The organism is Escherichia sp. KTE52, assembly GCF_000408325.1.
Taxonomy (GTDB): domain Bacteria; phylum Pseudomonadota; class Gammaproteobacteria; order Enterobacterales; family Enterobacteriaceae; genus Escherichia; species Escherichia marmotae.
In genome coordinates, this window is record NZ_KE138680.1 from 2,202,400 (window position 1) to 2,317,742 (window position 115,343).

104 protein-coding genes and 2 pseudogenes (1 of these 106 running past the window's edge) are annotated in these 115,343 nt (G+C 51.0%); 64 read left to right on the forward strand and 42 right to left on the reverse strand.

Translation table 11 applies throughout. The features are described 5' to 3' along the window. The first annotated feature begins 38 nt into the window (after nt 1–38). From prpC to prpE, 3 genes are read left to right on the forward strand one after another with little or no spacing between them, the layout of a single operon-like run. Entirely contained in the window at nt 39–1,208 is a 1,170-nt protein-coding gene (prpC, locus tag A1SC_RS01565) for a bifunctional 2-methylcitrate synthase/citrate synthase (RefSeq protein WP_016262970.1), read from the forward strand. Between the two features lie 33 nt (nt 1,209–1,241). Then, on the forward strand, nt 1,242–2,693 hold the full coding sequence (locus A1SC_RS01560) for a bifunctional 2-methylcitrate dehydratase/aconitate hydratase (RefSeq protein WP_016262971.1): 1,452 nt from the start codon (nt 1,242–1,244) through the stop codon (nt 2,691–2,693). A gap of 39 nt (nt 2,694–2,732) precedes the next feature. After that, on the forward strand, nt 2,733–4,619 hold the full coding sequence (gene prpE, locus A1SC_RS01555; RefSeq protein WP_016248397.1) for a propionate--CoA ligase: 1,887 nt from the start codon (nt 2,733–2,735) through the stop codon (nt 4,617–4,619). Nucleotides 4,620–4,788: 169 nt separating this feature from the next. Here the strand turns inward: prpE and A1SC_RS25560 are convergent, their stop codons facing one another. Continuing rightward, the gene (locus A1SC_RS25560) at nt 4,789–4,944 is read right to left on the reverse strand and encodes a hypothetical protein (RefSeq protein WP_164081226.1); all 156 of its coding nucleotides are present in this window, start codon (nt 4,942–4,944) and stop codon (nt 4,789–4,791) included. A gap of 100 nt (nt 4,945–5,044) precedes the next feature. On the opposite strand from A1SC_RS25560, the gene codB reads away from it, so the two are divergent. Continuing rightward, a complete protein-coding gene (gene codB / locus A1SC_RS01550) occupies nt 5,045–6,304 on the forward strand; it encodes a cytosine permease (RefSeq protein WP_016262972.1) in 1,260 nt (419 codons plus the stop codon). Continuing rightward, nucleotides 6,294–7,577 carry a cytosine/isoguanine deaminase gene (gene codA, locus A1SC_RS01545; RefSeq protein ID WP_001515837.1) on the forward strand — a complete coding sequence of 428 codons (1,284 nt, stop codon included), beginning with the start codon at nt 6,294–6,296 and terminating at the stop codon, nt 7,575–7,577. The genes codB and codA overlap by 11 nt, the downstream gene beginning before the upstream one ends. Nucleotides 7,578–7,667: 90 nt before the next feature. Here codA and lacA read toward each other — a convergent pair whose 3' ends face one another. The 7 genes from lacA to A1SC_RS01510 all read right to left on the reverse strand — a co-directional run bounded on the left by lacA (nt 7,668) and on the right by A1SC_RS01510 (nt 16,657). After that, complete coding sequence (gene lacA / locus A1SC_RS01540) at nt 7,668–8,273, reverse strand: galactoside O-acetyltransferase (RefSeq protein WP_016262973.1); 606 nt, start codon at nt 8,271–8,273, stop codon at nt 7,668–7,670. 65 nt (nt 8,274–8,338) lie between these two features. Then, nucleotides 8,339–9,592 (reverse strand): lactose permease, encoded by a 1,254-nt coding sequence (gene lacY, locus A1SC_RS01535; RefSeq protein ID WP_000499565.1) that lies wholly within the window; start codon nt 9,590–9,592, stop codon nt 8,339–8,341. Nucleotides 9,593–9,643: 51 nt separating this feature from the next. Further along, the gene (locus A1SC_RS01530; protein ID WP_016262974.1) at nt 9,644–12,718 is read right to left on the reverse strand and encodes a beta-galactosidase; all 3,075 of its coding nucleotides are present in this window, start codon (nt 12,716–12,718) and stop codon (nt 9,644–9,646) included. A gap of 122 nt (nt 12,719–12,840) precedes the next feature. Then, nucleotides 12,841–13,923, reverse strand: coding sequence for a LacI family DNA-binding transcriptional regulator (locus A1SC_RS01525; protein ID WP_024214662.1), 1,083 nt, complete (start codon nt 13,921–13,923; stop codon nt 12,841–12,843). A 36-nt stretch (nt 13,924–13,959) separates the two neighbouring features. Further along, on the reverse strand, nt 13,960–14,913 hold the full coding sequence (locus A1SC_RS01520) for an OI-19-encoded virulence regulator OvrA (protein WP_001247693.1): 954 nt from the start codon (nt 14,911–14,913) through the stop codon (nt 13,960–13,962). A 19-nt stretch (nt 14,914–14,932) separates the two neighbouring features. Beyond that, a complete protein-coding gene (locus A1SC_RS01515; protein ID WP_001515843.1) occupies nt 14,933–15,709 on the reverse strand; it encodes an MBL fold metallo-hydrolase in 777 nt (258 codons plus the stop codon). A gap of 114 nt (nt 15,710–15,823) precedes the next feature. Further along, nucleotides 15,824–16,657 carry a DNA-binding transcriptional regulator gene (locus A1SC_RS01510; protein WP_001515844.1) on the reverse strand — a complete coding sequence of 278 codons (834 nt, stop codon included), beginning with the start codon at nt 16,655–16,657 and terminating at the stop codon, nt 15,824–15,826. 190 nt (nt 16,658–16,847) lie between these two features. Here A1SC_RS01510 and A1SC_RS01505 point away from each other — a divergent pair, with 190 nt between their 5' ends. The 8 genes from A1SC_RS01505 (at nt 16,848) to A1SC_RS01470 (ending at nt 25,184) form a co-directional block, all read left to right on the forward strand. Then, nucleotides 16,848–18,512, forward strand: a complete 1,665-nt coding sequence (locus A1SC_RS01505; RefSeq protein ID WP_001515845.1) for a bifunctional 3-(3-hydroxy-phenyl)propionate/3-hydroxycinnamic acid hydroxylase — start codon at nt 16,848–16,850, stop codon at nt 18,510–18,512. A 1-nt stretch (nt 18,513) separates the two neighbouring features. Continuing rightward, nucleotides 18,514–19,458, forward strand: a complete 945-nt coding sequence (mhpB, locus tag A1SC_RS01500; RefSeq protein ID WP_016248402.1) for a 2,3-dihydroxyphenylpropionate/2,3-dihydroxicinnamic acid 1,2-dioxygenase — start codon at nt 18,514–18,516, stop codon at nt 19,456–19,458. A gap of 17 nt (nt 19,459–19,475) precedes the next feature. Next, nucleotides 19,476–20,342 carry a 2-hydroxy-6-oxonona-2,4-dienedioate hydrolase gene (gene mhpC, locus A1SC_RS01495; protein ID WP_016262976.1) on the forward strand — a complete coding sequence of 289 codons (867 nt, stop codon included), beginning with the start codon at nt 19,476–19,478 and terminating at the stop codon, nt 20,340–20,342. A 9-nt stretch (nt 20,343–20,351) separates the two neighbouring features. Continuing rightward, on the forward strand, nt 20,352–21,161 hold the full coding sequence (mhpD, locus tag A1SC_RS01490) for a 2-keto-4-pentenoate hydratase (protein WP_016262977.1): 810 nt from the start codon (nt 20,352–20,354) through the stop codon (nt 21,159–21,161). Beyond that, nucleotides 21,158–22,108, forward strand: a complete 951-nt coding sequence (gene mhpF, locus A1SC_RS01485; protein ID WP_001515847.1) for an acetaldehyde dehydrogenase — start codon at nt 21,158–21,160, stop codon at nt 22,106–22,108. The genes mhpD and mhpF overlap by 4 nt, the downstream gene beginning before the upstream one ends. Further along, complete coding sequence (mhpE, locus tag A1SC_RS01480; RefSeq protein ID WP_001515848.1) at nt 22,105–23,118, forward strand: 4-hydroxy-2-oxovalerate aldolase; 1,014 nt, start codon at nt 22,105–22,107, stop codon at nt 23,116–23,118. The genes mhpF and mhpE overlap by 4 nt, the downstream gene beginning before the upstream one ends. 214 nt (nt 23,119–23,332) lie before the next feature. Continuing rightward, nucleotides 23,333–24,544, forward strand: coding sequence for a 3-(3-hydroxy-phenyl)propionate transporter MhpT (gene mhpT / locus A1SC_RS01475; protein WP_024191843.1), 1,212 nt, complete (start codon nt 23,333–23,335; stop codon nt 24,542–24,544). Between the two features lie 100 nt (nt 24,545–24,644). Next, nucleotides 24,645–25,184 carry a DUF2058 domain-containing protein gene (locus A1SC_RS01470; protein ID WP_024191844.1) on the forward strand — a complete coding sequence of 180 codons (540 nt, stop codon included), beginning with the start codon at nt 24,645–24,647 and terminating at the stop codon, nt 25,182–25,184. A gap of 167 nt (nt 25,185–25,351) precedes the next feature. Here A1SC_RS01470 and frmA read toward each other — a convergent pair whose 3' ends face one another. From frmA to A1SC_RS01440, 6 genes and pseudogenes are all read right to left on the reverse strand, one after another. Then, nucleotides 25,352–26,461: an S-(hydroxymethyl)glutathione dehydrogenase gene (frmA, locus tag A1SC_RS01465; protein WP_000842111.1), complete on the reverse strand. Its 1,110-nt coding sequence runs from the start codon at nt 26,459–26,461 to the stop codon at nt 25,352–25,354. A 35-nt stretch (nt 26,462–26,496) separates the two neighbouring features. Then, nucleotides 26,497–26,772 carry a formaldehyde-responsive transcriptional repressor FrmR gene (gene frmR / locus A1SC_RS01460; protein WP_001515852.1) on the reverse strand — a complete coding sequence of 92 codons (276 nt, stop codon included), beginning with the start codon at nt 26,770–26,772 and terminating at the stop codon, nt 26,497–26,499. A 197-nt stretch (nt 26,773–26,969) separates the two neighbouring features. Then, entirely contained in the window at nt 26,970–27,743 is a 774-nt protein-coding gene (locus A1SC_RS01455) for a YaiO family outer membrane beta-barrel protein (RefSeq protein ID WP_000596077.1), read from the reverse strand. 1 nt (nt 27,744) lies between these two features. Continuing rightward, nucleotides 27,745–28,338 carry an LbetaH domain-containing protein gene (locus A1SC_RS01450; RefSeq protein WP_232019555.1) on the reverse strand — a complete coding sequence of 198 codons (594 nt, stop codon included), beginning with the start codon at nt 28,336–28,338 and terminating at the stop codon, nt 27,745–27,747. Further along, a pseudogene (locus A1SC_RS01445) lies at nt 28,304–29,462 on the reverse strand (glycosyltransferase). The gene A1SC_RS01450 and the pseudogene A1SC_RS01445 overlap by 35 nt, the downstream one beginning before the upstream one ends. 9 nt (nt 29,463–29,471) lie before the next feature. Further along, nucleotides 29,472–30,143: a PIG-L deacetylase family protein gene (locus A1SC_RS01440; protein ID WP_001515855.1), complete on the reverse strand. Its 672-nt coding sequence runs from the start codon at nt 30,141–30,143 to the stop codon at nt 29,472–29,474. 622 nt (nt 30,144–30,765) lie between these two features. Between A1SC_RS01440 and tauA the strand changes: the two genes are divergently transcribed. Genes tauA through tauD form a run of 4 tightly spaced genes read left to right on the forward strand, consistent with a single transcriptional unit; the run spans nt 30,766 to nt 34,180 of the window. Continuing rightward, nucleotides 30,766–31,728: a taurine ABC transporter substrate-binding protein gene (gene tauA / locus A1SC_RS01435; protein ID WP_000156046.1), complete on the forward strand. Its 963-nt coding sequence runs from the start codon at nt 30,766–30,768 to the stop codon at nt 31,726–31,728. A gap of 12 nt (nt 31,729–31,740) precedes the next feature. Further along, nucleotides 31,741–32,508 carry a taurine ABC transporter ATP-binding subunit gene (gene tauB, locus A1SC_RS01430; RefSeq protein WP_001515857.1) on the forward strand — a complete coding sequence of 256 codons (768 nt, stop codon included), beginning with the start codon at nt 31,741–31,743 and terminating at the stop codon, nt 32,506–32,508. Further along, nucleotides 32,505–33,332 carry a taurine ABC transporter permease TauC gene (tauC, locus tag A1SC_RS01425; protein ID WP_016262980.1) on the forward strand — a complete coding sequence of 276 codons (828 nt, stop codon included), beginning with the start codon at nt 32,505–32,507 and terminating at the stop codon, nt 33,330–33,332. Before tauB ends, tauC begins: the two co-directional genes overlap by 4 nt. Then, nucleotides 33,329–34,180, forward strand: coding sequence for a taurine dioxygenase (tauD, locus tag A1SC_RS01420; RefSeq protein WP_016262981.1), 852 nt, complete (start codon nt 33,329–33,331; stop codon nt 34,178–34,180). The genes tauC and tauD overlap by 4 nt, the downstream gene beginning before the upstream one ends. Nucleotides 34,181–34,220: 40 nt before the next feature. Here tauD and hemB read toward each other — a convergent pair whose 3' ends face one another. Then, nucleotides 34,221–35,195: a porphobilinogen synthase gene (hemB, locus tag A1SC_RS01415; protein WP_001515859.1), complete on the reverse strand. Its 975-nt coding sequence runs from the start codon at nt 35,193–35,195 to the stop codon at nt 34,221–34,223. 527 nt (nt 35,196–35,722) lie between these two features. On the opposite strand from hemB, the gene ehaB reads away from it, so the two are divergent. Further along, the gene (gene ehaB / locus A1SC_RS01410; protein WP_016262982.1) at nt 35,723–38,740 is read left to right on the forward strand and encodes an autotransporter adhesin EhaB; all 3,018 of its coding nucleotides are present in this window, start codon (nt 35,723–35,725) and stop codon (nt 38,738–38,740) included. An 85-nt stretch (nt 38,741–38,825) separates the two neighbouring features. Further along, nucleotides 38,826–39,449 carry a hydrogen peroxide resistance inhibitor IprA gene (gene iprA, locus A1SC_RS01405; protein ID WP_016262983.1) on the forward strand — a complete coding sequence of 208 codons (624 nt, stop codon included), beginning with the start codon at nt 38,826–38,828 and terminating at the stop codon, nt 39,447–39,449. On the opposite strand, the gene ampH is transcribed toward iprA, so the two are convergent. Next, the gene (gene ampH, locus A1SC_RS01400; RefSeq protein ID WP_000830760.1) at nt 39,450–40,607 is read right to left on the reverse strand and encodes a D-alanyl-D-alanine-carboxypeptidase/endopeptidase AmpH; all 1,158 of its coding nucleotides are present in this window, start codon (nt 40,605–40,607) and stop codon (nt 39,450–39,452) included. A 351-nt stretch (nt 40,608–40,958) separates the two neighbouring features. On the opposite strand from ampH, the gene sbmA reads away from it, so the two are divergent. Both sbmA and yaiW read left to right on the forward strand, forming a co-directional pair. Further along, a complete protein-coding gene (gene sbmA / locus A1SC_RS01395; protein WP_001515862.1) occupies nt 40,959–42,179 on the forward strand; it encodes a peptide antibiotic transporter SbmA in 1,221 nt (406 codons plus the stop codon). Nucleotides 42,180–42,191: 12 nt separating this feature from the next. Beyond that, complete coding sequence (gene yaiW, locus A1SC_RS01390) at nt 42,192–43,286, forward strand: surface-exposed outer membrane lipoprotein YaiW (RefSeq protein WP_016262984.1); 1,095 nt, start codon at nt 42,192–42,194, stop codon at nt 43,284–43,286. Between the two features lie 57 nt (nt 43,287–43,343). Here the strand turns inward: yaiW and A1SC_RS01385 are convergent, their stop codons facing one another. Then, nucleotides 43,344–43,652, reverse strand: a complete 309-nt coding sequence (locus A1SC_RS01385) for a DUF2755 family protein (RefSeq protein ID WP_000763136.1) — start codon at nt 43,650–43,652, stop codon at nt 43,344–43,346. A gap of 258 nt (nt 43,653–43,910) precedes the next feature. Here A1SC_RS01385 and A1SC_RS25340 point away from each other — a divergent pair, with 258 nt between their 5' ends. After that, nucleotides 43,911–44,123: a DUF2754 domain-containing protein gene (locus A1SC_RS25340; protein ID WP_001515864.1), complete on the forward strand. Its 213-nt coding sequence runs from the start codon at nt 43,911–43,913 to the stop codon at nt 44,121–44,123. Between the two features lie 203 nt (nt 44,124–44,326). Here A1SC_RS25340 and ddlA read toward each other — a convergent pair whose 3' ends face one another. Continuing rightward, on the reverse strand, nt 44,327–45,421 hold the full coding sequence (gene ddlA / locus A1SC_RS01375; RefSeq protein WP_000413695.1) for a D-alanine--D-alanine ligase: 1,095 nt from the start codon (nt 45,419–45,421) through the stop codon (nt 44,327–44,329). A gap of 460 nt (nt 45,422–45,881) precedes the next feature. Here ddlA and iraP point away from each other — a divergent pair, with 460 nt between their 5' ends. The 4 genes from iraP to adrA all read left to right on the forward strand — a co-directional run bounded on the left by iraP (nt 45,882) and on the right by adrA (nt 49,315). Beyond that, complete coding sequence (gene iraP, locus A1SC_RS01370; protein WP_001515866.1) at nt 45,882–46,142, forward strand: anti-adapter protein IraP; 261 nt, start codon at nt 45,882–45,884, stop codon at nt 46,140–46,142. Nucleotides 46,143–46,243: 101 nt separating this feature from the next. Continuing rightward, on the forward strand, nt 46,244–47,656 hold the full coding sequence (gene phoA / locus A1SC_RS01365; protein WP_000814409.1) for an alkaline phosphatase: 1,413 nt from the start codon (nt 46,244–46,246) through the stop codon (nt 47,654–47,656). Between the two features lie 121 nt (nt 47,657–47,777). Further along, nucleotides 47,778–48,098, forward strand: a complete 321-nt coding sequence (gene psiF, locus A1SC_RS01360) for a phosphate starvation-inducible protein PsiF (protein ID WP_016262985.1) — start codon at nt 47,778–47,780, stop codon at nt 48,096–48,098. A gap of 101 nt (nt 48,099–48,199) precedes the next feature. Continuing rightward, entirely contained in the window at nt 48,200–49,315 is a 1,116-nt protein-coding gene (gene adrA / locus A1SC_RS01355; RefSeq protein WP_000484071.1) for a diguanylate cyclase AdrA, read from the forward strand. 16 nt (nt 49,316–49,331) lie between these two features. Here the strand turns inward: adrA and proC are convergent, their stop codons facing one another. Continuing rightward, complete coding sequence (gene proC, locus A1SC_RS01350; protein ID WP_000412183.1) at nt 49,332–50,141, reverse strand: pyrroline-5-carboxylate reductase; 810 nt, start codon at nt 50,139–50,141, stop codon at nt 49,332–49,334. 121 nt (nt 50,142–50,262) lie between these two features. Between proC and A1SC_RS01345 the strand changes: the two genes are divergently transcribed. The 5 genes from A1SC_RS01345 (at nt 50,263) to ppnP (ending at nt 52,960) form a co-directional block, all read left to right on the forward strand. Further along, complete coding sequence (locus tag A1SC_RS01345) at nt 50,263–50,721, forward strand: YaiI/YqxD family protein (RefSeq protein ID WP_000158170.1); 459 nt, start codon at nt 50,263–50,265, stop codon at nt 50,719–50,721. A 182-nt stretch (nt 50,722–50,903) separates the two neighbouring features. Continuing rightward, the gene (gene aroL, locus A1SC_RS01340) at nt 50,904–51,428 is read left to right on the forward strand and encodes a shikimate kinase AroL (protein ID WP_000193402.1); all 525 of its coding nucleotides are present in this window, start codon (nt 50,904–50,906) and stop codon (nt 51,426–51,428) included. A 49-nt stretch (nt 51,429–51,477) separates the two neighbouring features. Next, on the forward strand, nt 51,478–51,669 hold the full coding sequence (gene yaiA / locus A1SC_RS01335) for a protein YaiA (RefSeq protein ID WP_001142443.1): 192 nt from the start codon (nt 51,478–51,480) through the stop codon (nt 51,667–51,669). 257 nt (nt 51,670–51,926) lie between these two features. Then, nucleotides 51,927–52,604 (forward strand): AroM family protein, encoded by a 678-nt coding sequence (locus A1SC_RS01330; RefSeq protein ID WP_016262986.1) that lies wholly within the window; start codon nt 51,927–51,929, stop codon nt 52,602–52,604. Between the two features lie 71 nt (nt 52,605–52,675). Further along, nucleotides 52,676–52,960, forward strand: coding sequence for a pyrimidine/purine nucleoside phosphorylase (gene ppnP, locus A1SC_RS01325; RefSeq protein ID WP_000941942.1), 285 nt, complete (start codon nt 52,676–52,678; stop codon nt 52,958–52,960). 357 nt (nt 52,961–53,317) lie between these two features. On the opposite strand, the gene rdgC is transcribed toward ppnP, so the two are convergent. Further along, a complete protein-coding gene (rdgC, locus tag A1SC_RS01320; RefSeq protein WP_010379449.1) occupies nt 53,318–54,229 on the reverse strand; it encodes a recombination-associated protein RdgC in 912 nt (303 codons plus the stop codon). A gap of 124 nt (nt 54,230–54,353) precedes the next feature. On the opposite strand from rdgC, the gene mak reads away from it, so the two are divergent. After that, nucleotides 54,354–55,262: a fructokinase gene (gene mak, locus A1SC_RS01315; protein ID WP_016262987.1), complete on the forward strand. Its 909-nt coding sequence runs from the start codon at nt 54,354–54,356 to the stop codon at nt 55,260–55,262. A gap of 178 nt (nt 55,263–55,440) precedes the next feature. On the opposite strand, the gene araJ is transcribed toward mak, so the two are convergent. The 3 genes from araJ to sbcD form a co-directional block, all read right to left on the reverse strand. Beyond that, nucleotides 55,441–56,625 carry an MFS transporter AraJ gene (araJ, locus tag A1SC_RS01310; protein ID WP_024214663.1) on the reverse strand — a complete coding sequence of 395 codons (1,185 nt, stop codon included), beginning with the start codon at nt 56,623–56,625 and terminating at the stop codon, nt 55,441–55,443. Between the two features lie 125 nt (nt 56,626–56,750). Beyond that, on the reverse strand, nt 56,751–59,894 hold the full coding sequence (gene sbcC / locus A1SC_RS01305) for an exonuclease subunit SbcC (protein WP_016262989.1): 3,144 nt from the start codon (nt 59,892–59,894) through the stop codon (nt 56,751–56,753). Beyond that, nucleotides 59,891–61,093: an exonuclease subunit SbcD gene (gene sbcD, locus A1SC_RS01300; protein WP_016262990.1), complete on the reverse strand. Its 1,203-nt coding sequence runs from the start codon at nt 61,091–61,093 to the stop codon at nt 59,891–59,893. Before sbcD ends, sbcC begins: the two co-directional genes overlap by 4 nt. A gap of 189 nt (nt 61,094–61,282) precedes the next feature. Between sbcD and phoB the strand changes: the two genes are divergently transcribed. The 5 genes from phoB (at nt 61,283) to malZ (ending at nt 68,472) form a co-directional block, all read left to right on the forward strand. After that, on the forward strand, nt 61,283–61,972 hold the full coding sequence (gene phoB / locus A1SC_RS01295; RefSeq protein WP_000113928.1) for a phosphate response regulator transcription factor PhoB: 690 nt from the start codon (nt 61,283–61,285) through the stop codon (nt 61,970–61,972). A 57-nt stretch (nt 61,973–62,029) separates the two neighbouring features. Then, on the forward strand, nt 62,030–63,325 hold the full coding sequence (phoR, locus tag A1SC_RS01290) for a phosphate regulon sensor histidine kinase PhoR (protein WP_000893630.1): 1,296 nt from the start codon (nt 62,030–62,032) through the stop codon (nt 63,323–63,325). 406 nt (nt 63,326–63,731) lie between these two features. Beyond that, the gene (gene brnQ, locus A1SC_RS01285; RefSeq protein WP_001515877.1) at nt 63,732–65,051 is read left to right on the forward strand and encodes a branched-chain amino acid transporter carrier protein BrnQ; all 1,320 of its coding nucleotides are present in this window, start codon (nt 63,732–63,734) and stop codon (nt 65,049–65,051) included. A 75-nt stretch (nt 65,052–65,126) separates the two neighbouring features. After that, nucleotides 65,127–66,500 carry a proline-specific permease ProY gene (gene proY / locus A1SC_RS01280; RefSeq protein WP_001515878.1) on the forward strand — a complete coding sequence of 458 codons (1,374 nt, stop codon included), beginning with the start codon at nt 65,127–65,129 and terminating at the stop codon, nt 66,498–66,500. Nucleotides 66,501–66,654: 154 nt separating this feature from the next. After that, nucleotides 66,655–68,472, forward strand: coding sequence for a maltodextrin glucosidase (gene malZ / locus A1SC_RS01275; protein WP_016262991.1), 1,818 nt, complete (start codon nt 66,655–66,657; stop codon nt 68,470–68,472). A 4-nt stretch (nt 68,473–68,476) separates the two neighbouring features. Here malZ and acpH read toward each other — a convergent pair whose 3' ends face one another. After that, nucleotides 68,477–69,058 (reverse strand): ACP phosphodiesterase, encoded by a 582-nt coding sequence (acpH, locus tag A1SC_RS01270; protein WP_001009874.1) that lies wholly within the window; start codon nt 69,056–69,058, stop codon nt 68,477–68,479. Between the two features lie 295 nt (nt 69,059–69,353). On the opposite strand from acpH, the gene queA reads away from it, so the two are divergent. From queA to yajD, 7 genes and pseudogenes are all read left to right on the forward strand, one after another. Next, the gene (gene queA / locus A1SC_RS01265; RefSeq protein WP_016262993.1) at nt 69,354–70,424 is read left to right on the forward strand and encodes a tRNA preQ1(34) S-adenosylmethionine ribosyltransferase-isomerase QueA; all 1,071 of its coding nucleotides are present in this window, start codon (nt 69,354–69,356) and stop codon (nt 70,422–70,424) included. A 54-nt stretch (nt 70,425–70,478) separates the two neighbouring features. Continuing rightward, entirely contained in the window at nt 70,479–71,606 is a 1,128-nt protein-coding gene (tgt, locus tag A1SC_RS01260) for a tRNA guanosine(34) transglycosylase Tgt (protein ID WP_000667317.1), read from the forward strand. Between the two features lie 22 nt (nt 71,607–71,628). After that, nucleotides 71,629–71,961 (forward strand): preprotein translocase subunit YajC, encoded by a 333-nt coding sequence (gene yajC / locus A1SC_RS01255; protein ID WP_000007629.1) that lies wholly within the window; start codon nt 71,629–71,631, stop codon nt 71,959–71,961. Between the two features lie 27 nt (nt 71,962–71,988). Continuing rightward, nucleotides 71,989–73,836 carry a protein translocase subunit SecD gene (gene secD / locus A1SC_RS01250; protein WP_032141503.1) on the forward strand — a complete coding sequence of 616 codons (1,848 nt, stop codon included), beginning with the start codon at nt 71,989–71,991 and terminating at the stop codon, nt 73,834–73,836. A gap of 10 nt (nt 73,837–73,846) precedes the next feature. Beyond that, on the forward strand, nt 73,847–74,818 hold the full coding sequence (gene secF, locus A1SC_RS01245) for a protein translocase subunit SecF (protein WP_000046634.1): 972 nt from the start codon (nt 73,847–73,849) through the stop codon (nt 74,816–74,818). A 192-nt stretch (nt 74,819–75,010) separates the two neighbouring features. Next, nucleotides 75,011–75,163, forward strand: a pseudogene (locus A1SC_RS0122605) (type II toxin-antitoxin system RelE/ParE family toxin); the annotation flags it as partial. Nucleotides 75,164–75,250: 87 nt separating this feature from the next. Then, the gene (gene yajD / locus A1SC_RS01240; RefSeq protein WP_001515882.1) at nt 75,251–75,598 is read left to right on the forward strand and encodes an HNH nuclease YajD; all 348 of its coding nucleotides are present in this window, start codon (nt 75,251–75,253) and stop codon (nt 75,596–75,598) included. A 37-nt stretch (nt 75,599–75,635) separates the two neighbouring features. Here yajD and tsx read toward each other — a convergent pair whose 3' ends face one another. Both tsx and A1SC_RS01230 read right to left on the reverse strand, forming a co-directional pair. Further along, nucleotides 75,636–76,520 carry a nucleoside-specific channel-forming protein Tsx gene (gene tsx / locus A1SC_RS01235; RefSeq protein ID WP_001515883.1) on the reverse strand — a complete coding sequence of 295 codons (885 nt, stop codon included), beginning with the start codon at nt 76,518–76,520 and terminating at the stop codon, nt 75,636–75,638. Between the two features lie 297 nt (nt 76,521–76,817). Then, complete coding sequence (locus tag A1SC_RS01230; protein WP_016262994.1) at nt 76,818–77,357, reverse strand: SadB/YajI family lipoprotein; 540 nt, start codon at nt 77,355–77,357, stop codon at nt 76,818–76,820. A 149-nt stretch (nt 77,358–77,506) separates the two neighbouring features. Here A1SC_RS01230 and nrdR point away from each other — a divergent pair, with 149 nt between their 5' ends. The 6 genes from nrdR (at nt 77,507) to pgpA (ending at nt 81,609) form a co-directional block, all read left to right on the forward strand. After that, the gene (gene nrdR / locus A1SC_RS01225) at nt 77,507–77,956 is read left to right on the forward strand and encodes a transcriptional regulator NrdR (protein ID WP_000543535.1); all 450 of its coding nucleotides are present in this window, start codon (nt 77,507–77,509) and stop codon (nt 77,954–77,956) included. A gap of 3 nt (nt 77,957–77,959) precedes the next feature. Beyond that, nucleotides 77,960–79,063 carry a bifunctional diaminohydroxyphosphoribosylaminopyrimidine deaminase/5-amino-6-(5-phosphoribosylamino)uracil reductase RibD gene (gene ribD, locus A1SC_RS01220; protein WP_001150410.1) on the forward strand — a complete coding sequence of 368 codons (1,104 nt, stop codon included), beginning with the start codon at nt 77,960–77,962 and terminating at the stop codon, nt 79,061–79,063. Between the two features lie 88 nt (nt 79,064–79,151). Continuing rightward, nucleotides 79,152–79,622, forward strand: coding sequence for a 6,7-dimethyl-8-ribityllumazine synthase (gene ribE, locus A1SC_RS01215; protein WP_001021161.1), 471 nt, complete (start codon nt 79,152–79,154; stop codon nt 79,620–79,622). Between the two features lie 19 nt (nt 79,623–79,641). Continuing rightward, nucleotides 79,642–80,061 carry a transcription antitermination factor NusB gene (gene nusB / locus A1SC_RS01210; RefSeq protein WP_000801121.1) on the forward strand — a complete coding sequence of 140 codons (420 nt, stop codon included), beginning with the start codon at nt 79,642–79,644 and terminating at the stop codon, nt 80,059–80,061. Between the two features lie 77 nt (nt 80,062–80,138). Further along, nucleotides 80,139–81,116, forward strand: a complete 978-nt coding sequence (gene thiL, locus A1SC_RS01205) for a thiamine-phosphate kinase (protein WP_001515885.1) — start codon at nt 80,139–80,141, stop codon at nt 81,114–81,116. After that, the gene (pgpA, locus tag A1SC_RS01200) at nt 81,094–81,609 is read left to right on the forward strand and encodes a phosphatidylglycerophosphatase A (protein WP_001515886.1); all 516 of its coding nucleotides are present in this window, start codon (nt 81,094–81,096) and stop codon (nt 81,607–81,609) included. Before thiL ends, pgpA begins: the two co-directional genes overlap by 23 nt. A gap of 87 nt (nt 81,610–81,696) precedes the next feature. Here pgpA and yajO read toward each other — a convergent pair whose 3' ends face one another. From yajO to xseB, 4 genes are all read right to left on the reverse strand, one after another. Next, entirely contained in the window at nt 81,697–82,671 is a 975-nt protein-coding gene (yajO, locus tag A1SC_RS01195) for a 1-deoxyxylulose-5-phosphate synthase YajO (protein ID WP_001199769.1), read from the reverse strand. 256 nt (nt 82,672–82,927) lie between these two features. After that, nucleotides 82,928–84,790: a 1-deoxy-D-xylulose-5-phosphate synthase gene (gene dxs / locus A1SC_RS01190; protein ID WP_000006775.1), complete on the reverse strand. Its 1,863-nt coding sequence runs from the start codon at nt 84,788–84,790 to the stop codon at nt 82,928–82,930. 24 nt (nt 84,791–84,814) lie between these two features. Continuing rightward, nucleotides 84,815–85,714 (reverse strand): (2E,6E)-farnesyl diphosphate synthase, encoded by a 900-nt coding sequence (gene ispA, locus A1SC_RS01185; protein WP_000347244.1) that lies wholly within the window; start codon nt 85,712–85,714, stop codon nt 84,815–84,817. After that, a complete protein-coding gene (gene xseB / locus A1SC_RS01180) occupies nt 85,714–85,956 on the reverse strand; it encodes an exodeoxyribonuclease VII small subunit (RefSeq protein WP_001124936.1) in 243 nt (80 codons plus the stop codon). The genes ispA and xseB overlap by 1 nt, the downstream gene beginning before the upstream one ends. A 205-nt stretch (nt 85,957–86,161) precedes the next feature. Between xseB and thiI the strand changes: the two genes are divergently transcribed. Then, complete coding sequence (gene thiI, locus A1SC_RS01175) at nt 86,162–87,610, forward strand: tRNA uracil 4-sulfurtransferase ThiI (RefSeq protein ID WP_000668664.1); 1,449 nt, start codon at nt 86,162–86,164, stop codon at nt 87,608–87,610. A 52-nt stretch (nt 87,611–87,662) separates the two neighbouring features. Here the strand turns inward: thiI and yajL are convergent, their stop codons facing one another. Both yajL and panE read right to left on the reverse strand, forming a co-directional pair. Continuing rightward, nucleotides 87,663–88,253, reverse strand: coding sequence for a protein deglycase YajL (yajL, locus tag A1SC_RS01170; RefSeq protein WP_001276331.1), 591 nt, complete (start codon nt 88,251–88,253; stop codon nt 87,663–87,665). Next, nucleotides 88,216–89,127: a 2-dehydropantoate 2-reductase gene (gene panE / locus A1SC_RS01165; RefSeq protein WP_000705856.1), complete on the reverse strand. Its 912-nt coding sequence runs from the start codon at nt 89,125–89,127 to the stop codon at nt 88,216–88,218. Before panE ends, yajL begins: the two co-directional genes overlap by 38 nt. A gap of 167 nt (nt 89,128–89,294) precedes the next feature. Between panE and yajQ the strand changes: the two genes are divergently transcribed. After that, nucleotides 89,295–89,786, forward strand: coding sequence for a nucleotide binding protein YajQ (gene yajQ, locus A1SC_RS01160; RefSeq protein WP_001138904.1), 492 nt, complete (start codon nt 89,295–89,297; stop codon nt 89,784–89,786). Between the two features lie 138 nt (nt 89,787–89,924). On the opposite strand, the gene A1SC_RS01155 is transcribed toward yajQ, so the two are convergent. Further along, nucleotides 89,925–91,289, reverse strand: coding sequence for an MFS transporter (locus A1SC_RS01155; RefSeq protein WP_001000941.1), 1,365 nt, complete (start codon nt 91,287–91,289; stop codon nt 89,925–89,927). A gap of 393 nt (nt 91,290–91,682) precedes the next feature. Between A1SC_RS01155 and A1SC_RS01150 the strand changes: the two genes are divergently transcribed. Both A1SC_RS01150 and A1SC_RS01145 read left to right on the forward strand, forming a co-directional pair. Next, complete coding sequence (locus tag A1SC_RS01150; RefSeq protein ID WP_016262995.1) at nt 91,683–93,182, forward strand: tetratricopeptide repeat protein; 1,500 nt, start codon at nt 91,683–91,685, stop codon at nt 93,180–93,182. A gap of 10 nt (nt 93,183–93,192) precedes the next feature. Further along, on the forward strand, nt 93,193–94,131 hold the full coding sequence (locus A1SC_RS01145) for a tetratricopeptide repeat protein (RefSeq protein WP_016262996.1): 939 nt from the start codon (nt 93,193–93,195) through the stop codon (nt 94,129–94,131). Nucleotides 94,132–94,156: 25 nt separating this feature from the next. On the opposite strand, the gene cyoE is transcribed toward A1SC_RS01145, so the two are convergent. From cyoE to A1SC_RS01110, 7 genes are all read right to left on the reverse strand, one after another. Continuing rightward, complete coding sequence (cyoE, locus tag A1SC_RS01140; RefSeq protein ID WP_016262997.1) at nt 94,157–95,047, reverse strand: heme o synthase; 891 nt, start codon at nt 95,045–95,047, stop codon at nt 94,157–94,159. 11 nt (nt 95,048–95,058) lie between these two features. Further along, nucleotides 95,059–95,388: a cytochrome o ubiquinol oxidase subunit IV gene (locus A1SC_RS01135; RefSeq protein ID WP_000019804.1), complete on the reverse strand. Its 330-nt coding sequence runs from the start codon at nt 95,386–95,388 to the stop codon at nt 95,059–95,061. Next, a complete protein-coding gene (locus A1SC_RS01130) occupies nt 95,388–96,002 on the reverse strand; it encodes a cytochrome o ubiquinol oxidase subunit III (RefSeq protein WP_000179822.1) in 615 nt (204 codons plus the stop codon). The genes A1SC_RS01135 and A1SC_RS01130 overlap by 1 nt, the downstream gene beginning before the upstream one ends. Next, on the reverse strand, nt 95,992–97,983 hold the full coding sequence (gene cyoB, locus A1SC_RS01125) for a cytochrome o ubiquinol oxidase subunit I (protein WP_000467192.1): 1,992 nt from the start codon (nt 97,981–97,983) through the stop codon (nt 95,992–95,994). Before cyoB ends, A1SC_RS01130 begins: the two co-directional genes overlap by 11 nt. A gap of 21 nt (nt 97,984–98,004) precedes the next feature. Continuing rightward, nucleotides 98,005–98,952, reverse strand: a complete 948-nt coding sequence (cyoA, locus tag A1SC_RS01120) for a cytochrome o ubiquinol oxidase subunit II (protein WP_001515888.1) — start codon at nt 98,950–98,952, stop codon at nt 98,005–98,007. A 458-nt stretch (nt 98,953–99,410) separates the two neighbouring features. Continuing rightward, nucleotides 99,411–100,886, reverse strand: a complete 1,476-nt coding sequence (gene ampG, locus A1SC_RS01115; RefSeq protein WP_016248419.1) for a muropeptide MFS transporter AmpG — start codon at nt 100,884–100,886, stop codon at nt 99,411–99,413. 43 nt (nt 100,887–100,929) lie between these two features. Further along, nucleotides 100,930–101,508: a lipoprotein gene (locus A1SC_RS01110; RefSeq protein ID WP_000473501.1), complete on the reverse strand. Its 579-nt coding sequence runs from the start codon at nt 101,506–101,508 to the stop codon at nt 100,930–100,932. Between the two features lie 304 nt (nt 101,509–101,812). Between A1SC_RS01110 and bolA the strand changes: the two genes are divergently transcribed. The 9 genes from bolA (at nt 101,813) to fadM (ending at nt 112,153) form a co-directional block, all read left to right on the forward strand. Beyond that, entirely contained in the window at nt 101,813–102,130 is a 318-nt protein-coding gene (bolA, locus tag A1SC_RS01105; protein ID WP_000973458.1) for a transcriptional regulator BolA, read from the forward strand. 343 nt (nt 102,131–102,473) lie between these two features. Further along, a complete protein-coding gene (gene tig / locus A1SC_RS01100; RefSeq protein ID WP_001198397.1) occupies nt 102,474–103,772 on the forward strand; it encodes a trigger factor in 1,299 nt (432 codons plus the stop codon). A 245-nt stretch (nt 103,773–104,017) separates the two neighbouring features. Then, nucleotides 104,018–104,641: an ATP-dependent Clp endopeptidase proteolytic subunit ClpP gene (gene clpP, locus A1SC_RS01095; RefSeq protein ID WP_000122253.1), complete on the forward strand. Its 624-nt coding sequence runs from the start codon at nt 104,018–104,020 to the stop codon at nt 104,639–104,641. Between the two features lie 125 nt (nt 104,642–104,766). Further along, the gene (gene clpX / locus A1SC_RS01090; protein WP_000130317.1) at nt 104,767–106,041 is read left to right on the forward strand and encodes an ATP-dependent protease ATP-binding subunit ClpX; all 1,275 of its coding nucleotides are present in this window, start codon (nt 104,767–104,769) and stop codon (nt 106,039–106,041) included. Between the two features lie 187 nt (nt 106,042–106,228). Next, nucleotides 106,229–108,583 carry an endopeptidase La gene (lon, locus tag A1SC_RS01085; RefSeq protein WP_001295325.1) on the forward strand — a complete coding sequence of 785 codons (2,355 nt, stop codon included), beginning with the start codon at nt 106,229–106,231 and terminating at the stop codon, nt 108,581–108,583. A 190-nt stretch (nt 108,584–108,773) separates the two neighbouring features. After that, complete coding sequence (gene hupB, locus A1SC_RS01080) at nt 108,774–109,064, forward strand: nucleoid-associated protein HU-beta (protein WP_254892905.1); 291 nt, start codon at nt 108,774–108,776, stop codon at nt 109,062–109,064. A 191-nt stretch (nt 109,065–109,255) separates the two neighbouring features. Next, on the forward strand, nt 109,256–111,127 hold the full coding sequence (ppiD, locus tag A1SC_RS01075; protein ID WP_000969351.1) for a peptidylprolyl isomerase: 1,872 nt from the start codon (nt 109,256–109,258) through the stop codon (nt 111,125–111,127). A 150-nt stretch (nt 111,128–111,277) separates the two neighbouring features. After that, nucleotides 111,278–111,649, forward strand: coding sequence for a helix-hairpin-helix domain-containing protein (locus A1SC_RS01070; RefSeq protein ID WP_016262998.1), 372 nt, complete (start codon nt 111,278–111,280; stop codon nt 111,647–111,649). A 105-nt stretch (nt 111,650–111,754) separates the two neighbouring features. Then, nucleotides 111,755–112,153: a long-chain acyl-CoA thioesterase FadM gene (gene fadM, locus A1SC_RS01065; RefSeq protein WP_001194532.1), complete on the forward strand. Its 399-nt coding sequence runs from the start codon at nt 111,755–111,757 to the stop codon at nt 112,151–112,153. Between the two features lie 94 nt (nt 112,154–112,247). Here fadM and queC read toward each other — a convergent pair whose 3' ends face one another. Both queC and A1SC_RS01055 read right to left on the reverse strand, forming a co-directional pair. After that, entirely contained in the window at nt 112,248–112,943 is a 696-nt protein-coding gene (gene queC / locus A1SC_RS01060; protein WP_001515891.1) for a 7-cyano-7-deazaguanine synthase QueC, read from the reverse strand. Nucleotides 112,944–113,007: 64 nt separating this feature from the next. After that, on the reverse strand, nt 113,008–114,708 hold the full coding sequence (locus tag A1SC_RS01055; protein WP_016262999.1) for an SgrR family transcriptional regulator: 1,701 nt from the start codon (nt 114,706–114,708) through the stop codon (nt 113,008–113,010). Nucleotides 114,709–114,807: 99 nt separating this feature from the next. Between A1SC_RS01055 and cof the strand changes: the two genes are divergently transcribed. After that, on the forward strand, nt 114,808–115,343 hold the 5' portion of the coding sequence (gene cof, locus A1SC_RS01050; protein ID WP_001515892.1) for an HMP-PP phosphatase. The gene runs 283 nt beyond the window's last position; 536 of the gene's 819 nt are visible here — the first part of the coding sequence; its start codon is at nt 114,808–114,810; its stop codon lies off the right edge, out of view.

Below are 115,343 nucleotides of genomic sequence, written 5' to 3' on the forward strand. Positions count from 1 at the left end.
ATCCCGACCCTACAAATGATAACAATGACGAGGACAACATGAGCGACACAACGATCCTGCAAAACAGTACCCATGTCATTAAACCGAAAAAATCTGTGGCACTTTCCGGCGTTCCGGCGGGCAATACGGCGCTCTGCACGGTGGGTAAAAGCGGCAATGACCTGCACTACCGTGGTTACGATATTCTCGACCTCGCAGAACATTGCGAATTTGAAGAAGTGGCGCATCTGCTGATCCACGGCAAACTGCCGACCCGTGACGAACTCTCCGCTTACAAAACGAAACTGAAAGCCCTGCGCGGCTTACCGGCTAACGTGCGTACCGTGCTGGAGGCCTTACCTGCGGCGTCGCACCCGATGGATGTCATGCGCACAGGCGTTTCTGCGCTCGGCTGTACGCTGCCGGAAAAAGAGGGGCACACCGTCTCAGGCGCGCGGGATATTGCTGACAAATTATTGGCGTCGCTGAGTTCGATTCTTCTCTATTGGTATCACTACAGCCACAACGGCGAACGCATCCAGCCGGAAACCGATGACGACTCCATCGGCGGCCACTTCCTGCATCTGCTGCATGGCGAAAAGCCGTCGCAAAGTTGGGAAAAGGCGATGCAAATTTCGCTGGTGCTGTACGCCGAGCACGAGTTTAACGCCTCCACCTTCACCAGCCGGGTTATTGCGGGCACCGGTTCTGACATGTATTCAGCCATTATCGGCGCAATCGGCGCACTGCGTGGGCCGAAACACGGCGGGGCGAATGAAGTTTCGCTGGAGATCCAACAACGCTACGAAACGCCGGATGAAGCCGAAGCGGATATTCGTAAACGCGTGGAAAACAAAGAAGTGGTCATTGGTTTCGGGCACCCGGTTTATACCATTGCCGATCCGCGCCATCAGGTGATCAAACGTGTGGCGAAGCAGCTCTCGCAGGAAGGCGGTTCACTGAAGATGTACAACATCGCCGATCGTCTGGAAACGGTGATGTGGGAGACGAAAAAGATGTTCCCCAATCTCGACTGGTTCTCTGCCGTTTCCTACAACATGATGGGCGTCCCCACTGAGATGTTCACTCCGCTGTTTGTCATCGCTCGCGTTACCGGCTGGGCGGCGCACATTATTGAACAACGTCAGGACAACAAAATTATCCGTCCTTCCGCGAATTACGTTGGACCGGAAGACCGTCAGTTTGTTGCGCTGGATAAGCGCCAGTAAACCTCTACGAATAACAATAAGGAAACGTACCCAATGTCAGCTCAAATCAACAACATCCGCCCGGAATTCGACCGTGAAATCGTTGATATCGTCGATTACGTCATGAATTACGAAATCAGTTCCAGAGTGGCCTACGACACCGCCCATTACTGCCTGCTCGATACCCTCGGCTGTGGTCTGGAAGCGCTGGAATATCCAGCCTGTAAAAAACTGCTGGGGCCAATTGTCCCCGGCACCGTCGTACCTAACGGCGTGCGTGTCCCCGGAACTCAGTTCCAGCTCGACCCTGTCCAGGCTGCGTTTAACATCGGTGCGATGATCCGCTGGCTCGATTTCAACGATACCTGGCTGGCAGCGGAGTGGGGCCATCCTTCCGACAACCTCGGCGGTATTCTTGCCACGGCGGACTGGTTATCCCGCAACGCAGTCGCCAGCGGCAAAGCGCCATTGACCATGAAGCACGTGCTGACCGCAATGATCAAAGCCCACGAAATTCAGGGCTGCATCGCGCTGGAAAACTCCTTTAATCGCGTCGGCCTCGACCACGTTCTGTTAGTGAAAGTGGCTTCCACCGCCGTGGTGGCCGAAATGCTCGGCCTGACCCGCGAGGAAATTCTCAACGCTGTTTCGCTGGCGTGGGTGGACGGTCAGTCGCTGCGTACCTATCGTCATGCGCCGAACACCGGCACGCGTAAATCCTGGGCGGCGGGCGATGCCACATCCCGCGCGGTACGTTTGGCGCTGATGGCGAAAACCGGCGAAATGGGTTATCCGTCAGCCCTGACTGCGCCGGTGTGGGGCTTCTACGACGTCTCCTTCAAAGGTGAGTCGTTCCGCTTCCAACGTCCGTACGGTTCCTACGTTATGGAAAATGTGCTGTTCAAAATCTCCTTCCCGGCGGAGTTCCACTCCCAGACGGCAGTTGAAGCGGCGATGACGCTCTATGAACAGATGCAGGCTGCAGGTAAAACAGCGGCGGATATCGAAAAAGTGACCATCCGCACCCACGAAGCCTGTATTCGCATCATCGACAAAAAAGGGCCGCTCAATAACCCGGCTGACCGCGACCACTGCATTCAGTACATGGTGGCGATCCCGCTGCTGTTTGGGCGCTTAACGGCGGCAGATTACGAAGACAAGGTTGCGCAAGATAAACGCATCGACGCCCTGCGCGAGAAGATCACTTGCTTTGAAGATCCGGCGTTTACTGCCGACTACCACGACCCGGAAAAACGCGCTATTGCCAACGCCATTACCCTTGAGTTCACCGACGGTACGCGCTTTGAAGAAGTGGTGGTGGAGTACCCAATTGGTCATGCCCGCCGCCGTCAGGATGGCATTCCGAAGCTGGTCGATAAATTCAAAATCAACCTTGCGCGCCAGTTCCCGACTCGCCAGCAGCAGCACATTCTGGCGGTTTCTCTCGACAGAACTCGCCTCGAGCAGATGCCGGTCAATGAGTATCTCGACCTGTACGTGATTTAAGCAAACGGCGGTAAGGCGTAAGTTCAACAGGAGAGCATTATGTCTTTTAGCGAATTTTATCAGCGTTCGATTAACGAACCGGAGCAGTTCTGGGCCGAGCAGGCCCTGCGTATCGACTGGCAGACGCCCTTTACGCAAACGCTCGATCACAGCAATCCGCCGTTTGCCCGTTGGTTTTGTGAAGGCCGAACCAATTTGTGCCACAACGCCGTCGACCGCTGGCTGGAGAAACAGCCAGAGGCGCTGGCGCTGATTGCCGTCTCTTCGGAAACAGAAGAAGAGCGCACGTTTACCTTTCGCCAGTTATATGACGAAGTGAACGCGGTGGCGTCAATGTTGCGCTCATTGGGCGTGCAGCGCGGCGATCGGGTGCTGGTGTATATGCCGATGATTGCCGAAGCGCACATTACCCTGCTGGCCTGCGCGCGGATTGGTGCTATTCACTCGGTGGTATTTGGTGGATTTGCTTCGCACAGCGTGGCGGCACGAATCGACGACGCCAAACCGGTGCTGATTGTCTCGGCAGATGCCGGGGCGCGTGGCGGCAAAATCATTCCCTATAAAAAATTGCTCGATGATGCGATAAAGCAGGCGCAGCACCAACCGCGCCACGTTTTGCTGGTGGATCGCGGGCTGGCGAAAATGGCGCGCGTCAGCGGGCGGGATGTTGATTTCGCTTCGTTGCGTCATCAGCACATCGGCGCGCGGGTGCCGGTCGCCTGGCTGGAATCTAACGAAACTTCCTGCATTCTCTACACCTCCGGCACGACCGGAAAACCTAAAGGCGTGCAGCGTGACGTCGGCGGTTATGCGGTGGCGCTGGCAACCTCAATGGAAACCATTTTTGGTGGCAAAGCGGGCGGTGTGTTCTTTTGCGCGTCGGATATCGGCTGGGTGGTGGGGCATTCTTATATTGTCTACGCACCGCTGCTGGCGGGGATGGCGACCATTGTTTACGAAGGGTTGCCGACCTGGCCGGACTGTGGCGTGTGGTGGAAAATTGTCGAGAAATATCAGGTGAGCCGAATGTTCTCAGCGCCGACCGCTATTCGCGTGCTGAAAAAATTTCCTACTGCTGAAATTCGTAAACACGATCTCTCGTCGCTGGAAGTGCTCTATCTGGCAGGAGAACCGCTGGATGAACCGACCGCCAGTTGGGTGAGCAATACGCTGGATGTGCCGGTCATCGACAACTACTGGCAGACCGAATCCGGCTGGCCGATTATGGCGATTGCTCGAGGCCTGGACGACAGGCCGACGCGTCTGGGAAGCCCCGGCGTGCCGATGTATGGCTACAATGTGCAGTTGCTCAACGAAGCTACTGGCGAACCGTGCGGCGTGAATGAGAAAGGGATGCTGGTGGTGGAAGGGCCGCTGCCGCCGGGCTGTATTCAGACTATCTGGGGTGACGACGACCGCTTTGTGAAGACATACTGGTCGCTGTTTTCCCGTCCGGTATATGCCACCTTTGACTGGGGTATCCGCGATGCTGACGGCTATCACTTTATTCTCGGGCGCACTGATGATGTGATTAACGTTGCCGGGCATCGGCTGGGCACGCGCGAGATTGAAGAGAGTATCTCCAGTCATCCTGGCGTTGCCGAAGTGGCGGTGGTAGGGGTGAAAGATGCGTTGAAAGGGCAGGTGGCGGTGGCGTTTGTTATTCCGAAAGAGAGCGACAGTCTGGAAGACCGCGAGGTGGCACACTCCGAAGAAAAGGCAATTATGGCGCTGGTGGACAGCCAGATTGGCAACTTTGGCCGCCCGGCGCACGTTTGGTTTGTCTCGCAGTTGCCGAAAACGCGATCCGGAAAAATGTTGCGCCGCACGATCCAGGCCATTTGCGAAGGACGCGATCCGGGGGATCTGACGACCATTGATGATCCCGCGTCGTTGGATCAGATCCGCCAGGCGATGGAAGAGTAAGGTATTGTCGGACGCGTCGCGCGCCGCATCCGACAACCGTGCTTTGATGCCTGATGCGACGCTGGTGCGTCTTATCAGGCCTGCAGGTCTGAACCGTAGGTCGGATAAGGCGCTCGTGCCGCATCCGACAACCGTGCTTTGATGCCTGATGCGACGCTGGTGCGTCTTATCAGGCCTGCAGGTCTGAACCGTAGGTCGGATAAGGCGCTCGTGCCGCATCCGACAACCGTGCTTTGATGCCTGATGCGACGCTGGCGCGTCTTATCAAGTCTACCCACTGTTTTTCCAGAGATAATTTTTTATCCACTTTTTCGCACTCATTCATATAAAAAATATATTCCACCACGGAAACGATTGCTTTTTATTTTCAGATGAATAGAATGCGGCGGATTTTTTGGGTTTCAAACAGCAAACGGAGGAATTTCGTGTCGCAAGATAACAACTTTAGCCAGGGGCCAGTCCCGCAGTCGGCGCGGAAAGGGGTATTGGCATTGACGTTCGTCATGCTGGGATTAACCTTCTTTTCCGCCAGTATGTGGACCGGCGGCACTCTCGGAACCGGTCTTAGCTATCATGATTTCTTCCTCGCAGTCCTCATCGGTAATCTTCTCCTCGGTATTTACACTTCATTTCTTGGCTACATTGGCGCAAAAACCGGCCTGACGACCCATCTTCTTGCTCGCTTCTCTTTTGGTGTTAAAGGTTCATGGCTACCTTCACTGCTGCTGGGCGGCACCCAGGTTGGCTGGTTTGGTGTTGGCGTGGCGATGTTTGCCATTCCGGTGGGCAAGGCGACGGGATTGGATATTAATCTGCTCATCGCCGTCTCTGGTTTACTGATGACCGTCACCGTGTTCTTTGGCATTTCGGCGCTGACAGTTCTTTCTGTAATTGCGGTTCCGGCGATCGCCTGTCTTGGCGGTTATTCCGTGTGGCTGGCCGTTAACGGCATGGGCGGTCTGGAGGCATTAAAAGCGGTCGTTCCCGCACAACCGCTAGATTTCAATGTCGCGCTGGCGCTGGTTGTCGGTTCATTTATCAGTGCAGGTACGCTCACTGCCGACTTTGTCCGTTTTGGTCGCAATGCCAAACTGGCGGTGCTGGTGGCGATGGTGGCCTTTTTCCTCGGCAACTCGTTGATGTTTATTTTCGGTGCGGCAGGTGCTGCGGCATTGGGCATGGCAGATATCTCTGATGTGATGATTGCTCAGGGCCTGCTGCTGCCTGCGATTGTGGTGCTGGGGTTGAATATCTGGACCACCAACGATAACGCGCTCTATGCGTCGGGTTTAGGTTTCGCCAACATTACCGGTATGTCGAGCAAAACCCTTTTGGTCATCAACGGTATTATCGGTACGGTCTGCGCATTATGGCTGTACAACAATTTTGTCGGCTGGCTGACCTTTCTTTCGGCAGCTATCCCTCCCGTTGGCGGCGTAATCATCGCGGACTATCTGATGAACCGTCGCCGCTATGAGCACTTTGCGACCACGCGTATGATGAGTGTCAATTGGGTGGCGATTCTGGCTGTCGCGCTGGGGATTGCCGCAGGCCACTGGTTACCGGGGATTGTTCCGGTCAACGCTGTATTAGGTGGCGCGCTGAGCTATCTGATCCTTAACCCGATTTTGAATCGCAGAACGACAGCAGCAATGACGCATGTGGAGGCTAACAGTGTCGAATAACGCTTTACAGACAATTATTAACGCCCGGTTACCCGGCAAAGAGGGGCTGTGGCAGATTCATCTGCAGGACGGAAAAATCAGCGCCATTGATGCGCAATCCGGCGTCATGCCCGTGACTGAAAACAGTCTGGATGCTGAGAAAGGTTTAGTTTTACCGCCGTTTGTGGAACCGCATATTCACCTGGACACCACGCAAACTGCCGGGCAACCGAACTGGAATCAGTCCGGCACGCTGTTTGAAGGCATTGAACGCTGGGCCGAGCGCAAAGCGTTATTAACCCATGACGACGTTAAGCAACGCGCCTGGCAAACGCTGAAATGGCAGATTGCCAACGGCATTCAACATGTGCGTACCCATGTAGATGTCTCCGACGCAACCCTGACTGCACTGAAAGCGATGCTGGAAGTGAAGCAGGAAGTCGCGCCGTGGATTGACCTGCAAATCGTCGCCTTCCCGCAGGAAGGGATTTTGTCGTATCCCAACGGTGAAGAGTTGCTGGAAGAGGCGCTACGCCTGGGAGCTGACGTAGTGGGGGCGATTCCGCATTTTGAATTTACCCGCGAATACGGCGTGGAGTCGCTGCATAAAACCTTCGCGCTGGCGCAAAAATACGACCGTCTCATCGATGTTCACTGCGATGAGATAGACGATGAGCAGTCGCGTTTTGTCGAAACTGTTGCCGCGCTGGCGCACCGTGAAGGAATGGGCGCGCGCGTCACCGCCAGCCACACCACCGCAATGCACTCTTATAACGGGGCGTATACTTCGCGCTTGTTCCGCTTGCTGAAAATGTCCGGCATTAACTTTGTTGCCAATCCGCTGGTCAATATTCATCTGCAAGGACGTTTTGATACTTATCCAAAACGTCGCGGCATTACGCGCGTCAAAGAGATGCTGGAGTCCGGCATTAACGTCTGCTTTGGTCACGATGATGTCTTCGATCCGTGGTATCCGCTGGGAACGGCGAATATGCTGCAAGTGCTGCATATGGGGCTGCATGTTTGCCAGTTGATGGGCTACGGGCAGATTAACGATGGTCTGAATTTAATCACCCATCATAGTGCCAGAACGCTCAATTTACAGGATTATGGTGTTTCCGCTGGAAACAGCGCCAACCTGATTATCCTGCCTGCAGAAAATGGGTTTGACGCGCTGCGTCGTCAGGTTCCGGTACGTTATTCGGTACGTGGCGGTAAGGTGATTGCCAGTACACAACCGGCACAAACCACTGTATATCTGGATCAGCCGGAAGCCATTGACTACAAACGGTAATCGTCTGGGGTGAACAGCCACTGACTTGTGTCAGTGGCTACCATGATTCATTACTCTGCTACCTTCTTTTGTTCCTGTGCTTATTTAACCTTAAGATTCAACTTTATAATCTTTGTAATAATACTGTTTATCACGCTCGTTTATTTCTCGAATAACCCGACAGGGAACGCCTGCAGCAACGACATTTGGCGGAATGTCTTTTGTTACGACACTGCCCGCGCCAATAACAGAGTTTTCTCCGACGGTGACGCCTGGATTAATGACCACATGACTCCCAATCCAGACATTATTGCCAATCGTTATCGGAAAAGAGTACATCTCTCCGTTTTTTCTCAATTCATGGTGTACAGGGTGCCCGGTAACGGAAAGGGTAACGTTGGGGGCAATCAGTACGTTATCACCGATAGTGACTGTGTGGTCATCGACGATGGTTAAATTGAAATTTGCGTAAAAATTGCGGCCTATATGGATGTTGGAACCATAAGAGAAATAAACAGGTGGTTCTATCCAGGCATTTTCTCCTACCGTGGCAAACATTTCTTTAATCAGGCTTTCCCTTTTTTCAACTTCCGATGGATGTGAGTGATTAAACTCATACATCAACGCTTTCCCACGAAGTCTTTTTTCAGGTAAACCTTCGCACATATCGGTAAATAACTTTCCTGCTTTTATTCTTTCGCTCATTGGCATGTTCATTACGATTATTCTGCTCTGGTATGTTGGTCGGATAAGGCGCTCGCGCCGCATCCGACATTGATTGCTTAAGCGACTTCGTTCACCTGCCGACGCAGCAAGGAAAGCGGGCCTGGGCCGCTAAGCGTGAATACGGAAATTAAGGTAAAGCCCAGCGCCACCAGACCCAGCACCAGATAAGCGCCCTGGAAACCGATGCTTTCATACATATTGCCCGCCAGAACAGACATGAAAATCATCGCCAGTTGTTTAAAGAAGCAGAAACAGACCAGATAAATTGTTGCCGAAAAACGCACTTCAAACTGGCTGGTAATATATTTAAAGCAGCCCACCAGCAGGAACGGTACTTCAAACATATGCAGTGTTTTTAGAATAACCACTTCCAGCGCCGAGGTGGCGAACGATGAGCCAATAATACGCACAGACATAATGGTGCCAGCCAGCAGCAGGGCATTTTTCCCACCGATGCGATTAATAATCAGTGGTGCAAAGAACATAATCGAAGCGTTAAGTAATTCACCCATTGTTGTGACATAGCCAAATACTCGCGTACCCTGTTCACCAGTGGTGAAAAACGAAGTAAAGAAATTAGCAAACTGTTGGTCAAAAACATCGTAGGTGCAGGAAACACCAATAACATACAGCGATAAAAACCACAGTTTCGGTTGTTTGAACAACTCCAGCGCCAGTTTAAGACTAAATGCGGAATGATTTGCACCTACGGCATTGGCAACCGTGGCGGAAGAAGGTGCATCTGTTTTGGCGAAAAAAAGCAGAACGGCGAGGATGAGCGCACAGCCGGAACCCAGCCAGAAGACAAAGTGGTTATTGATGGTGAACATGATGCCGACAATTGAGGCACACAGCGCCCAGCCAACGCAACCAAACATCCGCGCGCGACCAAATTCGAAATTACTGCGACGGCTGACCTTCTCGATAAATGCTTCTACTGCCGGTGCACCCGCGTTAAAACAGAAGCCAAGATAAATGCCGCCAACAATCGAACCTAATATAATATTATATTGTAACAGTGGGCCAAAGATAAAAATAAAGAACGGCGCAAACATCATTAACATGACGGTAATAATCCATAGCAGATATTTGCGCAGCCCGAGTTTGTCAGAAAGCAGACCAAACAACGGTTGAAATAACAGGGAGAACAGAGAAATAGCAGCAAAAATAATGCCGGTATCACTTTTGCTGATATGGTTGATGTCATGTAGCCAAATCGGGAAAAACGGGAAATAGGCCCCCATGATAAAAAAGTAAAAGAAAAAGAATAAGCCGAACATCCAAAAGTTTGTGTTTTTTAGATAGAACATAATGGATTTCCTTACGCTAAATACGGGCAGACATTGCCTGCCCGGTTATTATTATTTTTGACACCAGATCAACTGGTAATGGTAGTGACCGGCGCTCAACTGGAATTCCGTCGAAACTGACGGACTCCAGGAGTCGTCGCCGCCAATCCCCATATGGAAACCGTCGATATTCAGCCAGCTCCCTTCCTCCGCGTGCAGCAGATGGCGATGGCTGGTGTCCATCAGTTGTTGTTGGCTGTAACGGCTGATATTGAACTGGAAGTCGCCGCGCCACTGGTGTGGGCCATAATTCAATTCGCGTGTTCCGCAGCGTAGACCGTTTTCGCTCGGGAAGACGTATGGGGTATACATCTCTGACAACGGCATATCCCAGCGGTCAAAACAGGCCGCAGTAAGGCGGTCGGGATAGTTTTCTTGCGGCCCTAATCCGAGCCAGTTAACCCGCTCTGCGACTTGTGCCAGTTGGCAGGTCAGGCCCACCCGCGCCGGATGCGGCGTATCACCTGCTACTTCAACATCCACGCTGATGGCCATCTCACCGTGTCCATCAATACGGTAGGTTTTCCGGCTGGTAAATAAGGTTTTCCCCTGATACTGCCACGCGTGGGCAGTCGTAATCAGTACCGCGTCGGTAATCCGATCTGCCGTACACTGCAACAGCACTGCTTCTGCCTGGTAATGGCCTGCTGCTTTCCAGCGCTCTACCCAGGCGTTCGGGTCAATACGAGTCGCTTCGCTTACGCCAATGTCATTATCCAGCGGCGCTCGGGTGAACTGATCGCGCAGCGGGGTCAGCAGTTGTTTTTCATCGCCAATCCACATTTGTGAAAGAAGACCTGACTGGCGGTTGAATTGCCAACGTTTATTACCCAGCCCGATGCAAAAATCCGTTTCGCTGGTGGTCAGTTGCGGGGCGGAGTGGGGCGCAGACGAGAGCGTTACGCGGAGGTTTTCTGCCAGTCGCCATTGCTGCCAGGCGCTGATGTGTCCGGCTTCTGACCACGCGGTCGCGTTTGGTTGCACCACCTGTACCGTGAGCCAAAGTTGCCCGACACTCTCCGGCTGGGGCAGTTCAGGCAATTCAATCAACTGTTTTCCTTGTGGCGCGACAGCCAGAGGCACTTCACCACTCGTTAGCGGCTTGCCATCCAGCGCCAGCGACCAGTGCAGGATTTCGTTATCGCTATGACGGAACAGGTATTCGCTGGTGACTTCGATTGTTCGCCCGGATAAGCGGAACTGGAAAAACTGCTGTTGGTGTTTTGCTTCCGTCAGCGCCGGATGCGGCGTGCGGTCGGCAAAGACCAGACCGTTCATGCAAAACTGGCGATCGTTCGGTGTATCGCCAAAATCACCGCCATAAGCCGACCACGGGTTGCCGTTTTCATCATATTTAATCAGTGACTGATCGACCCAGTCCCAGACAAAGCCGCCTTGTAAACGCGGATACTGACGAAATGCCTGCCAGTATTTGGCAAAGCCGCCGAGGCTGTTACCCATCGCGTGGGCGTATTCGCAAAGGATCAGCGGGCGCAACTCACCAGGCAGTGAAAGCCATTTTTTGATTGACCATTTCGGTGCTGCCGGGAAGGGCTGATCTTCATCCACACGGGCATACATCGGGCAAATAATATCGGTAGCCGTAGTGTCTGCTCCGCCACCTTCATACTGCACCGGACGGGAGGGATCGACGGATTTTATCCAGCGATAGAGCGCGTCGTGATTAGCGCCGTGACCGGATTCATTACCCAGCGACCAGATAATCACGCACGGGTGATTGCGATCGCGCTGTACCATCCGCGTTACGCGCTCGCTCATCGCCGGTAACCAGCGCGGATCATCCGTCAGGCGATTCATCGGCACCATGCCGTGGGTTTCGATATTAGCTTCATCCACCACATACAAGCCGTAGCGGTCGCACAGCGTGTACCACAGCGGATGGTTCGGATAATGCGAACAGCGCACGGCGTTAAAGTTGTTCTGCTTCATTAGCAGGATATCCTGCACCATCGTCTGCTCATCCATGACCTGACCGCGCAGAGGGTGATGCTCGTGGCGGTTAACGCCGCGAATCAGCAACGGTTTGCCATTCAGTAACAGCAGACCATTTTCAATGTGTACCTGACGGAAGCCAACATCACAGGCTTCCGCTTCAATCAGCGTACCGTCGGCGGTGTGCAGTTCAACAACTGCACGGTAAAGGTTCGGGAGTTCTGCGCTCCACAGCGCCGGATTTTCGACGCTCAGACGTAGCGTGACGCGATCGGTATAACTGCCGCGCTCATCGATAATTTCGCTGCCGAAAGGTGCGGTGCTACTGGCGACCAGGGTTTCACCTTGCCACAAAGAAACTGTTACCCGCAGAAAGTCGCGCAACTCGCCACCCATGCGCACTTCAGCCTCCAGCACGGCGCGGCTGAAATCGTCATTAAAATGGGTAGCAACATGGAAATCGCTGATTTGCGTGGTCGGTTTGTGCAGCAACGAGACGTCGCGGAAAATGCCGCTCATTCGCCACATATCCTGATCTTCAAGATAACTGCCGTCACTCCAGCGCAGCACCATCACCGCGAGGCGGTTTTCTCCGGCGTGCAAAAAGGCGCTCAGGTCAAATTCAGACGGCAGGCGGCTATCCTGGCCGTAGCCAACCCAGCGTCCGTTACACCACAGGTGAAACGCCGAGTTAACACCATCAAAGATAATCCGCGTCTGGCCATCCTGGAGCCAGCTTTCATCAACATTAAATGTGAGCGAGTAACAACCCGTTGGGTTTTCTGCGGGAACAAACGGCGGATTCACCGTAATGGGGTAGGTCACGTTGGTATAAATGGGGGCATCGTAACCGAGCATCTGCCAGTTTGACGGCACCGGAATATTATCGGCTTTTGGGAGATCGCGTTCGAGCCAGCTTTCCGGCACCGCTTCCGGTGCCGGAAACCAGGTAAATAACCATTCACCATTCAGACTGCGCAATTGACGGGAAGGGTGATTATCACGGGCTTCTTTGCTATTGCGCCAACTGGAAAAAGGGGGATGTGCTGCAAGGCGATTGAGTTGGGTAACGCCTGGGTTTTCCCAATCACGACGCTGTAATACGACGGCCAGTGAATCCGTAATCATGGTCATAGCTGTATCCTGTGTGAAATTGTTATCCGCTCACAATTTCACACAACATACGAGCCAGATGGACAGAGTGTAAAGCCTGGGGTGCCTAATGAGTGAGCTGACTCACATTAATTGAGTTGCGCTCACTGTCCGGCTTCTAGTCGGGAAATTTGTCGCGCCAGTTGCATTAAAGAATCGGCCAATTCGCGGGGAGAGGCTGCTTGCGCGTTCGGAGGTTGCGTGGTTTTTCGTTTAACCAGTGACACGGGTAATAGCTGATTTCCCTTCACCGCCTGGCCCTGGGAGAATTGCAGCAAGCGATCCACGCTGGTTTGTCCCAGCAGGCGAAAATCCTGTTTGATGGTGGTGAGCGGTGGGATATAACACGAGCTATCTTCGGTATCGTCGTATCCCACAACCGAGATATCCGCACCGACGCGCAGCCCGGACTCGGTAATGGCGCGCATTGCGCCCAGCGCCATCTGATCGTTAGCAACCAGCATTGCGGTAGGGATGATGCCCTCATTCAGCATCTGCATGGTTTGCTGAAAACCCGATATTGCGCTCCAGTCACCTTCAAGCTCTGCTATTGGCTTAAGTTGATTGTGGCCGAGATATTTATGCCAGCCTGCCAGGCGCAGACGCGCCGAGACAGAACTTAATGGACCGGCTAACAGCGCGATTTGCTGGTGACCCAACTCGACCAGATGCTCCACGCCCAGCCGCGTACCGTCGTCATAGGAAAAAATAATACTGTTGACGGGTGACCTGTCAGAGGCGTCAAGAAACAAAACGGGCACGTTACCACAGGCGGCTTCCACAGCAATGGCATCTTGCTCATCCAGCGGGTAGTTGATGACAAGACCGCTGACGCGTTGCGCGAGAAGATTGTGTACCGCCGCTTTACAGGCTTCGACGCCGCTTCGTTCCACCATCGAGACTACGACGCTAGCTCCCAGTTGATCGGCGCGGGATTTTATTGCCGCGACAATTTGTGACGGTGCGTGCAGAGCCAGACTGGACGTGGCAACGCCAATCAGTAACGACTGTTTGCCTGCCAGTTGCTGTGCCACGCGGTTGGGAATGTAATTCAGCGCTGCCATTGCCGCTTCCACTTTTTCCCGTGTTTTCGCAGAAACGTGGTTGGCCTGATTCACCACGCGGGAAACGGTCTGATAAGACACACCGGCATACTCAGCGACATCGTATAGCGTTACTGGTTTCACATTCACCACCCTGAAATGACTCTCTTCCGGGCGCTATCATGCCATACCACGAAAGGTTTTGCGCCATTCGGCGGGGCTGACGCCGAAGTGAGATTTAAAATGCTGACGCCACGTCACAGGTGAGAGGAAGCCCACCTCAGCCGCTATCCGCTCAACGGGCAACTGACTGGAACCCAACAGTTCCTGGCTACGGCGTAAGCGTTCAGTGATGAGCCATTCAGCGATACTCGAACCGGTCGCTTTCATAAAATGGCGGGTTAGTGTGCGGCGACTCATCATTACTCGCTGCGCCAGCGAGTCGAGATCATGCTGTTGCGCAATGTTTTGCCGCAGGTAATCCAGCAGGAGGTTGATGCGTTCATCATGGGTATTTTTCGGCACCGGTTGCTCAATAAACTGCGCCTGACCGCCGGTGCGATATGGCGGTACGACCATCCGTCGGGCAATGTGGTTAGCATAGTCGCTGCCAAAATGTTGCCGAACAATATACAAACAGCAATCCAGCGCCGCGGCAGTACCGGCAGAGGTAATAATGCCGTCATCGTCTACATACAACGCGTTAATATCCAGATGTGTTTCTGGAAAACGTGCCTGAAATTCACGTTCGAACTCCCAGTGCGTGGCTGCACGCTTATTTTTCAGTAAACCTGCATAGCCGAGCACAAACGTGCCCAGGCAAAGCCCGACAATCTGTGCCCCGTTATCCTGTGCGGTCGTTAAGGCTTCCAGCAGTTTTTGTGGCGGTTTTTGTGTAATTGTTCCCCAGTAAGGAATTATCACAATATCCGCTTGTATGACTGCGGTATAGTCATGGGTGGCGGTTACGGAAAACCCATCGGCAGAGTCCACGTTTCCCGGCTTTTCAGCGCAGATAATCACGTGAAAGCGTTTTTTTTCCGCCATTTTTTCGCTAAACACGATAAACGGTACGGAAAGGTGAAAAGGACTAAAACCGGCAACGGCGATAATGGCAACAGTCAGCGGGCGCATAACACTCTTTATCTCCGAATTAGAATGTCAACGTTTCACCATCTTCTGGTACGTTCACAAATTCGATAATTTGATTATCTCTGGCGTATTCTTTGAGCGCATCACGCGTCAGCAAACAGTGGTTTACGGCCTCCATATGTGTCGCGACAATTTGCGCTTCTGGCAGGGTAAAATGTGTTTTGAGAATATCTTCTGCTCCCATAATTATCGCGCCATGCCCCAGAACATGCGCAAATCCGGCATTCAACACAACTACTTCTGGTTGGAAAGTTAGCATTGTAGCCTCGACGTCGTCACGCCAGAGGGTATCGCCAGCCAGATAGAGCGTTTTCTCTGTCGGATGCCGGAAAACAACGCCGCAGGCTGCGCCTAAACGCTTCGCCATAGCCGGGTCGGCATAGGTGCGATCGGAGCCGTGCTGCCCTGTCGTTTTATGCAGAGTTATATCGCCAAATTTAGTCTCGTCGGTAAGTACGGTAAGATGCGTAAATCCTTGTTTATGCAGTGATTCAGCATCTTGCTCATTTTGCACATAAATCAGTTTATCTTTGGGGACAACGCGGGAGGCTGTTTCGTCCCAGTGATCTTCATGCAAATGGGTCACGATTAGGGCGTCAACGTTGAGTAACGTTGTTAAATCACACGGTAATTCTACCGTTGGATTGCGGATTTCTGCGCGTGCCGTTCCGGCAAAACCCGGATAACTTCCTTTTGGCGCGAGTAACGGGTCGATAAGAAATGTTTTGCCAGCGTATTGGATAATTTGGGTGGCATTACGAATTTGAGTGATTTTCATGATTTGCTCCACATCACAGTATTGATGTCATTAGCGTAGCGTGCAGCCCGTACTGTGCATGTGGGCAAATGGGCGAATAACGATGAGAATGGGCCAAATTACACATTGACGTCGCTAGCGTAAATGCACGCCGCTTCGCCGTCCGGCCACCAGAATAGCCTGCGATTCCACACCTTCTTCGATCTGTTTTGCCACCCGTTGCAGCGCCGGAAGATGCTTTTCCGCTGCCTGTTCGATGGTCATTGCGCTCGCCATATACACCAGATTCAGACAGCCAATCACCCGTTGTTCACTGCGTAGGGGCACGGCAATGGAGGCGATCTTCTCTTCCTGATCCCAGCAGCGGTAGTTCTGTCCGTAACCCTCTTCGCGCGCGCGTGCCAGAATGGCTTCCAGCTTTAACGGTTCTCGTGCCAGTTGATAGTCATCACCGGGACGGGCGGCTAACATTTCGATTAACTCCTTGCGTTCTTGTTCCGGGCAAAAGGCCAGCCAGGTCAGTCCTGAGGCGGTTTTCAGCAGCGGTAAACGTCGCCCGACCATCGCCCGGTGAAAGGATAACCGGCTGAAACGGTGGGTGGTTTCGCGTACTACCATTGCGTCAACATCCAGCGTGGACACATCTGTCGGCCATACCACTTCGCGCAACAGATCGCCCAGTAGCGGGGCCGCCAGTGCAGAAATCCATTGTTCGTCACGAAATCCTTCGCTTAATTGCCGCACTTTGATGGTCAGACGAAAACTGTCATCGGAGGTACTGCGGCGAACATATCCCTCTTCCTGCAGCGTTTCCAGCAGTCGCCGCACAGTGGTGCGATGTAGGCCGCTGAGCTCCGCCAACAGCCCGACGCTGGCACCGCCATCGAGTTTATTTAACATATTTAATAACATTAGACCGCGGGTTAAGCCGCGCACGGTTTTGTATTCCGTCTGCTCATCTTTCTGCATATTAATTGACATTTATATAGTTAAAACAACGTTGTGCACTTGGTGCACACTCAGACATGTTTTGATTGTAGCCGAAAACCCCCTTCCTATACTGAGCGCACAATAAAAAATCATTTACATGTTTTTAACAAAATGGGTTGCGCTGTACTGTGCGCGCAACGGCATTTTATCCGAGTCGTGAGGTACTGAAATGGCAATACAACACCCTGACATCCAGCCTGCTGTTAACCATTGCGTTCAGGTGGCGATCGCTGGTGCCGGTCCGGTCGGGTTGATGATGGCGAACTATCTCGGCCAGATGGGCATTGACGTGCTGGTGGTGGAGAAACTCGACAAACTGATCGATTATCCCCGTGCGATTGGTATTGATGACGAGGCGCTGCGCACCATGCAGTCGGTCGGCCTCGTTGATAATGTTTTACCGCATACTACGCCGTGGCACGCGATGCGTTTCCTCACCCCAAAAGGTCGCTGTTTTGCCGATATTCAGCCAATGACCGATGAATTTGGCTGGCCGCGCCGTAACGCCTTTATTCAGCCGCAGGTCGATGCAGTGATGCTGGAAGGGTTGTCGCGTTTTCCGAATGTGCGCTGCCTGTTTTCCCGCGAATTGGAGGCCTTCAGCCAACAAGATGACGAAGTGACCTTGCATCTGAAAACGGCAGAAGGGCAGCGGGAAACCGTCAAAGCCCAGTGGCTGGTAGCCTGTGACGGTGGAGCAAGTTTTGTCCGCCGTACCCTGAATGTACCGTTTGAAGGTAAAACAGCACCAAATCAGTGGATTGTGGTGGATATCGCCAACGATCCGTTAAGTACGCCGCATATCTATTTGTGTTGCGATCCGGTGCGCCCGTATGTTTCTGCGGCTCTGCCTCATGCGGTACGTCGCTTTGAATTTATGGTGATGCCGGGAGAAACCGAAGAACAGCTCTGCGAGCCGCAAAATATGCGCGAGCTGTTAAGCAAAGTGCTGCCTAATCCGGACAACGTCGAATTGATTCGCCAGCGTGTTTACACCCACAACGCGCGGCTGGCGCAACGTTTTCGTATTGACCGCGTACTGCTGGCGGGCGATGCCGCGCACATCATGCCGGTATGGCAGGGGCAGGGCTATAACAGTGGTATGCGCGACGCCTTTAACCTCGCCTGGAAACTGGCGTTGGTTATCCAGGGGAAAGCTCGCGATGCGCTGCTCGATACCTATCAACAAGAACGTCGCGATCACGCCAAAGCGATGATTGACCTGTCGGTGACGGCGGGCAACGTACTGGCTCCTCCGAAACGCTGGCAGGGCAGCTTGCGTGACGGCGTTTCCTGGCTGCTGAATTACTTGCCGCCAGTAAAACGCTACTTCCTCGAAATGCGCTTCAAGCCGATGCCGCAATACTACGCCGGTGCGCTGGTACGTGAGGGCGAGGCGAAGCACTCTCCGGTCGGCAAGATGTTTATTCAGCCGAAAGTCACGCTGGAAAACGGTGACGTAACACTGCTCGATAATGCGATCGGCGCGAACTTCGCGGTGATTGGCTGGGGATGCAATCCGCTGTGGGGGATGAGCAATGAGCAAATCCAGCAGTGGCGCGCGCTGGGCACACGCTTCATTCAGGTGGTGCCAGAAGTGCAAATTCATATCGCGCAGGATAACCACGACGGAGTGCTGCGCCTGGGTGATATGCAAGGTCGCCTGCGTAGCTGGTTCGCACAACATAATGCTTCGCTGGTGGTGATGCGCCCGGATCGCTTTGTTGCCGCCATCGCCATTCCGCAAACTCTGGGTAATACGCTGAATAAACTGGCGTCGGTGATGACACTGAACCGCCCTGATGCCGACGTTTCTGTCGAAAAGGTAGCCTGATATGCACGCTTATCTTCACTGTCTTTCCCACTCGCCGCTGGTGGGGTATGTCGACCCGGCGCAAGAGGTACTCGATGAGGTCAATGGCGTGATTGCCAGTGCCCGCGAGCGCATTGCGGCTTTCTCCCCTGAACTGGTGGTGCTGTTTGCGCCAGATCATTACAACGGTTTTTTCTATGACGTGATGCCACCGTTCTGTTTAGGCGTCGGAGCGACGGCAATTGGTGATTTCGGCAGTGCGGCGGGAGAGCTACCCGTGCCTGTGGAGCTGGCGGAGGCTTGTGCGCATGCCGTAATGAAGAACGGGATCGATCTTGCCGTTTCTTACTGTATGCAGGTGGATCATGGGTTCGCCCAGCCGCTGGAGTTTTTGCTCGGTGGGCTGGATAAGGTGCCGGTCCTGCCTGTATTCATCAACGGCGTCGCCACGCCGCTGCCCGGTTTTCAGCGAACCCGAATGATGGGCGAAGCGATTGGTCGTTTCACCAGTAGTCTGAATAAACGCGTGCTGTTTCTTGGTTCCGGTGGGCTTTCCCATCAGCCGCCGGTGCCCGAACTGGCAAAAGCCGATGCCCATATGCGCGATCGTCTGTTGGGTAGTGGGAAAGATTTGCCCGCCAATGAGCGCGAAATGCGCCAGCAACGGGTGATTAACGCCGCTGAGAAGTTTGTTGAGGATCAGAGAACTCTGCATCCGCTTAACCCGATTTGGGATAACCAGTTCATGACTTTGCTGGAGCAGGGACGCATACAGGAACTGGATGCCGTCAGTAACGAAGAGCTTTCCGCCATTGCCGGAAAGTCGACACATGAAATCAAAACCTGGGTCGCTGCTTTTGCCGCTATTTCTGCGTTTGGCAACTGGCGTAGCGAAGGGCGTTATTACCGCCCAATCCCGGAGTGGATTGCCGGATTTGGCTCGTTAAGCGCCAGAACACAGAACTGAATATGCAGGAGAAGATGATGAGTTATCAGCCACAAACCGAAGCCGCCACCAGCCGTTTTCTGAATGTAGAAGACGCGGGTAAAACGCTACGCATCCATTTTAATGACAGCGGACAAGGCGACGAAACCGTTGTCCTGCTGCACGGTTCCGGCCCGGGGGCTACTGGCTGGGCGAACTTCAGCCGCAATATCGATCCGCTGGTAGAGGCGGGCTATCGGGTGATCCTGCTGGATTGTCCTGGATGGGGTAAGAGTGATTCGATCGTTAACAGTGGTTCGCGATCGGATCTCAATGCGCGCATCCTGAAAAGCGTCGTGGATCAACTGGATATCGGCAAAATCCACCTACTGGGCAACTCGATGGGTGGGCACAGTTCTGTTGCGTTTACTCTTAACTGGCCGGAGCGCGTCGGCAAACTGGTGCTGATGGGCGGCGGTACAGGTGGCATGAGTTTGTTTACGCCGATGCCAACTGAAGGCATTAAGCGACTGAATCAGCTTTATCGTCAGCCGACTATCGAAAACCTGAAGCTGATGATGGATATCTTCGTTTTCGATACCAGCGATTTGACCGACGCTCTGTTTGAAGCACGCCTGAATAATATGCTGTCGCGCCGCGATCACCTGGATAACTTCGTTAAGAGCCTGGAAGCCAATCCGAAACAGTTCCCGGATTTTGGTCCACGTCTGGCGGAAATTAAAGCGCAAACCCTGATTGTCTGGGGGCGTAACGACCGTTTTGTGCCGATGGATGCGGGGCTGCGTTTGCTGTCCGGTATCGCCGGTTCTGAACTGCATATCTTCCGCGACTGTGGTCACTGGGCGCAGTGGGAACATGCCGACGCTTTCAATCAACTGGTGCTGAATTTCCTCGCACGTCCTTAAGGAACGGTCATGACGAAGCATACTCTTGAGCAACTGGCGGCGGATTTACGCCGCGCCGCAGAGCAGGGCGAAGCGATTGCGCCGCTGCGCGATTTGATTGGTATTGAAAACGCGAAAGCCGCCTACGCGATTCAGCGCATCAATGTGCAACATGATGTCGCGCAGGGGCGTCGCGTTGTGGGGCGTAAAGTGGGACTGACGCATCCGAAAGTGCAGCAACAACTGGGGGTTGAACAACCGGATTTCGGAACATTATTTGCCGACATGTGTTATGGCGATAACGAAACCATTCCTTTTTCCCGCGTCTTGCAACCCCGCATTGAAGCGGAGATCGCACTGGTGCTAAACCGCGATTTGCCCGCGACCGATACCACGTTTAACGAACTGTATAACGCCATTGAATGGGTGCTTCCGGCGCTGGAAGTGGTGGGCAGCCGTATTCGCGACTGGTCGATTCAGTTTGTCGATACCGTGGCAGATAACGCCTCCTGCGGGGTGTATGTCATCGGCGGTCCGGCGCAACGTCCGGCAGGGTTAGACCTGAAAAACTGCGCTATGACGATGACGCGTAATAACGAAGAGGTTTCCAGCGGGCGCGGCAGCGAATGCCTGGGGCATCCACTTAATGCCGCCGTCTGGCTGGCACGCAAAATGGTCAGCCTGGGTGAACCGCTGCGCGCCGGAGATATCATTCTTACCGGGGCATTAGGTCCGATGGTGGCGGTAAATGCGGGCGATCGTTTTGAAGCCCATATCGAAGGCATAGGCTCAGTTGCTGCGACATTTTCAAATGCGGCCCCAAAAGGAAGTCTGTCATGAGTAAGCGTAAAGTCGCCATTATCGGTTCTGGCAACATTGGCACCGATCTGATGATTAAAATTTTGCGTCACGGTCAGCATCTGGAGATGGCGGTGATGGTCGGCATTGACCCTCAGTCCGACGGTCTGGCACGTGCCAGACGTATGGGCGTCGCCACCACCCATGAAGGGGTGATCGGGCTGATGAACATGCCTGAATTTGCTGATATCGACATTGTCTTTGATGCTACCAGCGCGGGCGCGCATGTGAAAAACGATGCCGCTCTGCGCGAAGCGAAACCGGATATTCGCTTAATCGACCTGACGCCGGCTGCCATCGGCCCTTACTGTGTGCCGGTGGTTAACCTCGATGCAAACGTCGATCAACTGAACGTCAATATGGTCACCTGCGGCGGCCAGGCAACTATTCCGATGGTGGCGGCTGTTTCACGTGTGGCGCGTGTTCATTACGCCGAAATTATCGCTTCTATCGCTAGTAAATCTGCCGGACCCGGCACGCGTGCCAATATCGATGAATTTACGGAAACCACCTCGCGAGCCATTGAAGTCGTGGGCGGCGCGGCAAAAGGGAAGGCGATTATTGTGCTTAATCCGGCTGAGCCGCCGTTGATGATGCGCGACACGGTGTATGTATTGAGCGATGAAGCTTCACAAGATGATATCGAAGCCTCAATCAATGAAATGGCTGAGGCGGTGCAGGCTTACGTACCGGGTTATCGCCTGAAACAGCGCGTGCAGTTTGAAGTCATCCCGCAGGATACACCGGTTAATTTACCGGGCGTTGGTCAGTTCTCCGGTCTGAAAACGGCGGTCTGGCTGGAGGTCGAAGGCGCAGCGCATTATCTGCCTGCCTACGCAGGCAACCTCGACATTATGACTTCCAGTGCGCTGGCGACAGCAGAAAAAATGGCCCAGTCACTGGCGCGCAAGGCAGGAGAAGCGGCATGAACGGTAAAAAACTTTATATCTCGGACGTCACGTTGCGTGACGGTATGCACGCCATTCGTCATCAGTATTCGCTGGAAAATGTCCGCCAGATTGCCAAAGCACTGGATGATGCTCGCGTGGATTCGATTGAAGTGGCTCATGGTGATGGTTTGCAGGGTTCCAGTTTTAACTATGGTTTCGGTGCATATAGCGACCTTGAATGGATTGAAGCAGCGGCGGATGTGGTGAAGCACGCCAAAATCGCGACGTTGTTGCTGCCAGGAATTGGCACTATTCACGATCTGAAAAATGCCTGGCAGGCTGGCGCGCGGGTGGTGCGCGTGGCGACCCACTGCACCGAAGCTGATGTTTCCGCCCAGCATATTCAGTATGCCCGTGAGTTGGGAATGGATACCGTTGGCTTTCTGATGATGAGCCACATGACCACGCCGGAGAATCTCGCGAAGCAGGCAAAGCTGATGGAAGGCTACGGTGCGACCTGTATTTATGTGGTGGATTCTGGCGGTGCGATGAACATGAGCGATATCCGTGACCGTTTCCGCGCCCTGAAAGCGGTGCTGAAACCGGAAACGCAAACCGGCATGCATGCTCACCATAACCTGAGTCTTGGCGTGGCGAACTCTATCGCGGCGGTGGAAGAGGGCTGTGACCGCATCGACGCCAGCCTCGCGGGGATGGGCGCGGGTGCAGGTAACGCGCCGCTGGAAGTGTTTATTGCCGCCGCGGATAAACTGGGCTGGCAGCATGGGACCGATCTCTATGCGTTAATGGATGCCGCTGACGACCTGGTGCGTCCGTTGCAGGATCGTCCGGTACGTGTCGATCGCGAAACGCTGGCGTTGGGATACGCTGGCGTTTACTCCAGTTTCTTGCGTCACTGTGAAACGGCAGCGGCGCGTTACGGCTTAAGTGCGGTGGATATTCTCGTTGAGCTGGGCAAACGCCGGATGGTTGGCGGCCAGGAGGATATGATCGTCGACGTGGCGCTGGATCTGCGCAACAACAAATAATGATGACTGCCGACAACGTGCATTTTGTATGCCCATCCCAGGCATGATAAGACGCGTCAGCGTCGCATCAGGCATCTGTGCACGACTACCGGATGCGGCATGAACGCCTTATCCGGCCTACATTTCGCCCGGAGGCTGTCATTAAATGGTTCTGATTACGCGGTTGGCAATGCATCAGCCGCGATTCACCTGCACCCGCAACGAGGTTCATCTTATGTCGACTCGTACCCCTTTATCATCTTCATCCCGCCTGATGCTTACCATTGGGCTTTGTTTTTTGGTTGCCCTGATGGAAGGGCTGGATCTTCAGGCGGCTGGCATTGCGGCGGCAGGTATCGCCCAGGCCTTCGCACTCGATAAAATGCAAATGGGCTGGATCTTCAGCGCCGGAATACTCGGTTTGCTACCCGGCGCGTTGGTTGGCGGGATGCTGGCGGACCGTTACGGTCGTAAACGTATTTTGATTGGTGCAGTTGCGCTGTTTGGTCTGTTCTCGCTAGCGACCGCTATGGCATGGGATTTTCCCTCTCTGGTCTTTGCGCGGCTTTTGACCGGTATCGGGCTGGGGGCGGCGTTGCCGAATCTCATCGCCCTGACGTCTGAAGCGGCAGGGCCACGTTTTCGCGGGACGGCGGTGAGCCTGATGTATTGCGGTGTCCCCATTGGCGCGGCGCTGGCGGCTACGCTGGGTTTCGCTGGAGCAAATTTAGCCTGGCAGACGGTATTTTGGGTAGGCGGTGTGGTGCCGTTGATTCTGGTGCCGCTGTTAATGCGTTGGCTGCCGGAGTCGGCGGTTTTCGCTGGTGAAAAACAGGCCGCGCCGCCGCTGCGTGCGTTATTTGCGCCAGCCACGGCAACCGCGACCCTACTGTTGTGGTTGTGTTATTTCTTCACGCTGCTGGTGGTCTACATGTTGATCAACTGGCTACCGCTGCTTTTGGTGGAGCAAGGATTCTTGCCGTCGCAGGCGGCAGGGGTGATGTTTGCACTGCAAATGGGGGCGGCAAGCGGGACGTTAATGTTGGGCGCATTGATGGATAAGCTGCGTCCAATGACCATGTCGCTACTGATTTATAGCGGCATGTTAGCTTCGCTGTTGGCGCTGGGAACGGTGTCGTCGTTTAGCGGTATGTTGCTGGCGGGGTTCGGCGCTGGGTTGTTTGCGACAGGTGGGCAAAGCGTTTTGTATGCGCTGGCACCGTTGTTTTATAGCACGCAGATCCGCGCAACCGGTGTGGGAACCGCCGTGGCGGTTGGGCGTCTTGGAGCAATGAGTGGTCCGTTGCTGGCCGGGAAAATGCTGGCCTTAGGTACCGGCACGGTCGGCGTAATGGTAGCTTCGGCACCGGGCATTCTTGTTGCTGGGTTAGCGGTGTTTATTTTGATGAGCCGGAAAACACGAATGCAGGCGTGCACTGATGCCTGACGCGCTTTATCAAGCAGGGGAGAAAGGGACTTCCCCCAATACACCCACGGCGTTTACAGGTATACTCGCTAAAAATTATTCATCGGGTTTGGAAACAAAGATGGCAAAACTTACCTTACAGGAGCAGTTGCTCAAAGCGGGATTAGTCACCAGCAAAAAAGCAGCGAAGGTTGAGAGAACGGCGAAAAAATCGCGTGTTCAGGCGCGTGAAGCGCGGGCGGCGGTAGAAGAAAATAAAAAGGCACAGCTTGAGCGCGATAAACAACTTAGCGAACAACAAAAACAAGCGGCGTTAGCGAAAGAATATAAAGCCCAGGTGAAGCAGCTCATTGAAATGAATCGTATCACCATTGCCAATGGCGATATCGGTTTTAACTTCACTGACGGTAATCTGATTAAGAAGATTTTTGTCGATAAGCTTACGCAAACGCAGTTGATTAATGGACGCCTGGCGATTGCCCGATTGCAGGTCGATAACAATAGCGAAAGTGAATATGCGATTATTCCGGCAAGCGTTGCCGATAAAATCGCCCAGCGCGATGCCAGCAGTATCGTATTACACAGCGCACTCAGCGCTGAAGAGCAGGATGAAGAAGATCCGTATGCCGATTTCAAAGTGCCTGATGATTTGATGTGGTGATAATACCAAAGGCTAAATTGCCTTATAAGGCATTCACGCCGCATCCGGCAATTGCACACAGATGCCTGATGCGACGCTTGCACATCAGGTCATCTTACGTTTGTCATCAGTCTCAAAAGAAAACGCGACTCCCCGCCCGAACCGGACGGGGTAAAACCAGCGTGAAATTAGTAACGAATTACGGTTCGAATGGATTTGCCTTCATGCATCAGATCAAAGGCGTTATTAATTTCATCCAGGCTCATGGTATGAGTGACAAACGGTTCCAGGTCGATATCACCTTTCATCGCATCTTCAACCATCCCCGGTAACTGAGAACGACCTTTTACGCCGCCAAACGCGGAACCCTTCCATACGCGACCGGTGACTAACTGGAATGGACGGGTTGAGATTTCCTGACCGGAACCCGCGACACCGATGATCACCGATTGGCCCCAGCCGCGGTGAGCACTTTCCAGCGCCGCACGCATCACGTTGACGTTACCGATGCACTCAAAGGTATGGTCGATGCCCCATTTGTTGATATCCAGCAGGACATCTTTAATCGGTTTGTCGTGGTCGTTCGGGTTAATGCAGTCGGTGGCACCGAAGCGACGCGCCAGATCGAATTTCTTCGGGTTTGTATCGATAGCGATAATTCGTCCTGCTTGCGCCTGACGAGCGCCCTGAACAACCGCCAGACCAATTGCACCAAGCCCAAACACGGCAACGGAATCCCCTGACTGGACTTTTGCGGTGTTGTGTACCGCGCCAATTCCGGTGGTTACGCCACAGCCCAGCAGACAGACGTGTTCATGGTTTGCTTCTGGATTAATTTTTGCCAGAGAAACTTCCGCGACTACGGTGTATTCACTGAATGTAGAGCACCCCATGTAGTGATAAAGTGGCTGCCCGTTGTAAGAAAAGCGCGTGGTGCCATCTGGCATCAGGCCTTTGCCCTGGGTTTCGCGAACGGCGACACAGAGGTTGGTTTTGCCGGAACGACAGAACTCACACTCGCCGCACTCTGCGGTGTAAAGCGGAATCACATGGTCGCCAGGTTTAACGCTGGTCACGCCCTCACCGACTTCAACCACGACGCCAGCCCCTTCGTGACCGAGAACCACCGGGAATACACCTTCTGGATCATCGCCAGAGAGGGTAAAAGCGTCGGTATGGCAGACGCCGGTATGGGTGACTTTAATCAGCACTTCACCTTTTTTCGGTGGTGCGACGTCAATTTCGACGATTTCCAGCGGTTTACCGGGCGCAAATGCAACGGCAGCACGTGATTTCATATCTCGTTCTTCCTCAATAAGGTAAATAGGTTCAGCTACTTAAGATAGGTGCGAACCAATTCAATAGTGTCGTCAACGGATTGGCTGACTTCGCGGCTGTAGCAGTCATTTCGGTCAAACGTTTCCCGGATATGGCTTTCAAGCACTTCTGCCATTAGCCCGTTAGCCGCGCCCCGAACGGCGGCGATCTGTTGGAGTATGGCACGGCATTCGGCATCACCCTCCAGCGACCGTTCCAGAGCATCAATCTGCCCCCGAATACGACGAACTCGAGTAAGAACCTTTTTCTTCTCTTCCGGAGTACTGGGCATTTCGCACCTCATCATCTGCACGCAATATACTATAGGGGGGTATGTTATGAGTCAATGCATACCCCCCTATAGTATATAACATTGGCGAATAAAATTTATCTGCTGAATATGAGAGATATCTGGAGAAAATGAAGAGAAAAGTGTTTGTGCGCTAATCAAGTGAGATTGCCGCCCCGGGAAGTGGGCGGCGGAAGGAATCAGAATTTCCAGGTCAGATGGGCTGCGAGTTGCAGACCGTTATAATCATCGGTTGGTGTGTCGTACCACACTTTACCTGCCGTCAGCCCCAGATTAAGTTGTTCTGTCAGCGGCTGGATACGTTGCAAGCTTACGCTCTTCATGCTGCCGTAGCGCGTCTCTGGCGTCCAGTCATAGGTGTAAGCGCCTGTTCCGCGGCTTAGCCAAAGCTGGGTATAGCCACCGCCGCGCGGATCATTCAGGCGCACGGAAATCATATTGCTGTAACTGCCACCTGCATCGCTGGAGTCATAATGAGTATAGCGATAGCTGGTGATCACCGGGCCAGTATAGAGCGATACGCCGCCTTGCCAGGCATCGACTTCAACATCATCATAATATTTAGTGTAGCGATAACCGGTCGTGAACAGCGTTTTTGGCAGCAGGGCCAGGTTAATATCCTGACGAAAATCCTGGCGAGCAAAGACCGGCGTATTATCTGCAAAGGCAATACCCGTTCGGGTTGTCAGCCAGTTATTCCATTTGTACCAGACAGCCCCCTGACCGCGTGTGGCATTGAAATGTTCAGTTTCATAATCACGACGTCCCTGGGAAAGATTAAAAAGCAGCGTTGCGTTTTCAACTTTCGCCACCAGTTCAGCATACGCCAAATTACGGTTACCGTGATCGCCAGAATAATCGGTAAAATCGTAGCCTGCGGTAATGGAAGTTAACCCGGCACAAGCGGGAAATGCACTAAAAATTGCCGCTGCTAATAACGTCCGTTTTATCATTTTAATCTCCTGTACGGATAAGTTCTTGCCGGAGTGAATAACTTCCGGTAGGTAAATTACGTTCTACAATCACACGCGGGCCAAGTTGTGTGTTCGGGGAAATAATTCGTCCTGGCAATATAATAACCTGCACGCCAAGACGTGAACGTTGTCCAATATAACACCCTAATTTATCGCATCCGGTAGCGATAATACCTTCTGGAGTGTGCACAGACACTGGCTGTTCATCCAGACGATGATTACTGGTACGCACTTGTGCGCCCAAATATGCCAGGCTTGAAATTACCGAGTCGGCAATAAAACATTGCGGTCCAATCATTGCTTCCGATTCAATAACTGCATTTTTTATTTCAGTAGCAAAACCAATTTTTACACCATTGCTGATTACTGTGCCTGGGCGAATAAATGCATAATTACCTATCAGACAGTTTGCGCCAATCACTACTGGTCCCTGAATAACTGCGCCGTGGCAAATACGTGTATTCGCGCCGATAATAACCTCACCAGCACTTTCATCAATAATCACATGGTCTGCAATCTGAATATTTTTCTCTTTAATATTAAGCTTCAGATAGCTTTTCAGTTCCGGTGACAGAAGGTTGGGAGTAAGCGATTGGCGCTTCCACCAGTGCGGAATAACGTGTAGGTTTGTCGCGTTGAGGCTCGCGTCCAGTAAAAAAGGCAATAAGTCCATAAATAATCCAGATGGCATAAGCTAATAATACATACACAACGGAAAGTGGCGCTAAAAGCACCAATAACACAAACTACGCCGACCCAGATAAGCGGAAACATTGCCAATACCACGCCATGTGGCCCGGTGGTGATGAATTCATTAAACCAGGTAGTGAGATAAATTCCAACGCCATAAAGCACAACCAAAAGCATAGGAAATATACTGAAGATGCCGAAACGGCTAAATAAAAGCTTTTTATGCAGGCGCATACAGACGGCATAGCCCACAATCCAACGCCGCCAGCGTCGCCATTCATCAAGTGGATTATTGCACTCTTGTGGGTAAACGATGCAGCGATTCGCCTGACGAATGCGGTAACCATTGGCGACCAACGTCCAGGTGAGGTCAAGATCTTCAACTTTCGTTCGGTCCGAAAAACCGAATTTACGCAATACATCAGTACGGAACATCCCGCACGCACCGCTGATAATAAACGGTGCGCCGCCCAGGAGTTGCTGTAGCGTGCGTTTCATAATGATCATCGGCAACTTTACGGTCGCGCGGATGTGCGGCAACAGGCCTGCGCCTTTCAAGGCTGTCGAGGGAATGCCGCCTACGGCGTCAGCGCCGTGCTCAATTTCCGCCAGCATATACCCCATGCCATTTTTATCTGGAGGGACGTAAGTATCGGCATCGCTTAAAAAAACCTGGTCACATGTGGCGTAGTTGAGGCCGTTCATTAGAGCACCGCCTTTGCCAGTGTTTTTTTGTGTAACAGCAACAAACCTATCGCCCCATTTGCGTTTGACTTCCGCCATTACTGCTTCTGTGTTATCCGTAGAGCCGTCGTTAACGCAAATCACACGGCAAAAATAAGGGTTGCGCAGTAGATTTTCCAGCGACTGTGCCAGACAAGGGCCTTCGTTATAGGCAGGAATAATTGCGTCAATACAGCCTTTCTTTTGGCTGGGCTTACGCTTTAACGTACTCAAAAACCATAGCAATATTGCGACGGCCATAAATATAAAGATCCAGGTTTTCATTTTATCTGCTCAAAGAATCATTTTATGAATAACAAAGCCTTCACCCAGATCGCTATTGACCTGTTGTCCGCGAAATTGTGCAACAGCACGTAAACGTTCATGACGCATATAATCACGTTGCTCCTGGCTTTTATGTTTTTTTAATGCTGCAAGTTTGACGGTGAAATATTCTTCTTTCACGGATTCAAAAACCTGGGGCATAAATGAAAGCCAGGTGCTTGGGGTTTCATAGCCGAGAATTTGTGGAATAGTGCGGCAGGCAACCATTGACGCCTGATAAACTGCCAGATGATCCTGATGGCGGTCAGCATCATGCATGGTATATACCCGTATGATTTCTACATCAGAGGGAATTTGATTTTTAATAATATCTTCCAGGGAAGAAATCATATCATTGAGTTGCAGATGTGTACGGGTGTCTGCAAAATTAAGATGAATAGTTTGCTGACAACCCAACATCTTTAATGCTTCGCGAGATTCTTCACAACGATCGATGACATCGCTAACACCCGAATTGCCGGCAGTCATGACAACGGCAGTGATATAAATTCCTTTCTGCGAAAGACGAGCAAGCGATGCACCACAACCTAATTCAATATCGTCAGGATGTGCGCCAATCGCAAGGATACCTTTCCTCTTTTCTGCTGAAGAATGCAACGCAGAATTTAAAACCTTGTCCAATTCATGACACTCCATTTTAATTATTATGCTGAAAGCGCGGCGAATGCAGAGCTGCAATCCTCTGCAACATACTCAGATGTTAAAAATGGCACGCTGTAAAAAAGAATAATCCTGAGAACGGGGTTATTTAATGCCCGGAGGGCCGTAAGCGGTATAAGTTTGAATTGTGTGTGTCATATGTTAACTGTTTGTGTGTTTTGTGAATGTGTTTATATTTTTTATATATTGTATTTAGATGTGATTTAGTTTGTCAATTAATTGCATTTAAAAAATATCTTCTGTGAAAAACTGGTTTTTACATTCGCATTATGAATGAATTTGTATGATAAAGTGGTTTCTATGCTTTGCATTATATAAAATTAGAATGATATATGTATTTGTTATTGGTTTACTTAGTCAGTAGGTTGGAGAAATAAAGCAGCGTAGTTCGAATTTTTATTCGTATATAAAAATAAATATGGCATTGCTTTGTAGGGAAACGGTTAGCAAATGCATAACTAATCTATCGTTTGCCGTTTTTTTGCTAAGAATAAAAACATATTGCCCATAATGATTAATTCTTTTAATAAATGTCTTTACCCGCGAATACTGCACCCATAACAAGACAGGGGAGCAGATAATTATGACAATTTCATCGCGTAACACACTTCTTGCCGCACTGGCATTCATCGCTTTTCAGGCGCAGGCGGTGAACGTCACCGTGGCGTATCAAACCTCCGCTGAACCGGCGAAAGTGGCTCAGGCTGATGGCACCTTTGCCAAAGAGAGCGGGGCGAGCGTGGACTGGCGTAAGTTTGACAGCGGAGCCAGCATCGTGCGGGCGCTGGCTTCTGGCGATGTGCAAATCGGCAACCTCGGCTCCAGCCCATTAGCGGTGGCTGCCAGCCAACAGGTGCCGATTGAAGTCTTTCTTTTAGCCTCAAAACTGGGTAACTCCGAAGCGCTGGTGGTGAAGAAAACCATCAGCAAACCGGAAGATCTGATTGGCAAACGTATCGCCGTGCCGTTTATCTCCACCACGCACTACAGTTTGCTGGCGGCGCTGAAACACTGGGGCATAAAACCCGGACAAGTGGAAATTGTGAACCTGCAGCCGCCCGCGATTATCGCCGCATGGCAACGGGGAGATATTGATGGTGCTTATGTCTGGGCACCTGCGGTTAACGCCCTGGAAAAAGACGGCAAGGTGCTGACCGATTCTGAACAGGTCGGCCAGTGGGGCGCGCCGACGCTGGATGTCTGGGTAGTGCGTAAAGATTTTGCCGAGAAATATCCGGAGGTAGTGAAAGCGTTTGCTAAAAGCGCTATCGATGCCCAGCAACCGTATATTGCTAATCCTGACGCGTGGCTGAAACAGCCGGAAAATATCAGCAAGCTGGCGCGCTTAAGCGGCGTGCCGGAAGGCGATGTACCAGGGCTGGTGAAGGGGAATACCTATCTGACGCCGCAGCAACAGACGGTAGAACTGACCGGGCCGGTGAACAAAGCGATCATCGATACCGCCCAGTTTTTGAAAGAGCAGGGCAAAGTTCCCGCCGTGGCGAATGATTACAGCCAGTTTGTCACCTCGCGCTTCGTGCAATAAAAGGAGGCGCGAATGCTGCAAATCTCTCATCTTTACGCCGATTATGGCGGCAAACCGGCGCTGGAAGATATCAACCTGGCGCTGGAAAACGGCGAATTGTTGGTAGTGCTGGGGCCGTCCGGTTGCGGCAAAACCACCTTGTTAAATTTGATAGCTGGTTTTGTGCCTTATCAGCACGGCAGCATTCAACTGGCGGGCAAGCGTATTCAGGGACCGGGGGCTGAGCGCGGCGTGGTTTTTCAGAATGAAGGATTGCTGCCGTGGCGCAATGTGCAGGATAACGTGGCGTTTGGCCTGCAACTGGCGGGGATGGAGAAAACGCCACGTCTGGAAATCGTGCGCCAGATGCTGAAAAAAGTAGGTCTGGAAGGCGCAGAAAAAAGATATGTCTGGCAGCTTTCCGGTGGTCAGCGTCAACGGGTGGGAATTGCCCGCGCGCTGGCGGCTAATCCTCAGTTGTTATTACTCGACGAACCGTTTGGCGCGCTGGATGCCTTTACCCGCGACCAGATGCAAACCTTACTGCTGAAACTCTGGCAGGAGACCGGCAAGCAGGTGCTGTTGATTACCCACGATATAGAAGAAGCGGTGTTTATGGCAACTGAACTGGTTCTGCTTTCATCCGCTCCTGGTCATGTGCTGGAGCGGTTGCCGCTCAACTTCGCCCGCCGCTTTGTTGCGGGGGAGTCGAGTCGCAGCATTAAGTCTGATCCACAGTTTATCGCCATGCGCGAATATGTCTTAAGCCGCGTATTTGAGCAACGGGAGGCGTTCTCATGAGCGTGGTCATTAATGAAAAACTGCATTCGCGTCGGCTGAAATGGCGCTGGCCGCTCTCAGGTCGGGTGACTTTAAGCATTGGCACGTTAGCCGTTTTACTTTCTGTATGGTGGGCAGTGGCGGCGCTGCAACTGATTAGCCCGCTGTTTTTACCACCGCCGCAGCAGGTGCTGGAAAAACTGCTCACCATTGCCGGGCCGCAAGGATTTATGGACGCCACACTTTGGCAGCATTTGGCAGCCAGCCTGACGCGCATTTTGCTGGCGTTACTTGCGGCGGTATTGATCGGCATTCCGGTCGGGATCGCGATGGGGATAAGCCCGATGGTGCGCGGCATTCTTGATCCGGTAATCGAACTGTATCGCCCGGTGCCGCCGCTGGCCTATTTGCCGCTGATGGTGATCTGGTTTGGTATTGGTGAAACCTCGAAGATCTTACTGATCTATCTGGCGATTTTTGCACCGGTGGCGATGTCGGCGCTGGCGGGAGTGAAAAGCGCGCAGCAGGTTCGCATTCGTGCCGCGCAGTCGCTGGGCGCAAGCCGTGCGCAGGTGCTGTGGTTTGTTATTCTGCCTGGCGCGCTGCCAGAAATTCTCACCGGAATACGTATTGGTTTGGGGGTGGGTTGGTCTACGCTGGTGGCGGCGGAACTGATTGCAGCGACGCGTGGTTTGGGCTTTATGGTTCAGTCTGCGGGGGAGTTTCTTGCGACTGACGTGGTACTGGCGGGGATTGCGGTGATCGCGATTATCGCCTTTCTTTTAGAACTGGGGTTGCGCGCGTTACAGCGCCGCCTGACGCCCTGGCATGGAGAAATACAATGAGTGAACGTCTGAGCATTACCCCGCTGGGATCGTATATTGGCGCACAAATTTCGGGGGCTGACCTGACGCGTCCGTTAAGCGATAACCAGTTTGAAAAGCTTTACCATGCGGTGCTGCGCCATCAGGTAGTCTTTCTGCGTGAACAAGCCATTACGCCGCAGCAGCAACGCGCGCTGGCCCAGCGTTTTGGCGAGCTGCATATTCACCCTGTTTATCCTCATGCCGAAGGGGTTGAGGAGATTATCGTATTGGATACCCATAACGATAATCCGCCAGATAACGACAACTGGCACACCGATGTGACGTTTATTGAGACGCCACCCGCTGGGGCGATTCTGGCGGCGAAAGAGTTGCCCTCGACCGGCGGTGACACGCTATGGACCAGCGGTATTGCAGCGTATGAGGCGCTTTCAACTCCCTTCCGCCAACTGTTGAGCGGGCTGCGTGCGGAGCATGATTTCCGTAAATCGTTTCCGGAATACAAATATCGTAAAACTGAGGAGGAACATCAACGCTGGCGCGAGGCTGCTGCGAAAAATCCACCGTTGTTCCATCCGGTGGTGCGTACGCATCCGGTGAGCGGTAAACAGGCGCTGTTTGTTAATGAAGGTTTTACTACGCGAATTATCGATGTCAGCGAGAAAGAGAGCGAAGCGTTGCTGGGCTTTTTATTCGCCCATATCACCAAACCGGAATTTCAGGTGCGCTGGCGCTGGCAGCCAAATGACGTGGCGATTTGGGATAACCGTGTGACTCAGCACTATGCGAATGCTGATTATCTGCCGCAGCGGCGGATTATGCATCGGGCGACAATTCTCGGGGATAAACCGTTTTATCGGGCAGAGTAAGGTGAAGTGCCGGGTAGGGATTACCCGGCATCCATGGTCATTAACGCAGAATTTTTTTCTCAGCCAGATCCAGCGCAAAGTAGCTGAAAATCAGATCCGCGCCCGCACGCTTAATTGAACCTAAGCTTTCGAGCACCACTTTCTCTTCATCTATTGCACCTGCCAGCGCGGCGAACTTAATCATCGCGTACTCACCGCTGACCTGATACGCACCAATCGGCAATTCAGTACGTTCACGCAGTTCACGCACGATGTCGAGGTACGCTCCGGCTGGTTTAACCATCAGGCAGTCTGCGCCCTGGGCTTCATCCAGCAGTGACTCACGAATCGCCTCGCGACGGTTCATTGGGTTCATCTGGTAACTTTTGCGGTCGCCTTTTAATGCGCTTCCGGCAGCTTCGCGGAACGGGCCATAAAAGGAGGAGGCGAATTTAGTCGAATACGACATGATCGCAGTATCTTTAAAACCTGCGGCGTCCAGCGCCTGGCGAATTGCCTGCACCTGACCGTCCATTGCAGCGGAAGGGGCAATGAAGTCTGCACCCGCAGCAGCAGCAACTATCGCTTGTTTGCCTAAATTTTCCAGGGTTGCGTCGTTATCGACGCCGTGATCGCACAGCACTCCGCAGTGACCGTGAGAAGTGTATTCACAGAAGCAGGTGTCTGACATGACGATCATTTCTGGCACGGTCTGCTTGCAGATGCGTGACATACGCGCCACCAGACCATCTTCCCGCCAGGCATCGCTGCCCGTTTCATCGGTATGGTGAGAAATGCCGAAAGTCATTACGGAACGAATGCCGGCGTTGGCGATGCGTTCTATTTCGCGTGCCAGATGTTTCTCTGGAATGCGCATCACGCCTGGCATGGCTTCAACGGCTTTGTAGTCGTCAATTTCTTCTTCAACAAAGATCGGCAACACCAGGTCGTTAAGGCTAAGTGTTGTCTCTTCAAACATGGCGCGCAGCGCAGGAGATTTGCGCAGGCGACGAGGGCGTTGGATTAAGTCTGTCATGGTCTGCCTGATGTTTGTGGAATTAAGGTGCACAGTATACCTGAAGCGGGGCAGGAGTGTTTTACGAAAGTTGTCGCGATGTTGTTAAGAAGGGAATGAAAGAGAGGCCATGACATCTTTTTAATAGAAATAGCAATAATTTCATATTCATTGAAAATATTTTTAATTTTTATTTATAGCTATTGGTTATTGTTTTTGGTTATTTGATTGCACTGTCAAAAACAGAATGATTAAAAGTTATTTTGGTTATTGATACATTATTTGTCTGATTTGTTTTTGTAATATATTGCAAAGTGTATGAGTTAAAATTAAGGCCATCATTAACATATTGAAATGCTGCGTTTTTATCTCTTTTTGTAATAAGTGTGCACGTGTGATTTATATATGTCCACATTCGGACTTAGGGGAAAGAATAATTGAACCATTCGTCTGTAACGCAGCATAATCGTTAGCGCGAAACATAATATGTTTTCTATGCATTGATAATTGATGGATCAACTTATTACGTCCCTGAGGAGGGATGACAAATGCACTCCTGGAAAAAGAAACTTGTAGTATCACAATTAGCATTGGCTTGCACTCTGGCTATCACCTCTCAGGCTAATGCAGCGACCAACGATATTTCTGGTCAAACTTACAATACTTTCCATCACTACAATGACGCCACCTATGCTGATGACGTTTACTATGATGGTTATGCAGGCTGGAACAACTACGCAGCTGACAGCTATTACAACGGCGATATTTATCCCGTCATCAATAAAGCTACCGTTAATGGCGTAATCTCTACCTACTATCTGGACGATGGTATTTCTACCAATACCAACGCCAATAGTCTGACAATCAAAAACAGCACTATCCACGGTATGATTTATTCCGAGTGCATGACAACTGATTGTGTTGATCGTGCGGATGACTACTACCATGATCGTCTGGCGCTGACTGTTGATAATTCAACAATCGACGACAACTACGAACACTATACTTATAACGGCACCTACAATAATGCCGCTGATACTCATGTTGTAGACGTTTATAACATTGGTACAGCCATTACTCTGGATCAAGAAGTTGATCTGTCCATCTCTAATAACTCTCACGTGGCAGGTATTACGCTGACTCAGGGTTATGAATGGGAAGATATTGACGACAACACGGTCAGCACTGGCGTAAACAGCAGTGAAGTGTTTAATAACACTATTACTGTTAAAGATTCTACCGTGACCTCAGGTTCATGGACTGATGAAGGAACTACTGGTTGGTTTGGTAATACCGGTAATGCCAGTGATTACAATGGTAATGGCTGGAACGCTGATGATATCGCATTAGCCGTTATTGCACATCCTGATGCTGATAACGCCATGCAGACTACTGCAACATTCGATAACTCCACGCTGATGGGCGATGTGTTCTTCTCAAGCAACTTTGATGAGAACTTCTTCCCACATGGCCGTGATAGCTATCGTGATGCTGACGGTGATGTAGATACTAACGGTTGGGATGGTACTGATCGTCTGGATCTGACCCTGAACAATGGCAGCAAGTGGGTTGGTGCAGCAATGTCTGCGCATCAGGTTGATCTGGGCTCAGATATTGGGACAGATCTTGATGGCGATGGTTATGCTGATAACGATACTCTCGATGGTAAGATCGATAAAGACAGCCCGCTGGATGGCATTTACGATGCTTATGAGATAGGCACCGAAGCTACTGCAACTCTGATCGACATCGCTGCTAATAGCCTGTGGCCTTTATCAACGGTTGGTGTAGAAAACATCGACTCTGAATACAGCGAATTTGATCACATCATCGGTAACGAAGTTTACCAGAGCGGTCTGTTCAATGTGACCCTGAACACTGGTTCACAGTGGGATACCACCAAAACTTCTCTGATCGATACTCTGAGCATCAACAGTGGTTCAACTGTTAATGTTGCTGATTCAACGCTGATTTCTGACTCTATCTCTCTGACAGGTCTTTCTGCGCTGAACATCAACGAAGATGGTCATGTTGCAACTGATTCACTGACTATCGACAACAGTACCGTAACCATCTCTGATGAAGTTTCTGCTGGTTGGGCTGTAGGTGATGCAGCTCTGTATGCGAACAACATCAAAGTGACTAACGACGGTATCCTGGATGTTGGTAACACTGCGGCGAATGCTCTTCAGGTTGATACACTGAACCTGACCAGCATCACTGATACCAGTGGCAACATTCATGCTGGTGTATTCAACATCGAAAGCAACCGCTTCGTACTTGATGCAGACTTGACCAACGACCGTACCAACGACACTACCAAGTCAAACTACGGTTATGGCGTAATCGCAATGAACTCTGATGGTCACCTGACCATTAATGGTAACGGCGATAACGATAACACTGCTTCTATCGAAGCTGGTCAGAACGAAGTTGATAACAGTGGTGACCATGTTGCCGCTGCAACCGGTAACTACAAAGTTCGTATCGACAACGCTACTGGTGCTGGTTCAATCGCTGACTACAACGGTAACGAGCTGATTTACGTTAACGATAAAAACAGCAATGCTACCTTCTCTGCTGCTAACAAAGCTGACCTGGGTGCTTACACCTACGAAGCCCGCCAGGAAGGTAACACCGTTGTTCTGCATCAGACCGAGCTGACCGACTACGCGAACATGGCGCTGAGCATTCCGTCTGCAAACACCAATATCTGGAACCTGGAACAAGACACCGTTGGTACTCGTCTGACCAACTCTCGTCATGGCCTGGCTGATAACGGTGGCGCGTGGGTAAGCTACTTCGGTGGTAACTTCAACGGCAACAACGGCACCATTGACTACGATCAGGATGTTAACGGCATCATGGTCGGTGTTGATACCAAAATTGACGGTAATAACGCTAAGTGGATCGTCGGTGCGGCTGCAGGCTTCGGTAAAGGTGACATGAATGACCGTTCTGGTCAGGTGGATCAAGACAGCCAGTCTGCCTACATCTACTCTTCTGCTCGCTTCGCGAACAACATCTTTGTTGATGGTAGCTTGAGCTACTCTCACTTCAACAACGATCTGTCTGCAACCATGAGCAACGGTACTTACGTTGACGGTAGCACCAACTCTGACGCGTGGGGCTTCGGTTTGAAAGCCGGTTACGACTTCAAACTGGGTGATGCTGGTTACGTAACACCTTACGGCAGCGTTTCTGGTCTGTTCCAGTCTGGTGATGACTACCAGTTGAGCAACGACATGAAAGTTGACGGTCAGTCTTACGACAGCATGCGTTATGAGCTGGGTGTAGATGCAGGTTATACCTTCACTTACAGCGAAGACCAGGCTCTGACTCCGTACTTCAAACTGGCTTACGTCTACGACGACTCTAACAACGATAACGATGTGAACGGCGATTCCATCGATAACGGTACTGAAGGGTCTGCGGTACGTGTTGGTCTGGGTACTCAGTTCAGCTTTACCAAGAACTTCAGTGCCTATACCGATGCTAACTACCTCGGTGGCGGTGACGTAGATCAAGACTGGTCCGCGAATGTGGGTGTTAAATATACCTGGTAATATTCTTCATTCTGAAGAAATAGGTAATTTAATCTAAATAATGCCCGTCAAGGATTTGACGGGCATTACTGCAAAGGACGCGCAAATGTTATCTGTAGTTAAACCTCTTCAGGAATTTGGTAAGCTCGATAAATGTTTGTCCAGATACGGCACGCGCTTCGAGTTTAATAATGAAAAACAAGTTATATTTTCAAGTGATGTTAATAGCGAAGATACATTCGTTATTTTAGAAGGTGTTATCTCTCTGCGTAGAGAAGAAAACGTACTTATCGGTATTACCCAGGCTCCTTATATTATGGGTCTGGCTGATGGATTAATGAAAAACGATATACCATACAAATTAATATCAGAAGGAAACTGTATGGGATATCATCTGCCTGCCAAACAAACCATTGCTCTTATTGAACAACATCAACTCTGGCGTGACGCTTTCTATTGGTTAGCCTGGCAAAATCGAATTCTGGAATTACGTGACGTTCAGCTCATTGGTCACAATTCCTATGAACAAATCCGCGCTACTTTATTATCAATGATTGACTGGAATGACGAATTGCGTTCACGTATTGGTGTTATGAATTATATCCATCAACGTACACGCATATCACGTTCTGTCGTGGCAGAAGTTCTCGCGGCTTTACGCAAGGGCGGCTATATCGAAATGAATAAAGGCAAACTGGTTGCTATCAACCGTTTGCCTTCAGAGTATTAATCAGGACGCGGGGATGACCAATGGTTTATTCCCGCTAAGTTCGGTCACCAAATCATTGATGCCATCACTCATATTTTTAAAGCGTGTCAACGGCGAACGCGTGACGACCACAAAAGCACCAATATTTTTTTGCGGGATCATCGCCATATAGGTAATGAATCCGCCACCGCCGCCTGTTTTCTGAATAATTCCCGGACGCCCATCTTTCGGTGCCATATATACCCAGCCTAAACCGAGCGCATCTGCTTTACCGGGTACATCCATGCCGATCACTTTCGTAAACTGCGCGCGTTGATAAATCAGCGTCTGCATACGATCCGCCTGGTTGCTGCGCTGATAAAAATCAGACGACAAATACTGCTGCATCCAGCGCATCATATCGCCAGGCGTGGAATAAACACCGCCGCTGCCTATTGCCGCCAGGGTATTATTACAAGGACTGGCCCCGCGCTCGGCAACCATTAAACGACGGCACTGGTCCGGTGATGGTGTGTATGTGGTGTCTTTCATCCCCAGCGGACGGGTAATCTGCTCTTCAAACAACTGCGTATATGGTTTGCCGGAAGCATTCGCCAGCGCATCTGCCAGTAAGTCGAATGCGAGGTTGGAATATGCAGCCTGACTACCCGGTGCGGCTTTTAGTTTGGCGGTGGAAAGGTATTTCCAACGTTGCTCGCGAGTCGGCCAGACAAACACCGGACGATTTGCTGCGCCGCCGGGCTGTTCACGCGGCAGGGCGCTGGTATGGGTTGCCAGATTCACCAGCGTAATGGGCGTTCCATTGTAGGTCGGCACGCGTGCGCCTGGCGGCGCATATTTACTTAGCGGATCGTTTAATTTCACCGTCCCTTGATCGAGCAATTTCACCAGCATCTCACTGGTCATCAGCTTAGTGAGCGACGCAATTCGCACTACAGAATCTAATTGTGGGCGAACGTTATTACCGGGACGCGTTTCCCCATAACTGCGGAAGACGCGCTGATTACCATCGATAACAACCAGGGCCATCCCCGTGGCACCGCTGCCGTAAAAAATATGATCGGCATAGCGATCGACAATATCAGAGGCGAACTCCGGTTCGGTGATCGACTGCGCCGCATGGACGGAGGTCAATGACGCCGCACACAGCACGGCAGAAAAAAGCAGACTACGTTTCAACGGTGGTGTCCATAAATTAAATGAAGGTAACTAAGCGTATTTATACTACTCATAGATGGATTGCAAAGGGCGAATTAGTGCAATAATAGTGTTAAAAACGTAACGGCGCGTAAACACGTTCTTTTTCCTGCTCACCAATGCCTGCATTTGTGATCCTGCGCGTGTTAATCCGCTAATGTAAACAATCCTTTGTTTGTGAAATCCGTCGAAACAATTCTTACGTTCAGGTTGACGAACTAAGTAGCTTGCCATTGGTCACAATGGGCGGTTTCATTTGGCTTGCTCTTTGGAGTGGTCATGCGGTTTATGCACAGCAATTGTTAAAATGATAAGAAGTTAGCAGGAGAGCATATGTTTAAGTCTTTTTTCCCAAAGCCGGGTACGTTTTTCCTCTCGGCCTTTGTTTGGGCATTGATTGCCGTGATCTTCTGGCAAGCCGGTGGTGGTGATTGGGTGGCTCGTATCACCGGGGCTTCCGGGCAGATCCCGATTAGCGCCGCCCGTTTCTGGTCATTAGACTTCCTGGTTTTTTATGCTTACTACATTGTTTGTGTAGGACTCTTTGCGCTGTTCTGGTTTATATACAGCCCGCATCGTTGGCAATACTGGTCAATACTCGGTACTGCGCTGATTATCTTCGTTACCTGGTTTCTGGTGGAAGTTGGGGTTGCCGTCAACGCCTGGTATGCTCCGTTCTATGATCTGATCCAAACCGCGCTAAGTTCGCCGCATAAAGTGACCATTGAACAGTTTTATCGCGAAGTGGGCGTCTTTCTGGGGATTGCGCTGATTGCGGTAGTGATCAGTGTGTTGAACAATTTCTTTGTTAGCCACTATGTGTTCCGCTGGCGTACAGCGATGAACGAGTACTACATGGCAAACTGGCAACAACTCCGTCATATCGAAGGTGCCGCCCAGCGTGTGCAGGAAGACACTATGCGTTTTGCCTCTACGTTGGAAAATATGGGGGTAAGTTTTATCAACGCTATCATGACGTTGATCGCCTTCTTGCCGGTGTTGGTGACGCTCTCCGCGCATGTGCCGGAATTGCCGATTATTGGACATATTCCGTATGGCCTGGTGATTGCAGCCATCGTCTGGTCGCTGATGGGCACCGGGCTGCTGGCGGTGGTGGGGATCAAACTGCCGGGACTGGAATTTAAAAACCAGCGCGTAGAAGCGGCTTATCGTAAAGAGTTGGTTTATGGTGAAGACGATGCATCGCGCGCGACGCCGCCAACGGTACGCGAGCTGTTCAGCGCCGTGCGGAAGAACTATTTTCGTCTCTATTTTCACTATATGTATTTCAATATTGCCCGCATTCTCTATTTGCAGGTTGATAACGTTTTCGGTTTGTTCTTGCTGTTTCCGTCGATTGTTGCCGGTACGATTACGCTCGGCCTGATGACGCAAATTACCAACGTTTTCGGCCAGGTGCGCGGTGCTTTCCAGTATCTGATTAACTCATGGACTACGTTGGTAGAGTTAATGTCTATCTACAAACGTCTGCGCAGCTTTGAACATGAGCTGGATGGTGACAAAATTCAGGAAGTAACCCATACGTTGAGTTAAAAAGGAGAGGTAATGTCGCAGTTCACTCGTCTTTCTTCGCTTTCATTGTTGGCGGTTCTGGTTTTAGCGGGGTGTAGTAGTCAGGCTCCGCAACCGTTGAAAAAGGGCGAAAAAGCGATAGATGTAGCGAGCGTCGTGCGGCAGAAGTTGCCCGCCAACGTGAAGGACCGCGATGCCTGGGCGAAAGATATTGCCACCACTTTTGAAAGTCAGGGGCTGGCACCGACGCTGGAAAACGTCTGCTCGGTGCTGGCGGTGGCACAGCAGGAGTCTAATTATCAGGCGGATCCGGCCGTTCCGGGCTTAAGTAAAATTGCCTGGCAAGAGATTGACCGTCGCGCCGAACGGATGCATATCCCCGCTTTTTTGGTTCATACCGCGCTGAAAATTAAATCACCAAACGGCAAAAGTTACAGCGAACGGTTAGATTCCGTGCGTACAGAAAAGCAGTTAAGCGCGATTTTTGACGATCTGATCAGCATGGTGCCGATGGGCCAGACGCTGTTTGGTTCGCTTAACCCGGTGCGCACGGGTGGGCCGATGCAAGTCAGCATTGCTTTTGCCGAACAGCATACCAAAGGCTATCCGTGGAAAATGGACGGTACTGTCCGTCAGGAAGTCTTTAGTCGTCGCGGCGGATTATGGTTTGGTACTTACCATTTACTGAATTATCCCGCCAGTTACAGCGCGCCGATATATCGTTTTGCTGACTTTAATGCCGGCTGGTATGCCAGTCGGAACGCCGCGTTTCAGAACGCGGTCAGCAAAGCCAGCGGCGTGAAACTGGCGCTGGATGGGGATTTGATTCGCTATGACAGCAAAGAACCCGGTAAAACAGAACTGGCAACGCGCAAACTGGCAGGCAAACTGGGTATGAGTGATAGCGAAATTCGCCGTCAGTTAGAGAAAGGGGACCGCTTCTCTTTTGAAGAGACGGCGTTGTACCAGAAAGTTTATCAGCTTGCAGAAGCGAAAACGGGTAAATCGCTACCACGTGAAATGTTGCCCGGTATCCAACTGGAAAGCCCGAAAATCACTCGTAACCTTACAACAGCATGGTTTGCGAAGCGCGTTGATGAGCGACGGGCGCGTTGTATGAAACCGTGATCAATGGGGAATCGTAGGCCAGATAAGGCGTTTACGCCGCATCTGGCACAGCAAATCTTACTGGCGACGATGTCGCCAGTGCAGCCATAAAGCAACCACGGCAAAAATGAAGCAACCAACCAAAAATGGGATTAGCCCAAAAATGGTGCCGACACCTAAGCCGATTTCCACTCGTGGGCGGCCTGTATCCTGAACCTGCATTAAACGCTCATAGACGCCAGGCGCATGCACCAACAGATTCAGTAATTGCGCCCCAATCCAAAAGCAAAACAGTACAAACAGCGCATAGGCAATGTTGCCAGGCGTTGAAGAGGTGTTGCGATATTTTCCGTTAAACAGCGATTTTGATAGGGTGAAATCAGCCATAAAAACCTCCGGAAGTCATTTGCTTCTCTTCTGGTGTGATACCAGCGGCTATGGCAAGTCTGACAGGTCATTGAGATTGTCAATATCAGAATCATGGTAAATTGATGGTGGGAATATTCCCGAAGCGTGAATATTCGTCGTGAGTCACAAAATGGTAACTTTAAGCTAAATTTTTTAACGACACTGGAAATGCTGTCTACGCCACAGACGGATGTTACAGAATATGCGAGGATGCTGTTTTTCATTATCGGAGCTGCCATGAATCTGCCTGTAAAAATCCGCCGCGACTGGCACTACTATGCGTTCGCCATTGGTCTCATTTTCATTCTTAACGGTGTGGTGGGTTTGCTGGGATTTGAAGCAAAAGGTTGGCAGACATATGCAGTCGGTCTGGTGACGTGGGTAATTAGTTTCTGGCTGGCGGGGCTGATTATTCGTCGTCGCGATGACGAAACTGAAAACGCCCAATAACATATGATTGGGCGTTCAGGGGATGGCAAAGTACTCGCTGTTCATGCCGGATGCGGCATTAACGCTTTAGCCTGTCTACAAAATCTTGCAAAATCAATATATTGAAATTGTCTGGTAGGCCTGATAAGCGTAGCGCATCAGGCAATCTTACGCTTGTCACCAGTCTTAAACGCCCAATAAAAATATTACCGGGCGATTGAAAATTACATTGTGGTTTTCAACGCGTTATCCGCAGCGTGACGTTCCAGTGCCAGTTCAATCAAACGCGTGATCAGGTCGGTGTAGCCCAGACCGCTGGCTTGCCACAACTTCGGATACATGCTGATATTAGTGAAGCCCGGCAGCGTGTTGATCTCGTTGATCACCACCTCGTTTTCCGGCGTTAAGAAGACGTCTACACGCGCCATGCCAGCACAGCCCAGCGCCTGATAAGCCTGAATGGCAATCGCCCGGATCTTATCGTTGATGTCTGGCGCAATGGCTGCCGGAACCACCACTTTCGCACCATCTTCGTCAATGTATTTGGTGTCGTAGGCGTAGAAATCGCTGGTCAGGACGATCTCGCCACAGGTGCTGGCTTGCGGATTGTCGTTGCCCAGAACCGCGCATTCGATCTCACGCCCTTTGATCCCTTGTTCAACGATCACTTTGTGATCGAACTCGAACGCCAGATCGACGGCAATCGCGTACTGTTCTTCGTTAGTCACTTTGCTGACGCCAACAGAAGAGCCCTGGTTAGCGGGTTTAACGAACAGCGGTAAACCCAGTTTAGACTCCACTTCGGCAAAACTGATTTTGTGACGATTGGCGCGTGTCAGGGTAATAAATGGCGCAATGTTCAAACCGGCATCACGCAGCAGACGTTTGGTGACGTCTTTATCCATACAGGCGGCAGAGGCCAGCACATCGGAACCGACAAACGGTAAATTAGCGACCCGCAGCATCCCCTGCAGGGAGCCATCTTCACCCAGCGTACCGTGGACAATCGGGAAAATGACATCTACCGTCGGCAATGGTTGGCCGTTCTGTGCATCAATAAGTTGATGCTCATGTCTACCCGGCACCTGCGCGAGGCTGGTAGCCGAAGGGCGCAACGCGATATGGGCAGGATCGTCTGCGTTTAGCAGATAATTACTGGCATCGCTGACGTGCCATTGCCCTTGTTTATCAATGCCCAGCAGCACAACGTCGAAACGACTTTTATCAATGGCATCGACAATGTTTTTTGCCGATTGCAGAGACACTTCATGTTCCGCTGATTTTCCACCAAAAACGATACCTACCCGCAGTTTTTCCATCTTAAAAACCTATCCCGTCGAACATAAAGAACATACATTACCACGACAAAACGGTTGATTCGCGGCCTTCTGACAGAATGTTGCAATCTTCTGGTCACAAAGCGCTCAGCGTACTGACTGTGAAATATCATCGATTAAATTATGTGCTACAGATCACAAAAATGATGAACGGGAAGCTAATTTGTTGCTGGCATTAACCATGACTCGGCTTGTGAATAACTTAATAATAAGTTAACGAACTAAATATATTTCATAACTTTTTATTATATTAATGATTTATAATTGAATAGCTGTTTTATTTGTAAGGTAATTATTTAAATAAGAGAAACGTTTCGCTGATAAATATGTGGAAATATTTGTGCAAAGTATTTCCTTCGTCATAAAAATACTACTTCCAGCCCCTATGCAGTTATGAAGCATAATGTTAACTTCTCCATACTTTGGATAAGGAAATACAGACATGAAAAATCTCATTGCTGAGTTGTTATTTAAGCTTGCCCAAAAAGAAGAAGAGTCGAAGGAACTGTGCGCGCAGGTTGAGGCACTGGAGATTATTGTCACCGCGATGCTTCGCAATATGGCGCAAAAAGACCAACAGCGGTTGATTGATCAGGTTGAGGGGGCGTTGTATGCGGTAAAGCCCGATGCCAGCATTCCTGATGACGACACGGAGCTGCTGCGCGATTACGTAAAGAAGTTATTGAGGCATCCTCGTCAGTAAAAAATTAAGCCTTTTCAACGATTGTCATAAAGCTGTCACGCCAGAGACTTATAGTCGCTTTGTTTTTATTTTTTACTGTATTTGTACATGGAGAAAATAAAGTGAAACAAAGCACTATTGCACTGGCTCTCTTACCGTTATTGTTTACCCCTGTAACAAACGCCCAGACGCCGCAGACACCCATTCTGGAAAACCGGGCTGCACAGGGAGATATTACTACGCCCGGCGGTGCCCGCCGTTTAACAGGCGATCAGACCGCCGCCTTGCGTGATTCACTTAGCGATAAGCCGGTAAAAAATATTATATTACTGATTGGCGATGGGATGGGGGATTCGGAAATTACTGCCGCACGAAATTATGCCGAAGGTGCGGGCGGTTTTTTTAAAGGAATCGATGCGTTACCGCTTACCGGGCAATACACTCACTATTCTCTGGATAAAAGAACCGGTAAACCGGACTACGTAACCGACTCCGCTGCGTCAGCAACCGCCTGGTCAACTGGCGTCAAAACCTATAACGGCGCGCTGGGCGTCGATATTCATGAAAAAGATCATCCAACGATACTGGAGATGGCAAAAGCCGCAGGCCTGGCCACTGGCAACGTTTCAACGGCTGAATTGCAGGATGCCACACCTGCCGCGCTGGTGGCGCATGTGACGTCGCGCAAATGCTACGGACCGAGCGTTACCAGTGAAAAATGCCCGAGTAATGCGCTGGAAAAAGGCGGTAAAGGCTCCATCACTGAACAACTGCTTAACGCTCGTGCCGATGTAACGCTTGGCGGCGGTGCAAAAACGTTTGCAGAAACAGCAACCGCCGGTGAATGGCAGGGAAAAACGCTGCGTGAACAAGCACAGGCGCGTGGTTATCAGTTAGTGACTGATACAGCCTCGTTAGAAGCGGTGACGGAGGCAAATCAGGATAAACCACTGCTCGGATTATTTTCCGATGGCAATATGCCGGTACGCTGGAAAGGCCCAAAGGCGTCTTATCACGGCAATATCGATAAGCCTGCGGTAACTTGTACTCCGAATCCGCAGCGTAATGACAGCATACCGACGTTAGCGCAGATGACCGACAAGGCCATTGAGTTATTAAGTAAAAATGAAAAAGGCTTCTTCCTGCAAGTCGAAGGTGCATCGATCGACAAACAGGATCACGCCGCGAATCCTTGTGGGCAAATTGGTGAGACGGTTGACCTTGATGAAGCTGTACAACGGGCGCTGGAATTTGCCAAAAAAGATGGTAACACCCTGGTAGTGGTAACGGCTGACCATGCTCACGCCAGCCAAATTGTCCCGCCGGATACCAAAGCACCGGGTCTGACTCAGGCGTTAAATACCAAAGATGGCGCAGTAATGGTGATGAGCTACGGTAACTCTGAAGAGGATTCGCAAGAGCATACTGGCAGCCAGTTGCGTATTGCTGCTTATGGCCCGCACGCTGCAAACGTCGTTGGCCTGACCGATCAGACCGATCTCTTCTACACCATGAAAGCCGCATTGGGCCTGTAATTAAACCGCACCCGACGATGAATTTGTGTCGTCGGGTGGTTTTTTTGCTGTTAGCAACCAGACTTAAAGGCAGATCACGGGCGCAAACGCTCCTGGTTAAAATGTTAAGAGGGATGGTGCTATGAAAATAACATTACTGGTTACCCTGCTATTCGGTTTAGTTTTTTTAACCACAGTCGGCGCTGCCGAGAGGACGTTAACCCCGCAACAACAGCGTATGACTTCCTGTAATCAACAGGCCACGGCGCAGGCGTTGAAAGGGGATGCCCGTAAGACGTACATGAGTGATTGCCTGAAGAACAGTAAGTCTGTGCCCGGCGAGAAGAGTTTGACGCCGCAACAGCAGAAGATGCGCGAATGCAATGGTCAGGCGACGCAGCAATCTCTGAAAGGTGATGATCGCAATAAGTTTATGAGCACCTGCCTCAAGAACGCCGCGTAATACCTGATAGTGCTAACGGGTGAGCTAAGAAAATGGCTCACCCGAAATATCATACTCCCGCTCTTAATCCCGTCTCTATAATTTGGGCAAATTGTTTCTAAATGTTCCCAAAAATAATGAATGATGAAAACTTTTTCAAAAAAGCGGCGGCGCACGGGGAGGAACCACCATTAACTCCTCAAAACGAACATCAGCGTTCCGGGCTGCGCTTTGCCCGTCGCGTCAGGTTGCCCCGTATGGTTGGGCTGGCTGGGATGTTCTTACCGATTGCATCAACGCTGGTTTCGCACCCGCCGCCGGGGTGGTGGTGGCTGGTGTTGGTCGGCTGGGCTTTTGTCTGGCCGCATTTAGCCTGGCAGTTAGCGAGCAGGGCCATTGATCCACTTAGCCGGGAAATTTACAACTTAAAAACTGATGCAGTATTAGCGGGGATGTGGGTAGGCGTGATGGGCGTAAACGTGCTGCCTTCGATCGCGATGTTAATGATTATGTGTCTGAATTTGATGGGGGCTGGTGGCCCTCGTCTGTTTGTCGCTGGTCTGGTGTTAATGGTAGTTTCCTGCCTTGTCACGCTTGAACTAACGGGTATCACGGTGTCGCTAAATAGTGCACCGCTGGAGTGGTGGCTTTCCCTTCCCATTATCGTTATTTATCCTCTGCTGTTTGGCTGGGTCAGCTACCAGACGGCAACAAAACTTGCAGAACATAAACGCAGATTGCAGGTAATGAGCACTCGTGATGGCATGACGGGGGTTTATAACAGGCGTCACTGGGAAATTATGCTGCGTAATGAGTTTGATAATTGTCGGCGGCATAACCGCGATGCGACGTTATTAATCATCGATATCGACCATTTCAAAAGCATCAACGACACCTGGGGCCACGATGTGGGTGATGAAGCGATTGTGGCACTGACCCGACAGTTACAAATCACTCTGCGCGGCAGTGATGTGATTGGTCGTTTTGGGGGCGATGAATTTGCGGTGATTATGTCTGGTACGCCAGCAGAAAACGCCATTACCGCCATGTTACGCGTACATGATGGGCTAAATACATTACGCTTACCAAGTACGCCGCAGGTGATGTTGCGGATAAGTGTTGGTGTCGCGCCGCTGAGTCCGCAAATGAGTCACTATCGCGAGTGGCTGAAATCGGCCGATATGGCACTCTATAAAGCAAAGAAAGCCGGACGTAACCGCACCGAAGTGGCGGCCTGACGTCCGGAGTGGTTCATCAGGATTTGCTAAGTTTTTCTGATTTTTCCATACACTTCGTCATCGCTTCGATCACTGCGGCACGGAAACCTTTCTCTTCCAGCACGCGTACTGCTTCAATGGTGGTGCCTCCTGGTGAGCAGACCATATCTTTCAATACGCCCGGATGTTCTCCGGTTTCCAGCACCATTTTTGCAGATCCCATTACCGCCTGGGCGGCAAATTTATACGCCTGCGCGCGTGGCATCCCACCTAGTACGGCGGCGTCGGCCATCGCTTCGATAAACATAAAAACATAGGCAGGTGAAGAACCGCTCACGCCGACCACCGGGTGGATCATCGGTTCGGCAATCACCTCCGCCTCGCCAAAACAGCGGAAAATATTCAGCACATCGGCGGTATCCTCTGGCGTGACCAGTGCGTTTGGCGTCACGGAGGTCATCCCGGCATTGACCAGCGCGGGAGTGTTCGGCATGGCGCGGATAATTTTCCGGTCATGGCCCAGTGCCCGGGCAAGTTGGTCGAGTGTGACGCCCGCAGCAATAGAAACCACCAGCGAGTCTTTATTCAGGCTGGAAGTGATTTCACTAAGCACTTTGATCATAATGCCAGGTTTAACAGCGGCAAAAACGATGTCGGTGATTTGTGCCACTTCCTGCGCCGATTCTGCGGCGTTGATGCCAAACTGATCATGCAAAGCGGCGACTTTATCCGGGGAGGGGGTATAGACCCAGATTTGCCCTGGAAGAACCTGACCACTGGCAATCAGACCGCCGAGAATGGCTTTTCCCATATTGCCGCAGCCAATAAAACCGATTTTCTTTTCCATTGCCTCACTCCTGCCGTGAAATTCATTGTTTTGGAAAGCGCCTGGTCAGAAGCATAAACAGAACTATGCCGGAAGGCAAAAGCGCGACACAATAGAGGATGACCCAACAAAGGAGGGGCTTATGACGATATGGGTGGATGCCGATGCGTGTCCCAATGTAATTAAAGAGATTCTGTATCGCGCAGCAGAACGTATGCAGGTGCCGTTGGTGCTGGTGGCAAATCAGAGTTTACGCGTGCCGCCATCGCGGTTTATTCGCACGCTACGCGTCGCGGCAGGCTTCGATGTTGCCGATAATGAAATTGTACGTCAGTGTGAGCCGGGCGATCTGGTGATCACTGCTGATATTCCTTTGGCTTCTGAAGTCATCGAGAAGGGGGCTGCGGCACTTAATCCACGTGGCGAACGTTACACGACGGCGACCATTCGCGAACGCCTGACAATGCGCGATTTTATGGACACCTTACGCGCCAGTGGTATTCAAACCGGGGGGCCAGATAGCCTTTCACAACGTGACCGCCAGGCCTTTGCCGCTGAGCTGGAAAAGTGGTGGCTGGAAGTGCAACGTAGTCGCGCATAAATGTAATTTATTATTTACACTTCTTTCTCGCTAATTTCTTGGTATAGTAAGGTGTAGATTGAAATTTTTACCTTAAGTGGAATTATTTCTTTACAATCGAAATTGTACTAGTTTAATGGTATGATCGCTATTCTCACGAAACCGGCTTTCGCCGCATTGCGGCCTTTTGGGGAAAACCCACGATGACACAACCTCTTTTTCTGATCGGGCCTCGGGGCTGTGGTAAAACAACGGTCGGAATGGCCCTTGCCGATTCGCTCAACTATCGGTTTGTCGATACCGATCAATGGCTGCAATCACAACTCAATATGACGGTCGCAGAGATCGTCGAAAGGGAAGAGTGGGGCGGATTTCGCGCCAGAGAAACCGCAGCACTGGAAGCGGTGACTGCGCCATCCACTGTTATTGCCACGGGTGGCGGCATTATTCTGACGGAATTTAATCGTCACTACATGCGTAATAACGGGATTGTGGTTTATTTGTGTGCGCCAGTAGCGGTACTGGTTAATCGCCTGCAAGCTGCACCCGAAGAGGATTTGCGACCAGCCTTAACCGGAAAACCGCTAAGTGAAGAAGTTCAGGAAGTGCTGGAAGAACGCGATGTGTTATATCGCGAAGTTGCGCATATTATCATTAACGCTAACAACGAACCCAGCCAGGTGATTTCTGAAATTCGTTGCGCCCTGGCACAGACGATCAATTGTTGATTCCCGAGTGCCTATACTTAACGTTCATCCTGTGAAATAAGGAAGAACGATGCCAACGAAACCACCTTATCCTCGTGAAGCATATGTTGTGACGATTGAAAAAGGAAAACCAGGGCAGACCGTAACCTGGTATCAGCTTAGAGCCGATCATCCCAAACCTGACTCTTTAATCAGCGAACATCCGACAGCTTTGGAAGCGATGGATGCGAAAAAACGCTATGAGGATCCTGACAAAGAGTGACCATATCAGACTGCTCGGAAAGGACTCTGAGTGCCGCTACAACGGACTTGCGTCACATTTTTCGCAATCCATGTTTTCCTAATAATTAGAATATTAAACAATAACAATCCATTACTGGAATCATTTGGAATCTTTACATTATGCCGGATGCGTCTGCTGCTACGCTTTTTGTCATTTGTAGCACAGGTAAGTGTCAGCAGTGGTGCTTAGCATTTGCCCGGTAATTAACGACGAAATAAAAGTAAGGTGGAAAAACAATGAGTGCGTCGTTGGCGATCCTGACCATCGGCATTGTACCTATGCAGGAAGTTTTGCCGCTCCTGACTGAGTACATTGACGAAAATAACATTTCCCATCATAGCCTGCTGGGGAAGTTAAGCCGCGAAGAAGTGATGGCGGAGTATGCGCCAGAAGCAGGTGAAGAAACGATTCTCACTTTATTAAATGATAATCAACTGGCCCACATTTCGCGTCGTAAAGTGGAGCGAGATCTGCAAAGCGTGGTTGAAGTGCTTGATAATCAGGGGTACGACGTCATTTTGCTGATGAGTACGGCAAACATTAGCTGTATGACGGCGCGTAATACAATTTTTCTCGAACCGTTACGTATATTACCACCGCTGGTTTCCTCCATTGTCGAAGGTCATCAGGTCGGTGTTATTGTACCGGTAGAAGAACTGTTGCACGTTCAGGCGCAAAAATGGCAAATCCTGCAAAAACCCCCCTTGCTTTCTCTGGGCAATCCCATTCACGATTCTGAACAGAAAATCATCGATGCCGGGAAAGAATTACTGGAAAACGGCGCAGATGTCATCATGCTGGATTGTTTGGGATTTAACCAACGTCACCGCGATTTACTGCAAAAACAGCTCGATGTTCCTGTTTTGCTCTCTAACGTATTGATTGCAAGGCTGGTGGCAGAATTACTGGTTTAATTTTGCGTGACAGTCAGCGCCTCTGACCCCTATAGTGAAGTGGATGTTTAACTACCAGACAGGGCCAGTTTATGCTTCAAAGTAACGAGTACTTTTCCGGCAAAGTGAAATCGATCGGCTTTTCCAGCAGCAGCACTGGTCGCGCCAGCGTTGGTGTCATGGTTGAAGGCGAATACACCTTCAGCACCGCTGAACCTGAAGAGATGACGGTAATCAGCGGGGCGCTGAATGTGTTGCTGCCTGATGCGACCGACTGGCAAGTGTATGAAGCCGGTTCCGTATTCAATGTTCCCGGCCACAGTGAATTCCATTTGCAAGTTGCTGAACCGACCTCTTATTTGTGCCGCTATCTGTAATATCTCGCCTTCCCGTTGATTGGGAGGGCATTTTTCTGAAAAGTAATTTGTTTTTATAATTAAAAATTTCAAAGGCTGCTGATTTTTATATTTTCGATATATTCAAATCAATTGGCTTTATTGAACGTTAACATTTAAATCAAAGGGTTAGGTGCTTGTATTGCTGGCCATGACGTTCAATCTCTAATTCATTGCTACCGCTACCTGATGCGCAATTAAAATAGTGGAAGCTCCGGTTTGCCATGTTATAAAAATCATTGCTCGATGTAGCGAATGATTATATTAATGCCTGGTATGGCGTCACATGCCAGATAAGACGCGCAGGCTTCTTATCTGGCGTTGAAGAAAAATCAGCAATTAACGTTGTGCTTCGCCACCTAATCCTTCGATCAGGTTTTGAATTAATGCTGCCAGTTCGCCGGTCATCAGGATGAAATCGGCATCAAAACGCTGGGCGTAATCTTCACGGTCGATGTCTTCGTTTTGATCTCGCAGTTCGTCGCAGAACTTCAGGCGCTTAAGCGAACCATCGTCACACATCACAAACTGAACGCGCTGCTGCCAGTCGAGCGCCAGTTTAGTCACCACTTTTCCGGCTTCAATATGATTGGTGATCTCTTCGCAGGTCAGATCCTGTTTTTTCGCACGGATCACGCCGCCATCTTCCAGCAGCGATTTCAGCTCGGCTTCATCAAGCAACTGGAATCCCTGTGCCGCGCTACCGGAGCGTACCCATTCGGTCAACGTCAGTTCAATCGGGTTTTCCATGCTCAACGGCACAACCGGTAACGACCCCAGACTTTTACGCAGCAGCGCCAGCGTATCTTCCGCTTTTTTGGCGCTGGCGCAGTCCACCATGATCAAACCATTAACCGTGTCGATCCACATCATAGTTTGGCTAAAGCGGCTGAATGCGCGCGGCAGCAGAGAGTGTAGCACCTCATCTTTCAGGGAATCTTTTTCGGTCTTCTTCAGCTTACGCGCCTGTTCCGCTTCCAGTTTGGCGATTTTCGCTTCCAGCGCCTGTTTAATGACCGGAGACGGGAGAATTTTTTCTTCTTTACGCGCACAGATAACAATTTGACCATTGGCAACGTGCGTTAATGCATCGCTGTGCGATCCCATCGGAGGAACCCAGCCCATCTTCGCCATGTCCTGGCTGCCGCATGGGGTAAATGCCATCGAGGCTAGCTGTTTTTCCATCTCTTCCGCACGCAGCGAAATTTCGCGGCTAAGACGGTAAACCATTAAATTTTTGAACCACAGCATGATAATTTCCACGGCCTTGTCGTTAAATTTAGCGGGCATAATAACGAATTGTCGGCGGCCTTGCATTGTCAATCCGGGTGTCCGTCTCTACGCTATTGATATTGAAAAAAATAAGGAGAGTTCTGTGCGTATAGGTATCGATTTAGGCGGCACTAAAACTGAAGTGATTGCACTGGGCGAGGCCGGGGAGCAGTTGTACCGTCATCGTCTGCCCACGCCGCGCGATGATTACCAGCAGACCATTGAAACGATCGCCACGTTGGTAGAGATGGCGGAGCAGGCGACAGGGCAGCGCGGAACGGTAGGCATGGGCATTCCAGGCTCGATTTCGCCCTACACCGGCGTGGTGAAAAATGCCAATTCAACCTGGCTTAACGGTCAGCCATTCGATAAAGACTTAAGTGCGCGACTGCAGCGGGAAGTCCGTCTGGCCAATGACGCCAACTGCCTGGCGGTTTCAGAAGCGGTAGATGGTGCGGCATCAGGAGCGCAAACGGTCTTTGCCGTGATTATCGGCACGGGGTGCGGCGCGGGGGTAGCCTTCAATGGTCGGGCGCATATCGGCGGCAATGGCACGGCAGGCGAGTGGGGACATAATCCGCTACCGTGGATGGACGAAGATGAACTGCGTTATCGCGAGGAAGTCCCTTGTTATTGCGGTAAACAAGGTTGTATTGAAACCTTTATTTCTGGCACTGGATTTGCCACGGATTATCATCGTTTAAGTGGAAATGCGCTGAAAGGCCGCGAAATTGTTCGTCTTGTTGAAGAGAAAGAGCCCGTTGCAGAGCTGGCATTGCGTCGTTACGAGCTACGACTGGCAAAATCGCTGGCACATGTGGTGAATATTCTCGATCCGGATGTGATTGTGCTGGGCGGTGGAATGAGCAATGTTGACCGTTTATATCAAACGGTTCCGCCGTTGATTAAACAATTTGTCTTCGGTGGAGAATGTGAAACGCCGGTACGTAAGGCGAAGCATGGTGATTCGAGCGGCGTACGCGGTGCCGCGTGGTTATGGCCGCAAGAGTAAAAACAGTTAGGCCATTGGTGCATCATGCCTGATGCTCAGGTCTGATAAGGCGCTCGCGCCGCATCCGACATCGTACTCCGATGCCTGATGTGACGCTTGCCGCGTCTTATCAGGCCTACAAAATGAGCATATCTGTACGCCGCATCCGGCAACAAGCAACGTTCACCGTGACCGCGACCTACCCCAATGGTTTCGCCAGCACCGGATTATCCGCCGCTTGCTGGCGCTTATAGCGACCATACAGCAGCAACGACGACATCGCAGCAAACGAAAGCAAGGCGGCGGGCAGCGCCACGTAATTATATGCCAGCCCCAGCGTCAGCATCATACCACCGCAATATGCGCCAACTGCGCTACCGAGGTTAAACGCTATTTGCCCACCTGCAGCACCTAATAACTCTCCACCTTTGGCATTTTGCAGTAGCAGAATTTGCAGCGGTGCAGAGAGGGCAAATAATCCCGCACAACAAATAAAAGCAAAAACCAGCGACGTTGTTTTCATACCGCCGAAGAAAAAGAGCATCAGCAATGCAAGCACAATAATGAAGTCAGTCACTGCCGCAATGCGCAGCGGAGAGTAACGTCCTGAAATCCGGCCACTTAGCACATTCCCCAGTACCATCCCCAGCCCGACCAGCATCATAATGAAGGTCATCGCCGTTTCCGAAAAACCGGAAACAAACATCATGTAAGGTTTTACGTAACTGAACCAGGCGAATACCCCCGCGTTACCAAACATGGTGGCGGCAAAAATTAGCCACGGCGCGGGGCTTCGCAAAAAATGAAACTGTTCGCGCAGGTTTCCTTTCGCCTCGTCGCGAATATCTGGCACCCAAAAATAGACCGATGCCATCACTGCAATATTAAAAACAGAGATTAATAAAAAGGTGTAACGCCAGCTAAATTCCTGGCTTAAATACGTTCCCAGCGGAATACCCAGCAGATTGGCGACCGTCATCCCGGAAACCATACCCGCCACGGCGGCGGTGACTTTACCGGGTTTGATAATTTTCGATAATACAATCGCTCCGACACCAAAAAATGCGCCATGCGGAAAGCCGGAAACCAGTCGGCCAATGGCGAGCATCAGGTAAGACGAAGATAACGTAAACATGGCGTTGCCAATGACGCACAATGTCACCAGAAACAACAAGATATGTTTGAGCGAGTAGCGGTTGGAGAAGAGGGCGATTATCGGCGCGCCGACCACCACGCCCAGCGCATAATACGAAATCATATGCCCGGCGGCAGGAATAGAAATCCCCACATTATGCGCCAGCTCCGTGAGCACGCCCATAATGCCAAATTCGGCCATCCCCAGACCAAACGTGCCGAGAGCCAAAGATAAAATAACTTTATTCATACCACCATCACAACCAACAGGACGGCTACGAATCACCGTAGCCAATAAAGTGATAGCTTGCAGGATAACGACCAATCAGGCCAAGAGATAATTCGCCCCTCTGTATTCATTATCCTGCTGAATAGTTATTTCACTGCAAACGCGCTGTCCAGTTTGCTGTAGCCCAGACCGTTGATCTTCTTCACTTTGATTTGCACAGGAATACGCTCTTTCATCTCTTCAACGTGGCTAATTACGCCGATAGTTTTACCGCTGGCGTTCAGGGCATCCAGTGCATCAAGGGCGGTATCCAGCGTTTCGCTATCCAGCGTGCCGAAACCTTCATCAAGGAAAAGTGAGTCAATACGCGTTTTATGGCTGACCAGATCCGAAAGCGCCAGCGCCAGCGCCAGACTGACGAGGAAACTTTCGCCGCCGGAAAGGGTGCGGGTATCGCGCACCGCGTCGGCCTGCCAGGTATCGACAACCTCGACTTCCAGCGCCTCGCTGGCTTTGCGCTGTAACAGATAGCGCCCGTGCAGACGGGTCAGTTGCTGATTAGCGAGATGGACCAGATTATCCAGCGTCAGCCCCTGGGCGAATTTACGGAATTTGTCACCCTCTTTGGAGCCAATCAGCGAATTAAGATAACCCCAGTCCTCAACCTGCTGTGTCGTTTGAGTAATTTGCTGCATTAAGGTTTGTTGTTGCTGACGGTTGTCTGCATCCTGTTTCAGTTGCTGGCGAATCTCGCCCTGATGGGTGGTATTTTCACGCAGTTTTTGGTTAGTTTGTGCTAACTCTTGCTGAATCTGTTCCGCTGTCAAAGTGAGATCCAACCCGTCAGGCTGGTGTTGCTGATGCTGTGCCAGAGCTTCTGCCGCCTGAGCTGCCAGCGTTTGCGCCTGACGGCGCTGGTTTTCCAGATTCTGCTTGAGCTGTTCCAGTTGCGCTAGTGTTTGTTCATCCATCAGTGCCGCAAGAAACGCTTGCTGATCGGCAAAAATGCTGGCCTGTAGGGCAGCGTCAAACTGTGCCTGGACATTTTGCAGACTTTGCGCCGCCAGAACTTCCTGTTGCTGCAACGTCTGTTGCTGGCTTTGTAACGCGAGGCATTGCTCGTGAATTTGCCGCCAGTTTTCCAGCGTCACCGTTTCTTCGCTGTGCGGAAGTTCATCACTTTGCGGCAGCGTTTCCAGAATCGGCGTCAGTTGCTGGATGCGGTTTTGCAGCCCGCTTAATTCGTTCTGGCGCTGTTGCCAGATCTGCGCTTCTTGCTGACGTGCCAATAACCAGCTCTCTTCTTCATCTTCCTTCGGCAATGCCAGCGCGTAATCCGCTAATGCCGTAGAGAGTTGCTGATGGCGTTGTTCAATTTGCTGTTGATACTGGATAATTTGCTGATTATGCGCGGCAATTTGCGCCTGCAATTCTTGACGCTGATTGAGTAATTGCAGTTGCTTTTCATGCTCTTCCTGGGCGGTAAGCCACGGTTGAATATCGTCCTGCGGCTGCAAGGTGATACTGAGGCTGGCAGTGAGTGTCTGCCATTCCTGAGTAAGTGCTTGCTCATCTTGCCGGAGGCTTTGTGCTTCGTTTTCATCCCGCTGAAGCTGCCTGGTTAATGCGTCCAGTTGTCCACGTAATGCCGCGCCTTCTTCACCGAGCTTTTTCACTTCGTTTTCCAGCGTCAGTAATCGGGCCTGATTAACGCCAGGTTCCAGTGCCTGATACGCCTCTACCGCCGGGTGGCTGGTGGAACCGCAAAGTGGACAAGGTTGACCTGCTTGTAACTGTGCGCGCTGTGCTTCCAGCGTTTTGATGCGCTCTTCCTGCTCGCAAATGGTTTTGACGTCGGCAAGCTGTTGCGTTTTTTCCTTATAACGCTGGCGCATTTCGGTCAGTGCGGCGTTACGTTGCGTCTGTTCCTGCGTGACGCTCTGGATAGTGGCTTGTAACTGCGCCAGCCGTTTTTGCTGGGGAGCAATTTGCCCATGCAGTGCAATCAGGCGCTGACGTAGCGGGCGTTGTTCAGCATGTTGCGCTTGTGCGACAGCAACTTCATCGCCGGTTAAAGCTAAAGAGATAGCCGGAAGGGCATTAAGTTTTTGCCGGGCATGGGTTAATTGCTGTTGCCACTGTCGCAGATGCCCGCGTTCACTGGCCTGTTGGGAGAACTGCGCACGCCAACCCGCCAGCTCGTTGTTCCACAGACGGAAGCGGTCGTGTTCCTGTAACCACGCATTCAGGGTTTGTTGATGGTGCTGTAATTCAGCCGACTGCTTCGCCGCCTGGTGACGAATGCTCGCGCGAAACACCATTGTGCTCTGTAAGCGAGTATTTACTTCTTCAATCTGTTGGCGAGTATGCGCCAGCGCCGTAGAGTGTTCTGCAATACGTTCCCAGTGCGGGCGGAGATTTCGTGCGGGTTGTGCCAGACTAAGCGCCGCCAGTTGAGGTTGCGCTTTTTCTTCTTCGGTCAACGCCAGTTGCAGAGCCTGCTGACGACGGCTGGCCTCCTGCTGTAATTCATCCAGACGTGTTAACCAGTTAAGCGATTGTTGCTCTTGCTGCTGTGCGGCGAGTAACAGCTTTTCTTCGTCAGTGAGTACCTGCAAACTTTCTGTTAATGATTGCACCTGTTCAGGCGCTAATAACGCGACGCCGCTGGCCTGCGCTTGCAGTTTCTCCAGCTCAGTGCGGGCCGATTTGTGCTGTTCAAAGACCATCGCGGAGATTTGCCCGTAAATTTCGGTGCCGGTTAACTCCTCCAGCAATTCTGCGCGTTCTTTCGGTTTAGCATTGAGGAAGGCAGCAAATTGCCCCTGCGAAAGCAGCATCGAACGGGTGAAACGTCCGTAATCCAGCCCGGTTAACGTCGCCGTCATTTCCAGCTTATCTTTCACTTTATCAGCGAGGATTTTACCGTCTGTGCAGCGCGCCAGCTCTACGCGTGGCACCTGCAAATTACCGTCCGGCTGGTTACGCGCCCGGTTCTGGCTCCAGAATGCGCGGTAGGCCTCGCCTTTCACTTCAAACTCCACTTCCGCCAGACATTCGGCAGTATCGCGGGTCATCAGGTCATTTTGCGATTGCGAAACGTTGGAGAGGCGCGGCGTTTCGTGATACAGCGCCAGACAAATGGCATCGAGCAGCGTGGTTTTACCCGCGCCGGTTGGGCCGGTAATGGCAAACAGACCGTTGCTGGCGAACGGTTCGCGGGTGAAATCAATCTTCCATTCGCCTTTTAATGAGTTCAGGTTTTTCAGGCGCAGGCTGAGAATTTTCATGCTTCGTGTTCTCCGGCGAGGGTCTGCAACGTCATGGCGAAAAGATGTTGCAGGCGTTGATGCTGCGATTCATCCAGTTCTTCCAGTGCCAGACGACGATTAAAAACGTCTTCGACGCTAAGTTCGCTGAGTGTTTCACGCTGTTGGCTGGCTAACACACGCTCGCGCTGCTCCCGACTGCGACGCACCAGTAATACTTCGACAGGCAGTGATTCGGTTAATGCCTGGATTTTGCGCTGAATATCATGCAGATACTCATCGGTAGTGATTTCAATATCCAGCCAGACAGGCGGCTCCTGTGGCACATTACGCCATTGTTCAAGTTGCGCGGTAATCGATGCCAAATCGCCTTTCAGCACTGCCATCGGTTGCGTTACCGGTACGCTCAGGTTTTCCACGCTCTCTAATTTGCCATTTGAAAATGTCACCAGATGGACATATTTACTCTTGCCGCATTCATCAAAACTCAGTGGGATGGGAGAGCCGCAATAGCGGACATGTTCCATGCCGCCAATGATCTGCGCGCGGTGAATATGCCCGAGCGCGATGTAGTCGGCCGGCGGAAAGTTTTGTGCCGGAAACGCGTCCAGCGTGCCAATATAAATGTCACGCACGGCGTCACTTTTACTCGCGCCAACGGTCGTTAAATGCCCCGTTGCGATGATGGGCAGAGGTTGATCGCTGCGCAATTTGCAGGCATCTGCATAATGTTGTTGGTAATAATCGGTGATTGTTGCCAGCAAATGCTGCTGTTTTTCAATACCGTTAAGTCCCGCCTGGCTGGTAATAATGTCACGCGGGCGTAAAAAAGGGATAGGGCACAGTACCGCGCCAGGCGTTCCGTCGCGACGAGGCAATATTTGCGGCGCATGTCCGGCGCTGGCGACCACGGTGGTATTGAGAAACGCCATGATATCGCGCGATTCATTCAGCGTGGCTACTGAGTCATGGTTTCCTGCCAGTACCACCAGATGACAGCCTGTTTGCTGTAAATTGACAACAAAACGGTTATATAACGTGCGGGCGTAGCTGGGCGGTGAGCCGGTATCGAAAACATCACCGGCAACAATAATTGCATCCACCTGATGGGTTTGCGCTGTCTCCAGCAGCCAGTCAAGAAAGGCCTGGTGTTCAGCTTCGCGGCTTTTACTGTAGAAGTTCTGGCCGAGATGCCAGTCTGAGGTGTGAAGGATGCGCATAACAATTCCCTGGCGAAAAAGCATAGGCGCGATTATACCCAATCAGGTGTCTTATTTGCTTTTTTCTGCGCCACGGAAATCAATAACCTGAAGGGGAGTGCGACGTTCTTTTCATAAATCTGTCATAAATCTGACGCATAATGACGTCGCATTGATGATCGCAATCTATTTATTACAACAGGGCAAATCATGGCGAGACGTATTCTGGTCGTAGAGGATGAAGCTCCAATTCGCGAAATGGTCTGCTTCGTGCTCGAGCAAAATGGCTTTCAGCCGGTCGAAGCGGAAGATTATGACAGTGCTGTGAACCAACTGAATGAACCCTGGCCGGATTTAATTCTCCTCGACTGGATGTTACCCGGCGGCTCCGGTATCCAGTTCATCAAACATCTGAAGCGTGAGTCGATGACCCGGGATATACCGGTGGTGATGTTGACCGCCAGAGGGGAGGAAGAAGATCGTGTGCGCGGTCTTGAAACCGGCGCGGATGATTATATCACCAAGCCGTTTTCACCGAAGGAACTGGTGGCACGTATTAAAGCGGTGATGCGCCGTATTTCACCGATGGCGGTGGAAGAGGTGATCGAGATGCTGGGGCTAAGTCTGGACCCGACGTCTCATCGGGTGATGGCGGGCGAAGAACCGCTGGAGATGGGACCGACTGAATTTAAGCTGCTGCACTTTTTTATGACTCACCCCGAGCGTGTGTACAGTCGCGAACAGCTATTAAACCACGTCTGGGGAACCAATGTTTATGTAGAAGACCGTACGGTTGATGTCCACATTCGTCGCCTGCGTAAAGCACTGGAACCTGGCGGGCATGACCGCATGGTACAGACCGTGCGCGGTACAGGATATCGTTTTTCAACCCGCTTTTAACGCCTTGCTCGTCGGACGCAGAGCAAGGCTTGTTTGTTCATAACTGGAGTATCTTACGTGCTGGAACGGCTGTCGTGGAAAAGGCTGGTGCTGGAGCTGCTACTTTGCTGCCTCCCGGCCTTCATCCTGGGTGCTTTTTTGGGTTATCTGCCCTGGTTTTTATTGGCATCGGTAACGGGACTGCTTATCTGGCATTTCTGGAATTTATTACGCCTCTCATGGTGGCTGTGGGTGGATCGCAGTATGACGCCGCCACCCGGGCGTGGAAGCTGGGAACCGCTGCTGTATGGCTTACACCAGATGCAGTTGCGTAATAAAAAACGCCGCCGCGAACTGGGCAATCTCATCAAACGCTTTCGTAGCGGCGCGGAGTCGCTGCCCGATGCGGTGGTGCTGACCACGGAAGAGGGCGGGATCTTCTGGTGTAACGGGCTGGCGCAACAAACTCTTGGCCTGCGCTGGCCGGAAGATAACGGGCAGAACATCCTTAACCTGCTGCGTTATCCGGAATTTACGCAATATCTGAAAACGCGTGATTTTTCTCGCCCGCTCAATCTGGTGCTCAACACCGGGCGGCATCTGGAAATTCGCGTCATGCCTTATACGCATAAACAACTGTTAATGGTGGCGCGTGATGTCACGCAAATGCATCAACTGGAAGGGGCTCGGCGCAACTTTTTTGCCAACGTGAGCCATGAGTTACGCACGCCATTGACTGTGTTGCAGGGTTACCTGGAAATGATGCATGAGCAGCCGCTGGAAGGTGCGGTACGTGAAAAAGCGTTGCACACAATGCGCGAGCAAACCCAGAGAATGGAAGGACTGGTGAAGCAGTTGCTGACGCTGTCGAAAATTGAAGCTGCGCCAACACAGTTACTCAATGAAAAGGTTGATGTACCTATGATGCTGCGTGTCGTTGAGCGTGAAGCCCAGACTCTGAGTCAGCACAAACAGACATTTACCTTTGAAATAGATAATGACCTAAAAGTGTCTGGCAATGAAGATCAGCTACGCAGTGCGATTTCGAATCTGGTCTATAACGCGGTGAATCATACGCCAGAAGGTACACATATCACGGTGCGCTGGCAGCGAGTGCCGCACGGTGCCGAGTTTAGTGTTGAAGATAATGGGCCGGGTATCGCACCGGAGCATATTCCACGGCTGACCGAGCGTTTTTATCGTGTTGATAAAGCGCGTTCCCGACAAACCGGTGGTAGTGGACTGGGGTTAGCAATTGTTAAACATGCGGTGAATCACCACGAAAGCCGCCTGAATATTGACAGTACGGTGGGCAAAGGTACGCGTTTCAGTTTTGTTCTGCCGGAACGTTTAATTGCCAAAAACAACGATTAATCTGCCTTTGTCATTTTTTGTTGCCATAAGCCAGCCGACGCTGGCTTTTTTTCTTTGCAGCCAAAAAATAAGCGCTAAACCTTACAAGGGTTGGTGATTTTTTGTTCGCATGATTAGCCATGACTTTTTCGCTGAAATAGCGTTTTATACTGGTTAGTGATTTCTTATCGTTATATCCCTCTGGTTTTTAGATCCCATCTTGCTTTAAAACGTTATAAGCGTTTAAATTGCGCTTCAGGTGCTGTCATACTGACTGCATTCAAGCGGTAAATCGAAAAACTATTCTTCGCCGCGTCAGGTTGGGAGTATTTCCCGCTGAAATTGTTTAAAAATACCGCTGTATCATCCCCAGGGATTGGCACAAAAATTTAACGTTACAACACCACATCCACAGGCAGTATGATTTATGACCCATCAATTAAGATCGCGCGATATTATCGCTCTGGGCTTTATGACATTTGCGTTGTTCGTCGGCGCAGGTAACATTATTTTCCCTCCTATGGTCGGCTTACAGGCGGGCGAACACGTCTGGACTGCTGCGTTTGGCTTTCTCATTACCGCCGTTGGTCTGCCGGTATTAACGGTAGTGGCGCTGGCGAAAGTTGGCGGCGGCGTTGATAGCCTGAGCACCCCCATCGGTAAAGTTGCTGGCGTGTTACTGGCAACCGTCTGCTATCTGGCAGTGGGGCCGCTGTTCGCTACGCCACGTACGGCAACCGTCTCCTTTGAAGTCGGTATTGCGCCGCTGACGGGGGATTCTGCACTGCCGCTGTTTATCTACAGCCTGGTCTATTTCGCTATCGTCATTCTGGTTTCGCTCTATCCGGGCAAACTGCTGGATACCGTCGGTAACTTCCTTGCGCCGCTGAAAATTATCGCGCTGGTCATTCTGTCTGTTGCTGCAATTGTCTGGCCTGCGGGTTCTATTAGCACCGCGACTGAGGCTTATCAAAACGCTGCGTTTTCTAACGGCTTTGTTAATGGCTATCTGACGATGGATACGCTGGGTGCGATGGTGTTTGGTATCGTTATTGTTAACGCGGCGCGTTCTCGCGGCGTTACTGAAGCGCGTCTGCTAACCCGTTACACCGTCTGGGCTGGCCTGATGGCGGGCGTTGGTTTAACTCTGCTTTATCTGGCGTTGTTCCGTCTGGGTTCAGACAGCGCGTCGTTGGTTGACCAATCCGCAAACGGTGCGGCTATTCTGCATGCTTACGTTCAGCACACCTTTGGCGGCGGCGGGAGCTTCCTGCTGGCAGCGTTAATCTTCATCGCCTGCCTGGTCACGGCGGTTGGCCTGACCTGTGCCTGTGCGGAGTTCTTCGCCCAGTATGTACCGCTCTCTTATCGTACCCTGGTATTTATCCTCGGCGGCTTCTCGATGGTGGTGTCTAACCTCGGTTTGAGCCAGTTGATTCAGATCTCTGTGCCGGTGCTGACTGCCATTTATCCGCCATGTATCGCACTGGTTGTATTAAGTTTTACACGCTCATGGTGGCATAATTCGTCCCGTGTGATTGCTCCGCCGATGTTTATCAGTCTGCTTTTTGGTATTCTCGACGGGATCAAAGCATCTGCATTCAGCGATATCTTACCGTCCTGGGCGCAGCGTTTACCGCTGGCCGAACAAGGTCTGGCGTGGTTAATGCCAACAGTGGTGATGGTGGTTCTGGCCATTATCTGGGATCGCGCGGCAGGTCGTCAGGTGGCCTCCAGCGCTCACTAAATCACTGAAAATTTGTTTTAACCACGGGGCTGCGATGCCCCGTGGTTTTTTATTGTGTTGATGGGTTAGGAATTGATGGAAAGTAAGAACAAGCTAAAGCGTGGGCTAAGTACCCGACACATACGCTTTATGGCACTGGGTTCAGCAATTGGCACCGGGTTGTTTTACGGTTCGGCAGACGCCATCAAAATGGCCGGTCCGAGCGTGTTGTTGGCCTATATTATCGGTGGTGCCGCGGCGTATATCATTATGCGTGCGCTGGGGGAAATGTCGGTACATAACCCTGCTGCCAGCTCTTTCTCGCGTTATGCGCAGGAAAACCTTGGCCCACTGGCAGGTTACATTACCGGCTGGACCTACTGCTTTGAAATCCTTATTGTCGCCATCGCTGATGTGACCGCTTTCGGTATCTATATGGGCGTCTGGTTTCCGACGGTGCCGCACTGGATTTGGGTGCTGAGCGTAGTGCTGATTATCTGCGCCATCAACCTGATGAGCGTGAAAGTGTTTGGCGAGCTGGAGTTCTGGTTCTCGTTCTTTAAAGTCGCCACCATTATCATCATGATCGTTGCTGGTTTCGGCATCATCATCTGGGGGATTGGCAACGGCGGGCAACCGACAGGTATCCATAACCTGTGGAGCAACGGCGGCTTCTTCAGTAACGGCTGGCTAGGCATGGTGATGTCGTTGCAAATGGTGATGTTTGCCTACGGTGGGATCGAAATTATCGGGATCACCGCCGGTGAAGCAAAAGATCCTGAGAAATCTATTCCGCGTGCGATCAACTCAGTGCCGATGCGTATTCTGGTGTTCTATGTCGGTACGCTGTTCGTCATTATGTCTATCTATCCGTGGAATCAGGTCGGCACTGCCGGTAGCCCGTTTGTGCTGACGTTCCAGCATATGGGCATTACTTTTGCCGCCAGCATTCTTAACTTCGTTGTGCTGACTGCCTCGCTGTCGGCAATTAACAGCGACGTGTTTGGCGTAGGCCGTATGCTGCACGGCATGGCAGAGCAGGGTAGTGCGCCGAAAATCTTCAGCAAAACGTCGCGTCGTGGTATTCCGTGGGTCACAGTGCTGGTAATGACCACCGCGCTGCTGTTTGCGGTGTATCTGAACTACATCATGCCGGAAAACGTCTTCCTGGTGATCGCTTCGCTGGCGACCTTCGCTACCGTGTGGGTGTGGATTATGATCCTACTGTCGCAGATAGCCTTCCGTCGCCGTCTACCGCCAGAAGAAGTTAAGGCGCTGAAATTTAAAGTCCCAGGTGGGGTGGCAACGACTATCGCGGGGCTGATTTTCCTGATCTTTATCATCGGACTGATTGGTTATCACCCTGAAACGCGCATCTCTCTGTACGTTGGTTTCGCGTGGATTGTTGTGCTGTTGATTGGCTGGATGTTTAAACGCCGCCACGACCGCCAGTTGGCTGAAAACCACTAATTCCCGCTTTTGTCAGCCGGATCAGGACACATCCTGATCCGGCTATTCCGAAAGTTATCCGCCCCCGTCCTCCTCCCCCCAAATATCCTTCAGATGATGATTGATCCTGAATCAGGCTGTGGCAAGGTGATCATATTTTAATCACAGGGGATTTATGATGTTGAATGCATGGCACCTGCCGGTGTCCCCGTTTGTTAAGCAAAGTAAAGATCAACTGCTTATTACACTGTGGTTGACAGGCGAAGAGCCGCCACAGCGCATTATGCTGCGCATGGAAAACGATAACGAAGAAACATCAGTGTCGATGCATAAACAGCGCAGTCAGCCGCATCCTGGCGTAACAGCATGGCGGGCTGCGCTCTATCTCTCCACCGGGCAGCCACGGCGGCGCTACAGTTTCAAATTGCTGTGGCACGATCGCCAGCGATGGTTTACGCCGCAAGGTTTTAGCCAAATACCGCCAGCACGGTTGGAGCAGTTTGCCGTCGATGTGCCGGATATCGGGCCACAATGGGCAGCGGATCAAATCTTTTATCAGATCTTCCCGGATCGTTTTGCCCGAAGTCAGTCACGTGAAGCAACGCAGGATCATGTCTATTATCATCACGCAGCCGGACGGGAGATCATACTGCGTGGCTGGGACGAACCCGTCACGGCACAAGCGGGCGGATCAACGTTCTATGGCGGTGATCTGGACGGGATAAGCGAAAAACTGCCGTACCTGAAAAAACTCGGCGTGACAGCGCTGTATCTCAATCCGGTATTCAAAGCTCCCAGCGTGCATAAGTACGATACCGAAGATTATCGCCACGTCGATCCGCAGTTTGGCGGCGACGGGGCGTTGCTGCGTTTGAGGCACAATACGCAGCAACAGGGAATGCGGCTGGTACTGGACGGTGTGTTTAACCACAGTGGTGACTCTCATGCCTGGTTTGACCGGCACAATCGTGGAACGGGCGGCGCTTGTCACAACCCCGAATCGCCCTGGCGTGACTGGTATTCATTTAGTGATGATGGCACGGCGCTCGACTGGCTGGGCTATGCCAGTTTGCCGAAACTGGACTATCAGTCGGAAAGTCTGGTGAATGAAATTTATCGCGGTGAAGACAGCATTGTCCGTCACTGGCTGAAAGCGCCGTGGAATATGGACGGCTGGCGGTTGGATGTGATGCATATGCTGGGAGAAGCGGGTGGTGCGCGCAATAATTTGCTGCATGTCGCCGGGATCACCAGGGCTGCGAAAGAAACCCAGCCGGAAGCGTACATTGTGGGTGAATATTTTGGTGATGCGCGGCAGTGGTTGCAGGCAGATGTGGAAGATGCCGCCATGAACTACCGTGGCTTTACATTCCCGTTGTGGGGATTTCTGGCCAACACCGATATCTCTTACGATCCCCAGCAGATTGACGCCCAAACCTGTATGACCTGGATGGATAATTATCGCGCCGGGCTTTCTCATCAACAGCAATTGCGTATGTTTAATCAGCTCGACAGCCACGATACTGCGCGATTTAAAACGCTGCTCGGACGAGACGTCGCGCGTCTGCCGTTGGCCGTTGTCTGGTTGTTTACCTGGCCAGGCGTGCCTTGTATTTATTACGGTGATGAAGTGGGGTTGGATGGTAACAATGATCCGTTTTGCCGTAAGCCATTTCCGTGGCAGGTGGAAAAACAAGATGCGGAGCTATTCTCGTTGTACCAGCGAATGATTGCGCTGCGTAAGAAGAGCCTGGCACTGCGTCGCGGTGGCTGTCAGGTGCTGTACGCGGAAGATAATGTGGTGGTGTTTGTGCGCTTGCTAAATCAGCAGCGTGTGCTGGTGGCGATTAACCGTGGCGAAGCGTGTGAAGTGGTGCTGCCCGCGTCACCGTTGCTCAATGTTACAGCGTGGCAACGCAAAGAAGGGCACGGGCAACTGGCGGACGGGATTCTGACATTGCCAGCGATATCGGCCACAGTGTGGATGAATTAACGCCTTACAACGCTTTGCGTGAAGCCTGCGCCATCATCCGCGGATAAAACTGCCAGAAGCGGCTTTCGAGCGCGTCGTAATGGGTGTCTAAATCGTACCAGGAGTCACGCAGGGCATCCAGGCGTGGGCGACGGCTTGCCATGCCGTTTAACACACTCTGGATGAAATCCATATCGCGATAACGCACCAGCCACTGCTCTGACCATAAGTAATTGTTCAAATTGATAAAGCGTGGTGGTGAATCCGGCAGAATAGTGATTACTTGCTCGCGGGCATAACAGACAAATTCCTCTAACGGAAAATCGGGCGATAGCTGCGACCAGTGGCGGGAAAGAAAGTGATCCCACATGACATCCAGCGTGATAGGCGCAACCCGGCGGGTTTCACGACGAAACCACTCACGTGCTTCGCGGACTTCCGGCAGATTGTCGGTCAAAACGTCGATACGCCGATGCATATGAATGCCAGCCACGACGTCGGGTGGAAAACTTTCTTCAGGGTTTCCACGAACAAAATCAGCCAGTAAGTTGCCAGAAAGCGAGCTTTCAGCGAGATGGGCTAAATGCAGGTGAGCTAAAAAATTCATATACACTTCATCCTTCAAACTGCCTCTTCGTTGGCTGCCAGTTACTCGGCTCATCCATGAGCCTCGCCCTTACGGGCCACCGTTACACGGTGTTCAAATCTGTTACGGACAGATTTGTCACTCACCCCAGTCACTTACTTAATGTAAGCTCCTGGGGACTCATTCAGTTGCCATCTCGATGCATCTTGAATGATTTTGTGTATAGATTATGTCATCCATCAAGGAGGGTAAAGGTTGCAGGGAGGACGCCCCGGCACTAGACTACCCGCCTCTTATTTTAGTCTGAGTCAGTGTCATGCGCGTTACCGATTTCTCTTTTGAATTGCCCGAATCCCTGATTGCCCACTATCCCATGCCTGAACGCAGTAGCTGTCGTTTACTGTCGCTGGACGGGCCGACGGGCGCGCTGACGCACGGTACTTTCACCGATTTACTCGATAAGCTCAACCCTGGCGATCTTCTGGTTTTTAATAATACCCGGGTGATCCCGGCGCGCCTGTTTGGTCGTAAAGCCAGCGGCGGCAAGATTGAAGTGCTGGTTGAGCGGATGCTCGATGACAAACGTATTCTCGCGCATATTCGTGCCTCAAAAGCACCAAAGCCGGGCGCTGAACTGCTGCTGGGTGATGACGAAAGCATTAAAGCAACGATGACTGCCCGCCACGGCGCGCTGTTTGAAGTCGAATTTAATGATCAACGTTCGGTGCTGAATATTCTCAACAGCATCGGTCATATGCCGCTGCCGCCGTACATCGACCGTCCGGATGAAGATGCAGACCGTGAACTTTATCAGACGGTATATAGCGAAAAACCGGGCGCAGTTGCGGCCCCGACCGCCGGACTGCATTTCGACGAACCGCTGTTGGAAAAATTACGCGCTAAAGGCGTTGAGATGGCGTTCGTGACTCTGCACGTTGGCGCGGGCACCTTCCAGCCGGTACGCGTCGACACGATTGAAGATCACATCATGCACTCGGAGTACGCCGAAGTGCCGCAGGATGTGGTAGACGCGGTGCTGGCAGCGAAAGCGCGCGGAAATCGGGTAATTGCGGTTGGCACCACCTCTGTGCGCTCGCTGGAAAGCGCGGCCCAGGCGGCGAAAAACGCTCTCATCGAACCGTTCTTTGACGATACCCAAATCTTTATCTATCCGGGCTTTCAGTACAAAGTGGTCGATGCGCTGGTGACTAACTTCCATTTGCCGGAGTCGACGCTGATTATGCTGGTTTCGGCATTTGCCGGTTATCAACACACCATGAACGCCTATAAAGCGGCGGTTGAAGAGAAATATCGCTTTTTTAGTTACGGTGATGCGATGTTTATCACGTACAATCCGCAGGCAATTAATGAGCGCGTCGGGGAGTAATTCCGCGGCGCTGGTTTAAACGTTGGACTGTTTTTCTGACGTAGTGGAGAAAAAATGAAATTTGAACTGGACACCACCGACGGTCGCGCACGCCGTGGCCGCCTGGTCTTTGATCGCGGCGTAGTGGAAACGCCTTGTTTTATGCCCGTGGGCACTTACGGCACCGTAAAAGGAATGACGCCGGAAGAAGTTGAAGCCACTGGCGCACAAATTATCCTCGGCAATACTTTCCACCTGTGGCTGCGCCCGGGCCAGGAAATCATGAAACTGCATGGCGATCTGCACGATTTTATGCAGTGGAAAGGCCCAATCCTCACCGATTCCGGTGGTTTCCAGGTCTTCAGCCTTGGCGATATCCGTAAAATCACCGAACAGGGCGTGCACTTCCGTAACCCTATCAACGGCGACCCGATTTTCCTCGATCCTGAAAAATCGATGGAGATTCAGTACGATCTTGGTTCAGATATTGTCATGATTTTTGACGAGTGTACGCCGTATCCCGCTGACTGGGATTACGCAAAACGTTCCATGGAGATGTCTCTGCGTTGGGCGAAGCGTAGCCGTGAGCGTTTTGACAGTCTCGGAAACAAAAATGCGCTGTTTGGCATCATTCAGGGCAGCGTTTACGAAGATTTACGTGATATCTCTGTTAAAGGTCTGGTAGATATCGGTTTTGATGGCTACGCTGTCGGCGGTCTGGCTGTGGGTGAGCCGAAAGCAGATATGCACCGTATTCTGGAGCATGTGTGCCCGCAAATTCCGGCAGACAAACCGCGTTACCTGATGGGCGTTGGTAAACCGGAAGACCTGGTTGAAGGCGTGCGCCGCGGTATCGATATGTTTGACTGCGTAATGCCAACACGTAATGCGCGTAACGGTCATCTGTTCGTGACCGATGGCGTGGTGAAAATTCGCAACGCGAAGTATAAGAGCGACACCGGGCCGCTCGATCCTGAGTGTGATTGCTACACCTGTCGCAATTATTCACGTGCCTACTTGCATCATCTCGACCGTTGCAACGAAATATTAGGCGCGCGACTCAACACCATTCATAACCTTCGTTACTACCAGCGTTTGATGGCGGGTTTACGCAAGGCTATTGAAGAGGGTAAATTAGAGAGCTTCGTAGCTGATTTTTACCAGCGTCAGGGGCGAGAAGTACCACCTTTGAACGTTGATTAATATTAATAATGAGGGAAATTTAATGAGCTTTTTTATTTCTGATGCGGTAGCGGCAACGGGTGCTCCGGCACAAGGTAGCCCGATGTCTTTGATTTTGATGCTGGTGGTATTCGGTCTGATTTTCTATTTCATGATCCTGCGCCCACAGCAGAAGCGCACCAAAGAACACAAAAAGCTGATGGACTCCATCGCCAAAGGTGATGAAGTGCTGACGAACGGTGGCCTGGTAGGTCGCGTAACCAAAGTAGCGGAAAACGGCTACATTGCTATCGCACTGAATGACACCACTGAAGTAGTTATTAAACGTGACTTCGTAGCCGCCGTTCTGCCGAAAGGCACCATGAAGGCGCTGTAATTAAAATTTTTCCCTAAGGGAATTGCCGTGTTAAACCGTTATCCTTTGTGGAAGTACGTCATGCTGATCGTGGTGATTGTCATCGGTCTGCTCTACGCGCTTCCCAACCTGTTTGGTGAGGATCCGGCTGTTCAGATCACTGGCGCGCGCGGAGTCGCCGCCAGTGAGCAAACGCTGATCCAGGTCCAGAAAACGTTACAAGAAGAAAAAATAACTGCTAAGTCTGTGGCACTGGAAGAGGGCGCTATTCTTGCGCGCTTCGACTCCACTGACACCCAACTGCGCGCTCGTGAAGCATTAATGGGCGTTATGGGTGACAAATACGTCGTGGCGCTTAACCTTGCCCCGGCAACGCCGCGCTGGCTGGCAGCTATTCACGCTGAGCCGATGAAGCTCGGTCTTGACCTGCGTGGTGGCGTTCACTTCCTGATGGAAGTGGATATGGACACTGCGCTGGGCAAACTCCAGGAACAAAATATCGACAGCCTGCGCAGCGACTTGCGCGAAAAAGGCATCCCGTATACCACTGTTCGTAAAGAAAATAATTACGGTCTGAGCATCACCTTCCGTGACTCTAATGCGCGTGATGAAGCCATTGCGTATCTGAGCAAACGCCATCCCGATCTGGTCATTAGCAGCCAGGGTAGCAACCAACTGCGTGCGGTGATGAGCGATGCGCGTCTCAGTGAAGCGCGTGAATATGCGGTGCAGCAGAATATCAACATCCTGCGTAACCGTGTAAACCAGCTTGGTGTCGCTGAGCCTGTGGTACAACGCCAGGGTGCAGATCGTATCGTTGTTGAATTGCCTGGTATTCAGGACACTGCGCGTGCGAAAGAGATTCTGGGGGCGACTGCAACGCTGGAATTCCGTCTGGTAAACACCAACGTTGACCAGGCTGCTGCCGCATCTGGCCGCGTACCGGGTGACTCTGAAGTGAAACAGACCCGCGAAGGTCAGCCGGTTGTGCTGTACAAACGCGTGATCCTGACCGGTGACCATATCACCGACTCCACTTCCAGCCAGGACGAATACAACCAGCCGCAGGTTAACATCTCGCTCGACAGCGCTGGTGGCAACATCATGTCTAACTTTACCAAGGACAACATTGGTAAACCGATGGCAACCCTGTTCGTGGAGTACAAAGACAGCGGTAAGAAAGATGCTAACGGTCGTGCGGTTCTGGTGAAACAGGAAGAGGTGATTAACATCGCGAATATCCAGTCTCGTCTGGGTAACAGCTTCCGTATCACCGGTATCAACAACCCGAACGAAGCGCGTCAGTTGTCGCTGCTGCTGCGTGCCGGTGCGTTGATTGCGCCGATTCAGATTGTTGAAGAACGTACCATTGGCCCGACTCTGGGTATGCAGAACATTGAGCAGGGGCTGGAAGCGTGTCTCGCCGGTCTGCTGGTTTCTATTCTGTTCATGATCCTCTTCTATAAGAAGTTTGGTCTGATTGCGACCAGTGCACTGATTGCCAACCTGATCTTGATCGTCGGCATTATGTCGCTGTTGCCAGGTGCAACGCTGAGTATGCCGGGTATTGCGGGTATCGTCTTAACCCTTGCGGTGGCGGTCGATGCGAACGTACTGATCAACGAACGTATTAAAGAAGAGTTGAGCAACGGACGTACCGTTCAGCAGGCGATTGACGAAGGTTATCGTGGCGCGTTCAGTTCTATCTTCGATGCGAACATCACCACGCTGATTAAAGTCATCATCCTGTATGCGGTTGGTACTGGGGCAATTAAAGGGTTCGCGATTACTACCGGTATCGGTGTGGCGACGTCGATGTTTACCGCGATTGTCGGTACGCGTGCCATCGTAAACCTGCTATATGGCGGCAAGCGCGTCAAGAAGCTGTCAATCTGAGGAGTGCGATGTGGCACAGGAATATACTGTTGAACAACTAAACCACGGTCGTAAAGTCTATGACTTTATGCGCTGGGACTACTGGGCCTTCGGCATCTCTGGTCTGCTGTTAATTGCTGCTATCGTCATTATGGGCGTGCGTGGCTTTAACTGGGGGCTGGATTTTACCGGTGGTACGGTTATCGAAATTACGCTCGAAAAACCGGCTGAAATTGACGTAATGCGTGATGCATTGCAGAAAGCGGGCTTTGAAGAGCCGATGCTGCAAAACTTCGGTAGCAGCCACGACATCATGGTCCGTATGCCGCCTGCTGAAGGCGAAATAGGCGGTCAGGTGCTGGGTAGTCAGGTTCTGAAAGTTATTAACGAATCTACCAACCAGAACGCGGCGGTGAAGCGTATTGAGTTCGTCGGCCCGAGCGTGGGGGCAGACCTTGCGCAAACCGGTGCGATGGCGTTGATGGCGGCGCTGCTGTCTATCCTTGTCTACGTGGGTTTCCGCTTTGAGTGGCGACTGGCGGCAGGGGTGGTTATCGCGCTGGCACACGACGTTATCATTACGCTGGGTATTTTGTCGTTATTCCATATCGAGATTGACCTGACCATTGTGGCATCGTTGATGTCGGTCATCGGTTACTCACTTAACGACAGTATCGTGGTATCGGACCGTATTCGTGAAAACTTCCGCAAAATCCGTCGCGGTACGCCTTACGAAATCTTTAACGTGTCCTTGACCCAGACGCTGCACCGTACTTTGATCACATCCGGTACTACTTTGATGGTTATCCTGATGCTGTATCTCTTCGGTGGCCCGGTGCTGGAAGGCTTCTCGCTGACCATGCTAATTGGTGTTTCCATCGGTACGGCATCTTCTATCTACGTAGCATCGGCACTGGCTCTGAAACTGGGCATGAAGCGTGAGCACATGCTGCAGCAGAAAGTGGAAAAAGAAGGGGCGGATCAACCGTCAATTCTGCCGTAAGGGTGTTTTAAAGCCGTTCAGTTAAAAAAAACCGTGGCGTTTTTGCGCTGCGGTTTTTTTTGGTTATTGCATATTGAACTGAATACAGCTTTGGTTGTAGAGATAGTTCTGACATATACTTTGTATTAATAGTTAATACGTGGAGATCGCTTATGCGCAAAATTACCTTAGTAAGCGTTGGCGAATAACTAGAAAATGCCCGGGATAGGGCAAGACTATGATGCGGTTCCAGAGGTAAAGAATATCGCATTTAGGTTTCATACTGTTTATTACGTTATAAGAGTAGATGACATTCTCATTGTGCGTATTCTTCATCAGCAGATGGAACCTCGCCGTCACTGGTAATGTGAGAATTTATTTACTCAGGATTGCGAAAATCCCTACATCTTGGGAAACTGCGCGTAACCCTACATTTCTTCCAGGTAATTTATTATGGCTGTCATCCCCAAAAACTATGCGCGGTTAGAAAGCGGTTATCGTGAAAAGGCGCTGAAACTCTATCCGTGGGTGTGTGGACGTTGTTCCCGCGAGTTTGTCTATTCCAACCTGCGTGAGCTAACTGTGCACCATATTGATCACGACCATACCAACAACCCGGAAGATGGTAGTAACTGGGAATTACTGTGTCTTTATTGCCACGATCATGAACATTCGAAATATACCGAGGCAGATCAGTATGGTACGACCGTTATCGCAGGGGAAGATGCGCAGAAAGATGTTGGCGAAGCGAAATACAACCCGTTCGCTGATTTAAAAGCGATGATGAACAAGAAGAAGTGATAAAAAATGCCGGATACAAGATCCGGCATTTTCATAATCAGAAGTTGTAACCTACTACCAGGTAACCACCCCAACCGGTAGAGCGAACGTTGAAGTTGCCGTTACCGAAGTTCAGTTCAGCATCGTCGTTCCACTGACCACCGTCATGCCAGTAACGCGCGACGACAGAGTAGTGCCAGTGATCATAGTTCAGCGCCAGAATATGGCTGGAAGCGATAGAGTTATTGCTACGCGTTTTAATACCGTTGATTGCGTTACCGCTGTCATCACCCAGATCGGAACCCCAGTCGAAGTTGGTGAAACCGATGTAGCTCAACTGGCCGCCCCACAGATCGGTAATCGGTACAAAGTATTTCACTTTAAAACGGTAGCCGTCCCACTCGTTTTCGTTCGCTGCGCCGTAGTTCTGCCACTGGTATTTCGCATACACGTTCAGGGACAGGCTCATCGGCAGGCCAGTATCGATGTCCGTACCCAGACCCATATACCAGGTGCTCTGGCGACCATCTTTGTTACGGCCCATGTCGTAGATGTAGTTGTTCGCGAAGTACCACTCTTTGAACGGACCGAAGCTGAGATCGGTATTAGTCAGTTTGTCGATGGAGAAACGCGGTTCGATTTCCATAAACAGCGGAGAACCGTGGTTCCAGATACCTTTTGCATCGGAGTTACCGCCGAAGAATACCGGCGCATCCGCGTAACCATAGAAGTCGAACCAGTCTTTTTTAGCGAATGCTTCGTACTCCAGGTAGGTATCGTTGCGGATCTGCGGTCCGAAACGGGTGTGATAGCTTCCGACAACGTTAACGCTCTGGTGCCACCAGTCGGAAAGGTACTGCGGTTTGTCGTTTTCAGCTGCGTTGACAGTAAAAGACGAAGAGAGCGCCAGTACCGCACCGGCTGCCAGTAATGTTTTTTTCATATGTATGCCACTGTTTGAAAATCCCTTACGGGAGTGAAAAAGGCGCAAATTGCGTTTCTAAATATTTCGTATACAGAGGAGCCTATTATAAAAATCATTGCTCACAAAAATATGTTTCGTTTCACAGTTCTATCATTTACGTAATCGATTGCGTTCACGTTTACACACATTCGGGCGGGGATTGTACTGACTTTCACCTTTGTTGCAAACTTTTACTATCAATCCGGGTGATGTAAGCGGAATAACAAAATGATGGGGAAAGATGTTGCGGGACACACAAAATGCCCCGCGAAACGTTTACTGCATAACAGGTTGAATGTCGTGGATGCGTATAAAGCCTAACTGATCTACTGAAATGCCATTTAACTGTAACGGAATATCAACATCACTGGGCGCGAGGACACTGGCAGGGGCGTTAATCAATTGATTCTGCACATTGATCTCCTGAAAGTTGTCGATTGTTCCCTGAATTTTCCCATATTCAACGGTTCCGCTGAACGCGGGTAAGGGATCATTGGATTCGCCCTGAATACGCAGCGTCAGCGTAGTGCCATCTGCATTTGGCGTAATATTCACCAGCGACATACGTAAGGTGCCGATCTGGCTTTCCAGACGCGCTGGTGTCTTTGCTCCCGGCAGAAGGTAAACCCCACTGCTGGATTGTGCATTCAGCCTGTTTTGCTGAGTGATTTTGACGGTCTCTTTATTGAGTTGTGTCATCTCTTGATTCAGCGTGCTGACGCTTTGTTTCATCTGTCGTACTTCGCTTTGCTGTACACAGGCGCTTAAGCTGAACAGGCTTCCCAGCAAGATCAGTCGAAAAACGTGAGTGTTCATGGTTGTTCCTTTCTCGTCGCAATTAGCCTAATGGTAGAGGGAAAAAGCAGCGAAAACATCGATCCTTTGTCTCAAAAGCGTTGCGCCTTTGTTGTATCGTCAGTTCAGGGTAAAATAGATTTCTGTTAACCACCTGGTCAGGATGCCGTATGCATTGCCCATTCTGTTTCGCCGTGGACACTAAGGTTATTGACTCTCGTCTCGTGGGCGAGGGTTCATCCGTACGCCGCCGTCGGCAGTGTCTGGTGTGTAATGAACGTTTCACCACGTTTGAAGTGGCGGAACTGGTTATGCCACGCGTTGTTAAAAGCAACGACGTGCGCGAACCGTTTAATGAAGAAAAATTGCGTAGCGGAATGCTGCGGGCGCTGGAAAAACGTCCGGTAAGTTCCGATGATGTCGAAATGGCGATTAACCATATAAAGTCACAGCTCCGCGCCACCGGTGAGCGCGAGGTGCCGAGCAAGATGATTGGCAATCTGGTGATGGAGCAATTGAAAAAACTCGATAAAGTCGCCTATATCCGTTTTGCCTCTGTCTATCGCAGTTTCGAAGATATCAAAGAATTTGGCGAAGAGATCGCGCGCCTGGAGGACTAAACCGTGCAGGATGAGTATTACATGGCGCGGGCGCTAAAGCTGGCGCAACGAGGACGTTTCACCACGCATCCCAATCCGAATGTCGGATGCGTCATTGTCAAAGATGGCGAAATTGTCGGTGAAGGTTATCATCACCGTGCGGGTGAACCACATGCCGAGGTACACGCGTTGCGCATGGCGGGTGAAAAAGCCAAAGGTGCAACTGCGTATGTGACACTCGAACCTTGTAGCCATCATGGTCGTACACCACCGTGCTGTGATGCGCTAATTGCTGCTGGCGTGGCGCGTGTGGTTGCCGCAATGCAGGATCCTAACCCGCAGGTCGCAGGGCGTGGACTTTATCGTCTGCAACAAGCAGGGATTGACGTCAGCCACGGCCTGATGATGAGCGAAGCCGAGCCGTTGAATAAAGGCTTTCTTAAGCGGATGCGCACTGGCTTTCCTTATATCCAACTGAAACTTGGCGCGTCGCTTGATGGCCGCACGGCGATGGCCAACGGCGAAAGCCAGTGGATCACTTCTCCCCAGGCGCGTCGCGATGTTCAGCGTTTGCGTGCGCAAAGTCATGCTATTTTAACCAGCAGCGCCACGGTGCTGGCGGACGATCCGGCTTTAACGGTGCGTTGGTCTGAACTGGATGAACAAACTCAGGCGCTTTATCCGCAACAAAATCTACGCCAGCCGGTACGCATTGTGATTGATAGCCAAAATCGCGTAACGCCGGAACATCGCATTGTGCAGCAGCCGGGTGAAACCTGGTTCGCGCGCACTCAGGATGATTCTCGTGAATGGCCGGAAACGGTGCGCACCTTGCTGATTCCAGAACATAAAGGTCATCTGGATCTGGTTGTGCTGATGATGCAACTGGGTAAACAGCAAATTAACAGCATCTGGGTGGAAGCGGGGCCAACGCTCGCTGGAGCACTGCTACAGGCGGGTTTAGTCGATGAACTGATTGTCTATATCGCACCTAAACTATTAGGCAGCGACGCCCGCGGATTATGTACGCTGCCGGGGCTTGAGAAATTAGCCGACGCGCCCCAATTTAAATTCAAAGAGATACGTCATGTAGGCCCGGATGTTTGCCTGCATTTAGTGGGCGCATGATCTCCCGGCTCGAAAGGGAAGCAGCGCACGAAATATTATGCTAAAATCCGCCCCCCTGCGGGGCCATACTCGAACCCGAAGGAAAAAAATGAACATTATTGAAGCTAACGTTGCTACCCCGGACGCTCGCGTCGCCATCACCATTGCGCGTTTCAACAACTTTATCAATGACAGCCTGCTGGAAGGTGCGATTGACGCACTGAAACGTATCGGTCAGGTAAAAGATGAAAACATTACCGTTGTTTGGGTGCCTGGTGCCTATGAGCTGCCGCTGGCGGCAGGCGCACTGGCAAAAACCGGTAAATACGACGCGGTGATTGCGTTGGGAACCGTTATTCGTGGTGGCACTGCCCACTTTGAATATGTCGCTGGCGGTGCAAGCAACGGCCTGGCGCATGTTGCCCAGGACAGCGAAATTCCGGTTGCTTTTGGTGTGTTGACCACCGAAAGCATTGAACAAGCGATCGAACGTGCTGGCACCAAAGCTGGTAACAAAGGTGCAGAAGCTGCACTGACCGCGCTTGAAATGATTAATGTATTGAAAGCCATCAAGGCCTGAAATTAGTAAGGGGAAATCCGTGAAACCTGCTGCTCGTCGCCGCGCTCGTGAGTGTGCCGTCCAGGCGCTCTACTCCTGGCAGTTGTCCCAGAACGACATCGCTGATGTTGAATACCAGTTCCTGGCTGAACAGGATGTAAAAGACGTTGACATCCTGTACTTCCGTGAGCTGCTGGCCGGGGTGGCGACTAACACCGCATACCTCGACGGACTGATGAAGCCATATCTGTCTCGCCTGCTGGAAGAGCTGGGCCAGGTAGAAAAAGCGGTACTGCGCATTGCGCTGTACGAGCTGTCTAAACGTAGCGATGTGCCGTACAAAGTGGCTATTAACGAAGCGATCGAGCTGGCGAAATCGTTCGGCGCAGAAGACAGCCATAAGTTCGTCAACGGTGTACTCGATAAAGCAGCACCTGTGATTCGCCCTAACAAAAAGTGATATCCAGGCCGGTAGAGTAACGGAAAACAGTTCCGCACTCGCCGGCCTTTTCTTTTTTACCTGCTGAGGCGTAACGTATGGCATGTGGCGAGTTCTCCCTGATTGCCCGTTATTTTGACCGAGTAAGAAGCTCTCGTCTTGATGTCGAACTTGGCATCGGTGACGATTGTGCACTTCTCAATATCCCCGAGAAACAGACCCTGGCAATCAGCACTGATACGCTGGTGGCGGGTAACCATTTCCTCCCTGACATCGATCCTGCTGATCTGGCGTATAAAGCACTGGCGGTAAACTTAAGCGATCTGGCGGCTATGGGTGCCGATCCAGCCTGGCTGACGCTGGCATTGACTTTACCGAACGTGGACGAAGCGTGGCTTGAATCCTTCAGCGACAGTCTTTTCGAGCTCCTCAATTATTACGATATGCAGCTCATTGGCGGCGATACCACGCGTGGACCGCTATCAATGACGTTGGGTATCCACGGCTTTGTCCCGATGGGACGAGCTTTAACGCGCTCAGGTGCGAAACCGGGTGACTGGATCTATGTGACCGGTACGCCGGGCGATAGCGCCGCCGGGCTGGCGATTTTGCAAAACCGTTTGCAGGTTGCAGATGCTAAAGATGCGGAGTATTTAATAAAACGTCATCTCCGCCCATCGCCGCGTATTTTACAGGGGCAGGCACTGCGCGATCTGGCGAGTTCAGCCATCGATCTCTCTGACGGTCTGATCTCCGATCTCGGGCATATCGTGAAAGCCAGCGACTGCGGCGCACGAATTGATCTGACATTGTTGCCATTCTCTGACGCACTTTCACGTCATGTTGAACCGGAACAGGCGCTGCGTTGGGCGCTCTCTGGTGGCGAAGATTATGAGTTGTGCTTTACTGTGCCGGAGCTTAACCGTGGCGCGCTGGATGTTGCTCTGGGGCACCTGGGCGTACCGTTTACTTGTATCGGGCAAATGACCGCCGATATCGAAGGGCTTTGTTTTGTGCGTGACGGCGAACCTGTCACGGTTGACTGGAAAGGATATGACCATTTTGCCACGCCATAAAGATGTCGCGAAAAGTCGCCTGAAGATGAGTAACCCGTGGCACTTGTTGGCTACAGGGTTTGGGAGTGGGTTAAGCCCGATTGTTCCAGGTACGATGGGCTCGCTGGCGGCGATCCCCTTCTGGTATCTGATGACTTTTTTGCCCTGGCAACTCTACTCACTGGTGGTAATGCTGGGGATCTGCATCGGCGTCTATCTTTGCCATCAGACGGCGAAAGATATGGGTGTGCACGATCACGGCAGTATCGTCTGGGATGAGTTTATCGGCATGTGGATCACCCTGATGGCGCTGCCGACCAATGACTGGCAGTGGGTCGCTGCCGGGTTTGTCATTTTCCGGATTCTGGATATGTGGAAACCGTGGCCGATCCGCTGGTTTGATCGCAATGTGCATGGTGGCATGGGGATCATGATCGACGATATTGTCGCCGGAGTGATTTCCGCTGGAATACTCTATTTTATCGGCCATCACTGGCCGATGGGTATTCTGTAGCAGGCCGGGTAAGGCGTTCACGCTGCATCCGGCGGTTGTGCGCGATGTCTGATATGACGCTTGCCGCGTCTTATCAGACCTGCATACCTATTTAAATCCCACTATCGGATGCGGTTTATATGGCGTTTCCAGCTCGGCAATTTGTTCCGGCTTCAACGTGATATCCACCGCATTCAGTAACTCATCTAGCTGTTCTTCCCGCGAAGTTCCGATAATCGGTGCGGCAATGCCGGGTTTGCTCAATAGCCATGCCAGTGCGACTTGTGCCCGCGTAACGCCCAGTTCTTCACTTACACCGGCTAAACGGGCAGCTATTTGCGCGTCATTCTCATCGCTTTCTTTATAGAGATTTTTTCCCACTTCGTCAGAAACCAGTCGTGCAGTGGTTTCACCCCACGGACGCGTCAGACGGCCCCGTGCCAGCGGGCTCCACGGAATAACCGCCACGCCTTCCTGATAACACAGCGGCAGCATCTCGCGCTCTTCTTCACGATAAATCAGATTATAGTGATCCTGCATACTGACAAACTGCGCCCAGCCGTGCTGTTTTTGCAGTTCCAACGCCTGAGCAAACTGGGAGGCGTACATTGATGACGCGCCGATATAACGCGCTTTTCCGGCTTTTACGACGTCGTTCAGGGCTTCAAGCGTCTCTTCAATCGGCGTGTTGTAATCCCAGCGATGAATTTGCAGGATATCGACATAATCCATGCCGAGACGACGCAGGCTGTCGTCAATAGAGCGCAAAATTTGCGTGCGGGATAATCCTTCTGGTAAGTCACCGACACGATGGAAAACTTTTGTCGCGACGACCACGTCATCGCGACGGGCGAAATCCCGCAATGCGCGACCGACGATCTCTTCGCTGCTGCCATCGGAATAGCTATTCGCGGTATCAAAAAAGTTAATGCCGCCCTCAAGGGCGCGTTTGATTATTGGGCGACTGCTTTCTTCCGGCAGCGTCCATGCGTGATTACCGCGATCTGGCTCGCCAAAGGTCATACAGCCAAGGCAAAGTCGGGAAACGCGAAGGTCGGTTTTCCCTAAGAGGTTGTATTGCATGCTGCCACTCCCGTTATACTCGTCATACTTCAAGTTGCATGTGCTGCGGCTGCAAGTTATTCGGCCCATCCATGGCCTCACCCTTAACAGGGCCGCTGCAAACAGCGTTCAAATCCGCTCCATGCGGATTTGTCGTTCACCCCAGTCACTTACTTATGTAAGCTCCTGGGGCTTCACTCGTTTGTCGCCTTCCTGCAACTCGAATTATTTAGAGTCTATGAACAATCTTTTAAGCATAGCAGGAGTGGAGTAGGGATTATGCCAGCCAGGCTTTGATTTTGGCTTCCATTCCGGCGGCATCGAGGCCGAGCTCGGCGCGCATTTCTTCCTGCGTTCCTTGTGGAATAAAGAAGTCCGGTAGGCCAATATTCAGCACTGGCACCGGTTTACGATGTGCCATCAATACTTCGTTCACGCCGCTGCCTGCGCCGCCCATAATGGCGTTCTCTTCAACGGTGACCAGCGCCTCATGGCTGGCGGCCATTTCCAGAATTAACGCTTCATCAAGCGGCTTCACAAAACGCATATCGACCAGCGTAGCATTTAGCGATTCAGCGACTTTCACCGCTTCCTGCATCAAAGTACCAAAGTTGAGGATCGCCAGTTTTTCACCGCGACGCTTCACGATACCTTTACCAATCGGCAGTTTTTCCAGCGGCGTCAGTTCCACGCCAACGGCATTGCCGCGCGGGTAACGCACCGCTGACGGGCCATCGTTGTAGTGGTAACCGGTGTAAAGCATTTGGCGACATTCGTTTTCATCGCTTGGGGTCATAATGACCATTTCCGGGATGCAGCGCAGGAAGGAGAGATCAAAAGCCCCCTGGTGGGTTTGACCATCAGCACCAACAATGCCCGCGCGGTCGATGGCGAACAGAACCGGTAGCTTTTGAATTGCGACGTCATGCAGCACCTGATCGTAGGCGCGTTGCAGGAAGGTGGAGTAAATAGCCACGATCGGTTTGTACCCGCCAATCGCCAGACCAGCGGCAAAAGTCACCGCGTGTTGCTCAGCGATTGCCACGTCAAAGTAGCGATCCGGGAATTTCCGTGAAAATTCGACCATGCCGGAACCTTCACGCATCGCCGGCGTAATCGCCATCAGCTTGTTGTCTTTCGCTGCCGTTTCGCACAACCAGTCGCCAAAGATTTTTGAATAGCTCGGCAGACCGCCGCTGCTTTTGGGCAGGCAACCGCTGGACGGGTCAAATTTAGGCACGGCGTGGAAAGTGATTGGGTCTTTTTCTGCTGGTTCATAACCACGACCTTTTTTGGTCATGATATGCAGGAACTGCGGGCCTTTCAGGTCGCGCATATTTTTTAGCGTGGTGATAAGCCCCAGCACGTCGTGACCGTCAACCGGGCCGATGTAGTTAAAGCCCAGCTCTTCAAACAGCGTGCCAGGCACTACCATGCCTTTAATATGTTCTTCAGTGCGTTTGAGCAGTTCTTTAATTGGCGGCACGCCAGAGAAGACTTTTTTACCGCCTTCGCGCAGTGATGAGTAAAGCTTACCGGAAAGTAGCTGTGCCAGATGGTTGTTGAGCGCGCCGACATTTTCGGAAATCGACATTTCGTTGTCGTTGAGGATCACCAGCATATCAGGACGAATATCGCCCGCATGGTTCATCGCTTCAAACGCCATGCCTGCGGTAATCGCGCCGTCGCCAATTACGCAGACGGTGCGGCGATCCTTACCTTCTTTCTCGGCAGCCACCGCAATACCGATTCCGGCACTGATGGAGGTTGATGAATGCCCGACGCTTAACACGTCATATTCGCTTTCGCCGCGCCACGGGAACGGGTGTAGGCCGCCTTTCTGGCGGATAGTACCGATTTTGTCGCGGCGTCCGGTTAAAATTTTATGCGGATAAGCCTGATGCCCCACATCCCAGATTAACTGGTCAAATGGAGTGTTATAGACATAGTGCAGCGCCACGGTCAGTTCGACCGTGCCCAGCCCAGAGGCGAAGTGTCCGCTGGAACGGCTCACGCTGTCGAGTAAATAACGGCGCAGTTCGTCGCAGAGTTTCGGTAAACTCTCTTTTGGTAGCAGTCGCAACTCCTGGGTGGAGTCGACCAGTGCCAGGGTCGGGTATTTGGCAATATCAAAACTCATCAGAGGCCTATTAATACTTATTGTTTATTTATTACGCTGGATAATGTAGTCCGCTAGCGCTTCCAGTGCCGAGGTATCGAGCGACTGTTCAGCCAGTTGTTTCAGCGACTGGCGAGCATCGTCGATAAGATCTCTGGCTTTCTTCCGGGCTTGCTCAAGTCCCAGAAGTGCAGGGTAAGTACTTTTGCCAAGCTGCTGGTCGGCACCCTGACGTTTACCCAACGTTGCAGTATCTCCCACCACATCCAGGATGTCATCCTGAACCTGGAAGGCAAGACCGATGCTCTCTGCATACTTGTCGAGTATTGGCAGGGCATGACGTCCTTTATCTCCGGCGCTTAACGCACCAAGACGAACGGCGGCACGAATTAACGCACCTGTTTTATGACGATGAATACGTTCAAGTGCGTCCAGAGGTACGTGTTTGCCTTCCGCGTCTAAATCTAACGCCTGGCCGCCACACATTCCGGCAATACCGCTGGCATTTGCCAGTTCTGAAATCATCGCGATTCTGTCACGGTCTGAAACTTCTGGCATATCCGCATCGCTTAAAATCGAGAATGCTAACGTTTGTAAAGCATCCCCGGCGAGGATGGCGTTCGCTTCGCCAAACTTCACATGACAGGTGGGTAAACCACGACGTAAATCGTCATCATCCATTGCCGGTAGATCATCATGAATTAATGAGTAAGCGTGGATACACTCTACGGCTGCTGCTGGTGCGTCCAAAGTATTCAGACTTACGCCGAGCATTTGACCAGTAGCATAAACCAGGAAAGGTCGCAGGCGCTTACCACCTAATAATGCGCCATACTGCATGGTTTCTACCACGGGAGTGTTCTGAAAGGGCAGTGGGGCGATAAAACGGCTCAGCGCCTGGTTGGCCTGCTTAACGCAGGCTTCGAGTTGCTGCGGAAAGTCCATTACTCATTGTCCGGTGTAAAAGGTGTTGGAGAGGCGTCTTCGTTGTCAGACAGCAGGATCTGTACGCGCTGTTCGGCTTGTTGTAATTTGGCCTGCCCCTGACGTGCAAGCTGCACGCCACGTTCGAACTCATTCAGTGCCTCTTCCAGCGGCAGGTCGCCACTTTCCAGACGGGTCACAATCTGTTCCAGCTCGCTTAGCGCCTTTTCAAAGCTGGCGGGCGCCTCATTTTTCTTCGGCATAATGAATGTCTGACTCTCAATATTTTACGCCCCGTCATGGTAACGGACTCAGGGCAAATAGCAAATAACGCGCAATGGTAAGGTGATATGCGCAGCAAAGCGATGTTAGTGGTATACTTCCGCGCCTGGATGCAGCCGCAGGTGTGGGCTGCTGTATTTTTCCCCAAACAAGTCGCTTAAGACTTGCCAAAGAACCATTGCCGCCATGAAGTTTATCATTAAATTGTTCCCGGAAATCACCATCAAGAGCCAATCTGTGCGCTTGCGCTTTATAAAAATCCTTACCGGGAATATTCGTAACGTTTTAAAGCACTATGATGAAACGCTCGCAGTTGTCCGTCACTGGGATAACATCGAAGTTCGCGCGAAAGATGAAAACCAGCGTCTGGCAATTCGCGACGCTTTGACCCGCATTCCGGGTATCCACCATATTCTCGAAGTCGAAGACGTGCCGTTTACCGACATGCACGATATTTTCGAGAAAGCGTTGGTTCAGTACCGTGACCAACTGGAAGGTAAGACCTTCTGTGTACGCGTGAAGCGTCGCGGTAAGCACGATTTTAGCTCGATTGATGTGGAACGTTACGTCGGCGGTGGCTTGAATCAACATATTGAATCCGCTCGCGTGAAGCTGACTAACCCGGATGTGACTGTCCATCTGGAAGTGGAAGACGATCGTCTGCTGCTGATCAAAGGCCGCTACGAAGGTATTGGTGGTTTCCCGATAGGCACCCAGGAAGATGTGCTGTCGCTGATCTCTGGTGGTTTCGACTCTGGCGTTTCCAGTTATATGCTGATGCGCCGCGGTTGCCGTGTGCATTACTGCTTCTTTAACCTCGGCGGCGCGGCACACGAAATTGGTGTTCGTCAGGTGGCACATTATCTGTGGAATCGCTTTGGCAGCTCTCACCGCGTGCGTTTTGTCGCCATTAACTTCGAACCGGTAGTCGGTGAAATTCTTGAGAAAATCGACGACGGTCAGATGGGCGTCATTCTCAAACGTATGATGGTGCGTGCCGCATCTAAAGTGGCTGAGCGTTACGGCGTACAGGCGCTGGTGACCGGCGAGGCGTTGGGCCAGGTGTCCAGTCAGACGCTGACCAACCTGCGTCTGATTGATAACGTTTCTGACACGCTAATCCTGCGTCCGCTGATCTCTTACGACAAAGAGCACATCATTAACCTTGCTCGTCAGATTGGCACTGAAGACTTTGCCCGCACGATGCCGGAATATTGCGGCGTGATCTCCAAAAGCCCGACGGTGAAAGCGGTTAAGTCGAAGATTGAAGCGGAAGAAGAGAAGTTCGACTTCAGCATTCTCGACAAAGTGGTTGAGGAAGCGAATAACGTTGATATTCGCGAAATCGCCCAGCAGACCGAGCAGGAAGTGGTGGAAGTGGAAACCGTCAATGGCTTCGGCCCGAATGACGTGATCCTCGATATTCGCTCTATCGATGAACAGGAAGATAAACCGCTGAAAGTCGAAGGGATCGATGTAGTTTCCCTGCCGTTCTACAAATTGAGCACTAAATTTGGCGATCTCGACCAGAGCAAAACCTGGCTGTTGTGGTGTGAGCGCGGGGTGATGAGCCGCTTGCAGGCGCTCTATCTGCGCGAGCAGGGCTTTAAGAATGTGAAAGTGTATCGCCCGTAATTATTGGTATTTACGTCGCATCTGGCCAGATGCGACGCTTACCGCATCGACATTACTCGTAATAATTATAAATCCCTGCCGCCATCACCAGTTGTGATGCGACTTCATGGGCTTTCTCGCGCCCAACCAGCAGGTCGATAATTTTCAGACCAAAATCAATAGCCGTGCCTGGCCCCTGGCTGGTCAGCAATTTTACGCGTGCGTCCCAGACGACGCGCTTGTCTTGCCATTGTTCTGCGGGAATTTTATCTTTCAGCGTCGGGAAGCCGGTCATATTGCCAATCGGGAAGATGTCGTGCGGCACCAACACCGTGGCTGGCACAGCACAAATCGCCGCAACGATACGCCCGGAACGGTGGAACTGTTTAACCGTTTCGACCAGTAGGGTGCTGTCACGAAAACACTCTGCACCTTTGATCCCACCAGGCAGTACAATCACGTCATATTCGCCATCGGCCACTTCGACCAGCGGCGCATCCGCCAGCAGCTTCACGCCGCGCGAGCAGGTAATTGCCAGGTTGCCATCGCTGGCGACGCTGGCAGTAGTGACATTAATGCCACCGCGAACCAACAGGTCGATAGTGGTGACCGCTTCAGTCTCTTCACTACCAGGGGCGAGGCAAACCAGTGCCGATGCGCTCATATTCACTCTCCTTTCTTTTTACCATTTCAAACAGGCGGGTGTTTTCCGGTACAGCAATCCCATGCGCGCGGGCACGACGTAGCAGAAAACCGTTGATATAGTCGATTTCTGTATGGCGCAACGCGCGAATATCCTGCAGCATTGACGAGATGTTTTCTGCCGTAGCATCAATCACCTGCATCACATAATCACGCAGATCTTCCGCAGAAGTATGATGCCCTTCGCGTTCAATCACCGCCGCAACTTCTTCGCATATCTGCATAATTTCTTGCGGATGATGACGTAATTCGCCATTCGGGCAATTCCAGATGGCAGTCAGCGGATTAATCACACAGTTAACCGCCAGTTTTCGCCACAGCTCGGCGCGAATATTGTTATGCCAGGCGACGTCAGGTAAAACGGTTTGCAAAATATCTGCCAGATAGCTGTAATCACCATCCTGTTGACGCGCCGGGCCTATATGAGTAATACCGCTTGCCACGTGAATGATGACGTTGCCGTCGCGGCGCGCTGCATGGGTGGTCGTGCCCATCAGTAAAGGTTGCTCAATGTTCTGTAACTCTTCAATGGTGCCCATGCCGTTGTGGATCAGCAAAATTGGCGTGGTTACAGGTAGTGTTGATGCCAGACTTTTGACGGCATCAGACACCTGCCAGGCTTTCAACGTCACCAGTAACAGATCGCTGGTGGCCAGAAAATCTGGATCATTGGCGGTCAGAGATTCGTTAAATATCGAACCGTCTGTTTCAACCAGATTCACGCTACAGTACGGTTGTGGCACCCGCAGCCAGCCCTGAACTTCGTGGCCCTGTTTGCAAAGTGCTGTAAGCCATAATTGCCCTAAGGCACCGCATCCCAATACGGTAATTTTCATTGTTCCTCCTCACCCGCAACCACACCGGGTGTTCAATAAGGCTATCCCTTAATTGTGCATGGTGTTGTGACCATGCACAATTAAGGGATGCGTCCTGGCGCAGGACTGTCTGTTATTTAACTTTGCAGGTATTATGCTTCGCATCAAAAATGAAGGGAGAGAAAAAGATGCCATCTTTCGATATTGTCTCTGAAGTTGATCTTCAGGAAGCGCGTAACGCGGTCGATAACGCGAGTCGCGAAGTAGAGTCTCGTTTTGACTTCCGTAACGTTGAAGCGTCGTTTGAGCTGAACGATGCCAGCAAAACCATTAAAGTGTTGAGCGAGTCCGATTTCCAGGTCAATCAGTTGCTGGACATTCTGCGTGCCAAATTGCTGAAACGCGGCATTGAAGGCAGCTCGCTTGATGTACCGGAAAATATCGTTCATAGCGGTAAAACCTGGTTTGTGGAAGCGAAACTGAAGCAGGGCATTGAGAGCGCGACCCAGAAGAAAATCGTCAAGATGATCAAAGACAGCAAACTGAAAGTGCAGGCGCAAATTCAGGGTGATGAGATCCGCGTAACGGGTAAATCTCGTGACGATTTGCAGGCAGTGATGGCGATGGTGCGTGGTGGCGATCTCGGCCAGCCATTCCAGTTCAAAAATTTCCGCGATTAATCGCGATAACATACGCTTTGTTCATGCCGGCTGCGGCGTGAATGCCTTTTCTGGCCTACAAAAGTTTGTGAATTCAAAAGATTGCTGCAACTTTGTAGGCCAGATAAGCATAGCGCATCAGACAATTTCGCCTCGTTTTTATGCCTGACGAATTGCCTGTTCAACCTCAAAGCGATTCGTCACTTTGCTGTCGATTTTCACGTAAGCTGAATGTTCTTCTTCTGCAATCAACACTTCTTTGACGCCTGCAGTTTCCTGTAAACGCACTTTTAACGCCTCGTTTGCGGCAATATCCGCCGGGATTTCAATGCGCAAACTGCTGACATACGGCGGTTCTTTCATGGTACTGGCGACTGCCAGCCACACTGCTGCCAGCATTGCGCCCGCGAGAAATACGCCCTGGCCGTCAAACATGCCGTCAATCCAGCCGCCGAGCGAACCGCCAATCGCTACGCCAAGAAACTGGCTGGTGGAGTAAACGCCCATCGCCGTACCTTTGTAACCTGCTGGCGACTCTTTACTGATAAGCGAGGGCAGGAGGGCTTCCATCAGGTTAAACGCCACAAAGAAAAGCTGCACGCCGACCACCAGTTGCCAGAACTGCGTTTGCGCGTTCCACAGCACGATTTCCGCAACCACGATCAGCCCGACGCAGAAGACAAAGACTTGCTTCATCTTACGCTTAACTTCAGCGTAGATAATGAAAGGCACGACAGAGCCAAAGGCGATTAACATCGTTGCCAGATAGACTTTCCAATGTTCCGCTGCCGGAAAACCCGCGCCAGCAAGTTGCCCAGGAAGAGCGACAAACGTCGACATCAGTAGCATGTGCAGACACATAATGCCAAAGTTGAGTTTCAGTAGTCGCGGTTCTGCCAGCACTTTGCTGAAACTGCCTTTCACCATCCCGGACTCACGATTAAGTACATGCGTGCTGCTGTTGGGTACAACCCAAATGGTCAACGCAATGCCGGTCGTTGCCAGAATAGCGATCATCCAGAACAGCGCATGTAGCCCAAGTTTGTGAGTGATAATTGGGCCAAGCACCATCGCAATGGCGAAGGTAATGCCAAAGCTAACGCCGATAAACGCCATCGCTTTGGTACGGTTTTGTTCGCGGGTGAGATCGGACAGCAACGCCATAACGGCAGCGGCAATTGCACCGGAACCTTGTAACGCCCGGCCCAGAATAATTCCCCAGATGGAGTCAGAGAGCGCGGCGATAACGCTACCGGCGACAAATACGGCTAACCCGCCGACAATTAATGGCTTGCGACCAATGCGGTCAGAAAGCAGGCCAAACGGAATCTGAAAAACGGCCTGGGTCAGACCGTAAATGCCAATCGCAATACCGATCAACGCTTCGCTGGCGCCTTGCAGAGCCATACCATACGTGGTCAGAACCGGCAGAACCATAAACATGCCCAGCATGCGCAATGAAAATACGATCCCTAAACCCCAGGTCGCGCGCCGCTCACCTGGCGTCATTTTATAATCGTTCATTACCACCTCTTAAAAAATTGCCCACATAGTGTAGTGCGGAGCGCAAGTTAGGTAAACAGAGTGTTAATGAGTAAATATTACATAAGAGAGTAATTTTTACGTCAGGTATGAGCTTCTCTCATATTCTTGCCATTAATACATCATGCGTTAAATATAACAAATGAAAAGCTCAAATGATTTTATCCTGCAACTAATGACATTATTTTCGGATTTATTGAGGGGCGTGTGACTTTTTATCAAAGGATGGTGTTATTTTATCTCAATAAATAGAAGCGTTGGAGGCACTGGTTATGCTGTTTCAGCTTAAATGTTTACTTATTACCTGGGCCGTTATGGCAGCGCATTTATTCATGAGGTGGATGTTTGGTGGTTGAATATATCAAGGAGGAATGTATGTGGCCTGGTAAAGTTATTTTATTATCATTTGGTTTGTCTCTGGCTTCTTTTTGTCATGCTTCAAATGATATTGATCAACTGTATGAACGTATTATCAATAAAGATCAGACGGTGTTAAAAGAACTGCAAAAATTAGCTGATACCAATAACACGCAGGCGCTAGTGCTGCTGGGATTTGTTTATGAACACGGAGTGACAGTATCTGTTGACATCCCAAAGGCGATTCAGTGGTATGAGAAAGCCTGTAACCAGGGGGGCGAATACGGTTGTTATAATGCACGTTATTTCTTTCAATATGGTAAAGGCATAACCCTGGATGTGACACGAGCACAGATGTATGCCAGTAAGTCGAAAACTGACGATCTTAATATTCCGCCTGATTTGATGAATAAAATAATCAATCAGGCCTATGAATTGAAATCTGGGGCCGAGACAGACAAAACGAAACGGGCGAGTTTAATTGAATTTGTCAGTCGTTATGTCGGTCAGGCACCCGAGAATGATTTGCTTTTTTGGGGGCGAATTGGTTTCAGTAAACCGGAAATTTTGCGTCTGGCGACTCTATGGGCGCAGGAAGGCGACCCCGAAATGGATTATATTGTCGGAAATCTTTATCTCGATGATTTTTCACCTTCTGATGATAGACGTTCTTTAGACACCATAAAGAAAGCACTGCAATGGTTTCGCACTGCGGCAGAAAAAGGTTATCCGATGGCGCAGTATACCATGGGCGATGCCTACGAAAATGGCAGTGCTGGTTTAAAGATTGATGCTGTCGAAGCCAAAAAATGGTACGAATTAGCTGCAAATAAGAATGACGAAAAAGCATTAGTAGCCCTGGGGAATATATACTATTCTGGGTTGACCGGCGAAGTTGATTATTCTAAAGCGAGCGTGCTTTTTGACAAGGCTGAACAGCAAGGGGCAAAAATAGCCGCATTGTGGTTAAGTTGGATGTATTACAACGGATTAGGTGAAACGCTTGATTGTGATAAGGCCTGGGATTATTACGAAAAAGGTGCGGGGAAATATTCAATGAAATTCAGTAAGGATGAATATTTAAACCGTTGTAATCAAGATCAGAAAACACGAGAAACACAGGGTGATATTTTACCTTACATCACGTTAAAACATTACGGGACCTATGGCTTTAACGCAAATGAAAAACCTAAATTATGCGATGTCAGTATTGAAATTAACGCTGATAAAATCAGTGGTATAACTAATTTGCAGTTGACGCTTGAGCTAAAGGCGAGTGAGGGAGTGAGTAAAGAATATACTCTTTCTGTCCCTCCTTTTAGTTTGAATACGCTCGGTGTGGATATGTATAATAATTCCAGCCATATAAGAAAAAGTTATATAGATATCCCAATGTATAATCGTAACTTATGCGATTTTCATGATTTGACTTATTCTGTTAAATCTGCGACAGCGATACTGAATGGAAAACAACGTGATTTATTAAAAGAAGAGCATATTCAGGTACAAGATAAATAAGGGATATTTTATGTTGCCTAAAAGAATATTATTTTCTTTAATGCTGATAGTTCCACCAGACGTGGTGGCAAGCGAGAAAGCGCATGAATTGTATGACAGCATATACGATGGTAAACCTGCGCCCGATGTTATAAGTACACTGCATATAATGGCTGAATCGGGGGATGTCGACGCGCAGAGCCTGTTAGGCTGGGAATATTATCAGCCTCGCTATGATACCAAACCTGATGTTCAGGAAGCCATTAAATGGTTCGGGTTAGCCGCTAAACAAGGTGATGAAGAAGCTCAGTTAGCGCTGGGGGAAATCTACTACGACGGTAAGCAGGTGCAGGTGGATTATGCCAAAGCGTATGCGTTATTTAATCAGGCCGCGCAACACGGTGTGAATTTAGCATGGTCCTGGCTGGGCATGATGTACGCCAATGGTCAGTATGTTGAGGCAGATTGCCATAAAGCGAAGGAATATCTTGATAAGGGTGTCCACATTTATGGTGGCCCGGAAGACTTTATGGCCGCTTGTCGAAAAGACATGATTGACAGAAAAGCGGTGGATGATACGTTGCCAACCATCACAATTACCCATTCTGGAATGCGGGATAATTTTTTAGATGAGAGTTTTTCCTGTATGGACAGCCTCTTTGCCAAAACCAATAAATTAGGCGAAGTGGCCAATCTTCGTGTTACTTACAAAATTAAGCATCCGTCTGGTAAGGAAACTATCCAAACGGTCGGTTTTGCACCTTTTGGCTTAAACCGACTGGATATTAACTTTACTGATTACATCCTTGATTCATTTACCAGTAATTCGTCCCTTATTCTTTATAGACCGGAATTTGAGCGAAAATCTTGTGCAACTGTAAGGACCACAATCGTTGCCGCAACGGCGACCATTAACGGTAAGGATGTGGAGCTGCTGAAAGCGGGGGTAATAAAAAACCCGCCAGAGTAAGCGGGTTTTTTGATGACGATAATATTTACCAAACAGACGCCAGCAGCGTATGTGAGTCCGGCACCATAAAATCAATGGACATCATTACCGAGAGAGCAGTGATGGCGATGATCGAGAAGCCGAACAGTTTACGCGCCCAGACTCTGTCATCAGCGACTTTATAACCGCGCAGGGCCATACCTAACCACCAGACGCTAACTGCCGCGGCGACCACCAGATATTTATACCCTGCGTAACCGCCGAGAGAGAGCATCAGTGTGGCAACGGCAAAGGCGATGATGTACAGCGTGATGTGATTCTTCGCCACGGAAATGCCTTTCACTACCGGCAGTACCGGAATGTTTGCCGCCTGATAATCTTTAAAGCGGAAAATGGCGATGGCATAAGAGTGAGGCATTTGCCACAGGCTGAAGATAGCCAGCAGAATCGCTGCGCCACTATCGAAATCACCGGTCACTGCACAATAGCCAATCACCGGCGGCGCAGCGCCGGAGAGAGAACCAATCAACGTGCCGTAGACCGAGTGGCGTTTCATGTACAGGCTATAAACGCCGACATAAACCACAAAGCCCATTACCCCCAGCCAGCAGGCCAGCGGATTCGCGCCAAACCACAGCAGCATAAAGCCAGCAATACCCAGCACGGTGGCGTACACCAGCGAGACAGCAGGAGAGATCAGGCCTTTAACCAGCACCCGGTTCTTCGTCCTTTCCATCTTTCTGTCGATATCCCTGTCGATGTAGTTGTTAAACACACAACCCGACGCCACAACCAGTGACACCCCAACCAACGTGTAGATAAACAGGGGATAATCAATGCTGCCCTTTGAGGCCAGCAGGAATCCCCCAATCACCGAGATCAGGTTGCCAAAGATGATGCCTGGTTTCGTTACTTGCAGGTATTGCTTAAACATCATAACCGCCGCTCTTAGTGCATCATCATGTTGTAGTTGAGGTTCCACATAATCCAGATGGAGCCTACAACCAGAATAGCGATGATTAGCACGGTGAAGACAAACGCCGTCATGTTCCAGCCTTCATCTGATTTGGTATTCATGTGCAGGAAGCACACCAGATGCACCAGAACCTGTACCACTGCCATTGCCAGGATCGTTCCCAGAATTACGGCCGGGGAGGCAGTTCCTGTCATTACCATCCAGAACGGGATCACCGTCAGGATTATCGACAGGATAAAGCCTGTCATGTAGGTTTTTACGCTGCCATGGGACGCGCCGCCGCTCACGTTAGAATGACTCATTACATCGCCCCCATCAGATAAACAACAGTGAACACACAGATCCACACCACATCGAGGAAGTGCCAGAACAGACTCAGACACATGATGCGGGTACGGTTAGTGCTGGTCAGGCCGCGACGCGCGATTTGCACCATCAGCACCGCCATCCAGATAAGACCGGAAGTGACGTGCAGACCGTGCGTACCCACTAGCGCAAAGAACGCTGACAGGAAGCCGCTGCGATCCGGGCCCATGTCGTTAACAATCAGGTGATGGAATTCATAGAGTTCCATCCCGATAAATCCAGCACCAAACAACCAGGTCAACGCCAGCCAGGAGATAACCTGGCTTTTGTTGTTTTTGTACATGGCGATAGCCGCCATGCCGTAGGTGATGGAGCTGAACAACAGCAAGAAAGTTTCAACCAGAACGAACGGCAGTTCGAAAATGTCCTTACCTGTCGGGCCGCCTGCGGTGCCGTTCACCAGAACGGCATAGGTAGCAAACAAGATAGAAAACAGAATGCAGTCGCTCATCAGGTAGATCCAAAATCCGAAGATTTTGGTTCCGCCTGCATCGTGGTGCCCGTGTTCGTGCGCGTGGGCAGTCGCGTGCGTCAAAGTATCAGTTGCCATTTTTCAGCCCTGCCTTAGTAATCTCATCGAAATGCTGATTTTCCAGTTTTTCGATTTCTGCCACCGGCACGTAGTAATCCACGTCCTCGTCGAAGCTTTTCACGATCCAGGTGATGATCATGCCTGCGAAGCCAACAATCGCCAGCCACCAGATATGCCAGATCATGGCGAAACCGAAGATGGTGGAGAAAGCAGCGATGACGATACCGGCGCCGCTGTTTTTCGGCATATGAATTTCTTCATAGTGGTCAGGCTTTTTGTACGCTTCGCCTTTCTCTTTCATTTCCCAGAATGCATCACGCTCGTGAACGTGCGGCACAACGGCAAAGTTATAGAACGGAGGCGGGGAAGAGGTTGCCCACTCCAGCGTGCGGCCACCCCACGGGTCGCCAGTCAGATCACGGTTCTGGTCGCGGTCACGAATAGAAACGTACATCTGAATCACGAGGCAGAGAATACCCAGCGCAATCAGTACCGCACCGCTGGCTGCAATCATCAGCATCGTGTGGAACTGCGGGTCAATCTGCTGGCTCAAACGACGGGTCATGCCCATGAAGCCCAGCGCGTACAGCGGCATAAAAGCAACGAAGAAGCCGATAATCCAGAACCAGAACGCGCGTTTACCCCAGGTCTCGTTCAGTTTGAAACCGAACGCTTTAGGCCACCAGTAGGTCATCCCTGCGAAGCAGCCGAAGACCACGCCGCCGATGATAACGTTATGGAAGTGTGCAATCAGGAACAGGCTGTTATGCAGAACGAAGTCTGCGCCCGGTACTGCCAGCAGCACGCCAGTCATACCGCCCACCGAGAAGGTGACGATAAAACCGATGGTCCACAGCATCGCAGAATGGAACACGATGCGACCCTGATACATGGTGAACAGCCAGTTGAAGATCTTCACCCCGGTCGGGATGGCGATAATCATCGTGGTGATACCGAAGAAGGCATTTACGTTCGCGCCCGCACCCATCGTAAAGAAGTGGTGCAGCCAGACGATGAACGACAGCACGGTAATACAGACAGTCGCCCATACCAGCGAGGTATAACCAAACAGACGTTTACGCGAGAAGGTCGCTGCAATTTCGGAGAACACACCGAAAACAGGCAGGATAAGGATGTAAACTTCCGGGTGTCCCCATGCCCAAATCAGGTTGATGTACATCATCATGTTGCCACCCATATCGTTGGTAAAGAAATGGGTGCCCAGATAGCGATCCAGGGTTAGCAACGCGACGGTAACCGTCAGAATTGGGAAGGAGGCGATAATCAGAATGTTTGCGCACAGTGATGCCCAGGTAAATACCGGCATCTTGAACATGGTCATGCCCGGTGCACGCATCTTCAGAATGGTAACGAAGAAGTTAATACCGGTTAGCGTCGTACCTATACCGGATAGCTGGAGACTCCATATCCAGTAATCGACACCGACTCCCGGACTGTACTCTATTCCCGATAGCGGTGGATAGGCCAGCCAGCCAGTCTGCGCGAATTCGCCCACGCCGAGAGAAACGTTAACCAGAATCACACCAACAACGGTAAACCAGAAGCTTAAGTTGTTGAGGAACGGGAACGCAACGTCACGCGCGCCAATTTGCAGCGGAACCACCAGGTTCATCAGACCGATAACGAAAGGCATCGCCACGAAGAAGATCATAATCACACCGTGAGCGGTGAAAACTTGATCATAGTGGTGTGGCGGCAGGAAGCCTGCTTCGCCAGCCGAGGCCAGTGCCTGTTGACTACGCATCATAATGGCATCTGCAAAACCACGCAGCAGCATCACAATCGCTACGATGATATACATGATACCAAGGCGTTTATGGTCGACAGAGGTCAGCCACTCTTTCCACAGGTAGGTCCACTTACCGAAGTAAGTGATCAGGCCAACGAGCGCCAGACCTCCCAAAATAATGCCAGCGATCGTAACCATGATGATAGGTTCATGGAACGGGACTGCATCAAGTGTTAATTTTCCGAACATCTTTATTCTTCCTCAACCCCTTTAATGGGCGGATTCCGCGTGGCTCATGTCCATGCCTTCCATACCTTCGTGTGCGCTGTGCTCACCTTCGGGCTGAGTCATGTCCATGCTCTTACCGTGAGCCATAAACTTGTTAATCACATCGGCAAACAAGTCGGGTTTCACGTTGGAGAAATATTCCACCTGGTTGTATTCGCTAGGCGCAGCCAGTTTTTCGAAGGTGGCCATGTCAGACATGGTTTTCGTCGACTGTTTTGCTTTTGCGACCCATTGGTCGAATGCGGCACGATCCGGTGTGGCGATAGCGTTGAACTTCATGCCGGAGAAGCCCTGACCGCTATAGCTGGCGGAAATACCGTCATAAGTACCGGGTTCGTTGGCGATCAGATGCAAGCGAGTCTGCATACCGGCCATGGCATAAATCTGGCTACCCAGACGCGGAATAAAGAAGGAGTTCATCACGGAGTTGGAGGTCACTTTGAAGTACACCGGAGTGTTCGCCGGGAAAGCGATTTCATTCACGGTAGCAATGCCCTGTTCCGGGTAGATGAAGAACCATTTCCAGTCCATGGAAACCACTTCGATGGTAATGGGCTTCTCGTCGTGTGCCAGCGGCTTGCTAGGCTCAAGAGCGTGAGTGGTTTTCCAGGTCAATACCGCAAGGAAGATGATGATTAAGATTGGCACCGTCCAGACCACAGCTTCCACTTTATTGGAGTGTGACCAGTTCGGGCTGTACTTAGCATCTTTATTGCTCGCACGGTACTTCCAGGCGAAACCGACAGCCATCAAGATTGCGGGAATAACGACAATCAACATCAGGCCAAATGCCGTCAGTATCAGCGAACGTTGCTCCAGGCCAATCTGTCCTTTGGGATCTAACAGCGCAGAATTACAGCCACTGAGCAATACAGAGCCTGCAAATAATGACAACCATCCCAAACTTTTATTGTATTTCCTGAGTCTCATTTAACGACCTCAATTCCACGGGATCTGGTGGCGTTTAAAGTGTGTGGGCATTTTACGGGAAGGTTACATTACTGTAAACATGATTAAATTACTGTTACTTGAATTTGGCTCGCAGGTCACATATGTTGCAAAACATATCGGATTGATTTTAAGAAGCTGTTGCAAAAGGGCGTTATAACGAAAGGGGACTGAAGGAGGGGGTGGGGATGGCAATTGGTATAACCAATCTCAAAATAAAACAATTATTTAACAAATAATTATCATTAAGGTGACAAAACGGGCGTGGGGAAATAAAGAGTCATTAGCTGAATCGTGTAAAAAATAAAATATATAGATGGGGGCAATAATTTCCGAAAGCTAAGCCGCACAAAAGAACAAATATTATTAAGCACTGCTGATGTTTATTTAGCCGTAATAATTACGCCGGGTGATTACTACAGCTAAATAATATTCACTGATTACGTCAAATGCGTTTTTCGTAGTGCCAGATAGTCCAATAAACCACCAAGTATGACACCACCCAGAGCGACTAAAACGCCGATTTCCAGCAGTGCAGGCAGGAAAGAGAAGTGAGTCAAATCCAGCGCATTCATCGTTAACAGCAGTAACCACACGGCCAACAGACTGACGCCTGCTGCCAGTGTCCACATGGCAAAGGTATAACCAGATGGATACTCGGTACGTGGGATAAAGTTGTCGTTGACCCGCGTGTACTCCAGCGTCTGGCGGCAAACCAGCAGCAAAATAAGTCCAGGTACAGCGGCCGCAACAGAGAACAGATAGAATGTCGACCAGCCGTGAGCTTCAACAAACCAGCCCGCTACGGGGCCTACATAAACCCGTCCTACAGCAGAAAGCGCTGAGAGCAGGGCGAACTGAGTAGCGGAAAATGACTTATTACACAGGGTCATTAACAGCGCCACAAATGCCGATGTGCCCATCCCGCCACACAGGTTTTCGAAAAAGACTGCCGCGCCCATGCTGTAGAGATGCTTATCAGTCACAGAAAGCAGCCAGTAACCGGCGTTGGACGCACCTTGTAAAAGGCCGAAAATCAGCAGCGCACGGAACAGTGAAAGACGCTGCATCAAAATACCGCCGTACAATGCGCCGACGATGGTCGCCAGCAAGCCGAGCGTTTTGTTAACCACGCCCACTTCGCCGGCATCAAATCCGACACCGCGAATCAAAAAGGTGGTTGTCAGGCTCATGGCGAAAGCATCGCCCAGCTTATACAGCACAATTAAAAGCAGAATTAACCATGCGTTATTGCGACCAAAGAAATCACGTAGTGGCGCAACAACAGCTTGCTCCAGCGTTTTGGGTACAGGAATGGTGTCGGTTGGTTCTGGCGCAAGCAAAGTCGCAATGATGCACGGGATTAACAGAGCTGCCATTAGCCAGTACATGCCTTGCCAGCCCAACCATTTATCCGCCAGCCATAAGGCTAAACCGCCGGAAACCAGCATCCCTAAACGGTAACCCAGCACGCTGATTGCCGCACCTGCGCCGCGTTCTTCCGCGGGAAGCACATCCGTTTTCCACGCATCAAAGACGATATCCTGGGAGGCCGAGCAAAAAGCGATAACGACTGCCAGTGCCGCCATCCAGCGAAGTTGCGTACCAGGTTCGAGAAAACCCATCGCCGCAATCGCCAGCAACAATAACGCTTGCGTGGCGAGCAGCCAGCCGCGCCGTCGCCCGAGAAACGGCGGAGTATAGCGGTCCATCAGCGGCGACCAGAGAAATTTAAATACGTAAGCCTGACCCACCAACGAGAAGAAACCAATGGTTTTAAGATCGATATTCTCGACTGTCATCCACGCCTGTAACGTGCCGGATGTCAGGGCGAGCGGCAGCCCGGAAGCAAAACCCAGAATCAACAAAATAGCTGAACGAGGCTGTTGGAAAATACGTAAATATTGACTGGACATGGGCGTCTACAGGCCCGACTTGCACCGGGCCAGAGGGCAGAAATTAACGTGCGTTCTGCTTAATGAATTCGTGGATGCTGGTGTCCTGAGACATGTCAGCGATGGTGTCGGTCAGCACGCTGTTAACCGCGTCAGCGATGTTTTTGTTAGAGGCCTGAAAAGCGCCCTCAACGTTGTAGCTGGCACGATAGTTTTTGGTCATTTTGTTGCCATTCTGCGCGGTAGCGATGATGGCGATATCCGCTTTGGTAGCAATGTTGTAGCGCACATTGCCCTGGGACACGTCGGCATACAACTGGCTAACGATGATTTGCAGATTAACCGGGCCATTCGGGCCAACCATATAACCGCGAGCGGTCATTTGTTTTTCCAGCACTTCTTGCAGCAGGAAACGCAGATCGCGGGACGCGGTCAGGGTAACAATTTGGTTGTCACGGGTGACTTTTGCTAACGCCTGATCGGTACGCTGATCGGCACCATTAATGCTAACGGTGACGCCCATCAGACTTGGATCTTGCTGTGGCAGTGTCATCGTCGGAGAAACTTCAATGGTTGTTGGCGGTTTCGCGCATCCTGCAAGCATAAACAGAGCAACTAACGGGAAGAGGATTTTTTTGAACATGTTCTGGCTCTCAGAGACTTTTAAGCGTGTTTGGTAAAGATTCCCGCCATCATAACATCGCCAACGACGAGGGGAAGTGGGTAAGACATGTAAATTCATTATGTTGACGAAATAATCGCCTTAGGTAAAAGAAACACCGATGTGAAGCCGGTGAATCAATCTTTAAATCAGTAAACTTCATACGCTTGACAGAAAAAACAGGATGAAAGCTAATTATTTGTTGTTAAGCTGTAATGGAAACGGTTAAAGCGGCTAGTATTTAAAGGGATGGGTGACATCTCAGCGTTGTCGGAGGAGATATTTCATGATGATACGTGAGCGGATAGAAGAAAAATTAAGGACTGCGTTCCAACCCGTATTCCTCGAAGTTGTGGATGAAAGCTATCGTCACAATGTCCCAGCCGGCTCTGAAAGCCATTTTAAAGTTGTGCTGGTCAGCGATCGTTTTATGGGTGAACGTTTTCTGAATCGTCATCGAATGATTTACAGTACTTTAGCGGAGGAACTCTCTACTACCGTTCATGCGCTGGCTCTGCATACTTATACCATTAAGGAGTGGGAAGGATTGCAGGATACCATCTTTGCTTCTCCTCCTTGTCGTGGAGCGGGAAGCATCGCCTAAAAACGCATTTGCAACAGTTAGCGTTTTTCCAGTATGTTGCTAAAGATTTTATGAAAAACGGCCTGCGGGCCGTTTTGTTTTGTCTGGATTTTGCGCTTTTTGCCCAGCATTCAGACGAAAATTGCCCGGGAATTGTGAAAAAATACGCGGCAGCGCGCAATAACCGTTCTCGACTCATAAAAGTGATGCCGCTATAATGCCGCGTCCTATTTGAATGCTTTCGGGATGATTCTGGTAACAGGGAATGTGATTGATTATAAGAACATCCCGGTTCCGCGAAGCCAACAACCTGTGCTTGCGGGGTAAGAGTTGACCGAGCACTGTGATTTTTTGAGGTAACAAGATGCAAGTTTCAGTTGAAACCACTCAAGGCCTTGGCCGCCGTGTAACGATTACTATCGCTGCTGACAGCATCGAGACCGCTGTTAAAAGCGAGCTGGTCAACGTTGCGAAAAAAGTTCGTATTGACGGCTTCCGCAAAGGCAAAGTGCCAATGAATATCGTTGCTCAGCGTTATGGCGCGTCTGTACGCCAGGACGTTCTGGGTGACCTGATGAGCCGTAACTTCATTGACGCCATCATTAAAGAAAAAATCAATCCGGCTGGCGCACCGACCTACGTTCCGGGCGAATACAAGCCGGGTGAAGACTTCACCTACTCTGTAGAGTTTGAAGTTTATCCGGAAGTTGAACTGCAGGGTCTGGAAGCGATCGAAGTTGAAAAACCGATCGTGGAAGTGACCGACGCTGACGTTGACGGCATGCTGGATACTCTGCGTAAACAGCAGGCGACCTGGAAAGAAAAAGACGGCGCTGTTGAAGCTGAAGACCGCGTGACCATCGACTTCACCGGTTCTGTAGACGGCGAAGAGTTCGAAGGTGGAAAAGCGTCTGATTTCGTACTGGCGATGGGCCAGGGTCGTATGATCCCGGGCTTTGAAGACGGTATCAAAGGCCACAAAGCAGGCGAAGAGTTCACCATCGACGTGACCTTCCCGGAAGAATACCACGCAGAAAACCTGAAAGGTAAAGCAGCGAAATTCGCTATCAACCTGAAGAAAGTTGAAGAGCGTGAACTGCCGGAACTGACTGCTGAATTCATCAAACGTTTCGGCGTTGAAGATGGTTCCGTAGAAGGTCTGCGCGCTGAAGTGCGTAAAAACATGGAGCGCGAGCTGAAGAGCGCCATTCGTAACCGCGTTAAGTCTCAGGCGATCGAAGGTCTGGTAAAAGCTAACGACATCGACGTTCCGGCTGCGCTGATCGACAGCGAAATCGACGTTCTGCGTCGCCAGGCTGCACAGCGTTTCGGTGGCAACGAAAAACAAGCTCTGGAACTGCCGCGTGAACTGTTCGAAGAACAGGCTAAACGCCGCGTAGTTGTTGGCCTGCTGCTGGGCGAAGTTATTCGCGCTAACGAGCTGAAAGCTGACGAAGAGCGTGTTAAAGGCCTGATCGAAGAGATGGCTTCTGCGTACGAAGATCCGAAAGAAGTTATCGAGTTCTACAGCAAAAACAAAGAGCTGATGGACAACATGCGTAACGTGGCTCTGGAAGAACAGGCTGTTGAAGCCGTTCTGGCGAAAGCGAAAGTGACTGAAAAAGAAACCACTTTCAACGAGCTGATGAACCAGCAGGCGTAATTTGCGCAGCCTAACGCGCTAAATTCGCACAAAGGCCCGTCACCGCCAGGTGGTGGGCTTTTTTTTGTCATGAATTTTGCATGGAACCGTGCGAAAACCCTCTTTCGGTGTTAGCGTAACAACAAAAGATTGTTATGCTTGAAATAGGATGATGCCGTACCCATAACACAGGGACTAGCTGATAATCCGTCCATAAGGTTACAATCGGTACAGCAGGTTTTTTCAATTTTATCCAGGAGACGGAAATGTCATACAGCGGCGAACGAGATAACTTTGCACCCCATATGGCGCTGGTGCCGATGGTCATTGAACAGACCTCACGCGGTGAGCGCTCTTTTGATATCTATTCTCGTCTACTTAAGGAACGCGTTATTTTTCTGACTGGCCAGGTTGAAGACCATATGGCTAACCTGATTGTGGCGCAGATGCTGTTCCTGGAAGCAGAAAACCCGGAAAAAGATATCTATCTGTACATTAACTCCCCAGGTGGGGTGATCACTGCCGGGATGTCTATCTATGACACCATGCAGTTTATCAAGCCTGATGTCAGCACCATTTGTATGGGCCAGGCGGCCTCAATGGGGGCATTCCTGCTGACCGCAGGGGCAAAAGGTAAACGTTTCTGCCTGCCGAATTCGCGCGTGATGATTCACCAGCCGTTGGGCGGCTATCAGGGCCAGGCGACTGATATCGAAATTCATGCCCGTGAAATTCTGAAAGTTAAAGGGCGGATGAATGAACTTATGGCGCTTCATACGGGTCAATCATTAGAACAGATTGAACGTGACACTGAGCGCGATCGCTTCCTTTCCGCGCCTGAAGCGGTGGAATACGGTCTGGTCGATTCGATTCTGACCCATCGTAATTGATGCCAGAGGCGCAACTGTGCCGCTATACTTATTCAGGTTGGCACAACGCTGTAAGCGGCTTGCGCCTGAGAATGGCATTTGCGTCGTCGTGTGCGGCACAAAGAACAAAGAAGAGGTTTTGACCCATGACAGATAAACGCAAAGATGGCTCAGGCAAGTTGCTGTATTGCTCTTTTTGCGGCAAAAGCCAGCATGAAGTGCGTAAGCTGATTGCCGGTCCATCCGTGTATATCTGCGACGAATGTGTTGATTTATGTAACGACATCATTCGCGAAGAGATTAAAGAAGTAGCACCGCATCGTGAACGCAGTTCGCTACCGACGCCGCATGAAATTCGCAACCACCTGGACGATTACGTCATCGGTCAGGAACAGGCGAAAAAAGTGCTGGCGGTCGCGGTGTACAACCACTACAAACGTCTGCGCAACGGCGATACCAGCAATGGCGTTGAGTTGGGCAAAAGTAACATTCTGCTGATTGGTCCGACTGGCTCTGGTAAAACGTTGCTGGCGGAAACGTTGGCGCGTCTGCTGGACGTTCCGTTCACTATGGCTGATGCCACCACCCTGACCGAAGCGGGTTATGTGGGTGAAGATGTTGAAAACATCATTCAGAAGCTGTTGCAGAAGTGCGACTACGACGTACAGAAAGCGCAGCGCGGGATTGTCTACATCGATGAAATCGACAAGATTTCGCGTAAGTCTGACAACCCGTCCATTACCCGTGACGTTTCCGGTGAAGGCGTACAGCAGGCACTGTTGAAACTGATCGAAGGTACGGTTGCCGCCGTTCCACCGCAGGGCGGACGTAAGCATCCGCAGCAGGAATTCTTGCAGGTTGATACCTCCAAGATCCTGTTTATCTGTGGCGGTGCATTTGCCGGTCTGGATAAAGTGATTTCCCATCGTGTCGAAACTGGCTCCGGCATTGGTTTTGGTGCGACGGTAAAAGCGAAATCTGACAAAGCAAGCGAAGGTGAGTTGCTGGCGCAGGTTGAACCGGAAGATTTGATCAAATTTGGTCTGATCCCTGAGTTCATCGGTCGTCTGCCAGTTGTGGCAACGCTGAATGAACTGAGCGAAGAAGCTTTGATTCAGATCCTCAAAGAGCCGAAAAACGCCCTGACCAAGCAGTATCAGGCGTTGTTTAACCTTGAGGGCGTAGATCTGGAATTCCGTGACGAAGCGCTGGATGCTATCGCCAAGAAAGCGATGGCGCGTAAAACCGGTGCCCGTGGTCTGCGTTCCATCGTAGAAGCTGCGCTGCTTGATACCATGTATGATCTGCCTTCTATGGAAGATGTGGAAAAAGTGGTTATTGACGAGTCGGTTATTGAAGGGCAAAGCAAGCCACTGCTGATTTATGGCAAGCCGGAAGCACAACAGGCGTCTGGTGAATAATTAACCATTCCCATACAATTAGTTAACCAAAAAGGGGGGATTTTATCTCCCCTTTCATTTTTCCTCTATTCCCGACGTTGAATGTGGGAGAAACATCCCCATATACTGACGTACATGTTAATAGATGGCGTGAAGCACAGTCATGTCATCTGATTACCTGGCGGACATTAAACTAAGAGAGAGCTCTATGAATCCTGAGCGTTCTGAACGCATTGAAATCCCCGTATTGCCGCTGCGCGATGTGGTGGTTTATCCGCACATGGTCATCCCCTTATTTGTCGGACGGGAAAAATCTATCCGTTGTCTGGAAGCGGCGATGGACCATGATAAAAAAATTATGCTGGTCGCGCAGAAAGAAGCTTCAACGGATGAGCCGGGTGTAAACGATCTTTTCACCGTCGGGACCGTGGCCTCTATATTGCAGATGCTGAAACTGCCTGACGGCACCGTCAAAGTGCTGGTCGAGGGGTTACAGCGCGCGCGTATTTCTGCGCTCTCTGACAATGGCGAACACTTTTCTGCGAAGGCGGAGTATCTGGAGTCCCCGACCATTGATGAGCGCGAACAGGAAGTGCTGGTGCGTACCGCAATCAGCCAGTTCGAAGGCTACATCAAGCTGAATAAGAAAATCCCACCAGAAGTGCTGACGTCGCTGAACAGCATCGACGATCCGGCGCGTCTGGCGGACACCATTGCCGCACATATGCCGCTAAAACTGGCTGACAAACAGTCCGTTCTTGAGATGTCCGACGTTAACGAACGTCTGGAATATCTGATGGCTATGATGGAGTCGGAAATCGATCTGCTGCAGGTTGAGAAACGTATTCGCAACCGTGTCAAAAAGCAGATGGAGAAATCCCAGCGTGAGTACTATCTGAACGAGCAAATGAAAGCTATTCAGAAAGAACTCGGTGAAATGGACGACGCGCCAGACGAAAATGAAGCGTTGAAGCGCAAAATCGACGCGGCGAAAATGCCAAAAGAGGCAAAAGAGAAAGCGGAAGCAGAATTGCAGAAGCTGAAAATGATGTCTCCAATGTCGGCAGAAGCGACCGTGGTGCGAGGTTATATCGACTGGATGGTGCAGGTGCCGTGGAATGCACGTAGCAAGGTCAAAAAAGACCTGCGTCAGGCGCAAGAAATCCTCGATACCGACCATTATGGTCTGGAACGTGTGAAAGATCGCATCCTTGAGTATCTCGCGGTTCAAAGCCGCGTAAATAAAATCAAGGGGCCGATCCTCTGCCTGGTTGGACCGCCGGGGGTAGGTAAAACTTCTCTGGGGCAGTCCATCGCTAAAGCTACCGGACGTAAATATGTCCGTATGGCGCTGGGCGGTGTGCGTGACGAAGCGGAAATCCGTGGTCACCGCCGTACTTACATCGGTTCTATGCCGGGTAAATTGATCCAGAAAATGGCGAAAGTGGGCGTGAAAAACCCGCTGTTCCTGCTCGATGAGATCGACAAAATGTCTTCTGACATGCGTGGCGATCCAGCTTCCGCACTGCTTGAAGTGCTGGATCCAGAGCAGAACGTGGCGTTCAGCGACCACTATCTGGAAGTGGATTACGACCTTAGCGACGTGATGTTTGTTGCGACGTCGAACTCCATGAATATTCCGGCGCCACTGCTGGATCGTATGGAAGTTATTCGTCTCTCTGGTTATACCGAAGATGAAAAACTGAACATCGCCAAACGTCACCTGCTGCCGAAGCAGATTGAACGTAATGCACTGAAAAAAGGTGAGCTGACCGTCGACGATAGCGCCATTATTGGCATTATTCGTTACTACACCCGTGAGGCGGGCGTGCGTGGTCTGGAGCGTGAAATCTCCAAACTATGCCGTAAAGCGGTTAAGCAGTTGTTGCTCGATAAGTCATTAAAACATATCGAAATTAACGGCGATAACCTGCATGACTACCTCGGTGTTCAGCGTTTCGACTATGGTCGCGCGGATAACGAAAACCGCGTTGGTCAGGTAACTGGTCTGGCGTGGACGGAAGTCGGCGGCGACTTGCTGACCATCGAGACAGCGTGTGTTCCAGGCAAAGGTAAACTCACTTACACTGGTTCGCTGGGCGAAGTGATGCAAGAGTCCATTCAGGCGGCGTTAACTGTGGTTCGCGCGCGTGCGGAAAAACTGGGGATCAATCCAGATTTTTACGAAAAACGCGACATCCACGTGCACGTACCGGAAGGTGCGACGCCGAAAGATGGTCCGAGCGCCGGTATTGCCATGTGCACCGCACTGGTTTCTTGCCTGACCGGTAACCCGGTTCGCGCCGATGTGGCGATGACTGGTGAGATTACTCTGCGTGGTCAGGTGTTGCCAATCGGCGGTTTGAAAGAAAAACTGCTGGCAGCGCACCGCGGCGGGATTAAAACAGTGTTAATTCCGTTTGAGAACAAACGCGATCTGGAAGAGATTCCGGACAACGTGATTGCCGATCTGGACATTCATCCTGTGAAGCGCATTGAGGAAGTTCTGACTCTGGCGCTGCAAAATGAACCGTCTGGAATGCAGGTTGTAACTGCAAAATAGTGACTTTGCGCAAATTGCACTAATAAAAAAAGGGCTGGTGGGTCAATTCGGGCTTGCCAGCCTTTTTTTGTCTCGTTAAGTTAGAGGGCGGATTAGGCTTGCCCTTATTAAGGGGTGTTGTAAGGGGATGGCTGGCCTGATATAACTGCTGCGCGTTCGCACCTTGAAGGATTCAAGTGCGGGATAAATTATAAAGAGGAAGAGAAGAGTGAATAAATCTCAATTGATTGACAAGATTGCTGCAGGGGCTGATATCTCTAAAGCTGCGGCTGGCCGTGCGTTAGATGCTATTATTGCTTCCGTAACTGAATCCCTGAAAGAAGGGGATGATGTAGCACTGGTTGGTTTTGGTACTTTTGCCGTTAAAGAGCGTGCTGCCCGTACTGGTCGCAACCCGCAGACCGGTAAAGAGATCACCATCGCTGCAGCTAAAGTACCGAGCTTCCGTGCAGGTAAAGCGCTGAAAGACGCGGTAAACTAAGTATTGTCCCCATTGGGGATGTGACGAAGTTCAAGGGCGCATCTACTGATGTGCCTTTTTTATTTGTATTCCGTGACTTTCTGCAAGTTGTGGGCTGACAATTGCCCCCGTTTCTTGTCACAATAGGCCTTTGCACGCAGCGATATGTTGCGTGAGGTATACAGTCACCTACAGCGGAGTGTTGTTACACCATGATGGACAGCTTACGCACGGCTGCAAACAGTCTCGTGCTCAAGATTATTTTCGGTATCATTATCGTGTCGTTCATATTGACCGGCGTGAGTGGTTACCTGATTGGCGGAGGCAATAACTACGCCGCAAAAGTGAATGACCTGGAAATCAGCCGCGGGCAGTTTGAGAACGCTTTCAACAGCGAGCGTAATCGGATGCAGCAACAGCTTGGCGATCAATACTCTGAGCTGGCTGCGAACGAAGGCTACATGAAAACCCTGCGTCAACAGGTGCTGAATCGTCTGATCGACGAGGCGCTGCTGGATCAGTACGCCCGCGAACTAAAACTGGGTGTCAGCGATGAGCAGGTTAAACAGGCTATTTTCGCAACCCCAGCCTTTCAGGTTGACGGCAAGTTTGATAACAGCCGCTATAACGGTATCCTCAACCAGATGGGGATGAGTGCCGATCAGTACGCACAGGCGCTGCGTAACCAGCTTATGACCCAACAACTGATTAACGGCGTTGCGGGCACTGACTTTATGCTAAAAGGTGAAACCGACGAGCTGGCAGCGCTGGTTGCTCAACAACGTGTAGTGCGTGAAGCGACTATCGACGTTAACGCTCTGGCGGCTAAGCAGGCAGTGACCGAACAGGAAATCGCCAGCTACTACGAGCAAAACAAAAACAGCTTCATGACTCCGGAACAATTCCGCGTGAGCTACATCAAACTGGATGCCGCAACGATGCAGCAACCGGTTAGTGATGCGGATATCCAGAGTTACTACGATCAGCATCAGGATCAATTCACCCAGCCGCAGCGTACCCGTTACAGCATCATCCAGACCAAAACTGAAGATGAAGCGAAAGCGGTACTTGATGAGCTGAACAAAGGTGGTGATTTTGCTGCGTTAGCAAAAGAAAAATCTGCCGATATTATCTCTGCCCGTAACGGCGGCGATATGGGTTGGTTAGAAGATGCCACTATCCCGGATGAACTGAAAAATGCTGGTCTGAAAGAAAAAGGCCAACTGTCCGGCGTCATCAAATCTTCTGTGGGTTTCTTGATCGTGCGTCTGGACGATATTCAGCCTGCGAAAGTGAAGTCGTTAGACGAAGTCCGTGACGACATCACGGCGAAAGTGAAACACGAAAAAGCCCTGGATGCGTACTACGCGCTGCAGCAGAAAGTGAGCGATGCGGCAAGCAACGACACCGAATCTCTGGCCGGTGCAGAGCAGGCCGCGGGTGTTAAAGCCACCCAGACTGGCTGGTTTAGTAAAGATAAACTGCCGGAAGAGTTAAACTTTAAGCCGGTTGCGGACGCTATCTTCAACGGCGGTCTGGTTGGTGAAAACGGTGCGCCGGGCATCAACTCTGACATCATCACCGTAGACGGCGATCGCGCATTCGTGCTGCGCATCAGCGAGCATAAACCAGAAGCGGTTAAACCATTGGCAGATGTTCAGGAACAGGTTAAAGCGCTGGTTCAGCACAACAAAGCTGAACAGCAGGCGAAAATCGATGCTGAAAAACTGCTGGTTGATCTGAAAGCGGGCAAGGGTGCGGAAGCTATGCAAGCTGCCGGTTTGAAATTTGGCGAGCCGAAAACCTTAAGTCGTTCCGGCCGTGACCCAATTAGCCAGGCCGCGTTTGCACTGCCTCTGCCAGCGAAAGACAAACCGAGCTACGGTATGGCGACCGATATGCAAGGTAATGTGGTTCTTCTGGCGCTGGACGAAGTGAAACAAGGCTCAATGCCGGAAGATCAGAAAAAAGCGATGGTGCAGGGTATCACCCAGAACAACGCACAAATCGTCTTTGAAGCGCTGATGAGTAACCTGCGTAAAGAGGCGAAAATCAAAATTGGCGACGCGCTGGAACAGCAATAATCCTGAAGCCGCTTCGCAAAAAAATGCTTTGTAGCTGTAACAAGAAAAGGTCGCTTTCGCGGCCTTTTCCATTTCTGAATATTGCCATTTGTTTACTGTTTTCGCTGCCGTTAAGGTGATTCCACTGTTAACAAACAAGGAGAAAACAGTATGAAACACGGAATCAAAGCACTTCTCATTACTCTGTCTCTGGCTTGTGCCGGAATGTCTCATAGCGCGCTGGCGGCTGCCTCTACGGCGAAACCGGCAGCGGTAGAAACCAAAGCGGAGGCACCCGCAGCACAAAGCAAAGCGGCAATACCGGCGAAAGCCAGTGACGAAGAAGGCACCAGAGTCAGTATTAACAATGCCAGTGCGGAAGAGTTAGCCCGCGTTATGAATGGTGTTGGCCTGAAGAAAGCGCAGGCGATTGTCAGTTATCGGGAAGAGTACGGTCCGTTTAAAACGGTGGAAGATTTAAAACAGGTGCCGGGGATGGGCAATTCGCTGGTGGAACGTAACCTTGCGGTATTAAGTCTGTAATTAATTTGCATAGTGGCAATTTTTTGCCAGACTGAAGAGGTCATACCAGTTATGACCTCTGTGCTTATAACTGTTCTTATAACAACAATGTAAGGCTATTGCGCTATGCAAACACAAATCAAAGTTCGTGGATACCATCTCGATGTTTACCAGCACGTTAACAACGCCCGCTACCTTGAGTTTCTCGAAGAAGCCCGCTGGGATGGACTGGAAAATAGCGACAGCTTTCAATGGATGACCGCCCATAACATCGCTTTTGTGGTAGTCAATATCAATATTAACTATCGCCGCCCGGCGGTGTTGAGCGACCTGCTGACCATTACCAGTCAGTTGCAGCAATTAAACGGTAAAAGCGGCATTTTAAGTCAACTAATCACCCTTGAGCCGGAAGGACAGGTGGTGGCGGATGCGCTCATCACCTTTGTTTGTATTGATCTCAAAACGCAGAAAGCATTAGCCCTGGAAGGGGAACTGCGCGAAAAGCTGGAGCAGATGGTTCAGTAAACGTTTTGTTGTGCCGGATGCGACGCGGGGTGCGTCTTATCCGGCCTCCAGGCGTGATACAATCGTAGATCGGATCAGGCGACACCCCGAATAATTACTTCAATCCGGTCTTCTGTTTCATCGCCGTCATCACCGCCGATTTATCGGCCAGATAATGATTCAACCCGTTGGCACGCAGATTACACGCAGCACAATGACCGCAACCGTCGCCTTTAATGCCGTTATAGCAGGTCAACGTTTCGTTACGGACTAAATCCAGCTTGCCGTAATAATCCGCCAGCGCCCAGGTTTCCGCTTTATCAATCCACATCAACGGTGTTTCAAAGCGAATATCTTTCGCCATGCCCAGACTGACGGCATGGTTCAGTGCTTTCACAAACTCATCGCGGCAATCCGGGTAACCGGAGAAATCCGTTTCGCAGACGCCGGTAATTACTGCTTCTGCTTTTACCTGATACGCATATATTGCCGCCAGCGTCAGGAACAAAATATTACGCCCTGGGACAAACGTATTCGGGATACCATCGGCTTCAGGTTCATAATCTGGCACTGGAATGCTGTCACGCGTCAGGCTGCTAACCGCCAGCTCGTTGAGCAGCGTCACATCCAGCACCTTATGCGCGCGTGCCCCTAGTTTTAGCGCCAGTTCGCGGGCCACGTCGATCTCTGCGCGATGGCGCTGGCCGTAATCAAATGTCACGCAATGGACTTCATCATATTGCTGCAATGCCTGTACCAGACAGGTGGTGGAATCCTGGCCTCCACTGAACACAACGACAGCACGTTTCATAAATCATCCTGCTAAATCGGTAAAAACCTTATGGTAACGCCTGTGGTTAACCCCGACCAGTGCTTCATTGCGACGGTGCGGGAAGCCAGGCTTCGGTAAATTCAAACCAGCCGCGCGGCGTCAGACGGACACCGTTAACACCGGGCGGCGCGCTAATGCGATAGTGATAGTTAAACAGTGGTGTCAGCGTGGCGTTATCCATTAATTGTGTGAAGACCGCTTTCAGGGCGTTATGTCGGTTTTCCTCATCAGGCATCAATTGCACGGCATCCAGTGTTGAGTGCAGATGTGCATATGTGCTGGCAGTGAAAACATGTGGCCAGAGCGGATCGCAACGCAGCCATTGCTCAAGGGTATATTCCGGTGCTTCGCCAATTAATCTATCGCCCATCATCAAATCTGCCTGAGCCAGTGGGGTTGTGTCATCCCAGTTTTTCGCATGATGAAAAATAATCTTTAATTCGCAACCTTCTGCTGCCAGCGTCGTCCGTAGCTGTTCTGCCATAGCATGAAGTTCCACTGGCAGGTGATAAGCCAGCGTCAATGTTTCCGGTAGTTTGACCTCATCTGGCACTTCCCATTGCGGAATAGCCCAGCCAGGCAGCAATGCATTACTGGCGGTGATCAGGTTTTCTCCGACTTCTAACGTTTGCAGTAAACCAGATTGATGAATAATGGAGATCACTTTTCGCGCCTGCCAGAGGGTTAGTCGGGAGCTTTTGCGCAACGTTAAATAGCAAAAACCTAAACTGATGCCGCTACTGACCTGGCTGACCAGAGGCAGATCCTCGGGTTTACCGATAGTGATTTGCACTGGATGCTGGCAACTGGTTCCCAAATCTTTTTCAAAAAGCGGTGGAGTTATCCAGTATTCAACCGCTTTTAGCAGTGGATGACGTAAATGGTAATAATCGTGACTTTCCAGACGCACCAGTTCCGCTGTGAATTGTGTTAAGCGAAAAGGACCGGTTCCCACCTGCGGGAATTGTGGATGCGCGAGATGACTGCAATAGCTTGCCAGCCGGTGGGCAAGCCAGTAATCGGGGCGATGTAAAAAGAAGGTCAGGCACTGCGGATGGGGGACTTCAATACGCTTCACGCTAATAAATAATTTACCCAATGCAGGTAGCTGGAGCAGCATCAACAACCGCTGATGCAGTTGCGTTGCTTTTACAGCATCGCCGTTATGCCAGTGCAGTGTTGAACGAAGATAAAAATCCCAGCGTAGCCCGTCAGTAGACGTTTCCCAGTGGTGCGCTAAATCGCCAATTGGGCGTTGCGTATTATTGTCGAAGCGGGTCAGGCCGGAAAAAACTTGCCCGGCGAGATGCTGCTCGGCACGGCCGGGCAAAAAGCCCGGTTGTAGCGGTTCGAGTGGGCGATAATAGGGGATACGCAACGTCGGTGTATCGTTATGCCATTGCCCGCCCATAAACGGTTGTAACAGGGTACGCAGCTCGCCAGGAGCCAGTTGCGCCAGCTCCAGCACATCCTGCTGTTTCCCGGTTTCCAGCGCCTGTTCCATCATCGTATTGCGCAGGAATTGCGGCGTCACCAGAAAGCGTAGTTGCCCGCGCTTTCCGCGTCCTGATTGCGCCTGCCACTCCAACCATCCAGCCTCCTGTGCCTGACGTAACAGTGTGCGCACATGCCGTTCGCTGCAAAAACAGCGTTCGGCCAGTTCGCTGACGGTCACGGACTGCGTCTCTCCCGCGGAAGGTTGCCACAGACGTTGATACTGGTTAAGACGGTTAAGCAGTCGCATATAAACCCGGAACAATATTATTTAACTATTCACTATTACTTCCGTATATATCAGGTGATACTCAATCACCATTAACCCTGTCACAGAGTGGAGAAAGAAATGGCTCGTCTGGCAGCATTTGATATGGACGGCACTTTATTGATGCCTGACCACCACTTAGGTGAGAAAACCCTCTCTACTCTGGCGCGCCTGCGTGAACGCGATATCACCCTTACTTTTGCTACGGGTCGCCATGCGTTGGAGATGCAGCACATTCTCGGGGCGCTATCGCTGGATGCGTATTTGATTACCGGCAACGGTACGCGCGTGCATTCTCTGGAAGGTGAATTGTTACATCGTGATGATTTACCTGCAGATGTAGCGGAACGGGTGCTCTATCAGAAGTGGGATACCCAGGCCAGCATGCATATCTTCAATGATGATGGCTGGTTTACCGAACGCGAAATTCCGGCGTTGTTGCAGGCATTTGTCTATAGCAAGTTTCGTTATCAGATTATCAATGTCAAAAAAATGCCTCTCGACCGCGTCACCAAGGTCTGTTTCTGTGGCGATCATGACGATCTTACGCGCTTGCAGATCCAACTACAGGAAGCATTAGGCGAGCGGGCACATTTGTGTTTTTCCGCGATTAATTG

Coding starts and splice junctions, on each gene's coding strand:
- prpC (WP_016262970.1), top strand. CDS start 39: ATGAGCGACACAACGATCCTGCAAAACAGTACCCATGTCATTAAACCG.
- A1SC_RS01560 (WP_016262971.1), top strand. CDS start 1,242: ATGTCAGCTCAAATCAACAACATCCGCCCGGAATTCGACCGTGAAATC.
- prpE (WP_016248397.1), top strand. CDS start 2,733: ATGTCTTTTAGCGAATTTTATCAGCGTTCGATTAACGAACCGGAGCAG.
- A1SC_RS25560 (WP_164081226.1), bottom strand. CDS start 4,944: ATGAATGAGTGCGAAAAAGTGGATAAAAAATTATCTCTGGAAAAACAG.
- lacA (WP_016262973.1), bottom strand. CDS start 8,273: ATGAACATGCCAATGAGCGAAAGAATAAAAGCAGGAAAGTTATTTACC.
- lacY (WP_000499565.1), bottom strand. CDS start 9,592: ATGTTCTATCTAAAAAACACAAACTTTTGGATGTTCGGCTTATTCTTT.
- A1SC_RS01530 (WP_016262974.1), bottom strand. CDS start 12,718: ATGACCATGATTACGGATTCACTGGCCGTCGTATTACAGCGTCGTGAT.
- A1SC_RS01520 (WP_001247693.1), bottom strand. CDS start 14,913: ATGCGCCCGCTGACTGTTGCCATTATCGCCGTTGCCGGTTTTAGTCCT.
- A1SC_RS01515 (WP_001515843.1), bottom strand. CDS start 15,709: ATGAAAATCACTCAAATTCGTAATGCCACCCAAATTATCCAATACGCT.
- A1SC_RS01510 (WP_001515844.1), bottom strand. CDS start 16,657: ATGCAGAAAGATGAGCAGACGGAATACAAAACCGTGCGCGGCTTAACC.
- A1SC_RS01505 (WP_001515845.1), top strand. CDS start 16,848: ATGGCAATACAACACCCTGACATCCAGCCTGCTGTTAACCATTGCGTT.
- mhpB (WP_016248402.1), top strand. CDS start 18,514: ATGCACGCTTATCTTCACTGTCTTTCCCACTCGCCGCTGGTGGGGTAT.
- mhpC (WP_016262976.1), top strand. CDS start 19,476: ATGAGTTATCAGCCACAAACCGAAGCCGCCACCAGCCGTTTTCTGAAT.
- mhpD (WP_016262977.1), top strand. CDS start 20,352: ATGACGAAGCATACTCTTGAGCAACTGGCGGCGGATTTACGCCGCGCC.
- mhpF (WP_001515847.1), top strand. CDS start 21,158: ATGAGTAAGCGTAAAGTCGCCATTATCGGTTCTGGCAACATTGGCACC.
- mhpE (WP_001515848.1), top strand. CDS start 22,105: ATGAACGGTAAAAAACTTTATATCTCGGACGTCACGTTGCGTGACGGT.
- mhpT (WP_024191843.1), top strand. CDS start 23,333: ATGTCGACTCGTACCCCTTTATCATCTTCATCCCGCCTGATGCTTACC.
- A1SC_RS01470 (WP_024191844.1), top strand. CDS start 24,645: ATGGCAAAACTTACCTTACAGGAGCAGTTGCTCAAAGCGGGATTAGTC.
- frmA (WP_000842111.1), bottom strand. CDS start 26,461: ATGAAATCACGTGCTGCCGTTGCATTTGCGCCCGGTAAACCGCTGGAA.
- frmR (WP_001515852.1), bottom strand. CDS start 26,772: ATGCCCAGTACTCCGGAAGAGAAGAAAAAGGTTCTTACTCGAGTTCGT.
- A1SC_RS01455 (WP_000596077.1), bottom strand. CDS start 27,743: ATGATAAAACGGACGTTATTAGCAGCGGCAATTTTTAGTGCATTTCCC.
- tauA (WP_000156046.1), top strand. CDS start 30,766: ATGACAATTTCATCGCGTAACACACTTCTTGCCGCACTGGCATTCATC.
- tauB (WP_001515857.1), top strand. CDS start 31,741: ATGCTGCAAATCTCTCATCTTTACGCCGATTATGGCGGCAAACCGGCG.
- tauC (WP_016262980.1), top strand. CDS start 32,505: ATGAGCGTGGTCATTAATGAAAAACTGCATTCGCGTCGGCTGAAATGG.
- tauD (WP_016262981.1), top strand. CDS start 33,329: ATGAGTGAACGTCTGAGCATTACCCCGCTGGGATCGTATATTGGCGCA.
- hemB (WP_001515859.1), bottom strand. CDS start 35,195: ATGACAGACTTAATCCAACGCCCTCGTCGCCTGCGCAAATCTCCTGCG.
- ehaB (WP_016262982.1), top strand. CDS start 35,723: ATGCACTCCTGGAAAAAGAAACTTGTAGTATCACAATTAGCATTGGCT.
- iprA (WP_016262983.1), top strand. CDS start 38,826: ATGTTATCTGTAGTTAAACCTCTTCAGGAATTTGGTAAGCTCGATAAA.
- sbmA (WP_001515862.1), top strand. CDS start 40,959: ATGTTTAAGTCTTTTTTCCCAAAGCCGGGTACGTTTTTCCTCTCGGCC.
- yaiW (WP_016262984.1), top strand. CDS start 42,192: ATGTCGCAGTTCACTCGTCTTTCTTCGCTTTCATTGTTGGCGGTTCTG.
- A1SC_RS01385 (WP_000763136.1), bottom strand. CDS start 43,652: ATGGCTGATTTCACCCTATCAAAATCGCTGTTTAACGGAAAATATCGC.
- A1SC_RS25340 (WP_001515864.1), top strand. CDS start 43,911: ATGAATCTGCCTGTAAAAATCCGCCGCGACTGGCACTACTATGCGTTC.
- ddlA (WP_000413695.1), bottom strand. CDS start 45,421: ATGGAAAAACTGCGGGTAGGTATCGTTTTTGGTGGAAAATCAGCGGAA.
- iraP (WP_001515866.1), top strand. CDS start 45,882: ATGAAAAATCTCATTGCTGAGTTGTTATTTAAGCTTGCCCAAAAAGAA.
- psiF (WP_016262985.1), top strand. CDS start 47,778: ATGAAAATAACATTACTGGTTACCCTGCTATTCGGTTTAGTTTTTTTA.
- adrA (WP_000484071.1), top strand. CDS start 48,200: ATGTTCCCAAAAATAATGAATGATGAAAACTTTTTCAAAAAAGCGGCG.
- proC (WP_000412183.1), bottom strand. CDS start 50,141: ATGGAAAAGAAAATCGGTTTTATTGGCTGCGGCAATATGGGAAAAGCC.
- A1SC_RS01345 (WP_000158170.1), top strand. CDS start 50,263: ATGACGATATGGGTGGATGCCGATGCGTGTCCCAATGTAATTAAAGAG.
- aroL (WP_000193402.1), top strand. CDS start 50,904: ATGACACAACCTCTTTTTCTGATCGGGCCTCGGGGCTGTGGTAAAACA.
- yaiA (WP_001142443.1), top strand. CDS start 51,478: ATGCCAACGAAACCACCTTATCCTCGTGAAGCATATGTTGTGACGATT.
- A1SC_RS01330 (WP_016262986.1), top strand. CDS start 51,927: ATGAGTGCGTCGTTGGCGATCCTGACCATCGGCATTGTACCTATGCAG.
- ppnP (WP_000941942.1), top strand. CDS start 52,676: ATGCTTCAAAGTAACGAGTACTTTTCCGGCAAAGTGAAATCGATCGGC.
- rdgC (WP_010379449.1), bottom strand. CDS start 54,229: ATGCTGTGGTTCAAAAATTTAATGGTTTACCGTCTTAGCCGCGAAATT.
- araJ (WP_024214663.1), bottom strand. CDS start 56,625: ATGAATAAAGTTATTTTATCTTTGGCTCTCGGCACGTTTGGTCTGGGG.
- sbcC (WP_016262989.1), bottom strand. CDS start 59,894: ATGAAAATTCTCAGCCTGCGCCTGAAAAACCTGAACTCATTAAAAGGC.
- sbcD (WP_016262990.1), bottom strand. CDS start 61,093: ATGCGCATCCTTCACACCTCAGACTGGCATCTCGGCCAGAACTTCTAC.
- phoB (WP_000113928.1), top strand. CDS start 61,283: ATGGCGAGACGTATTCTGGTCGTAGAGGATGAAGCTCCAATTCGCGAA.
- brnQ (WP_001515877.1), top strand. CDS start 63,732: ATGACCCATCAATTAAGATCGCGCGATATTATCGCTCTGGGCTTTATG.
- proY (WP_001515878.1), top strand. CDS start 65,127: ATGGAAAGTAAGAACAAGCTAAAGCGTGGGCTAAGTACCCGACACATA.
- malZ (WP_016262991.1), top strand. CDS start 66,655: ATGATGTTGAATGCATGGCACCTGCCGGTGTCCCCGTTTGTTAAGCAA.
- acpH (WP_001009874.1), bottom strand. CDS start 69,058: ATGAATTTTTTAGCTCACCTGCATTTAGCCCATCTCGCTGAAAGCTCG.
- queA (WP_016262993.1), top strand. CDS start 69,354: ATGCGCGTTACCGATTTCTCTTTTGAATTGCCCGAATCCCTGATTGCC.
- tgt (WP_000667317.1), top strand. CDS start 70,479: ATGAAATTTGAACTGGACACCACCGACGGTCGCGCACGCCGTGGCCGC.
- yajC (WP_000007629.1), top strand. CDS start 71,629: ATGAGCTTTTTTATTTCTGATGCGGTAGCGGCAACGGGTGCTCCGGCA.
- yajD (WP_001515882.1), top strand. CDS start 75,251: ATGGCTGTCATCCCCAAAAACTATGCGCGGTTAGAAAGCGGTTATCGT.
- tsx (WP_001515883.1), bottom strand. CDS start 76,520: ATGAAAAAAACATTACTGGCAGCCGGTGCGGTACTGGCGCTCTCTTCG.
- A1SC_RS01230 (WP_016262994.1), bottom strand. CDS start 77,357: ATGAACACTCACGTTTTTCGACTGATCTTGCTGGGAAGCCTGTTCAGC.
- nrdR (WP_000543535.1), top strand. CDS start 77,507: ATGCATTGCCCATTCTGTTTCGCCGTGGACACTAAGGTTATTGACTCT.
- ribE (WP_001021161.1), top strand. CDS start 79,152: ATGAACATTATTGAAGCTAACGTTGCTACCCCGGACGCTCGCGTCGCC.
- thiL (WP_001515885.1), top strand. CDS start 80,139: ATGGCATGTGGCGAGTTCTCCCTGATTGCCCGTTATTTTGACCGAGTA.
- pgpA (WP_001515886.1), top strand. CDS start 81,094: ATGACCATTTTGCCACGCCATAAAGATGTCGCGAAAAGTCGCCTGAAG.
- yajO (WP_001199769.1), bottom strand. CDS start 82,671: ATGCAATACAACCTCTTAGGGAAAACCGACCTTCGCGTTTCCCGACTT.
- dxs (WP_000006775.1), bottom strand. CDS start 84,790: ATGAGTTTTGATATTGCCAAATACCCGACCCTGGCACTGGTCGACTCC.
- ispA (WP_000347244.1), bottom strand. CDS start 85,714: ATGGACTTTCCGCAGCAACTCGAAGCCTGCGTTAAGCAGGCCAACCAG.
- xseB (WP_001124936.1), bottom strand. CDS start 85,956: ATGCCGAAGAAAAATGAGGCGCCCGCCAGCTTTGAAAAGGCGCTAAGC.
- thiI (WP_000668664.1), top strand. CDS start 86,162: ATGAAGTTTATCATTAAATTGTTCCCGGAAATCACCATCAAGAGCCAA.
- yajL (WP_001276331.1), bottom strand. CDS start 88,253: ATGAGCGCATCGGCACTGGTTTGCCTCGCCCCTGGTAGTGAAGAGACT.
- panE (WP_000705856.1), bottom strand. CDS start 89,127: ATGAAAATTACCGTATTGGGATGCGGTGCCTTAGGGCAATTATGGCTT.
- yajQ (WP_001138904.1), top strand. CDS start 89,295: ATGCCATCTTTCGATATTGTCTCTGAAGTTGATCTTCAGGAAGCGCGT.
- A1SC_RS01155 (WP_001000941.1), bottom strand. CDS start 91,289: ATGAACGATTATAAAATGACGCCAGGTGAGCGGCGCGCGACCTGGGGT.
- A1SC_RS01150 (WP_016262995.1), top strand. CDS start 91,683: ATGTGGCCTGGTAAAGTTATTTTATTATCATTTGGTTTGTCTCTGGCT.
- A1SC_RS01145 (WP_016262996.1), top strand. CDS start 93,193: ATGTTGCCTAAAAGAATATTATTTTCTTTAATGCTGATAGTTCCACCA.
- cyoE (WP_016262997.1), bottom strand. CDS start 95,047: ATGATGTTTAAGCAATACCTGCAAGTAACGAAACCAGGCATCATCTTT.
- A1SC_RS01135 (WP_000019804.1), bottom strand. CDS start 95,388: ATGAGTCATTCTAACGTGAGCGGCGGCGCGTCCCATGGCAGCGTAAAA.
- A1SC_RS01130 (WP_000179822.1), bottom strand. CDS start 96,002: ATGGCAACTGATACTTTGACGCACGCGACTGCCCACGCGCACGAACAC.
- cyoB (WP_000467192.1), bottom strand. CDS start 97,983: ATGTTCGGAAAATTAACACTTGATGCAGTCCCGTTCCATGAACCTATC.
- cyoA (WP_001515888.1), bottom strand. CDS start 98,952: ATGAGACTCAGGAAATACAATAAAAGTTTGGGATGGTTGTCATTATTT.
- ampG (WP_016248419.1), bottom strand. CDS start 100,886: ATGTCCAGTCAATATTTACGTATTTTCCAACAGCCTCGTTCAGCTATT.
- A1SC_RS01110 (WP_000473501.1), bottom strand. CDS start 101,508: ATGTTCAAAAAAATCCTCTTCCCGTTAGTTGCTCTGTTTATGCTTGCA.
- bolA (WP_000973458.1), top strand. CDS start 101,813: ATGATGATACGTGAGCGGATAGAAGAAAAATTAAGGACTGCGTTCCAA.
- tig (WP_001198397.1), top strand. CDS start 102,474: ATGCAAGTTTCAGTTGAAACCACTCAAGGCCTTGGCCGCCGTGTAACG.
- clpP (WP_000122253.1), top strand. CDS start 104,018: ATGTCATACAGCGGCGAACGAGATAACTTTGCACCCCATATGGCGCTG.
- clpX (WP_000130317.1), top strand. CDS start 104,767: ATGACAGATAAACGCAAAGATGGCTCAGGCAAGTTGCTGTATTGCTCT.
- lon (WP_001295325.1), top strand. CDS start 106,229: ATGAATCCTGAGCGTTCTGAACGCATTGAAATCCCCGTATTGCCGCTG.
- ppiD (WP_000969351.1), top strand. CDS start 109,256: ATGATGGACAGCTTACGCACGGCTGCAAACAGTCTCGTGCTCAAGATT.
- A1SC_RS01070 (WP_016262998.1), top strand. CDS start 111,278: ATGAAACACGGAATCAAAGCACTTCTCATTACTCTGTCTCTGGCTTGT.
- fadM (WP_001194532.1), top strand. CDS start 111,755: ATGCAAACACAAATCAAAGTTCGTGGATACCATCTCGATGTTTACCAG.
- queC (WP_001515891.1), bottom strand. CDS start 112,943: ATGAAACGTGCTGTCGTTGTGTTCAGTGGAGGCCAGGATTCCACCACC.
- A1SC_RS01055 (WP_016262999.1), bottom strand. CDS start 114,708: ATGCGACTGCTTAACCGTCTTAACCAGTATCAACGTCTGTGGCAACCT.